This window comes from Acinetobacter lwoffii, assembly GCF_015602705.1.
In the GTDB taxonomy this organism is placed as follows: Bacteria; Pseudomonadota; Gammaproteobacteria; order Pseudomonadales; family Moraxellaceae; genus Acinetobacter; species Acinetobacter lwoffii_E.
The window spans coordinates 2,705,999-2,821,341 of the sequence record NZ_CP059081.1 but is presented as its reverse complement, the minus strand read 5'-3'; the positions used below and the strand labels follow the sequence as shown (position 1 = coordinate 2,821,341).

Here is a 115,343-nt window from a genome sequence, read left to right as displayed (position 1 = left end):
CCTTTGCCACCATTGGTACGGTATTTGGTGTCGCTACTACGCTTGGTTTCGGGGTGACCCAAATCAATTCAGGTTTGAACTATTTGTTTGGCATTGAACAGGCACCCAGTACTCAGGTCATTTTGATTATTGTGGTCAGTGCCATGGCGGCGACTTCCGTATTTTTTGGATTAGACAAAGGAATTAAACGTTTATCTGAACTAAATTTGGTACTTGCACTGCTGTTGCTGATTTTTGTCTTTGTGGCAGGTCCGAGTATTTATCTGTTACAGACGACTATTCAGAATGCCGGCCAGTATGTTTCAAATCTGTTCAGTATGACCTTTAATCTGTATGCCTATCAGCCAAGTGGCTGGATTGGGGGCTGGACCATCATGTACTGGGCCTGGTGGATTTCCTGGTCGCCATTTGTTGGGATGTTTATTGCCCGGGTCTCGGAAGGACGCAGTATTCGTGAATTTATCGTGGGTGTATTGCTGATCCCGACCGGATTTACCCTGATCTGGATGGGCTTTATGGGCAATGCCGCACTGTACAGCATTATGCATGAAGCCAATACCAGCTTGCTAGAAGCAGTTCAGCGTGATTCATCTGTGGCTCTGTTTGAATTTTTAGCGAACCTGCCCTTCAGTTCAGTGACCAGTATCATTGCAACTTTACTGGTCATGCTGTTCTTTGTCACCTCTGCTGACTCAGGGGCATTGGTGACTGATTATCTGACAGCGAAAAGTGATAATTCACCGACTTGGCAGCGTCTGTTCTGGACCGTACTCATGGCTTTATTAGCCATCATCCTTTTGCTGGCCGGTGGCTTAGAGGCCTTGCAATCGGCCACGATTATGAGCGCTTTGCCATTTACATTTATTATGCTGCTGATGTGCTGGGGATTAATCAAAGCCCTACATCTGGATGTCACCAAAATGCATGCACTGCAAGCCGCACGGATTACCCCGCGTGCGATCCAGAATCCACGCAGCTGGCAACAGCGCTTAGGCCTGATCATGCATTATCCGCATACTCAGGAAGAGGTGCAGCAGTATATTCACAATACGGTGAATAAGGCATTTCTCAGCTTTCAAAGTGAATTGAAACGGCGCCGATTACATGTAGCGATTAGCCCGCTAGAAGACGGTATACAGCTCCGTGTTGATCATCAGGATGAAATTAATTTTATCTATCAGGTCAATGCCACTCAGACTTTAAGTCCAAGCTTTATGGCTGAACTGGAGAATGCGGGAGTAGATTCCTATCAGGCAGAAGTCTTTTTAAGAGAAGGTGGGCAGGGTTATGATGTGATGGAGTGGACGCAAGAAGATCTATTGCAGGATATCATTGATCAATATGAACGTCATTTGCACTTCTTAAGTCTGGTACGTACGCCTGAGTAAACAGAGTCATAAAACAATAAAAAAGGACGCAATATGCGCATTGCTGTCCCACAATTTTTCACAAGAGGAAGCTCATTTGAGCTTCCTCTTGTTTTATGGGTATTTTATCGGGTGAAAATAAAGCTTTTAAAGTTCTTCTTTCAAACAAATTCACTTGAATTATTCTGAGTAAACGTTGAACTGTCCAACCTGTTTTCCCTAAATGTTGAGCGAAACTCACCAATAAATAGGCGATCATCGCAATCCAGATTTGTGTCTGAATTGCGTTCCTGCTGCGGCCTAGAAACGCTTTTAATTTGAGATTCTGCTTAATCGCCTTAAAGAACAGCTCAACTTTCCAACGATCTTTATAAATCGCCGCAATGGTGGAGGCGGCTAAATGAAAGTTATTGCTGAGAAAGCTAAAGTGCTTGCCACTTTGCTGATCTCTATATTCAATTCTTCTTAACACTGGGGCTTTTCTTTTTAGGGCATGTGCGCTATTCAGCTGAATGGTTTCATCTTTTAGAATACCTTTGGATTCAAGCACTGGATGTTGCCGGATCACCTGATACACAGATTTAGGCCTAAAACGTGTGACAAATCCAATGTTTTGAGCAGTCAGATTTGCATACCATTGGTAATCGACATAGCCTTTATCAAAAACTACAATGCTGCCAGCAGGAAACTGGAATTTGCGGCCTTGTACCATGTCATTTTCTTTGCCATTTTCAACTGCAACAAACTCAGGAATATCATTGCTGTGATTCAATCCTATGCTGAGTTTCATGCTGGCTTTTGAGTCGTGAACTTTGGCCCATTCACATAAGGAAAGCGACAGGTCAATATGACTGGCATCCAAGGAATACAAGGGATTCTTAAAGCGAAATTTATGAGCTACTTTCGAGTGTTCATAGTATTTAAGCAACTTGTAAAATAGCTGTTGATACAAGGCAGCAGGCTGCTGCTCATTGATTCGTGCCAGCGTGCTTCGGGGAATAGACTTTGCTCCGAGATGACTTAGCTTTTCCTGTTGGCACTCCAAATTGGATTGAATATCTCTCAGACTTTGCCTACAAGAGAATTGAGACATCAATATGGCAATAAACTGATCCCACCGGGAAGCCGCTCTAAATTTCTGTCCAACATGGTGTACTTTAGCAAGTTGTTCAAAATCCTGTCGCACAACAGGTTTAATTAGCTCATGAAATACGGTATTCTGATGTGACAAAACCTGAATCCTGGTCGTTAAAGTGTTTGTTTGCACTCATATTTTAACTGTTAGGACTCAGGTTTTTTTATTTAAAGCAAACTATGGGACAGCAGTGCGCAATATGCGTCCTTTTTTGATTCAGAATCTAATCAGAAATTAGAAACGGAATTTGGCATTTACGCCGATCGTTTGAGTATCACGAACTTGAGCAGTTTGCGCAAGACTTGCTTCGTAGTTAGCATTTACATAAGATGCGCCAACTGCAACAGCAGGAGTAATGAAGTAGTTTACGTTCGCGCCCCAAGCTTTGTCTGGAGAACCAGCAAAGCTAGATTCCATATAAGAAGCACCAACGCTTAACTGTGGGTTAAGGAAAAGAGTTGTACCTAAGTTGTAGGCAGTATCTTCACCATAAACTAAACCGCTTTCAAAACCAATTGACATGTTAGTACCGTCGATTGCACCAACGTATTTAGTACGTGCAGTGATCGCATCTGTCTTATCAGCAATTGTTGCAGATTCAAGAGCAGCTTTAGCAACACCGTTGTTAAACATGTTGAAAGCATCATAAGAAGTTTGGTCAGCAACGCTGGTATAACCCACAGCAACCAAGAAGTTAGGGATTAGTAATGCACCTAGTTCTAATGCATAACGGTCACCATTGCCGTCTACGTCGCCCGCTTTGTTATCCGCGATGGTATGGCTATAAGAAGCGCTTGCATAAGCAGGAACAACGTTAGTCGGGATATACGCTTCACCTTTTACACCGAAAGTATGGTGCACAGTGCGATCACCAAATTCTTGTCCGTCTTCGCCGTATGTATAAGCAGCAGAAACATTAGATGCTTGGTTTAAAAAAGCAGCTTCAGCTAAAGGACCTTTAGAAGCATCAACATTGTTGAAGTAGTAAGTACCTTGAACTGCACCAGTGAAGTCTTGTTCATTTGCAGTGTTGTCGATGAACTCTGATTGACCTTGAACTTCAAATTGATATGCTTGAGCACCGGTCATGGCTAATAATAAAGCAGTGGCTAAACCGAGTTTTTTCATGATATTTACCGTTTTGTTACAAGATGTGTACAACTTTTGAACATATTGTATTGTAACAATTTATTAAGTCAATCCAATTCGAAATCGCTATTTTTTTAAGCTAAATCATTGTATTAATTTTGTGTAAAATTCAAGTATTAGGCTCCGAAGCTATTTTATATAAAAACTCTTGTATAACAAAAATTTAGACTTTAAATATAGAATCGGGACTAAAGATTAAGGAGAAATTATGTTGTTATTTTAATCAATTAATACGATTAATTATAATATATTTATCTATTAAAACAATTAATAATAGGTGAGTTAATTCATAAATGTGTCAAGAAGTGCAAAATGTCTGGCGCATCAGGTCTTTGATTGGATTGCTTGATCTTAGAGCATCATCAGCTTGGGCTTTAGAGTGGATGTCTGTTTTTTGAGCTAAATGGGCATGATTTATAATCTTGACTGAAGCAATCGACTTTACATTTTTAGGGGAATTTTACATAATATGAAAATCAAGTTAGAGTTCACACTTTCATAGTGATTTAGCCTGGTTCTCCACAATTTTTTGTTTTATCGCCCAGCTTTCCCCAAGGTTGGGCTTTTTTTTGTTCCGCATTTTTTATTTCAGATCATCCTGTTTCTAAAAAAACCTTCAACTCAAAACAAGAGGAGGAGAAGAAATATTATAATAATTTTAAGCACCAAAATAGTGCATACTTAAAGGTGAAAATATCGACCTAAAATTTAATAGCTAAAAAAAACCCCGATTTTCATAGAAAATCGGGGTTTTTTCGCCAAAATTTGCGGGTAAACTAAAGTATCTGCTGAGGAATAATTTAACTCGCCCTAATGCGGTGCATTATGCACCTATTTGTTGCAGGTGTAAATAGTGCGGAAAGCAAGTTTTTATATTTTTTTAGCTGCTTAAATTCCCTTGTTTTTGTAAGACTTTATAGGGAATTGTGGTCATGAAACCCTGCATTAACATTTCAAATAAACCACCTTAAGTATCTGAAAAATAGGGTCTGTTGACATTTACTGTTCATAATTAACCCTATAAAGGTAGCCATAAAAATATACAGGCTAAAGCAACAGAACTTTGATAATTTCTTTTGAGCTTGTCATATCGAGTAGCTATTCCTCTAAATTGCTTTAATCTACAAAACATATTTTCAACTAAATGCCTGATTTTATATAAACACCAGTCCATATGGTCATTGTTTGATTGGCTATTTGTTTTCTTTGGTATATTCGCTTTAGTCCCTGTTTTTCTGATCTGCTCACGCAGTGGTTCTGAATCATAGCCTTTATCTGCGCATACCACTTCTGTCTCTTTTAAATCTAATGTTGCTATTAAATCAGGTGCAACTTTGATGTCATGTGTAGCGCCATCGGTAATCATGAAATCAATAGGATTGCCATGTGAATCAACAATCAAATGTATTTTTGAGGAGTTTCCTCCTACACTTTTAGAAATGGATTGATTCGCTATACCGGCAGAATGTTGATGAGCACATACGTGAGAGCCATCAATAAAAATCCACTCCATATCGGGGCATGATGCTAATAATTTGAATAATCTAAGCAACTTACCACTGCTTGACCAACGATTAAAACGTTTGAAAATAGAGTTTGATTGACCGAAATAGGAAGGAATATCTCGCCACGGACAGCCTGTTCTAATTCTATAGAGAATAGCTTCAATAAAATTGCGTAAATTTGAGTTGTGGTGAATGGATAAATTACGCAGAATAACTTTCAACTTTTGCCAGTGTTGATCTGTCAGCATGGTACGAGGCATAGCGAATAGTAAAATTGGGTTTGGCGATTTGATTTTACTACTTCGCTATTTTTTTAAGCTAAAAGTGTCAACACACCCTAATAGCTGATAAAAATTCATTAAAAACATAAGTGAAGTAAGACTAAAGGCTTTAAGACCATCCTGTTTTATTTGTATAATAATCAATCTATTTAGCTTTGCTTGTCATATTGGGGCGTAATACAACAGCATGAATACCTTACGCTCTGAGTGGATCAGTAAACGTTTGTACTGGTCGATGTCGATTATTATTTTATGTTTACTTTGCATCTGTATTCCCTTAATTGTGAGTAGCAGTCAAAGTTATTTAAAATCCAGACAAACCTATCAACAATTGAATGCATTACAGCAGGTCGCTGATCTGGCAAATAAAATTTCGCGTGAGCGTGCGCCTGCCAATAAGGCCATGTCGAGTTCGGTGCAGGAATTTGCCCAGCATCAGCAAGAGTTAATCAGCTACCGTCGACAGGTGGATCAGCAGCTCTACCAGACGGCTGATGTCTTGAGGGAGGTCGGTTTTAACAACCTGAGTCAGCAACTTTCACAGCTTGAAATCAGCCTGAAAAAAGGACGCGCACAGGTTGATGCCTATACCCGGATGCCGCGTCAGCAACGCAGTGCGCAAGAACTTGATCAGGCAATTCTGGCCATGTTTGCTGCCTGGGAAAGTTGCCGTGAACTTTTGCGTGACGTGGCAGTGGCTTCAGATAGCTCATCGACCCCTCTGAATAACTATATTAGCCAGATTCTATTTTTATCTGATTTACGTGATCAGGCCGGTCGTGTGGCCTCGTCTATCATGGCGCATGTGACTTTTGAAGCTCCGCTTCCCACTGAAAATATTACCCGCTCTTTACAGACCCAACATCAGGTGCGTTATTTGTGGGCCTTGATTGATACCATTCAACCTGTTAAAGATAAGACTGAGGAATTCATCCGTTTACATCGGCGGGTAGAAACCGAGTTTATTCAGCAAGGCTTACCGATTGTGAGTGAGCTGATCAGTGACAGTCTGGAGCAACGTGACTACCGTTTGAGCGGAACAGAGCTGACTGAAGCGATCGTAGATAAATTTGCGACTGTGGTAGACCTACAAACTTACCTGCTGCAATATAGCAGAGATGCCGCTATTCAAGAGATGAACAGCAATATGCAGCGTTTGATCTGGAGCGTGTTGGTATCGCTGATTTCATTGCTGACCGCGATTTCAACCATGATTTTTGCACGTAAACAGGTTTTTCTGCCGCTAATTCAGGCACGCCGCATGTTGTTGAGTTTGTCTAAAAACTCGGGTCGTCAGAAAATTGATATGCGGCTGCGTGAAGTGAATCATTCTGATTCTTTATTCGCTGCCATTCAGAAATTGCAACAGATGTTGCAAGAACGTGATGCGCTAGAGTTCCGTTTAAAGAATATTGCCCATTCCGATTCTTTGACCGGATTATCCAACCGTTTCGCGCTAGAAGAATATATCCGTTTTATGGAAAATCAGCCGGGTCAATTGAGTCAAACCTGTTTGATGATTATTGATATTGATCATTTTAAACAGGTGAATGATCAATATGGGCATATTATTGGCGATCAGGTGATTCGGCTGGTGGCCGAGCGTTTACAGGCTAATGTCCGTGCTACAGATTTGCTGGTGCGTTATGGGGGCGATGAATTTTTGGTACTGATTGAAAATATCCAGATGCAGCAGGCACTGATTGTGGCCGATAAAATCCGCGCTGAAGTGGCTGAGCGTCATATTGTGACTGCAGCAGGAGACGAGATTCAGATTTCGGTCAGTATCGGGGTTGCCATTGGTGCTCGCTCCTGGATAGCTTTATTGTCCAATGCAGATGATGCTTTGTTTGCAGCAAAGGCCAAAGGACGTAATGCGGTGGCAGAGGTTTAGTTCAAAAGACTGTTTTCTCTACTTTTGAACTGCACAAAAGTAGCAAAATGCATTTGTTCGACTGATGCTAAGTCCCTTTAGCACAGTCGAACGAGCGACATCCATGTCGCTAGTCATGTGATCTAATTTTGAAGATCTTTGGTTTTGTCTATAAGATAGTTAATAAAATTTGTGCAGGCAACAAGCATAAATTTGGCATCGATATAACTTAAATTAGATTCTTCTAGCATGGCGTGACGTATTCCGTCTCCATCCGATGTATACCCGTACAGTTGGCTTAAGCTTTTCTTTAAGGCTTCATGTAGTCCATATTTATCTTCAATGAGTTTTAAAGCTTGACCTAAACTAGCTTTTTCATTTTGAGTAACGATTTTACAAATAGATTCAACCGCACTAATCGATTCTTTAATTGAGTTTCGATAATCAGGGCTTTGACGATCTGAGAGCAATTTCAAAGCTTGATTGAGATGTTGTTGAGCACTTGAATATAGCTGTGAATTTTTTAAAGCTTCTTCAATGGATTGAATTTCTTGTTCTGAAGTGACTGGGGTGATTTGGTTGTTAATTACCCTGTAAGCAGAGTTCTCAATTTGTAAGCAATCATTCACGAGAATGATAAAATCGTGTTTTTCTTCCTTAAAAGGGAAATACTCTATACATGCCTCAATAAAATTATAAATTTCATACCATTTATATGTTTTAAAAAATAAGGTATCGATTTCAGCAATCGTAGATTCTATTGAATATGGGATTTGATCAATTCGTTTTTTGAAGTGACTATGGAAGAGTAATTTAAAAAATGATTCTAGGTTACTACCAGATATAATATTACCTCGAGCAAGATAAGGACGAGAATAAGCATTGAAAATGCATTCGCTAATTGCATTCCATAATCCATTTTTTAAATCCTGATCTATATTTTCTTTTTGAATAATTTCACGAACTGGTTTATATCCATATCTTTCCGAAAAGCGCATTTTGTTCCCCCAAAAAATTTAAGAATATACTTATTTTTTTAATCCACACTAACCCTCCTTTGCGAAAGGAGGGAATTCCTCATTGCTGTCCCACAATTTTTCACAAGAGGAAGCTCATTTGAGCTTCCTCTTGTTTTATGGGTATTTTATCGGGTGAAAATAAAGCTTTTAAAGTTCTTCTTTCAAACAAATTCACTTGAATTATTCTGAGTAAACGTTGAACTGTCCAACCTGTTTTCCCTAAATGTTGAGCGAAACTCACCAATAAATAGGCGATCATCGCAATCCAGATTTGTGTCTGAATTGCGTTCCTGCTGCGGCCTAGAAACGCTTTTAATTTGAGATTCTGCTTAATCGCCTTAAAGAACAGCTCAACTTTCCAACGATCTTTATAAATCGCCGCAATGGTGGAGGCGGCTAAATGAAAGTTATTGCTGAGAAAGCTAAAGTGCTTGCCACTTTGCTGATCTCTATATTCAATTCTTCTTAACACTGGGGCTTTTCTTTTTAGGGCATGTGCGCTATTCAGCTGAATGGTTTCATCTTTTAGAATACCTTTGGATTCAAGCACTGGATGTTGCCGGATCACCTGATACACAGATTTAGGCCTAAAACGTGTGACAAATCCAATGTTTTGAGCAGTCAGATTTGCATACCATTGGTAATCGACATAGCCTTTATCAAAAACTACAATGCTGCCAGCAGGAAACTGGAATTTGCGGCCTTGTACCATGTCATTTTCTTTGCCATTTTCAACTGCAACAAACTCAGGAATATCATTGCTGTGATTCAATCCTATGCTGAGTTTCATGCTGGCTTTTGAGTCATGAACTTTGGCCCATTCACATAAGGAAAGCGACAGGTCAATATGACTGGCATCCAAGGAATACAAGGGATTCTTAAAGCGAAATTTATGAGCTACTTTCGAGTGTTCATAGTATTTAAGCAACTTGTAAAATAGCTGTTGATACAAGGCAGCAGGCTGCTACTCATTGATTCGTGCCAGCGTGCTTCGGGGAATAGACTTTGCTCCGAGATGACTTAGCTTTTCCTGTTGGCACTCCAAATTGGATTGAATATCTCTCAGACTTTGCCTACAAGAGAATTGAGACATCAATATGGCAATAAACTGATCCCACCGGGAAGCCGCTCTAAATTTCTGTCCAACATGGTGTACTTTAGCAAGTTGTTCAAAATCCTGTCGCACAACAGGTTTAATTAGCTCATGAAATACGGTATTCTGATGTGACAAAACCTGAATCCTGGTCGTTAAAGTGTTTGTTTGCACTCATATTTTAACTGTTAGGACTCAGGTTTTTTTATTTAAAGCAAACTATGGGACAGCAGTGGGGAATTCCTCCTCTTTATCAAAGAGGAGGCTAGGAGGAGATTTTTATTTCAACAACGGCTTCAAGAATTTACCCGTATGTGACGCTTTGACTTTCACGACCTGTTCAGGCGTACCTTCCGCGACAATCATACCGCCACCCGAACCACCTTCAGGGCCTAAATCCACCACCCAGTCGGCAGTTTTAATTACGTCCAGATTATGCTCAATCACCACGATGGTATTACCCTTGTCACGGAGCTGATGCAGGATATCCAGCAGTTTGGCAATATCATGGAAATGCAGACCCGTGGTCGGTTCATCCAGAATATATAGGGTTTGACCAGTATCGCGTTTGGCCAGTTCACGTGCCAGTTTGACACGCTGTGCTTCACCACCAGAAAGAGTGGTCGCAGACTGACCCAGATGGATATAACCCAAACCGACCTGATGTAATGTTTCCAGACGACGGTGAATCACCGGAATCGCATCGAAGAAATGCATGGCATCTTCAACGGTCATCTGCAAGACATCGGAAATATTCTTGCCCTTATAGTTTACTTCCAGCGTTTCACGATTATAGCGTTTGCCATGACAGGCATCACATGGCACATACATATCCGGTAGGAAGTGCATCGCTACCTTGATCATGCCGTCACCTTCACAGGCTTCACAGCGGCCACCTTTCACGTTAAACGAGAAACGACCGGCAGCATAACCGCGTGCCTTGGCTTCTTGCGTCTGTGAAAACAGTTCACGAATCGGGGTAAATAGGCCGGTATAAGTCGCCGGATTGGAACGCGGGGTACGTCCAATCGGACTCTGGTCAATATCCACCACTTTGTCGAGAAACTGTAAACCATCAATCGATTCAAACTTTTCCGAAGTTAAAGTGGTGGCACCATTGAGCTGGGTCGCCGCCAAAGGTAACAAAGTCCGGTTAATCAAGGTCGATTTACCTGAACCGGACACCCCGGTAACACAGGTCATAATACCTAAAGGAATGGTCAGATCGACTTTTTTCAGGTTATGCCCGGATGCTCCCATTAGCTTGATCTGTTCTTTAGGCTTAGGCGGTTGAATCCGTTTTTTCGGCACTTCAATTTTTAATTTTCCGGATAAATATTTTCCGGTCAGCGAGTCCGGATTGGCCAGAATTTCATCATACGTTCCTTCGGCAATCACATGCCCACCATGCACACCGGCACCCGGACCGATATCAATAATATGATCGGCGGCACGAATCGCATCTTCATCATGCTCGACCACCAGCACGGTATTGCCCAGATCACGCAGACGGATCAGGGTGTGCAGCAGACGGTCGTTATCACGCTGATGCAGACCAATTGACGGCTCATCCAGCACATACATGACGCCCATCAAACCGGCACCGATCTGTGAGGCCAGACGGATTCGCTGCGCTTCACCACCAGATAAAGTTTCGGCAGAACGGGACAGGCTGAGATAATTCAGGCCGACCGAAACCAGAAAGTGCAGACGTTCACGGATTTCCTTGAAAATCTTGTCGGCAATTTCTCCACGGGCACCTTCCAGATGAATGTCTTGATAATAGCTTTCAGCATCGCCAATCGACATACGGGTAATATCGGCAATGGTCTTGTCCAGAATTTTCACATTACGCGAAATTTCATTTAGACGTGAACCATCACAGGCATCACAGGCAGCATTGGATAAATATTGCGCCAGATCATCACGGACATAATTACTTTCAGTTTCACGATAACGGCGTTCCAGATGCGGCAAAATTCCTTCAAAAGGAATGACCCGATTATGGCGACGACCACGCTCATCGATATAGCTCAGATCAATTTTTTCTTTGCCGGTGCCGTACAGAAATTTTTTCTTGGTATCGGCATCCAGTTCATTCCACGGCGTTTCTAGCGAAAAACCAAAATGCTCGGCGACTTTCTGGATCATGCTGTAATAGTAAGGACGCTGACGGTCCCAGCCACGAATCGCGCCTTGGCTAACGCTGACTTCAGGATTGGGAATCAGTTTGTCGGCACTGAAATGGCTGCGGGTCCCTAGACCATCACAGACCGGACAGGCACCAAAAGGATTGTTGAATGAAAACAGGCGTGGTTCCAGTTCAGCCACTGCACGGTCACATTCCGGGCAGGAGTGTTTGGCTGAAAACACACGATCGTTATGCTCGCCCTTCATCCAGGATAAAATCGCGATATCACCACCGAGACGTAGCGCGGTTTCAAAACTTTCTGCAATACGGTTACCCAGATCATCACGAACCTTAAAGCGGTCGACCACCACTTCAATGGTATGTTTTTTCTTTTTATCCAGCTCAGGTGGTGGATCAATTTCCATGATCTCGCCATCCACTCGGGCGCGGACAAAACCCTGACTTTGTAGCTGTTCAAACAGCGCTGTATATTCGCCCTTACGTTCGCGCACGACCGGTGCTAACAATAACAGCGCAGTGCCTTCTTCCAGTGCTTTGACTGCATCAACCATTTCAGTGACTGTTTGTGCCACCATCGGCAGGTCATGTTCAGGACAGAACGGTGTACCGACACGCGCATACAGTAGACGTAAATAGTCATAAATTTCGGTAATGGTTCCCACGGTAGAACGTGGGTTATGGCTGGTAGATTTCTGCTCGATGGCGATGGCTGGACTCAAGCCCTCAATCGAATCCACTTCCGGTTTTTCCATCTGGGAAAGGAACTGGCGGGCATAGGCAGACAGCGATTCCACATAACGGCGCTGACCTTCGGCATATAAGGTATCAAAGGCAAGCGAGGACTTACCTGAACCAGACAGTCCCGTAATCACCACAAACTTGTCGCGTGGTATATCAAGGTTCACATTTTTCAGGTTATGGGTACGTGCGCCTCGAATACGGATGTGGCTTTGGCTCATGCAAGGATCCTAGAATATTCATCAAAAACCCTTATATGATACCGGATGAAAAATGTTCAAGTGCAAATAAAAGTATTTTAAACGTCAAGTTATGTCGGTGATTGGTCAATTCATCACAACATTAACAAACGCAGTAGTCGATTGCCTAAATATTCACAATGATCATGTACAAGGCCAATACCTAATAAGCCATTGCATAATGGCGTTCAAAGATAGACTCGATCTCTTCAAAGCAGCGTTCACGTGACACATCATGATGCAGACGTGCATAAAAATTGACTTCATTTTCCAGAATGTGCAGAAAGTCCTCATAGTCTTTTTGGAAAAAATCCAGGTCGAGCAAATCGTTACGTCGCGCCTGATGACAGCGATACTTTTCAATAAATTTCAGCAGATGTTTCTGGATATGCGTGTTGGTATGGTAAATCAGATAAGTCGCTGCCGAGCTACAATCTGGACAGCCTTGTTCCAAATAGATTTCTTCATTATTGAGCCAGCAACATTGCAGGGTAAAAAATGCCCGAATCGCTTCGGTGCCTAAAGTGTGCATATCATCTGCCTCTTTCCGGGATTGATTTTATTAATTGATAATTATTCTCAATTATTGTTCGGCAATTTGGGGCTTATAGCTAGGTCTAGCGTACCGGCCAGTTCTATCCTTGTTTTTTTCAGACTAAGCCGTTTTTATGATCGGTTTATGACAGTAGAAATTTTTTGATCAGCTATAACCAAAAAGCCCTGTCTTAAACAGGGCTTTTTTTATTCGTCCGTCTTATCCATCCAGACCAGGCCACTGGCGTTGCTCAAAGGCACTGTCCCAGAACAACCATTCCAGACGGGCAGCATCGGTATAAGCGGCATGCATTTTTTCTAGTGTATCGGCATCAACACGCGCCGCAACACGGTCAACGGTCGCAATCACATTCCGCACCGCAGTGTGGAATTCTTCTCCTGAATAGGTATCCACCCAAGCCTGATACGGATTATTCGGCGCAGAGTTGTCGACAATATCTTTGCCAACTTCGGCATAAATCCAGAAACAAGGCAGCAACGAGGCCAGCACCACCGGGTAGCTTTCTGACCAGGCGGTCGAAGTCAGATAAGAGGTATAGTGATGACACGCCAGAGTCAGCGGGGTATTTTCAAACTGCTCTTTGCTAATGCCGAAATCCTGCATAAAGCCATCATGCAGGCTACGTTCCACCACAATCGCTATTTTGGCTGCCTCGGCAAACTGGATTACATCGTCCGCTTCAAAAGCTTTGGCAGCACATACGGCCAGGGCACGGCCATAGGCCAGTAAATAATGTGCATCCTGAATCACATAATGGCTAAAGGCGTCACGGCTTAAAGTACCTTGCGCCAGTTGCTGATTAAAGGGCAGGGCCAGGGTCTTCTGATAAAGTCCGAGATTGCGTTGCCATACCTCTTGTGAAAAACTCATGCTGAAAATCCTTCGCAGTTCAAGTTAAACTATGCGGCACTATAGCAAAGATCGGACTGTTTAAAAGATCGGCAAATTTTAAAAACAGAAAATAAGATAAAACAGCTCAGGAAGTGCTTTGGTTTATGCGCTAAAAGTTTCATAATTAGCTTAACTTTTCCTATTCGTATTGCTGCTCTTTCGCAGCCATACATTTATTTAATTTATCCAAGGTCGTTGTGTATGTTGAAACATTTTGGTTTCTCGATTGCATTTTCGATCGTGTGTCTTGGTTTGTCTGCGTATTGGGGTTATACCCATGGTCCTGAAGCAGGCCTGCAAACCATGCTCACAGCGCTAACCATCACCGCTATTCTGGCGATTATGGAAGTGTCGTTGTCCTTTGATAACGCGGTTGTCAATGCCTCAGTTCTACGGGGTTGGGATCATTTCTGGAAAATGCTGTTCCTGACAGTCGGTATTCTGATTGCAGTCTTCGGGATGCGTCTGATCTTCCCGGTGGTCATTGTTGCAGTGACTGCAGACCTGGGCTTTATGGAAGTGGTACGTCTGGCCCTGAATGATCCGAAAGAATATTCAGCGCGTTTAATGGCACATCATCCTGAAATTGCTGCTTTTGGTGGTGCTTTCCTGTTGATGGTATTCCTGAACTTCTTCCTAGATGAAGAGAAAGACACGCACTGGTTCAAACGGGTGGAACGCCGTCTCTCCAATCTGGCCAATGTACCGGCAATGTCGGTGTTTATTGCACTGGTGGCCTTGTTAATCATGGCAGCCAATGTCGATGAAGCCAAACGTCTGGCAGTGACTATGGCCGGGATCTGGGGCATCGTGATTTATATCGGTGTACAGGTTCTGAGTCATATGCTCGGTGGTGAACCGGAAGTCGATGAAGAAGGTAATGCCATTCGTCATGATGAAAATGGCGTACCGACGGGTGTAGTGAAAGCGGGTATTGGTGGTTTCCTCTATTTAGAAGTCCTAGATGCCTCATTCAGTTTTGATGGCGTGATCGGTGCCTTTGCGATTACCTCAGACGTGGTCATCATCATGCTGGGTCTGGCAATTGGTGCGATCTTTGTCCGTTCAATGACGATTTATCTGGTTGAGCAGGGCACATTGGATGCCTATATCTACCTGGAACATGGTGCGCATTATGCCATCGGTGCACTGGCTTTCATTATGATTGCCAGCGGAACCGGTCTGCATGTACCAGAAGTGGTGACCGGTCTGATCGGTGTGGCTTTTATTGTCTGGGCAGTATTCGCCTCGATTCAGTACAAGAAACGTCAGGCAGCTTTAGACAAATAAAGCACTGTTCCTGAATAAAAAGCGTAGCTCCGGCTGCGCTTTTTTTGTTTTTAGATTGGCATCATCTTTATTTCAAATAAAATTCATGTCTTATTAATGACCTGAATGTCCTATAATCTGGGCTCCAGATTAATTAACCCAATCGCCATAATTTATGATGAATGCTTTAGAACGTCGTTCAACCTTTGCCCTGAGCAGTATTTTTGCACTGCGCATGCTGGGGTTGTTTATGATTATCCCGGTGTTTTCTGTGGCAGGGCAGGCATATCAATATGCGACGCCTGCACTGATCGGTTTGGCGGTCGGGGTCTATGGTCTGACCCAGGCACTGTTACAGATTCCATTCAGCCTGATTGCGGATCGTTACAGCCGTAAGCCACTGGTGGTTTTAGGGCTGCTATTATTTGCGCTGGGCGGTGCGATTGCGGCCATGTCGGACACCATTTATGGCGTGATTATCGGCCGTGCAATCGCTGGCGGTGGTGCGGTATCGGCTGTGGTGATGGCACTGCTGGCAGATGTCACCCGTGAAGAAAACCGTATGAAAGCCATGGCAATGATGGGCATGAGTATCGGCCTGTCCTTTGTGGTGGCCTTTAGTCTGGGGCCTTGGCTAACGGGTCTGGTGGGCATCTCTGGGTTGTTCTGGGTCACCACGGTGATGGGCCTGGCGGCGATTGCCATGCTGTTGATGGTGCCGAAAGTCACGCGGCATCATAAAAACTTTCAGCAGGGCTATCTGGCACAGTTGAAACAGGTAATCAAAATCGGGGATCTGAATCGTCTGCATGTGTCGGTCTTTACCCTGCATTTATTGCTCACCGCCATGTTTATCTATGTGCCTTCACAGCTGATCGAATTTGCTGATCTGCCACTTTCCAGTCATGGCTGGGTATATTTGCCGCTGTTGGTACTGAGCCTGTTTTTTGCTTTTCCGAGTATTATCCTGGCAGAAAAATACCACAAAATGCGGGCGATTTTTCTGGTGGCCATTACCGGTATTATTCTGGGTTTAATGGTGATGGCATTTGGTTTTGAATCCAAATATGTCTTGCTGATTGGTTTAGGGTTGTTCTTCATTGCCTTTAATGTGATGGAAGCCCTGTTGCCGTCTTGGTTGTCGAAAGCGGCACCGATCCAGTCCAAAGCGACGGCAATGGGCGTAAATGCCAGCAGCCAGTTTTTAGGGGCTTTCTTTGGCGGTATGATTGGCGGACAATTGCTGCTGCTAAACAATACCTCGATGGGCTGGAGTATCCTGACAGGAATCGCGATCATCTGGCTGCTGATGAGTTTTGGCCTGGCTCAGCCACGCTATCTGTCATCGCTGGTACTGCGATTGCCGGAAAGCAGACAAACTGACGAATGGACTTCTCAGCTTTTGGCGATTCGTGGTATTGAAGAGGTCGTGGTGATGTCTGAACAGCAAGTTGCCTATGTAAAAGTCGATAAACAGCAGATTGATGATGCTTCGCGACAACAATTAACGCACTTGTTAGGTAAAGAGGTAGCCATTTAAGCATAACTCTTATAAAGTAAAATACAGAAATATATAGGAAGTAAACGGCAAATGCGTGGTGTAAATAAAGTTATTTTAGTGGGTACTTTGGGTAAAGATCCGGAAACCAAAACTTTTGCAAATGGTGGCTCTCTCACTCAATTCTCGATCGCAACCAGCGATTCGTGGACAGATAAAAGTACCGGTGAACGTAAAGAACAAACGGAATGGCACCGTATCGTGTTGCATAACCGTTTAGGTGAAATTGCACAGCAATATCTTCGTAAAGGCTCAAAAGTATATATTGAAGGTTCATTACGTACCCGTCAGTGGACTGACCAGAATGGTCAGGAGCGCTATACGACGGAAATTCGTGGTGAACAAATGCAGATGTTAGACTCTAGCCGTCCTCAAAATGATCAGGGCGAGAGCAGCTTTAACCAGCCACGCTTTAATAACAATAATCAGGCGAACAACAACCAGGGTGGTTATGGCAATAACCCTCAATCAGGTTATGGTTCAGCGCCACAGCAAGGCGGTTTTAGCAACAACCAGGGCGGCGGTTATGGCAATAATAATCCGAGTGGTTTTGCGCCAAAATCTGCACCTGCTCCAACAGCAGCACCTGCAGCAGATCTAGATGATGACCTTCCATTCTGATCTATTAGAACGGTAAATCATCATTAAAACCCACCTGAATGCGGTGGGTTTTTTATGTCTTGAAGATTGGTATTGAGTTTGCATAAAGCCCGACTTATTAGAAGAATCATAAGTGTTAAAGCATTATCTTGCTTTTGATCAGCAAAACTCTGCATCGAGAAAATAAATGAGATTAACAATACTAATAGAAATTAATGATCTAAAAAAGCGATCATTTTTATAAAAACTTGCGGTTTTACCTATTTTGAAATTTTTCGTATTCTAGCTTCACAAGATAAGCAATCCCAGAAATAAGCCAGAGGAAATATCTCATGAGTTTAATCAATACTGAAATCAAATCATTCAATGCAACTGCTTACCACAATGGTCAGTTCATCGAAGTTTCTGAGCAAGACCTGAAAGGAAAATGGTCAGTGGTGTTTTTCTATCCTGCAGATTTCACCTTTGTTTGTCCAACTGAATTAGGCGATCTTGCTGATCAGTATGCTGAATTCCAGAAAATGGGTGTAGAAATCTATGGCGTGTCTACCGATACTCATTTCACCCATAAAGCTTGGCATGATACCTCTGACGTGATTGGTAAAATCCAGTATCCATTGATTGGTGATCCAACCTGGACTTTGTCTAAAAACTTCGAAGTATTGATTGAAGCTGAAGGTCTGGCAGATCGTGGTACTTTCGTGATTGATCCAGAAGGTAAAATCCAGATCATTGAAATCAACGCGGGTGGTATTGGCCGTGATGCCCAAGAGCTTCTTCGTAAAGTGAAAGCTGCACAATATGTACATGCGCACCCAGGTGAAGTTTGTCCAGCAAAATGGAAAGAAGGCGAGGCTACACTAGCGCCGTCAATCGACCTGGTGGGTAAAATCTAATTCGAACCTAGTTCTTTGAAGCAAAAAATCCAGCATAAGTTGCTGGATTTTTTATTTTTTTAGTTTAGAGATTTATGAATTCTAGACAAAAAAAATCATGCCATTTGATTTCTATTTGAGAACAACATGAGGATTGAGGAATTGCACTCTATGCTTTTTAAGCGGCTTATGAGAGGCAATAAAGTAAGCTCAATACCATGCTGCATGATCAACCAGGCCTGAAAACAAAGAAGCCTCTGCTTTCGCAGAGGCTTTTATTTTATAAGGCGCTGTAGTTTCTTGTCGTTTTAAACAATTTTCGCATAAACGCATCTGAATGGAACCGGATGAATTTATGGTTTTCTTATGCTGCGAATCATAGGTATTTTAAAAGTTTTTGTCAACCAAGGATTATAAAAATGGTTAATTAAATTATTTGTTTTTAAAGTAATTTTTTTATATTTTAAATAAAAATATAAATAAAATCCTATATTTGATGGAATTTTAACTGCTGCAAAAAAATGAATAAAAAGCAGGTGAAATTGAACAAAAAGGCCTTTACGAAAAACATATATTCTGGAAGATTTTAATAACCTGTTTGATTGGCGCATGGTACATAATTTCTGTAGTTTTTCAATGACGGATGATCAGTTTGGATATCGCAGTAATTGGTAGTGGCATGGCCGGACTGGCTACAGCCAGAATTCTCCAGGACGCAGGGCATCACATCACGATTTTTGAAGCACTTCCAGGTCGCGGCATGGACAGTCATAGCCTTGAATTTGAAGGGGGCCTGATTGACGCACCTTTACGTGTGATGAATCCCTATCTGTGGAAAAACACCCTGAGTCTGGCCACGCATCTGGGCATTAAAACTTATCCGGTGCGGACCTATATGGCCTGCAGCTGGTTATTTGAAGATAAAACTGAAACCTGGCTGACCACATCGCGCAGCCGAATTGGCAATATCCCGATTATCAATAACCGTAAAGGCCTGCAGCAGTATGGCTGGCGTCTGGTCAAAGGCCTGTTGCAGTTAAAAGTTGCATTGACCAAATTCTTTAAATCGAAAAATCAGGACATCAGCCTGGCAGAATTTATCAACCGCAACGAGATTGAAGAAGTATTCTGGCATGGTGCGGTGATGCCGGTGCTATATACCATCTGTACCTGCAATCCGAAAACCATTGGTGAATGGCCAGCTAAACCGTTGTTAATTTTCCTGCGTCAATTGACCGATGGTGATGCTTTACTGCGTTTGCAAGGCGGTACACCGGCGCTTGTCGACAAGCTGATTGAAGGCATTCATATTGAAGACGGTTCAGCGATCATACTGGTACAAGAGCAGGGCGATCAGGTCAAAGTTGAAAATGCGGCCGGTTATTCAAAACTGTTTGACCGGGTGATTGTCGCGACCCCGACCACCAAAATTGAGCAATTTCTGGATCCGGTACAGTTTGCCAGTGAAATTGAATTATTGAAGAAATTCAAATTCGAACAGGGCGAACTGGTGATTCATACCGATGCCAGCGTGATGCCGCCAAAACGTAAAGACTGGGCCGTACTCAGCTATATGATGGACCGTAAATTTACTCGTCAGCAATTTACCGTGTGGCTTAACTCGATTGAACCTTCTTTGGTTGGCAAGTCGGCCGTGTTTCAGACCTGGCGTCCGGTAACCGACATTGATCCGAAGAAAGTGATCAAATCGGTAATGCTGACACGTGCAGTCGTCGATGCTAATACGGTGGCACTGAATAAGGAATTGCAGCAACGTCATCTGGATGCCAACCGTAAGGTCTTCTTCTGCGGTTCATGGTCATGTGACGGTTTGCCGATTCTGGAATCGGCAGTGACCTCAGCGATGAAGATTGCAGAAATCTTTGGTGCGCCTTTACCATTTCAGGGTTTAAAACCTGTGGTTGAGGTGGCTCCGCAACTGGGTTATTAATCCATGCAATGGCTTCAGGCACTGCGTCAGCATCTTCCCCAGCACAAGTATGCAATTGATGCCGCTGTGTTGGGCGATCACGCGCAATTGCCCTGGAGCAATTTAGGGTATTGGCAAGCAGGTCAGCAGGATTATGCGGCTGCCTGTCGTATGCTGGCCGATCACCTTGCGCAAACTGTAAATTTAAATTCAAAAGATAAACTGCTGGATTTGGGCTGCGGTCAGGGCGCCAGCTTGCTGCACTGGCAGCAACATTATCAGGTGCAATATCTGGCCGGGGTTGAGCTGCAGGCTGCCTGTGTGGCTAATATTCAGCAATATTTACCAGAACTGAATGCCATTTATCAGGCGTCATTTTTGCGTTTAAAAGAATTGCCATTTTCCCAGCGTTTTGATGTGGTGTTGTGCCTGGATGCGGCTTATCACAGTCCTGTGCCTTTATTCTTGGAGCAGGTCCGCAGTGTTTTAAATTCAAATGCACGGATTGGTTTTCATCATCTGGTTTTGTCCGAGCGTTGGGAAAATTTAAATGCATTACAACGGCGTAAATATCAGTTTTTATTGAAATCTGCCGATGTGAATTTAAAAGATTTAATGACAGTGGGTGCATTATATGCCTGTCTGGATCGTTTTGAATTTAAAAATATCCAGATTCAGGATCTGTCCGAGCCGGTATTTTCAGGCTTTGCGGATTATGTGCAAAAAACTTTGAATTCAAAAGCATCAGATGATCAGGCTCAAGGTTCAAAACTGGATCATTTTAAAATTCAGATGACAGCGAAACTATGCCGAAAATTATATCAGGAAGGGATTGTGAGATATGTGCAAGTGACGGCACAATCGAAGCACTAGAAAGTGCAAGAAGACTCAGCTGAAAATACCAAAACCCAGAAACATCAAAGCCTCACTAAAAAGCGAGGCTAAGATATGGTGCCGGCACACGGATTCGAACTGTGGACCTACTGATTACAAGTCAGTTGCTCTACCAACTGAGCTATGCCGGCATGGTGGAGTGCATTTTACAGATTTTTTTTGGTCACGCAAGCCAAAAAATAACCGTTTAAACTGTTTCGGCAGGATTTGTTTATTTTGACCCGATGGATGAAAAGTTCTGTTTTGGGCTATGCGCAAAGAAATCGCCCATATGTGAAGATATGGGCGAGGGTGAAAGCACAGGACTGGTTCTGGATATGAGTCGGTTATAAGGTTTATCTGTTTTTCAGGATGCGATCTAATTCTTGTGCACATTCCTCTAAAGTAAAGGCCATATCAAAATGCATTTGAGGTTTGAGTTCTTGAGCGAGGCTTCTCCACTGTTCGATGAGTCTCAAGGCTTTTTGAATTTTATGTTTATTGATGTCCTTGGCAATAGTTGGGGTATAACCGCCACGTTTTGCATTTTTAATCTGTTTGGCATAGTTTGCGCTGTTATTCATGTTCGCTCTCCGAATAGCAGTGTATCTATTTTTTAACTTCAAATTTGAATGGCTCGGTTCACTTGGTTATTTCTTTCTATCCTGTGGTTTTTATTCTCCTTTTAGTTGATTTATAAGCAACATAACATAGCTTTGATGACAATAAAATTAAGCTATTTCTGTGCCTGTTTTTTGTTTGAACACATAAATAAAAACCTGAAATGAATGGCGTACAGAAACTGCACAATTCATCAGTTTTTTGGCTGATGAAAAATGAAGATTTTTAAAAATAGAATCGAGCGTAAGTGTTGTGTTGCAAAAGATTTTTATGAACGAGGACTGGTATTAATTCAATGCCTTTGCCTAAGGCGATAGATAATAATATTTTAAGATCTAAGCAGATAATTTTTTTTACTGATGGGATGATGGATAAAATTAAATATAAAAAAACCCGAATCATGTGATTCGGGTTTTTAAATTCTGGCGGTGAGAGAGGGATTCGAACCCTCGAAACGCTATAAACGTTTACACACTTTCCAGGCGTGCTCCTTCAGCCACTCGGACACCTCACCATAGGCCGAGGATAATAGCGAAAAAAACCAGCTGTGCCAAGCTGAAACAATTGATTTGCAGAAAAACTTTTAATGCGGTGCTATGATTCGCAAAAATGCTTGTTAAAAACGAAGACAATATATGCAAAGCACTGCACAAAAGGCAGCTCTCCCGGTGATTACACTGGCTGCGCTTGGGGTCGTTTTCGGAGATATTGGTACCAGTCCGCTGTATGCACTGCGCCAATGCTTCCTTACCGCACATCTCGCCATTAGCGAAGCTTCTGTACTCGGCATCCTGTCCCTGATTTTCTGGTGCATGATGCTTACCATCAGCTTTAAATACGTCATGGTAATCATGCGTGCCGATAACAACGGCGAAGGCGGGATCATGTCACTGTTGGCATTAAACCTGCGTACCACACGAATCTCTGATCAAAAGAAAATATTCCTGATCGCTTTGGGTTTTGTCGGCGCATCGCTATTTTTCGGTGACGGGATTATTACCCCGGCAATCTCCGTGCTATCAGCCATTGAAGGCCTGAGTATTGCCACGCCCATTTTCAATCAGTGGCTGGTGCCTTTATCCATCGGGATTTTGGCCGGGCTGTTTATGGTTCAGCGACACGGCACAGCCACGATGGGCAAGTTTTTTGGACCTTTAACCATGCTCTGGTTTTTGTCGATTGGCGGTTTTGGTTTGTGGAGCATCATCCAGACCCCGTTTGTACTCTGGATGGTGAATCCCTACTGGGCCTATCATTTTGTGGTCGATCAGCCCTATGTGGCTTTTCTGACCATGGGGGCGGTGATTCTGACCATGACTGGGGGTGAAGCGATTTATGCCGATATGGGGCATTTTGGCCGTCTGCCGATTCGTCTGGCCTGGTTCATTATTGTCTTGCCATGTTTATTGCTGAATTATGCCGGGCAAGGCGCCTTGTTACTGCGTAGTCCTGAAGCACTGGCGAATCCTTTCTATATGCTGCTGCCCGACTGGGCCTTATTTCCGATGATTGGACTGGCGACTGCAGCGGCGGTGATTGCCTCACAGGCGGTCATTACTGGGGTATTTTCTATGGTCAATCAAGCCATTCAATTGCGTTATTTGCCGCGCCTGTCAGTCAAGCATACCTCTGCATTGGAGCGTGGCCAGATTTATCTGCCTTTCATTAACTGGATGTTGTTTATCTCGGTGCTGATCCTGATTTTACTGTTTGAAAATAGTGCCAATCTGGCCAGTGCTTATGGCGTTGCGGTGACCATGACCATGCTCTGCGGCACCATTTTGATCTCGATTCTGGCCTATGGCTTCTGGCGTTGGCCGGTCTGGAAAGTAGCGTTATTTGCTGTACCATTCCTGGCACTGGATTTAGTCTTTGTGGCCTCAACGTCCTTGAAAATCGCTTCGGGTGGCTGGGTGCCAATTCTGATTGGTGCGGTACTGTTTACGATTCTCATGACCTGGAAAGACGGGCGTGCGTTGGTACTGAACCGGCTGGAACAGGATGCCTTGCCGATTGATCTGTTTATTAAAAGTATTTCGATGGGGGAAGGCACCAAGTTTGTGCCAGGCGATGCCATTTTCCTGACCGGTACACCAAATATTGTTCCGCATGCCATGTTGCATAATATTAAGCACAATAAGGTCTTGCATGAACGCAATATCATGTTGACGGTGATTACCCGGGATATTCCTTTTGTTGACAGGCAGGACCGGATTGAACTGGGAAAACTGAGTGAGCATTTTTACCGGGTGTTTATCTATTATGGTTTTAAGGATCAGCCGAATATTCCGGAAGCTTTACAACAGGCCTATGAGCAATGGGATTTTGAATATGACCTGATGCAGATCAGTTTCTTTATTTCACGTGAACGGATTATGCATACTGTGGGTGAGGGCATGGCACCGTGGCGGGAAAAGCTGTTTATTTCTATGCAGCGCAATACCAGTCCGGTCAGTGATTTCTATCAAATTCCACCCAACCGTGTGGTCGAGCTGGGCACCCAGATTCAGATGTAAATAAAATAAAAAGCATAAAAAAAACCAGAGGCACACTCTGGTTTTTTTATGAGAGAAACAATAAATAAATGAGTTTCAGATTATTGTTCGAGTTCTACCGCAGCCGGCACTTCAGGTGCAGCATTCAAAGGTTCTTCCATCAGTACTGGCTCTGCATCAGATTGAGCTGCAATTTCAGTTTGTTCATTGCTCACATCTGCTTCAGTCACAGCCGCTTGTTGCTGTGCTTCAGGCATCGGTTGTTCTGAAGCAATAGCTGCTTGCTGTTGCTCTTCAGACATTGCTGGTACAGCTGCTTGTTGTTCTTCCAGTGCTGGTTGTTGAGGCATCGTCATAGACGTGCTTGCTTCTACTTCTGATTCCATGGCTGGTTCAACCAGATTGGCCGGCACCTCTGATTCATTCATGCCTGGTTCTGTGACAGGCGGTTGAGGGGAAACAGTGCCTGAGTTTGGTGCCTGAGTCATTGTTGGATCATTGGGCATCGGTGCTTGTGTGTTTGGCATGGTTGGTTGCGGTACTGCTGCACGCGGATCGACCAGACGGATTTGACCAGAGTTCACCAAGCTTTCTAAAGAGGCTTCCTGACCATTCACCTTGGTACTAATTTTAGCTTTAGACAAGCTTTCAAGTGTTTCACCTGGTTGAACCGGTGGCTCGGCAAATGCAGCTACGCTAATCACACTTGTGAATAATCCTAAACCTAATGCTTTAGAGAGTTTGGAATTCATGATTGACACCATTGCTAATAATTGTACGAATTGAGATAGGCCGTTAGCTTTACATACTCAATCCACTGGGCCAAACAAAGCTACGCAAACACCGAGAAACCTCATTTAAAAAGAAATAAAATTAGACAGTTTGTTACAACTGCCCGGGATTTTGGATACTTATTGCTTATTTAGTAAACGAATAGTAGAGCCAAGATATACTTCACTTATACAGCTTGTTAAGCTCGGTCAAAATCTGTATTGATCTAAAAAGTACGTGTAAGAATGGCCAAGAAGCAGCGTAAACCCAAGAACTCTTTTTTTCAGTTTTTAAATGATAATAGTATTAAAGTCATTCTGGGCGTGGTGGCTTCGAGCAGCTTCGCCATCGCTTTTGGTCAGGAAAAAATCAGTCAGTGGGTGTCACTATCCTCTTCCAGTGATTCTGCCTGTCTGAACCAGTTTTATCGTGATGTACCGCCATATTTGATGAAAGACAGCCTGAAAAAAGACAGCTATTCGCTGTGTTTTAATGGCTTTAATGTCGGTTATTCCGGGGTATCTAAAACGCCACTTTGGGTTGCAGAAGCCTTAACGCCAGCACGCTTAAGCCAGAAAATTCCCCGTGAAGATAATTTTCATGAAGAAGATCGGGTCAGTGCGAAGCATCGTGCCACATTGGCGGATTATCGTGGTTCAGGTTATGACCGCGGTCATATGGCGCCGAATGCGGATATGCCTAACAAGGCCGCGCAGTCTGACAGTTTTTCATTGGCCAATATGGTGCCGCAAGCGCCCAAGAATAATCAGCAAGTCTGGCGTGAGCTGGAAGAGGCCACCCGTGCCATTGTGACCAAGCAGAAACAGGATGTCTATGTGGTGACCGGGCCGATCTTTGCCGGGAAGAAGCTGAAAACCATTGGCAATGGCGTGATTGTGCCAACTGCGGTCTATAAGGCAGTTTATATGCCGAAAACCGGTGCCATTGGTGCTTACTATGCACCGAATGACAATTCGCTCAAAGTGCGTATTGTTAGTGTCTGCTATCTGGAAGAACAGCTTGGAATTAATCTGTTCCCGCAGCTCACCGAAGAACAGAAACGCAATACCTATAAGCTGCCACTGACTGGAAATGCAGTAAAAGCCAACCAGAAAATCGAATATTCTAATTGGGATGCAGAAAGCCAGTGTGCCGAAGATGTTTCTGAAGAAAACCTGCAGGCATTACAACGCGAGTTTAAGTCTTCCGGTTCAAGCAGTTCGGCCTCCTCTGCGACTGGCGGTGCGATAGACAATGCAACGCAAGATGCCATTGTGAAACAGCTGATTGATGCCTTGTTGCAATATATTTTGCAGCTGTTGAAATAAGCTTGCTGAAAAAACCGGGATTCGGGTAGCATCGACATCAGACGTTCATTGAAAATAACAAAGACAGGTGAAGAGGATATGTTTAAAGCATTTGAAAATGGCAGCGAATCCCATGCCATTCATGATCTGACTTTGGAAAATGATCTGGACTGCGTCAGCCTGTATGGCAACTTGCAAATCACCAAGGATCAGCAGGGACTGAAAGTGGCCAAAGCCTTGCAGGCTTTTCTGAATGATGTGGTACAACAACTGGAAAACACGCAGGACTTGCCAGAAAAAATTCAGCGTGATGATCTGGATGAAATTGAAAATCCATTTTTATAAGCATTTTTAAGCGCGATGATCTGCATGCTCCATGTGAAACATGCAGAAAAATGGTATTTGGAAATCCTGGCTTTTTAGAGGGTTTTTATTAAAAAGCCTAATTTTCTGCTCCCACAATATCTCCAAACACCAGCCAGAATGTGCCGAGCAATTCGGCAAGATATTTATCCATATTCTAAGTCCTTATTTTTATATTTATTATTAGGTCATAGGGACAAGGGATTTAAATTATCAACGCTGCTTGAAGCCCGTATATTAAACCAACATGTTAGTGGTTTAAGCGGCTGACATATTCTGTTGGCGCCACTGCTGCGGCGTCAGTTGAGTCCATTGCTTAAAGGCGCGCTGAAAAGCACTCTGTTCAGAATAACCGAGTAACATGGCGGTTTCCTGCAAGCTCAAGTGCGGATCTTTCAGATATTGCATGGCCATCATGCAGCGGATTTCCTGCATACATTGCTGATAAGTTTTGCCCTGTTTTTGTAAATGGCGTTGTAACTGACGCACGGAAAAATTCATCTGCTCTGCAATATGTTTGATCTGGAACAGGTTTTTTTGCAGGCCAATTAGAATCGCCTGTTGCAGCTGCTGATCTACCAGAGTGAAGTACGGGAATTTTTCTAATAATGCTTTGGCCTGTTGCATCAGCAGTTTTTGCAAGGTCTGGTCGCCCTGTTTCAGTGGTCTGGACAGTTCACTGACATGCATCAATACCTGATTTCTGGCTTGAGAAAAGCGGACTTTACATCCGAAATACTGCTCATAGAGTGCAATATTTTTAGGCATTACATGCTGGAAATGAACTTCATATAACTGAACCCCGTGCGGGTTCTGAACATTGGCTTTTACGAATTCCGTCATTAGCGCAATCGCGATTTCATCGGTCAGTTGGGTATTCAGATGAAAGGGAACTTCAACCCAGCCAATCGACAGATAATCGCCTTGCCATTGCAGCTGAAGTGGGCCGCCATCATAAATCAGACGATGATAATCATGATAGCGCATAAAGGCTTCACCCAAGGTCTCACTTGAGAGTGCCAGATAGCCAATAATACCGAGGTGTTTAGCTTCAACCAGTTGGGCGATTTCCAAGCCTAAAGCCGGTCGTTGCAGCTGTTGATCAAGTGTCGTTAATAGATCACGCCACAAGGCGAAATCAAAGCGTTCCAGATTTTGAATGGCCAATAATTTCTCAGGGACTTCAAGCTGTTTCAACTGATAATAGTCCAAAAGTAAATGTCCTAAACCACCGTATACTGAACCTACGTAGTTTTTTAGAACCAGCATTTTTAATTCTTTTATTTTGTCGTATTTTGTCAATCATATTGAATATTTTGGTCAATATCTAGTCTTTTATTTAGCCTATATTAAAAATAGACCAAGAGGTAAAAGATTATGTGGAAAGGTTTTCTGGCAGGACTTGTCGTCGCAAATGGATTTGAATGGTTTGCGCATAAATATGTGTTACATGGAATTCACCGCCAAGGACAGAGCCGCTATAGTCCGGTTCCAGAAAGCATGTGTTCGCATTGGGAACATCACCGGATTGTACGAAAAACGGAATTTTCTGATTTCGGCTATGTAGAAGGACTGGACAACTGGCGTACCCGCAATGAAATTGCTTCACTGGCAGTCGTCGCAACCGTATTTGGACTCAGTTTTTATCCCTTCTCCAAAGGCATGTCACTGGCCGCCCTATATAGTGCAGGCAACTATTATTATTTACATCGCCGGGCTCATCTGGAACCGGAATGGGCCAAAAAGAAATTGCCCTGGCATTATGATCATCATATGAATAGTAATCAGGATGCCAACTGGTGCGTCACCAAGCCCTGGTTTGATTATCTGCTCGGTACCCGGGTGATTTCCTCGGCAGATTTGCAAGAACAGAATCCTTTAGGTCTGAGCTTGCCTGCACCGATCTCGAAAAAACTCAACCGCTGGGCAGAACAATATTTTCCGGTTAAATCGGCCGACACTTCCTCTAAAATGACGGAAAATACTGCAAAAAATATGGTAATGAAGCAGTTAAATACGCAGGTTATGGAGTAAAACAGGGCTTTGTCGTGATTTGTCAATAAAATACGATTGTATTGTCAATATTGTCCTGTAGATTTCACTTATATTTGCTCCTGTCGGTGAGTAAAGCCTCATACTGATAATGTTTCTGGGTGTAATGAGTTATTTTGAATACCAAGTGCTGTAGTCTTATCTTGGTTTTATAAGGAGTCGAAAGACTCCTTTTTTTTGTCCCGTATTTGCTGTGTTGTTTTAATCCAGACATAAAAAAAGAGTGTTTATAAAAACACTCTTTAATCAAATCATCATCTAAAATGGCTTAAAGGCGCATTTCAATGCCTTGGGCTGCCATATAGGCTTTGGCTTCCTGAATGGTGTACTGGCCAAAATGGAAAATTGAAGCTGCCAGTACCGCATCGGCACCACCATGAATAATGCCGTCCGCCAAATGCTGTAAATTACCTACACCACCAGAGGCAATCGTCGGTACCGTGACGCGATCATTGATAGCACGCATCAGGGCAATGTCATAACCGGCTTTGGTGCCATCGGCATCCATCGAAGTAATCAGCAATTCACCTGCGCCGAAGTCAGCCATTTTCACCGCCCATTCAAGCGCATCAATCCCGGTTTCTTTACGGCCGCCGTGGGTGAAAATTTCCCATTTATCTTCGCCGGTTTTTTTGGCATCAATGGCGACCACGATACATTGTGCGCCAAAACGTTGTGATGCTTCCTGGACAAATTCCGGATTAAATACTGCTGCCGAGTTGATGCTGACTTTATCTGCACCAGCATTGAGCAGCAAACGGATATCTTCGACTTTACGCACACCGCCACCAACCGTCAGGGGTACAAAAACCGATTCAGCCATACGCTCTACAGTACGGTAAGTGGTATCGCGTCCATGATGTGTAGCGGTAATATCAAGGAAAGTAATTTCATCGGCACCTTGTTCATTATAACGGCGTGCCACTTCGACCGGGTCACCCGCATCACGAATATCAAGGAACTGGACACCCTTGACCACACGGCCGTTATCCACGTCCAGACAAGGAATAATACGTTTAGCTAGCATAAATTTTTCCAATTATTACAGCCGATTATGAAACTCACCCACGCAAGCGCTACACCTTGGCAGATGGAAACGGTATTCTAGCAAAATTATGTAAGTTTTTTCGCAGGTTTTCTATGTCGGTTTATACCACTTTGACTTTAAAGGAAGTTCAGGATTTTGCAGCGCCTTATGGTTTAAAGGCGATTGATCTGATTCCCATTCAAGGCGGTATTCAAAATACCAACTACTTTTTAGTCTGCGAAGACCAGCAATATGTGCTGACGGTTTTTGAAGATATGGATGAGCAGGCGGCAGGTGAACTGGTTCCTGTTTTAGAACATCTGGGCTGGGCCGGATTGGCCGTTCCTGTGCCTTTGTCGCATTCAGGCAAAGCGATTCACAGCATTAAAGATAAACCGGCACAGATCGCACCGCGCCTGATGGGTGAACATCCGATGCCCTCTACCATCGCGCAGGTTGAAGCGATTGCAGTGGCTCAGGCGAAAATGCATGTGGCACTCAAAGACTTTAAATTAGAACGTAATTTTGTGCGTGATCATGCCTATTGGCTGGCCGTTTCTCAAGAGATTAAACCAAGTTTAAGTCCGGCAGATAAAGTCTTGCTCGGTAAATTATTAGGTTTATATGAGGCGTTGACAGCGGTATATCCAGATCGTCCACGCGGTTTTATTCATTCCGATCTGTTCCGTGACAATACCTTGTTTGACGGCGATCAGCTGAATGGCATTCTGGATTTTTATGAGCTGAATAAAGATGAATGGTTGTTTGATATTGCTATTACTTTAAATGACTTCTGTACTGAATATCCTGATGTGGTCTTAAACGAAGAAAAAGCAATTGCCTTTTTAAATGCCTATGAAACGGTTCGTCCTTTAACTGGTGATGAACGCGCCTGTCTGGAATTGTATCTGGCGATGGCGGCAGGCCGTTTCTGGATGATGCGTTTACAGGTGGCGCAGCGTAATGCAGCACGTGGACGGACGGGCGATGATATTTTGCAAAAAAATCCGGATGAAATGCGCAATATGCTGATTGAACGTTTAAAGTTCGTCACTGCTTAAACAATCAAATCAAAAAGGGACAGGGGATATGCGCGATCAGGGGCGTTTGGTGGAATGGTTTGATGACAAAGGTTATGGTTTTATCCAGCCCAATGATCTGGCCAAAGATCGCGTATTTCTGCATATCAAGGATTTTGTCAAACCTGGCCCACGTCCAATCGTGGGCTGTGCGCTGGATTATCTGGTGATTCTGGATGAACGCGGACGTTATCGTGCCCAGCAGGTCATGTACCTGAAAGCCTCTCAGGCCAAAAGTCTGCAAGCAAAACTCAAACCGTCCAAGCCACAACAGGCACAGAAATTACAGCCGATGCAAATTGCCTGTGTGCTCTATATTCTTTTTCTGGTGGCTTTAACCTTGGGCGGTTTACTCAGTGGATTAGTGTTGTTGCTGGTCAGTCTGATGAATGCGCTCAGTTACTGGCTTTATGCCCAAGATAAGGAAGCGGCACAGCTGGGTAATCGCCGTATTCCGGAAAATACCCTGCATCTGGTGGCCTTCTTGGGCGGCTGGCCGGCAGCTTGGCTGGCACAGCAGAAATTACGGCATAAAACACAAAAACAACCTTTCCGGCAGATATATTTTTGTACCATAGCCTTTAACATCATTTTGATTATATGGCTGATTTCCCCGTTGAATAGTTTAAATATCTAGGGGAAGTACTAGGAGGGGACGTGAACTATTCCATTGATAAAGACTCAAACCGCACACTGACTTTTGCACTGTACATTTTATATATTGTGGCCATTTTTAGTGCTGGCCTGCTGGCTGTCGTGGCGTTGATCATTAACTATGTGAAACGGCGCGATGTGCGCGGTTCCATCTTTGAAAGCCATTTTACCTGGCAGATCCGCAGTTTCTGGTGGTATCTGTTCTGGAATATCGTCGCCTTTATTCCATTTTTCTTTTTGTTCTTTACCGGCGAAGATCCTGACCTGTTTGCAGGGGTCGCATTTGGTGCATCCGCTTTCTGTTTAGTGGTGGTGGTTTTGGCCTGGATCTGGATTGTGTATCGGGCGATTCGCGGCATCATGCGCTTAAATGACAATAGACCGATGTATAGCAAATAATTTTAGCCGTATTTCTTTAGAGAAAAAAATCCCTCTTTTTCAGGGGGATTTAGCGGAATTAAGAAAGATCTTGCTTTAACTCTTCTGTTGGTTGTTTTCTTAAAAACTTCGGTTTCCATTCACTGGCAATCACGCCCAGTACCACCAGCAATCCGCCTAATAAAGCCAGTGACGGTAAACGTTCTCCGGCCAGACGGCCAAACAGGGCTGCCCATACCGGTTCGCCGGCATAGATAATTGCTGCCTGTGATGGATCGACCATGCGCTGCGCCCAGTTCATCACCAGTTGAATCAAGGCACTGGCAATGCCCAAACCGACTAAAATCCCTGCCAGATGCCAGTGGAATTCAGGTAGCTGAGATTCACCTAAAACAGGTGCGATCATAAAGCAGAATAGGGACGCAAAAATCAGTTGCAGCACGGTGACCCGGCGTACATTCACCTGCTCGGCAAAATGGCTGATAAAAATAATCTCCAGTGCAATCGCAATCGAACCGAGCAAAGTCAGGGTTTGCCCGAAACTGAGCTGAATCGCAGCAAAGCCATTTCCTGTCAAAAACACCAGACCGATAAAGGCAAACAGTGCTCCGATCCAGGTCATGACATGCGGTTTTTTACGGAACATTAACCAGAGCAGGATTGGAACCAGTGGAACATACAAGGCGGTTAAAAAAGCCGATTCGCTGCTGCTGATGGTCTGCAAGCCCACAGTTTGAGTGCCGTAGCCAATGGCGATCATGATGCCAATCACCGCGCCAGCGAACACTTCTTTCAGGTTCATGCCTTTTAGCGACTTCAGTGAAATTAGGGTGACAGCAAGCGCTGCCGCAGCAAAGCGCAGGCCGACAAACATAATCGGACTGCTAAAATTTAGCCCGTATTGCACAGTAATAAAACTGCCGCCCCAGATAATGGTGATCAGGATCAGGGCGAGTTGCGGTGCTTTTACCATCCAGCCGGAGTGATTTTTGGAAATAAGTGTAGACATGCCAGGAGATCAGAAAATTAAAAAAATAAAAAAGAGGTCCGAAGACCTCTTTTACAGCAGACTTAATTATAGCGCCTGTTGCTCATCTAGCAATAACTGTGCTTCACGCAAGCTTAATGTACCTTCGTAAATCGCACGGCCGGTAATTGCACCTAAAATACCCGGTTGGTCTTTCAGGTTACGCACGTCATCCAGATTGGTCACACCACCAGATGCAATCACAGGCAAACCTGAGTATTGCGCCAGATTCACGGTTTGCTCAATATTCACACCCTGCATCATGCCATCACGCGCGATGTCCGTATAGACAATGCTCGACACACCAGCATCGGCAAAACGTTTCGCCAGGTCAGTAGCCTTGACATCAGTCACATTGGCCCAGCCATCTGTTGCCACCATACCATTCATGGCATCAATACCCACAATAATGTGGCCAGCAAATTTTTGACATGCTTCTTCAACAAATTCAGGATCCTGAACTGCTTTGGTGCCAATAATCACAAAAGAAACACCGGCTTGCAGATAATGCTCGATGGTTTCCAGAGAACGGATACCACCACCAATCTGGATCGGCAAATCAGGTTGAGATCGGACAATGGCTTCAACCACTGGCTTATGGATTGGTGTACCTGCGAAAGCACCGTTTAAATCTACTAAATGTAAGCGGCGAGCGCCTTCATTTACCCAATGCTGTGCTGTTGCGACCGGATCGTCTGAAAATACGGTATCGTCTTCCATACGACCTTGCTTTAAACGGACACATTTGCCATCTTTCAGGTCAATTGCAGGGATGATCAGCATGCTTTCGCTCCTTGCTTAATCTTTAGAATGAATTTGAGTGTATTCATCTTAGCAAATAAAGTCGAAATTTCTAACTCTTAAACGGTATGAATAAAGAAAACCTGTCCATAGATAGGTAGCAGTGAGGTCATTTATTTTAATGGTTTTAATGATCCGTCTCTTGAATGGAGATCAGATTTTCCACAACGGGTCGTGTACTGAGCTGGTCGATAATCGAAGCGGTAAGATCTGCTAAAGTCACAGCTCTCTCAACGAACGCGCTCAACACAGCTTTCATACGTACATCAAGTTACCAGAACCAACACGCCACTTAAGCGCTTAAGCCGTCGATGAAGGACGGATTCTTAATTTTAATGAAGTATTGGGAATCTCTCTGGGTAATAAATCCCGACGTAGTAATTCTTCAAATACCAGCACGGGCGCGTAGGCATCTGCGGCTGCATAATCAATTTGTGCCGGGCTTAGCTTCTTGCTGGCCCAGTTCGAGGTACTAATCCGTTTGGATTTAGGAAAATTCAACTGAAACAATAACGCCATGGCATTTTTTAATCCGACCGGATTGTTTAAACCAAAAGCTTTAAAACATTTAGACAGTTCAATCACACTATTCAGTTCAATGCCTTTTTTACGGAACAGATGCGCATCATTTTTCAGGCCAAAACCGACCTTGATCTGGTCTCGACTGGCAAAGATCGGTTTAAGAAAATCCCAGATCACATCATTCATTTGAAATAAATAGGCTTTGTCTAAAGTGGCCAGCTGAATCAGATGTGGCCCGGTAGAAACCTCACCAACTTTAAAGGTCGGTTTGGATTCAGAATCGAAACCCAGAACTGCACAGCTTTTTAGCTCCTGTTCAAGAGCATGACATTGTTCCAGACGATTAATCACCTGAATCTGTTGCATCGGAAGATTTTGAAATACAGGAAAGGCCTGAATTTGTTCCTTGCTTGGTAAAGTGTCCAGCAGCTGTTGCATAAGCTTCAATCATGAAATGAATGCGTTCAGCTTAATCACTTTTCCAGCTCTAGGCAAAAATAAAGCCCATGCAGAATGGGCTTTATGCAAAATTTAACAAGGATTAATCAGTGTGATAGCTACTCTATTCCATCTGCGCCTGTTGAGCACGTTCAACATAATTCTGATAAGCAGGGACAGCAAAGGCTGCCAAAATAACCGCGAGTACCAGATACAGCACCACCAAAAGCGTTTCCCAGCCACGTGTCGTGCGTGGTGGACCATATTCATTACTTTCGTTATGACCTGGCGCCAATAGCAGGTAAAGTGTAAAGACAAGGTTCACGACCGGCACAAAAATCAGTAAAGAAAGCCAGCCATTATGATTACGGTCATGTAAACGACGAATTAAAAAAATTACGCTAAAATAAATCGCAAGGCCGTAGATCAAAACCAACACCACCATTAAAGGCATGGACATTTTACCATCTAAAGTCTCTGGACTCATTCCAGGCAAAATGAAAGCAGCAATGATCCCGATGCTCATAAAGCAAAAACCAAGCAGCATATTCCATGCGATATAAGAACGTCGCCCAAAACGTCCTGATGCATTCCACCCCGAATCCTGAATTGTATTACTCATTATTTTTCCTTTGTTTTTATTATATTTTTTATAAGCAAGTCTATGATAAAGGGGTTTTTTATAAATGAAAAGTGTAAAAAATAACCAATAAAAAAGCCCGCAATCTGCGAGCTTTTAGAGAAAAGGAAAATCAGATTTTCCATTCCACAAAGTTTTTCAATAACTGCAAACCGGCAGTATGACTTTTTTCCGGATGGAACTGGGTCGCGAACAGGTTTTCTTTATGAATTGAAGTACAGAACTCAATGCCATAGGTACAAGTAGCTGCCACCAAGTCTGAATCTTGTGGCTCTACATAGTAGCTATGTACAAAGTAGAAACGTGCATCCTGTTCGATATTGTTCCACATCGGATGCTCTGGATCGGCCTGATGCACCTGGTTCCAGCCCATATGCGGCACTTTTAAACCCGCCATTTCCGGAAAATGCTTGACCGCACCTTCGAAAATACCCAGTGCATCGGTACCGCCATTTTCTTCCGAATGCTGCATCAAGGCTTGCATGCCGACACAAATGGCCAGTACCGGTTTGTTAAATACGGCATTACGTACCACTTCATCAATCCCGGCTTCGTGCATACCTTGCATGCAGTCACGCATCGCACCTACGCCCGGAAAGACAATCTTGTCTGCTTGCGCAATCAGTTTAGGATCATTGGTCACATCTACCGTGGCACCGACATGTTCTAATGCTTTTGCCGCAGAGTGCAAATTTCCCATGCCATAATCAAGAAGGGCAATACGGGTCATTACAGTGTACCTTTGGTTGAAGCTACCGTATTGGCAGCACGTGGATCCACTTCACAGGCCATACGCAGCGCACGCGCAAATGCTTTAAATACGCTTTCGATCTGGTGATGGCTGTTTTTGCCTTTCAGGTTGTCGATATGCACCGTCATCAAGGAATGGTTTACAAAGCCCTGGAAAAATTCAGAGAACAGGTCCACATCAAAACGGCCGATCATGGCACGGGTAAATGGAATATCCATAAACAGACCCGGACGGCCAGACAGATCTACCACGACACGGCTTAAAGACTCATCGAGTGGCGCATAGAAATGACCATAGCGTTTCAGGCCTTTTTTATCGCCTAATGCCTGTGCAAATGCCTGACCCAGCGTAATACCGCAGTCTTCCACAGTATGATGGTCGTCAATTTCCAGGTCGCCATCACAATGAATATCAATATCAAACAGGCCATGACGCTTGATTTGATCAATCATATGATCTAAAAAGGGAATACCCGTGTTTAAGGTGCCTTGACCAGTACCATCGAGATTCAAACGAACTCGAATTTTGGTTTCGTTGGTATTTCTTACCACTTCACTGATACGATCTGTCATAGACACGTTCCTCAAATACGTCAAAATGATTGATGTAGAAAATATTTTCGCCGTGACGAAGTCACCGCATATTAGATTGCTCAGGAGGGTTTATCAATGCCTATCACCGTACATGCTTATACTTCTTTAGAAAATGACGAAGTGCGCAGCCAGCTTGAGCGACTGTATGACACGAGCCCTGAATTTAGTGACGGGGCAGATGCCATGGAACAACTAGAGCAAAACCTTGCACAGTATACCTCAGTTTATAGCGCAGAATTTAATAGCAAAATTATTGGGGCAATCTGGTGCACCGGACAGGGTGAAAGCCGGATTCTGGAAAATATCGTCGTACATCCGGCCAACCGTGGTCGTGGCGTTGCAGAAAGGCTGGTGAGCGAAGTTTGCCGCATGGAAGAAGAAAAAGGCGTGAAAAACTTTGTGCCGGGCTGTGGGGCCATTCATCGTTGTCTGGCCAATCTGGAAAAAATCTGAAAATAGAGCAATATCAAGCAGCCGTTAGGCTGCTTTTTTATGTAAATAAGCGCTTAAATCTGTTTTATTGCTGAGGTCTTTGGTAAACATTGTTCGATTTATGACTCAAATAGACATGAGTTGATGGAAAAGTAAACATTTGATAAAAATTATTCTGTCTGCTCTTGACGATTTACAGCTGAAACTGTTTAATACGCGACATCGGCGTGATAGCTCAGTAGGTAGAGCAACGGATTGAAAATCCGTGTGTCCCCAGTTCGATCCTGGGTCTCGCCACCATATTTTAAAACGATTTCAAAGTTTTCAATCCCTGATCCCATCAGGGATTTTTTTTAGGCCAAAAATCAGCCACTCAAATATTTTTTTCATAATTTTGATTGACTAATGAGGCCAGATACGGCTTAATACACCGCATCGGCGTGATAGCTCAGTAGGTAGAGCAACGGATTGAAAATCCGTGTGTCCCCAGTTCGATCCTGGGTCTCGCCACCATATTCAAAAAATCCTCAAACTTGGTTTGGGGATTTTTTTTGCCTACACCAAAGCCAGATCAGCACTCTTTTCTATTTTTCAGTTGTTTCAACTTGTTCTTTTTCTAGGTTTCCTGCCTTTTTATGCATCATTGACCGTTTATCAAACTTAACAATAGGCACTGGCATTATTTGTAAGATTTAGCTTTGACACTTTCCCTTTTCCAAACGAGGGTGAAAATGATGAATCTCCTAACACCAATTAAACTCGGCTTTCTTACGGCCTGTACTGTTTTTAGCTTACCGATATTAAGCCATGCTGCGCCTGCTGCTGATTCCGTCGTCTTGCCGACTCTGACTGTCATGGCGGAACCGGAACTACGCGCCGTGACTGAAAAAATGTTGCCTTATCAGGAGCAGAACAGCCAGCGTAAGGCCCTGCAAATGCGCCTGATGAAAATTGAACGCGAACTGCAGGACTACACGGTCAATGCTGATTTCGCGGGTGATATTGAAATTCTACCTAGCAGCAATCCGGCACGACTGGATAGCCTGCCATCCGGTCTGCAACAGTATGTGCAGGCGATTGCAGATGGTTTGCGCTCTGCTGACCCACGTGATGGTATTTATCTGATGCTGGTGCCCTTTGGCATTAACCGTAATGCAACCTCAGTTCAGACTGCCCGAGAACAGTTCAACCTGAACAATATTGATCGGGCGCTGCTGAATGAATGGTGTTCGGCGAACGGTTGCTAGATAAAATCAAACGATTCAGCACGAGATTAAAACAGGAATTTTGATCAAATTTCCTGTTGGAACGGTCCGTGCCTTTGCAGAGGTTTTGTATAGAAGAATTGATTAGTGTTTAAAAAATAAGCATAGTGGATGTACATCAACAAGATCTGACTGACAGAGCTGGAGCGTATACATGCCGCGTGTTTTTATAATTATAGCCGCTGTGACGCTGGCAATTTTTATTGGGCTGTTTTATCAGAATTCGGTTCAGCAAAAACATCAGGCTGAGCTGCTCGAATATGAAACCGTGCTTGAAGAAAAAACCGAGAGTATTGCGCAGCAGGCACAGGACTGGTCTAAACCGATTCAGCTTGAGCTTGAAGATGACCGTCTGGAGGGCGACTATGCCATCATGGCTGAATTTATGTTGGGGCAATTGCGTGACAGTGCCGAGGAGCGTAATCAGTATCTACGCGATTTAAAAACTGCTAACTGGCAGAATTTTCTGAATATTGACCGCCTGGCCAAGGATCAGGCCCAAGGCTATAAAGAAACTGAAGTTATGCTCAAGCAAGTCCACCAAATTGTGAATAGCTATCAGCAGAAAATCCAGCAGCGCGATGCCGAACTGATCGAAAAGGCACAGCAACTGGATATTAAAAACCGTTATCGCCAGCAACTGAGCCTAACCCTGAAAGACAGTCAGCAAAATAGTAATGCACATGTCATTTTTGAAATTGAAAAACAGACTCTGGCCAAGGCTGATGCTTTATTTGCAGTATTGAAAAAGCATAAATGGCAAAAGAAAAATAACACCTTTATGTTCTATGACGATAAAGCCGTGCAAGAGTTTAATGCGCTGTATAAAGAAATGCTGCACCTGAATAAGCAGATGGAACGAGTTGCGAGCGCCAACCAGAAAGCGGTTGAAAACAAGTTGTAACCTGATTTAGATGACAGGATTGCCATCGGACTGTCATCTGCTGTTCAAACTCGCTTGCTAAATTGAAGGGGTCGCACAGATCACGACATAACATTCAAGCAGGTGAGTCATGCAAACAATTCAGGTTTTTGCTGATATTCAGCAGGTGTACGGTGAGTTTGTCGCAAATAAAACAGATCCAAAATTACAAAGAATGAATAACGGGGATAAGAACCGAATGTTCTTGAATCAATATTTCACGCTGATTGAGGACTGGCACTATACCGAACAGATTGTGATTCAGTTCAATCAGCAGTATTTCAGTCTGGATCTGGGGGGCGCACCAGATTTTATGGATCAGGATAAATACATGAGCTGGCTGAAGTCGGAACTGCTGCATTAATCGAATCGCCATATTCCTTAATTGATATACAACCGAGCTGTCTCAAGAGAGGCAGCTTTTTTATTTTGACAGAAAACTGGTATTGATCTTGCTGTTGCATCGGCACAGCGCGAACAGGCGCTGATTCCAATTCCGATTTGAACAGGCTATGCTGAATTAATTACCGCTGCCAAAAGAATGACAGGCGGAGCATGGATGATATGGAGGGCAAAAATTATGCAACAGTTGAGATGTTATAAGGAACTTCCAGTCTGGACCCAGCAGAGTATTCCTCAGGGCTTCAAGAATCAGCACAATACCAAAGCCGACACCTGGGCGAAACTGACAGTATTAAAAGGTGAGCTGCGTTTTGCCATGCTAGAAGAATCTGGTGCAGTGCAATCCGAGCATGTGTTTACACCAGAGCAGCAACCGCCATTTATTGAGCCTGAGGCCTGGCACAAAATTGTTTCTGCCAGTGAAGATGTCGAATGCCAGCTGCGTTTTTACTGCCGGCCTGAGGATTACTTTATCAAGAAATATCAGTTGAATCCTACCCATTCTGAAGTGCTGGCGGCCATGCCCTATTTAAAAGGTGGTCGTGCGCTGGACGTCGGCTGCGGTACAGGGCGTAATGCGCTTTATTTGAGCCAGAACGGCTTTAAGGTCGATGCCTGGGATGTCAACGAAAACAGTTTGCAAACCTTAAGACAGATTGTGCAGACCGAGCAGATTGATCATGTGCAGGTACAGCGCCGCGATCTCAACACGGATACCAGCATTGCAGGCCAATATGACTTTATCTACTGTACTGTAGTGATGATGTTCCTTGAGGCGAAAACCATTCCACCACTCATTGCACAGATGCAGCAGGCGACCGTGCCAGGTGGCTATAACCTGATTGTTTGTGCCATGGATACGCCAGATATTCCGGCACAAGCCGATTTTCCATTTGCTTTTCAGCCGGGGGAGTTGCGAGGGTATTATGAGGGCTGGAATATTGTGAAATACAATGAAGATATCGGTGAGCTGTATCGTGTCGATGAGCAGGGCCAGCGGATTAAACAGCACTTTGCCACCATGTTGGCACACAAGGTTTAAATAAGATTAAGTCTTTTAATTCCTAAAAATAAATTAAATCATCCGAAACAAAAAAAAGATGTCAGGCTGACATCTTTTTTTTATTCCTTTAAAAAGCTTAAGCCGCTTTTTTAAACCAAGAGAACCAGCCTTTTTTCTCGGCTTTTACTTCTGCTTTTTCAGCAGCCGCGTCCTTGGTTTCTACTGCTTCAGTTTTCGCAGCTTCAACGTGTTGTTCTGCTGTAGCTTGAGCCGTTTCTACTTGAGTCGTCGCTTCTGTTTTTACTGCTTCAGCTTTAGTTTCAGCCGCTTGTTGAGTTGCAGCAACAGTCGCTTGAGCAGCTTCAACTTTCGCTTGTACAGGTGCAGCAGTTTCTTTGGCAACAGTTTGGGTTGTTTTGGTTACAACAGTTGCTGGCGCAACTTGAGCTTCAGTTGCCATTGCAGATGCAGAAGTCGCTACGATTGCAGTCGCGATCATTGTTTTAAGCATGTTCATATAAACCCTTTTAAGGAAATAGAAAAAAAGAGGCTTGATCATACATTTATAAAATTTAAGTGCTTTATAAATAGGATTTTGTTGGTTGATTTTTCAACTGAAATTACAAAGGGATAACATTTCATCTAGTTAAGAATTATAATTATTTAAAACAAATAATTATTTTAGAGATTGTAGTGGGCGACCTTCAAACAAATGGATATATTACTTGCTCATCTTGTAATACAGTAAATAAACTTAATCAAATTGGTGATCAAGGTCTTTATCATTGTGGTACTTGCCAAAATCCATTAATTTTCATTAATAAAGAAAAACCTAAATCAGGTTTTATGAAAATTCTTGTTATTGCTGGATTGATTGGGGTTGCTGGTGGTGTAGGCATAGATCAAATAAAAGACGCTCTCAAACCCACTGAAATTAATTATTCGAAAATTCAAACTAATTGGACTGATAAGCAGGTTAGGCAGTTTGATCTTAATTGTAAGGCAAATTTGGCTATGCAAAAGAAAAGATGGGATGCTGAACGTATTGATAAGACATGTACATGTTTTACGACGTACATAGTTGAAAATACTAATTATCCACTATGGGGTAAGTTAGATCCTAAAGTGGTTGATGCAGGTACAAATGAATGCATTTAGAAAATAATGAAAAAGATCAATTAAATTTAAACCCTAATTTGGAAAAGTTTTTAAACTTAATTGAAGAAGTTTATACAGGTAATTTAAAGGCTTTTAGCGATGCATTTTCCGATGAAGATACTTCTTTTTATGAGCGCTTAAAAAAAGATATTCAGAGGGCAAAACAAGGGTCATTAACCATTAAGAAAGAAGATGCATTGAAGAAATATATATTTTTTCTTGAATATAAGCAGTGGGAAAAGAATACAGACAATAAATTTTCTAAGAAATTAGATTTACAAATAGATACAGCAATTGAAGCCTTATGTAAGGCAACTGGGCAGTGATACTGCCCAGTATAAAAAGCTATTTACATGCACCAGGTACACGACATGCACAGCTTGAAGGAGCGTGACAGGCGTGATCATCACCACAGCGTGCTTCAATTGTGAAATCAGGGTATGGGCCAAACCAAACTTCATAAAGTTCTTTAGTTCGCTGGAAAGTATCTTTCAAATTTTGTTGGTCGACTTCATCATGGATTCCAAAATATGGATAGTGGTGCAGATAAGCTCCAAAAATTTTCAAGCAATCCATGTGGTAATTTCGAGTATCTAAAATGTGAGCATGCCAAAACTCATCAACAAGTTTATTAGGTACTAGCGTTTCTTTTGGATAGAAATATTTTAACGCTAGAAAACGTTTATATTCTTGCTCTGCAAATTCGCAAACTTTTTTTGACATGGTTGCTTCTTTACCTGATGTTAATTTAAATTTTAATTTATTGAAATTTAAACTCTCAACCGAAGTCGGCATATTTGAGCTTGCTAGAGTAGCTTTATGGTTAAAGTCTATTGCTAAATTTCCCATTTCTTTTTCCTTAGTAGGTTTATAGCGTTGTTGCTATGTAGGAAATATTGCCATGTAGCTTTATTTGGATTGGGGAATTTTAAGGGACAAAAAAACCCCGCATTAAGCGGGGTTTCTTTTTATCTCGGTATTTAAGAATTAAACACGTTCGATAATGGTCGCAATACCTTGACCTAGGCCGATACACATCGTCGCAAGACCGATTTGCGTATCTTGCTGTTCCATTACGTTCAGCAATGTTGTTGTGATACGCGCACCAGAACAACCCAATGGGTGACCCAATGCAATCGCGCCACCGTTATGGTTCACGATGTCTTGCTTATCATAAATGCCTAAGCCTTTAAGAACAGATAGACCTTGTGCAGCAAAGGCTTCGTTCAATTCAAAAGTCTGAATATCAGCAATTGACAGGCCAGCACGTTTCAACGCTTTTTGCGTTGCTGGAACCGGACCATAACCCATGATCGCCGCATCACAGCCTGCAACCGCCATAGAGCGAATTACAGCACGTGGCTTAAGACCTAAAGCTTGAGCACGTTCAGCAGACATTAGCAACATTGCAGAAGCACCATCAGACAATGCTGAAGAAGTCGCTGCAGTTACTGTACCGCCTTTCGGATCGAAGACTGGACGCAAAGATTTGAACGATTCAAGGTTCGCATCCGGACGGATCACTTCATCGATATCACACAGGATTTTGTAGCCATCTGCATTATGACCTTCAATGCCGACGATCTCATTCTGGAACAGACCGTTTTCAGTCGCAGCCCAGGCGCGGCGATGTGATTCCACACCAAACGCATCCTGTTCTTCACGGCTAATGCCGTTCATACGACCCAACATTTCAGCAGTTAAGCCCATCATGTTCGACGCTTTGGCATAATGCTTAGACGCTTCAGGGTTCAGGTCGATGCCGTGCATCATGCCCACATGGCCCATGTGCTCAACACCACCGATGATGAAGATATCACCCTGGTTCGTCGCAATTTGCGCAGCCGCAGTGTGAATCGCCTGCATAGACGAACCACAAAGACGGTTCACCGTTTGACCTGCAACAGTCTTCGGCAAGTCTGCCAGTAATGCGATATTACGGGCAATGTTCATACCTTGTTCTAGGGTTTGGTTCACACAGCCCCAGATTACGTCTTCAACTTCATGCGGGTCGAATTCGTTACGTACCAATAGGGCACGGACAAGCTCAGCAGACATCGAGTCGGCACGTACATTGCGGAACATACCGTTTTTGGTTTTACCCATTGCTGAACGTACGCCATCAACGATGACAACGTCACGTGGATTTAAAGTAGCCATTCACGTTGCTCCTTAACCGTAGAATTTTTTGTTGTTAGCAGCCATTTCGCGCAACATTTCTGGCGCTTCATAAGCTTTACCAAGGTGCGCATACTTATTGCAAAGCGCAACATACTCAGCTACACCAGTTTGATCGATGTAACGGCATGGACCACCACGGAATGGAGGGAAACCAACACCCATGATCATAGCCATATCTGCTTCAGCAGCAGTGGCTACAATGTTGTCTTCCAGGCAACGAACAGTTTCGTTACAGAAAGCCAGCATCATGCGATCAATGATTTCCTGAGCGTCAAATTCACGTTTTTCCGCAGTTGCAACAGATGCCACAAGCTCATACGCAGTTGGATCAACCACTTTGGCTTTTTTGCCTTTACGGTCAAGTTCATACTTGTAGAAACCAACGTCGTTCTTTTGACCCAGACGGTTGTTTTCGTACATCACCTGAATCGAACCTTTGAAATCAGGTTTCATACGATCCGGGAAGCCTTCAGCCATCACTTCTGCACCGTGTACGCCAGTGTCGATACCGACAACGTCCATCAGGTAAGCAGGGCCCATTGGCCAGCCGAATTTTTCCATGACTTTATCGATTTGCTGGAAGTCAGCACCATCTTTAAGCAACAGGTCAAATGCACCGAAGTAAGGGAACAATACGCGGTTCACGAGGAAGCCCGGGCAGTCATTGACCACGATTGGTGTTTTACCCATTTTCTGAGCAAGTACTACAGTCGTTGCAATCGCTTCGTCAGAAGTCTTCGCCCCACGAATCACTTCAACCAGTGGCATCATATGTACCGGGTTAAAGAAGTGCATGCCCACGAAGTTTTCAGGACGTTCTAGGTTTTCAGCCAGGCGCGTGATTGAAATCGTAGAAGTATTAGATGCAATGATCGTGTTGTCACGAACTTTCGCTTCAGTTTCTTTCAGTACGATACCTTTGACTTTTGGATTTTCAGTCACGGCTTCGATCACGATGTCCACTTCTTTAAACTCGTCATAGCTTAAAGTCGGACGGATGCGCGCAAGAGTTTCACCCATTTGAGCAGGCTTCATCTTCTTACGTTCAACTTGTTTGGTCAGTAAACCGTTAGCTTCTTTCATACCCAAAGCAAGTTGCTGGTTACCGATGTCTTTCATGATGATCGGTGTGCCTTTGCTTGCCGCCTGGTAAGCAATACCACCACCCATGATACCTGCGCCTAGAACAGCCGCCTGGTTCACTGGATGCGCACCTTTTTCATAGCGCTTCGAGGTTTTTTTCACGATCTGGTCATTCAGGAACAAACCGATCAAGGCACCTGCTTGTGGTGTGACTGCTGCTTTAGCAAAACCTTCAGCTTCCGCTTTCAGCGCGTCATCACGATGCAGGCTCGCACCCGCTTGAAGAGAATCAAGCAGTAATTTTGGTGCAGGGTATTGAGCTGGATTAGCTTTTGCCAGAACCATGCCTTTCGATGAGTTAAACGCCATCATCTGTTCGATCGGGCTGAGTTTAACTGGATCGAGTTTTTCCTGACGCTTGGTTTTCCAGTCTAAACGGCCATGAATCGCCTGTTTTACCAGATCAAGTGCAGCATCTTGTAGCTTGTCAGCAGGAACGACAGCATCGACTGCGCCGTCTTTCAGTGCAGCAGCTGGCTTCTTAGGATTGGCCATTGCCATCCATTCTACCGCGTTGTCGATACCGATTAGACGGCTTAAACGCACTGTACCACCGAAGCCCGGGAAGATACCCAGCTTGATTTCAGGTAGGCCCACTTGTGCCTGTTCTGACATGACACGGTAGTCACACACCAGGCACATTTCGAAACCGCCACCCAGTGCCATGCCATTAATGGCAGCCACTTTAGGAATGTCGAGGTCTTCGAAGCTGTTAAAAATTTCATGTACTGGCATTGCCCAGTCAACAATCGCTTGTTCACCCTGAGCAAAGTTGTCGCCGAATTCAGTGATATCAGCACCTACAATAAATGTAGATTTGCCTGAAGTCACAATCAGACCTTGAATATCGGCATGGGAGACGGCTTCGATAGCAGCCTTGAAATCTTCAATCGTTGCACGGTTGAATTTGTTAACGGACTCACCTTGTAAGTCAAAGCGGAATTCTGCAATCCCGTCCTCAAGCATTTGGACGGTAATGGCATTGCCAGCGTGGATCATGCCCTGATCTCCTTTATTTTGGAGGACTTCTAAGTTGATGTTGTGAAGCAAGTGCGCATGTCCCGCGCACTTTTTGACTTCGCTAATCTTACGATAACTATATCCAAAAAGAACATAACAAGTTGTATCAAGCCGTGACGCAATGGTCATCAATTTCTGCCAGACTGATCCGCCCCGCTATAACTTTTCCTTTCAGTTTTCTAAAAGAAGATGAACCAAAGATTTTGTTTCAATTCATTATTTTTTATCAATCAGCCTGATAGATATGGAGCAGGGTGACTGATTTTCAAGGTGCATTTCTAGCGGAATTTTGTCAATTCAGTCAATTTCTATCCTTGAACTTGCCATTTTTAGCCTCGAAGTATGCTGAGCGCAGGGCTTTCAGGTCTTTGCTGATAGTATTTAATCAGCACAAATAACAGTGTATTAGATCATTTGAGTTACTGAACTTTTCTGATGAGATCGAAAATGGGAACGATCCTGTCGATGTGTGATTTAAAATAATTTCCATCCTGCCGGGTTGAATCCCTGTCATCTGCTATGGAATTGTTTATGATGATCTTGCACTTAGATATGGGGGATATCGATGCACGTATTTCGTTCTAAAAAAGACTGGTGGCTGCTGGCTTTTGTGATTTGTATGAGTGGCCTGTTGCTGCAACTACTGCTGACCATGCAGGCCAAAGGCACTATGCAGCAATATCCGCTGCACACTGCGGTTTATGTCCTGACTATTATCATTTTATGGTGGCCGCTGTGGAGTACGCGCTATGTGATGGACAATGGGGTGTTGACCATAAAAAGCCTGTGGTTAAGCTGGAAGATTCCCTTAAGTGAAATCCAATCCATTCAGCCCACAGACCACTCTATCATTGCGCCAGCCTTATCTTTAAAGCGTCTGCGGATTGACTATACTGATGCGGGCGTGCAGAAATTTATATTGGTTTCACCCAAAGATCAAACTGCTTTTATACAGGTGCTTCAGCCGAATAAAAACTGATATCGAGTCTGCCTTAGTTAAGCTTTTGCTTGCTCAGGCAGAACCACCAGCTGTCCATCGACACAGTCCAGATGCAGACTGAACTGCTCAGGCTGGTTTAAAAAATACAGCGCCAGAATCGGCTCCAGTTCGGTACGCATCTTGCGGCCCAAATGTCGGGCGCCGTAACGAATATCATGGTCCTGATAGAAATAGGCTTTGGCTGAAGCGCTTAAATGCACGCTGCGTTGCTGATGTTGCAAGCGCTTGTTCAGTTTATCCAGTTCAATTTCGACCAGACGTGGCAGGGCATCATGCTGTACCGCCTGATAATGCAGGCTGCGGTCAATCCGGTTCAGAAATTCAGGGTCGAATTTACGCTGCATGACTTTTTCAATGATGCGCTGGGTGGGAACGCGCTTCAGACACAGTGCCTGCATTTTCTCAGGCAGATAGCTGAGTTTGTCCAGATATTGCTGCGCCGCCTGTGCCCCGACATTGCTGGTCATAAAGATCATGCAATTGCGAAAATCGATAGTTTTGGTACCCGCTGTTAAGGTCAGCCGGCCAGTATCCAGCACGTTCATCAAGCCGCGAATCACCTCGTTACTGGCTTTTTCCAGCTCATCAAATAGCATGATGCCGGGCCGGGTATGGCTGCCGGCAATCGCAGTTTCATCAAACAGGCTGTGACCTTCCTTTGATCCCACATAACCAGGCGGTGCGCCGGTCAAAGCCGCTGCATAATGTTCCTGTGCCAGAGTATTCATATCAATCCGGCAAAAGGCATCCGGGCGGCCATAGATCGCTTCGGCAATCAGACGCACAGTTTCTGTTTTACCGACGCCAGTAGGACCCAGCATCAAGGTAACCGACAAAGGGCGATCCGGACTGGAAAAATCTGCCTTGACCACATGCAGCATTTTTTCAATTTCATTCAGGGCTGCATCCTGCCCAATAATCCGTTCACGTAGCAGCTGCATTACATTATTTGGCTCGAAATGAAAACGCGGTTTACCAATCAGGCGATCACGTTCAGACAGACTATGGGTGGAGGTGGAGGGTTGAACAATATGAATGTCCGATTGCTGCATGGTCATGCGAATCATCTCAAAACTAGACTTTTTGAGCATAACAAAGTTAAAGGTTGAAATTTATAGCTTTTAACAATTAGGTTATGTCGTGAGGATTATAGATTGGGGGGATAACCCGACAGTAACTTTAAGATTGGATGGCAACTTCAGGGGAATTTTGTGTTTTTGCTTGAAAATGACGCAACAATCATCACATATATCTGCAGATTGTAGGTGAAAAATAGGCTTTAGGTGAACGAAAACGCACGCCCCCATATTGAAAAAATCCTGGCGAATATGACCAGTCTGCCCGGGGTCTACCGGATGTATGGCAAAGACGGCGAATTATTGTATGTGGGTAAAGCCAAAAACCTGAAAAACCGGGTCTCCAGCTATTTTGTCAAAACGCTGGATCATCCCAAAACCCAGGCCTTGGTGGCACGGATTTATGATATCCAGACCCTGGTGGTACGTTCTGAAACTGAAGCCTTGTTGCTGGAACAGAACCTGATCAAGCTGCATCATCCGCCCTATAACATCATGCTGCGTGATGACAAATCTTATGTCTATATTTTTGTTTCGGCAGATAAACCCTATCCGCGTTTAGCCAGTGGGCGCGGCAAGGGCAAGCACCAGGTGGGCAAGTTTTTTGGACCTTATCCGAGTGCGTATACCGCCCGGGATACTCTGGTGGTGCTACAAAAACTGTTCAATGTGCGTTCCTGTGAAAACAGTTTTTTTGCCAACCGGACCCGGCCATGTCTGCAATACCAGATCAAACGCTGCTCTGCGCCCTGTGTCGGATTTATTTCTCCGGAAGACTATAAGGCAGATGTCGATAACTCGATCCGCTTTTTGCAGGGCGATACCAAGGAGCTGAATCAGGAACTGATCGCAAAAATGGAAGCGGCCGCTGAAGCGCTGGAATTTGAAAAAGCGGTGTTCTATCGGGACCGGATGGCGCTGTTAAGGGATGTGCAGTCGCAGCAGGCGATCTATAAGCTCAAAGGCGAAGCGGATATCCTGTCGATTGCCTATCAGGCCGGTGTGACCTGTGTGCAGATCATGCATGTGCGCAACGGTAAAATGCTGGGTGGAAAAAGTTATTTCCCGGATATGCTTAGTGATGACCTGGGGCAAATGCTGGCCGATTTTATTGCCAATTTTTATTTTCAGGTAGCAGATGAAATCCCGGCTGAACTGATTGTCAATCTGGAAGTGGCTGATCGTAAGGAACTGGAAGCAGCACTGTCGCAGCATTTTGGCAAGAAAATCCAGATCAAGTCCAAAGTCCGCGAAACCCGGGCCGAATGGCTGGAACTGGCGCAGATGAATGTACAGCACGCGATTCAGGGCAAGCTGGCCAATCATATAGAATTAAATGAGCGTTTTCATCAGCTGGAGCAGGTGGTCGGCCATCCTGTAGACCGGATCGAGTGCTTCGATATTTCACATACCATGGGCGAAGATACCGTGGCATCCTGTGTAGTCTTTGATAGTGGTGGTGCGCGCAAGCGCGATTATCGCCAGTTTTCCATTCACGATATTCAGGCGGGCGATGACTATGCCGCCATGCGTCAGGCGCTGACCCGTCGTTATAAGAAAGCCCTGTTGCCAGACTTGCTGCTGATTGATGGTGGCAAGGGGCAATTGCACATGGCAATGGAAGTCATGCAGGAACTGGGACTGGATGCCTTTATGGTCGGTGTGTCCAAAGGTGAGGGACGTAAGCCTGGTCTGGAAACCCTGCACTTTACCGATGGCAGTAAAATTCAATTACCGGAGGATCATAAGGCACTGCATCTAATTCAGCAGGTACGTGATGAAGCACACCGCTTTGCGATTACCAAGCATCGTGCCAAACGCGATAAAAAGCGTGGTTCATCAGTGCTGGAAGTTATTCCGGGGCTCGGACCAAAACGCCGTCGGGATTTGCTGACCCATTTTGGCGGGATTCAGGGCGTACTGAAAGCCTCAGAAAGAGATCTGCAACTGGTACCGGGACTGGGTTCAGTCATGGCCCGGATGATTTATAAAGTGCTGCATGAATGACGCGTGGCTTAAATGCAAGGGCCAAAGTGCGCATTGACGCTTGGGTCACGTGACATTCACAACCTGAAGAATTTTGCCGAATATACTGAGCATCAAGACTTACTGAGGGATCAACATGTCTTTACATGCACTTTATGCACAAATTGCCGAACAGGAATGGGTAGAGTTTCCACAGGGATGGTTACAGGGTCGTACTCTGTATGGTGGTCTGGCTGCCGCGATGATGATGCAAAAAGCCGTCACTCACATCAATGATCCGGCCAAGCATTTGCTGAGTTGCAGTGTGACCTTTGTCGGCCCGATTCAGCAAGCCAAAGTACGACTGAGTGCCGAAATCCTGCGGCAGGGCAAGTCGGTGACCACGATTGAAGTGCGCTTATGGCAGGACGACGCGGTGCAAAGTATTCTGATTGCCAGTTTCGGTATTTCCCGTGATTCAGAGATTCAGGTACAGCAACAAGCTCAAGCACCTGACTATGCTGTGCCAGAGCAGCTGTTTCAGATTCCTGCGGGTTATGGCATGCCAGACTGTTATGACCATTTCGAAGTGGCTTGGGCGGATATCAATCTGCCTTGTAGTGCCAGTCCTCGTCCGGACTTTGGTGGCTGGTGCCGATTTCATCCTGAAAAGCATCACAATCGTGAATTTTTGGTCGCCGACCTGATGGCCATCTTTGATATCTGGCCACCCGGGGTGTTACCGATGTTTAAAAACATGGCACCTGCGAGTAGTCTGACCTGGACAGTGACCTATGTGCATCCGGTTCAACATCAATTGCATGATTGGTTTAAATATAAAGTATTTACCGACTATGCTGCGGATGGTTATGCGACGGAGCATACCTATCTCTGGGATGCCGAAAATCGCCTGATTGCGATGGCAAGACAAACAGTGACGGTGTTTGCCTAGTGACACTGCAAGTCAATTCGTATAAAGTGAAGCCTATTAATGATGGATCAAACCTCTAAAAAAGTGTGCATTTTCATCGTACATGAGGGGAACAATTGGCGGTGTCTATGACTACAGGTCGTATCCTGAATATTCCAAATATCTTGACCTTGGCGCGTATCGCTCTTATTCCGGTATTTTTATTGGTGGCTTACTGGCCGCCTGCCATGGGCTTTGATGCCCATAACCCCGATATGACGCGGCATATCATTTTAACCACGATCTTTGTGGTGGCTGCGGTAACGGACTGGTTTGATGGCTATCTGGCACGTACATTAAACCAGACTTCTGCTTTTGGACGTTTTCTCGACCCAGTTGCAGATAAATTGATGGTCGCAGCTGCACTGATTGTACTGGTGCAATGGCAGCCTTCCATGTCGATGGCTTTTGCTGCGATTGTGATTATTTCGCGTGAAATTACCGTTTCAGCCCTGCGTGAATGGATGGCAGAACTCGGTGCGCGGACCAATGTTGCGGTTTCAACGGTGGGTAAATACAAAACTGCTTTCCAGATGATCGCCATCACCGTATTTCTGTTAAATTGGCCACCGCTGGAAATGCTGGCGTATGCCTTGCTATACACCGCAGTGGTACTCACCTTATGGTCGATGTTCATTTATCTGAAAGCGGCTTGGCCATATCTGAAACAGCCTTAATCGAAATGAAAAGAGAAGCTCCTTGAAAGGGGGCTTTTTTTATGCGCTTAAATTATCAAGCCAATCGGCAAATTGCAGGCAAAAAAATACCCAGCCTTTGGGGGAAGAACTGGGATAAAATCGGGGTATTTGTTGCTTATTATTATAGTTATTCAAAGATATCTCATCTTCTTAGGGCTTATTATAGAGAGACAGTTTTTTTTAATCATGTGGCTTCTTGTAGCAGAATGTTGTGTTTTGTGAATACTCTGTATATTGCTTTTACAATCCATTATTTTGATACAAATCTAAATGTTTTTCAGCAGGATAGTGACTGACTCGATAGACGAAATAGGATAAGTGAAAATCTGTTTTTTGTGCCCTAAATATTGGTTAGTAAGATTTGCTAGATTTAGTCAAAAAATCCCCTGAGATAGGGGATAGATTTATGCCTACGCGGACTTCATCTTTGTCTCGTGTAACAAAAGAAAAGCAGGGCTTTAATGTGAAAAGCTTCTGTATGGGGAGCTCTTTACATTCAAAACTACGTGCTTAGCTGGTCTTGAGTAATGTTTAGAACAACACATAAAAAAGAATCTCCAAAGTTGGAGATTCTTTTGGATTAAAATCTACGCGGACTTCGTCCTTGTCTTACGTAAAAAAGAAAAGCAGTGCTTTCTTTTTTACTCAGGCTTCAGCCCTTCGGCTTTTTCTAGGGATGCATCATTGTTAAAGAACTTTTCACGCTGTTCTTCAAGAAACTTTTTCGCATCTGCTTCAAACACGTTCAAACGCTTTTCATTAATTAGCGTAGTCTGGTGTTTTAGCCATTCTTGCCAAGCCTGTTTAGACACGGTGTCAAACAATTCCTGACCCTTTGGCCCCGGGAATGGAGCAAAGTCTAAACCTTCCATGTCCGCCTGATACTTACGGCAAAAAACTTGTCGAGACATATCCATACTCCAAAATTATGCGTAAAGTTGTTCCAAACGTGCATGTGCACGCTCAATGGCTGCTTTCACTTGAGCAGGCGCAGTGCCACCAATGTGGTTACGTGCATTTACCGAGGCTTCAAGAGTTAAGGCTTTTTCAAATACGTCTGCTTCAATCAGGTCAGAGAACTGTTGCAGTTGTTCGAGTGTTAATTCAGACAGGTCTTTAGATTCTTGTACACCGAGTGCAACTGCTTTACCTACAATCTCGTGCGCATCACGGAATGCCACGCCGTTTTTCACCAGGTAATCAGCCAAGTCAGTCGCAGTTGAGAAACCACGCAGTGCTGCTTCGCGCATTTCAGCAATGTTTGGAACCAGTGCAGGAATCATGTCGGCAAATGCCATGAGTGAGCCGCGAACTGTGTCGATGGCATCAAATAATGGCTCTTTGTCTTCCTGATTGTCTTTGTTATAGGCGAGTGGCTGGCCTTTCATTAAAGTTAGCAGGCTCATCAAATCGCCATAGACACGACCGGTTTTACCACGTACCAGTTCAGGCACATCCGGGTTTTTCTTCTGCGGCATGATCGAAGAACCAGTACAGAAACGATCCGGAATGTTCACGAATTTGAACTGTGCAGACGTCCATAGAATCAGTTCTTCAGACATACGTGACAAGTGCATCATGATTAAAGATGCAGCCGCATTAAATTCAATCGCAAAGTCACGATCCGATACTGCATCCAGCGAGTTTTCAGCAACAGCTTCAAAACCTAGCAGTTCAGCAGTATAAGCACGGTCGATTGGATAAGTAGTACCTGCAAGTGCAGCAGAACCAAGCGGCATACGGTTGACACGCTTACGGCAATCAATCAGACGTTCTGAATCGCGTACCAGCATTTCAAACCAAGCCATGAGATGATGACCAAAAGTCACTGGCTGAGCGGTTTGCAAGTGGGTGAAGCCTGGCATGATGGTGTCGGTGTTTTTAGCCGCTAAGCTTAAAATACCTTTTTGTAATTTTTTCAGTAATTCCAGGATGCTATCGATTTCATCGCGTACATAAAGACGGATATCTGTAGCCACCTGGTCATTACGGCTACGACCGGTATGCAGTTTCTTGCCAGTAATGCCGATACGTTGAGTCAGGCGTGACTCAATGTTCATGTGGACATCTTCTAAATCAATGCGCCATTCAAAGTTGCCTGCTTCAATATCGGCTTGAATCGCTGTCAGACCTTCAATAATGTCATCGCGTTCTTGCGTGGTCAGTACGCCCACTTTGGCCAGCATGGTTGCATGGGCAATCGAGCCTGCAATATCTTGTTTATAAAAACGTTGGTCAAATTGAACAGATGCTGTAAATTCAGCAACAAAAGCATCAGTCGCTTCAGAGAAACGACCGCCCCACATACCCGAAGTCTGGGCGTGTGATGGATTAGAGGAATTAGAAGATGTGGTCATGTCGGCTCAATCAGATTAAAAGCAGTAGAACGAAAAAGAGTATAACAAATTCAAAGCCCATTGCCGAAGTCACATCTGCTCAATCTTTTACATCGATAAACGAACAGACGCAAAATTCCTATTTTTTTAGCCAGATCGGCAATCTACGCTATTTGCTGGAACTGTTTGCTGGCGGCAATATTCTGGCCATGATTCTGGCGCTTGCAGAAGCGCAATCCTGGCAGGCTTTGAATGGAATGCACCTGCTGCAATATATCCTGTATATCAACTGGGTACTGTTATGTTTTGCAGCACTGGTCGAGCTGTTCCATCAAGCCTTTCAACGTATGGGAATCAAACTGGCTTTGATTTCTGGATTTCTGCTGTTACAGGCAATTGTACTGCTCACTACGGTGAACCTGAATATCTTGATATATTTTGGACAGAATTTTAATTTTCAGGATTTAAACCTGGCGATTGCGCTGGATCAGGTTGGACTCCATTTAAGTCTGGGAATTTTACTGGGAACCTTCTGTTTTCGTTATCTTTACTTGCGTGAACAATGGGAGCAGCAGCAGCATAGCGAGCTGAATGCTAGAATTCAGGCCATGCAGGCACGGATTCAGCCGCATTTCCTGTTTAACAGCATGAATAGTGTGATCAGCCTGATCAGTATCGATCCGGATAAAGCCGAGCACATGCTGTTGAATTTGTCACGGTTATTTCGTGCCAGTTTTCAGGAATTAAAACTGGTCAACCTGCAGGAGGAAATTGATCTGTGCCAGCGCTATCTGGAGATTGAGCAGATCCGTCTAGGTGAGCGTTTGCAGGTGGAATGGAAGTTAGAAAACAAAGACTTATACTCACAAGTTCAAATTCCATTATTAACTTTACAACCCTTGTTAGAAAATAGTATTTTCCATGGAGTTGAAAAAATTCTCACAAAGAGTACCATAAGCATATTGGTTGAAATATTGCAAAATCAAATTAATATCATCATAACCAACCCTTATGCACAGGATAATAAAATTTTAAAAAAGGGACATGGTATTGCAATAGAAAATGTTAGACAGCGTCTGCAAGCTTATTATGGACCTAGTGTGACTTTTCAAACCTTTGCCGGCGAAGGGATGTTTACGACGGTAGTGCGATATCAATATAAATAAAAATAAATCAAAGAAATCGCAGTTGGCTTTATCATTCATCTGATGAGGTTAACTGGGTAAGGAGGAGAAATGGACATCCTGATTTGTGATGATGAGCCTTTGGCCGTCGAGCGTTTATCACGTTTGGTCTCTCAACTGGGGCATGATGTGGTGGCGACAGCAAGCCATGGCCGTCAAGCGATTGATCTGGCTCACCAATACGAACCCGATGTCATCCTATTAGATATTCAAATGCCTGAAATGAATGGACTAGCTTGTGCGCAACATTTGCGTCAACTGGATCCAATGCCGGCCATTGTCTTTTGTACGGCCTATGACCAACATGCGCTGGATGCATTTAAATCAAATGCCGAAGGCTACTTGCTTAAACCGGTGATGCAACAGGAATTGGCACAGGTTTTAGAGCACTTAACTAAACTTACCCAAGCTCAAATGAGCCAACTAAAACAAAAAGAAAATATGGACGAAATCAATATCAGCCGCCAGCAGATTGCGGCAAAGACCTATCGTGGTGTCGAATTGGTGCCAGTTGAAAATATCTATTATTTTCTGGCGGATCAGAAATATGTCACTGTGCGTCATAAAAACGGCAGTGTATTGATTGATGAAACCTTAAAGGAGTTAGAGCAGGAGTTTGGGAACCAGTTTATCCGGATTCATCGTAATGCCTTGATCTCGGTGCATTATCTGGATGGTCTGGAAGTGGTGAGTTCTGGTCAGTATCAGGTACGTTGTCGTGAGCTGGACGATCGTTTGGCGGTTAGTCGGCGACATTTACCGTTTTTACGAGATCGGATTCAAAAGCTTTAGCAGGGGATGAATGAGAGCATTGAGTTGAAACTTATATAAATTCACTTGCATTTTCAAGTGAGCAGGTTAAGTTTAGACTATTGTTCTCATTTACTGTTATTGAAATTTATGAAGACCCTAAAAATTGCAACTCGACAAAGTCCACTTGCGCTTTGGCAAGCGGAACACATCCGTGCGCGCCTACAAGATTTGCAAGCTGGTTTGCAGGTTGAGTTAGTCACTTTTGTTACACAGGGCGATAAAATTCTAGATACACCACTGGCTAAAATTGGTGGAAAAGGACTGTTTGTAAAAGAATTAGAAGCCGCTTTACTGGATGGTCGTGCAGATCTGGCTGTGCATTCCATGAAAGATGTCCCGATGGCCTTGCCCGAAGGTCTGAGTCTGGCAGTGATCTGTGAACGTGAAGATCCCTTAGATGCCTTTGTGTCGAATACCTACACTAGTTTTGAAGAATTGCCACAAGGCGCCAAAGTCGGAACCTCAAGCTTGCGCCGTAAAACCCAGATTTTAAAACAGCGTCCAGATCTGGATATTATCGATTTACGCGGTAATGTCGGCACACGCTTGTCCAAACTGGATGCTGGTCAGTATGATGCGATTATTCTGGCCAGTGCCGGTTTAAAACGCTTGGGTCTGGCAGAACGCATTCGTCATACTCTGACGCCTGAAGTCAGTCTGCCGGCCGTGGGTCAAGGTGCGCTAGGTTTGGAATGCCGTACTCATGATCAGACGGTGCTGGACTTGATTCAGCCACTCCTGCATGCGGATACAGATGCGTGTGTACGTGCCGAACGTGCCTTTAATGCCTATCTAGAAGGCGGCTGTCAGGTGCCGATTGCCGGTTATGCCACGCTCAAAGAGGGTGTGATTTCAATCGAAGGTCGTGTAGGCAGTATCGATGGAGCAGTTTTGCTCCGGGCACAGCAGACTGGAAAAACGGCAGATGCAGAGCAATTGGGTGTGAAGCTGGCAAAAGACTTGCTTGATCAAGGTGCTGGCGAGTTGCTGAAAGCACTCTATTCACACTGATGTTATTGATTAATACCCGCCCCAGTGATCGTGCTGCAGGTTTGACCCAGCAGTTACAGGCAGCGCAAGTGTCTGTTTTAGAATTGCCTTTGCTCGAACTGCATGCCATGCCTTATTCCGATGAGCTGTCGAGTTTGTATCAGCAGCTGGAGCAGGCACAGATTATTGTGGTGGTTAGCCCGACGGCCGCTCAGATTGGCATGCAATATTTACAACAGGCGGGTATTAAGCTCTCGGCCTTGGCGCAGGTGCATTGGGTGGCAGTGGGCAAAGCCACTGAACAGGCATTGGCGAGCTACGGCATTCATAGTCATGTGCCTGAGGTCGAAACCTCGGAAGGCATGCTGCAATTGCCTGTGTTGAAGCAACTGGCTTCTGGCTCAGGTGTAGCCTTCTGGCGCGGAGAAGGCGGTCGTCAATTTATGATGGATCATTTACGTGCCAGCAATATTAAAGTTTTAAACTTTATTTTGTACCGGCGGCAATGTCCTGAAACGACGGCAACGATTTTGGCAGAGAATTTGGCGCTGCTTAAGACACAGCAGCGTTTTGCAGTGCTGATCACCAGTGAGGCAAGCTGGTTAAACTGGCTGGCACTTATGCAGGATGATGCAGAGTTCATGCAGCACGTCTGTTATTTGGTTTTGGGGCCACGTTTGGCCACTATTCTTGGGGAATATCAACAGCAGCATCAGGCAAGTTTTCAATTCGTAAAAATCGATGATTTAGACGCAAATACGATCTTGCAGAAAATGGGGCTGATATTAGGGAACGCATGAAGAAACTATTCATTGTATTGTTCATCTTAAGTTTGTCATGGCTGGTCAAGCTCAGCTACGACCTTCATGTTCTGAATACAGCACAGACTGAATTTAATCAAAGCATTAATCAGTTACAGCAGCAAAATGCCAATCTCAATGATCAGTTTGTGGCTTTAAAACGCCAGATTTCTGCTCAGCAGGAAAGTGCTGGAGCTACTTCAGCGAAAGCGTCAGTAAATGAAGCGGCAACTGATGCACCGCAAAATGATATTGTCTTGGTGCAGCAACATCTGGATCTGATCGAATTTGCACTGCAACAGCAACAATACGCCACTGCGATTGAGAAATTAACTCAGTTATCTAATGAGCTGGATGATTATATTTTAGCGCCTGCCTTGGTCAGCAGTTTGCAGCAAGTGATTGCGAAAGATCAGGATATGCTGAAAAAATTCGTGAATAGTCGATTAGTGCAGCAAAATAAAGTAAAAGAACTCTTGGTGCAGATGGATGCTGAAATTGAAAAAGAAATTCAGACACCACATCGTCAGCGTCCAGAAACTCAACGCTCTTTCTGGCAGCGCTGGATTCAGATTGAATCCGCAGATCAGCCAAGCACAGTCTTGATGCAACGGCATCTGGTACTGAAAGAGGCCCAGTTGCGCTTGCTCATCGCACAAAATACCTTGCAAAAAGACCAATCCGTCGCTTTTCAGCAAGCACTGAATGCCGTGATTGAAGTCTTGGAGCAATTGCCGGATGCACAGAGCCAAAAATGGATTCAGCAATTGAATCAAATCAGGGCCACCCCGATTACTCCGATTCCATTATTAAACACACGCACCCTAGTGGGCTAATTGCTTATGAAACAGATTCTGCTGGCCTATTTATTTGTCTGCTTACTTGGCATTGCGGGACTGAGTATCCTGAGTTATGGACATGGGGCTGGCTATGTCTATCTGTATTGGCGCGAGTGGCAGTTACAAACTACCCTCTGGTTTTTGGCCGCATCCTTGGTCAGTGTAAGTTTTCTGATGCATTGCATCTGGTATGCCATCAAGCAGTATCGCAGCCGTGAACAGCGTAAAACTGAAACGGTCTTTAGTTTTTCCCTCTTGCACCCTTATGAACAATTGGCTGTGATCTGGTTATTAAACGCTGCGCAGGATCAGCGGGATTTTATTCAGCAGTCTTTTACCAAGTCGGGTTTACTTAAACATATTATTGATGCACGTTTATCTTGGGGGCAACAGCAATATACCCATGCATTAACTGCTTTAAATCAGTCTAGTCCGATGGCATTTGAATTGGCAGAATTGCAACGAATTGAAATTTATTTATCACAACAGCAAGGTGAACAAGCACTTACCCATTTGGAGTTTTTAAATCAGCATGAATTATCACCTTGGTTAATACAGGTTAAAACCGCCTATGAGCAGCGCCTTGTATCCTTATGGGGGGTATTTGCCATGCAATTTCCTTGGTTATATTTACGTTCGACCCAATATGGGCATTTAGACCAAGAAGTAAAAAAAACATGGCTGGAACAATTATTATTGGCCTATGATCAAGCCACACATGACGATTTATTTTATTTACAGCAACGATATTTAGATTTAAAGCCTCAGATATTTGATCGTGAATATTCGGTCAAATTATTATGGTTGAAATTGTTATTTAGAATGCCAGAAATGAGTGCCGAGCATGAAGTGCTTGCAATTCATTTAATGGAACAGCAATTTAATCAGGATGTCTTTTATTTGTGGTTCCAGCAACAGTTATTGCGTCAAAACCCGGATTATAATGCGATTGCACAACAGATTTCGCACTGGGAAGCCAAATATCCGGCATTACCGATTTTAAGCTTTGCGAAATGGCATGTGTTGCAAGCTACAGGCTATACAGATCAAGCTCAGCAATTGCTCGACTTATATCCGGATGATATCCGGATGAGTTATTTAAGAATTAAAGCTGCCTTACAAGATCGGGAGGACTTGCTACAGCAGTTAAATGCAGTATTTGAATCGAATGTAAACTTTATAGAAATTAAGACTTGAGAATAATGATGTCAGAATTAAAACAATATCCAGTTATTTATGAACAAACAGTTGCATGGGGTGATATGGATGCCTTTGGACATGTCAATAATGCCATGTATTACCGTTATGTCGAAAGTGCACGTCTAGCTTATTTAACCCAATTAGAAATTCTCACTGAATCGGTATCTACCGTAGTGGCATCCAATCAGTGCCGTTATTTAAAACCCGTGGTTTTTCCTGATCATTTAAAAGTGGCAGCACGTATTGAAGAAATCCGTAATAGTGCAGTTAGAATGCAATATGTATTATGGAGTGAAAAACAGCAAAGTATTGTTGCTACTTCAGAAGCATTTATTGTCTGTGTCGATAAAAAGACCATGCAGAAAACAGAAATTCCGGAACATATTCGCGAAAAAATCAAAACACTTGAATTAAGCGTTCAACATGAAATTTAAAAATGAATGAATCATTTTGATTTGTAATTTTTTTTAAACTTTATTGTTATTGGTCTAAGGTTTTATATTGAATGTTTTATTTAATATAAATATGATGGGGCTATTATTTAACAAAACGAATAATATTATTTTTCGGAGAGCATTATGCCAGATATTACGCATTTATCAGTAGAAGAGTTAAAACGTTTACAAGCAGAAGCAGAATCACTGATTGCTTCAAAAAAAGATCAAGAGATTGAAGACGCTTATCAGCAAATCTTGGCAGTTGCCGAGAAAGTGGGTATGACAGTTGAACAGTTACTTGAATTTGGTGCGTCTAAACGTAAAAAATCATCACGTAAGTCGGTTGAGCCGCGTTACCGTAGCAAAAGCAATCCGGACGATACCTGGACTGGCCGTGGTAAACAGCCGCGCTGGTTGGTGGCTGAATTGGAAAAAGGCGCAAAGCTGGACGATTTCCTGATCTAAGCCTTCATTTGATCTGGTCATTAGGCTGTCATACAGACAGTCTATGATCATTAAACCAAGCATACCTGCTTGGTTTTTTTATATCTATGAATTGGCGTTGGCAGAAAAGTGTGCATAATGTGTGGGTATAAGGGGAAAATTATAAATGGGGATTTGGACTTGAGCGATTGGTCGTGGTGGGGATGAGCAGTAAACCGAAAACTTTAAGATGGTTGATCCTTGCTCTTGTTGCATTTTTTATTTTTGTCGTATTACAAGTGCCAGCAGCCTGGTTAATTTCAAAATTTTATAAAAATAACCAGACTTTGCATAATGTAAACGGAAATATCTGGCAGGGAAGTGCGGACTGGAAAAAAGGCAATCTTCGGGGCAGTCTGAACTGGAAGGTACGGCCGCTGGATTTGCTGTTGCTGCGGGTTGGAGCACATGTTGATTTGCATAGTGGCAATACACAGCTTTCCGGGATCATGGCTTATAGTCTGAATAAGTCTTTGATTGTCAAAAATCTTGAAGGGCAGGTCGCGCCTGAAACTCTAAAAAAACTTGCAGACTGGCAATGGCCGAGTACTGCGATTCAGTTTAAAGATCTGGATTTTAAATATAAAAAAGAACAGGGCTTCAGTCAGGTGGCCGGACAAATGCAATGGGCGGGTGGTGAGCTGATTTATACCTTTGCTCAGCGTCAGGAACGCATGAATGTACCCGCCATGACTGGAAAACTCGCAGATGAAAGTGGACAGCTGTTAGTTGATGTTCGGGATAGTCGCGATCAACGCATGCTGAATATCAAGCTTGATCCGAGTCTGATGCTGGATATCCAGCTCACCCAGCGCTTTTTAATGAATGCACCTTCTTATGAAGGTAAAGCCGGATTAGATACCTATGTGATCAGTACCCGCCAACCCTTAATGGGAGGCTTGAATTGATGACAGTTTCTCTGAATGATTTAAAAAATATTGAACTGAAACAGCTCAATCGTGCTGCACCTGTGGTTTTGTTACTGCTCATCCTGTATCTATGCTGGAAGCTGGCGGCTTTGTTCTGGTTGCTGATAGCTCCACCCCAGGCCATGCAGCTGGAGCGGGTTGAACTGGGTTCGCAACAGCCGCAAATTCCGAATATCGGTGCATTTTCGCTGTTTCAGGAAGTTGGGCAGTCTGCGGGTGTGGTTGAAACGGCCAATATCATTTTACAAGGGGTGATGGTCGCCAGTCCAAGTTATAACTCTTCTGCGGTACTGAAAATCAATGATCAGGTCGATCGTTACCGTGTCGGGGAAATGTTGGCCAATAGCGGTTTTGAGTTGGCTGAAGTGCATTGGGATCGGGTTATTTTGCGTCGATCCACAGGTGCTACTCAGGAAATCTTATTCAAAGGTCTGGAAAATGGCTTGAATCAGCCGATTGTGCCGGAAACATCAGCATCTTCAAGTTCAATACCTGCTATGCCTTCTAACAGTGGTATGCCTGAGCAGCCTTCGCCACAGAATGAAATTGGTCGGGCCATCCAGCAGATGCAGGAAAACAAAAACCAGTATTTACAGAATATGGGGGTTAGTGCAGCAGATGGTAGTTATGAAGTGACTTCACGGACGCCGGCTGCATTGCGTAATCGCCTGGGTTTAAGACCGGGCGACCGGATTTTGTCTTTAAATGGTCAGACGCTGAGCCAGGGACAGACCGAAGCACAATTACTGGAACAGGCCCGACGTGAAGGTCAGGTCAAACTCGAAATAAAACGTGGTGATCAGGTGATGACCATACAACAAGATTTGAAGTGATGTGTCATCACACATAGGGTTAGGAAACACGAAAGTTTATGGCTTTATTTAATAATAATCGATCAGCATGGGCATTCTGTGTGGCCGCACCGTTAATGGCTATAGTCAGTACGGCGAGTTATGCACAAACCTGGAAAATCAACCTTCGAGATGCTGACTTAACTGCATTCATTAATGAAGTGGCCGATATTACCGGCAAAAACTTCGCAGTCGATCCGCGGGTACGTGGCAACGTGACGGTCATCTCCAATAAAGCCCTGAATAAAAATGAAGTCTATGACCTGTTTTTAGGCGTGCTGAATGTCAATGGTGTGGTGGCAATTCCTTCGGGTAATACCATCAAGCTGGTGCCTGACAGCAATGTCAAAAGCTCAGGCATTCCCTATGATGCCAGAAGCCGTGCTAGTGGTGACCAGATTGTGACCCGGGTGTTGTGGCTGGAAAATACCAATCCGAATGACCTGATTCCTGCATTGCGTCCCTTGATGCCGCAGTTTGCACATCTGGCGGCGGTGCCGGGGACAAATGCTTTAATTGTGTCGGATCGTGCCAGTAATATTTACCAGTTGGAAACCATTATTCGCAATCTGGATGGTACCGGTCAAAATGACATTGAGGCGGTAAGCTTACAATCCAGTCAGGCTGAGGAAATGATTGGACTGATCGAGTCCATGACTGCCACCGGTGGAGCTAAAGATGTCCGCGGTTCACGGGTGCGGGTGATTGCAGATACTCGTACCAACCGGATCATCATCAAAGGTGATCCCACGACGCGCAAACGGGTGCGTCAAGTGATCGAAACTCTGGATGTGCCGGCTGCGGATCGTTTGGGCGGTTTAAAAGTTTTTCGTCTGAAATATGCCAGTGCCAAAAATCTTGCGGAAATCTTGCAGGGGCTGGTGAGCGGGCAGGCGGTGAACAGTAGTAATTCAAATTCAGGTAGCACAACCTCGACCTCGACCTCGACCTCGACCTCGTCTTCGCTCAGTTCTGGCAGTAATTTAAATAACAACAATACGACTACCGGTTCGAGTAGCAACACCTCTTCAGGCATTCAGCTGAATACCGGCATGAATAATGAGCAGGGCGGAATTACCAGTTTTAATGGTAATGGCGTCAGTATTATTGCCGATACCACGCAAAATTCTCTGGTGGTGAAAGCGGATCCACAACTGATGCGAGAAATTGAATCAGCAATTGACCAGCTGGATATCCGTCGTCAACAGGTGCTGATCGAAGCCGCGATTATTGAAGTGGAAGGAACCGATGCGGATCAACTCGGTGTGCAATGGGCCTTGGGTGATATCAGCAGTGGGATTGGGCTGGTGAACTTCGATAATTTTGGGACTAGTCTGAAAAATATTGCGGCCGGTTATCTCACCGGTGGTGGTGCAGGTGCTGCAAGTGCCGTGGGCGCGGGCAGTTCACTGGTACTCGGTGATTATCGTGAAGGCAGTGATGGTTCCCGTCGTCTGTATGGTGCGATGATTCAGGCACTCAAAGAAACCACTAAATCCAACCTGTTGTCTACGCCGTCGATTGTGACCATGGACAATGAAGAAGCCTATATCGTAGTGGGTGAAAACGTACCCTTTGTCACAGGCTCAGTGTCTACAGGTGCTGCTGGAGTGGCCAACCCCTATACCACCATTGAACGTAAGGATGTCGGGGTCACTTTAAAGGTGGTCCCGCATATTGGCGAAGATGGTACGGTACGCTTGGAAGTGGAACAGGAAGTTTCTGATGTCAAAGCCAGTAAAGGGCAGGCGCAGGATCTGGTCACCAGCAAGCGAGCGATCAAAACCTCAATTCTGGCCGAACATGGGCAAACTATTGTCCTTGGCGGTTTGATTTCAGATAACACCAGTTATGGACGCCAAGCGGTGCCGGGTCTGGGTGCAATTCCAGGCTTGGGACGTTTATTTCGTTCTGAAGGCAAATCCAATCAGAAGCGTAATTTACTGATCTTTATCCATCCAACTATCGTGGGCGATAAAAATGCAGTACGTAAACTGACCCAGCAACGCTATAGTCAGCTATATAGTCTGCAACTCGCACTCGATTCAGATGGGAACTTTGCCAAGCTACCAGAAAGTGTTGAAGATGTGTATCAGCAGCGCATTCCGGTATCCAGAACGCCATTGCAAAACTCGACTTATCAAACTGTGCCGACCGCACCCGTTCAGGCGCAGCCAGCCAATGTAGTTGTTACGCCGGTAGCGATAGAACCAGTGATTCAGCGACAAGTGGTAGAACCCGTCCAACAGGTAGAAAAAAGTAAAAATACCGTTACAACAACCACACTTAGACCCAAAAGCTAAGTCATTCGCATTTGCAGACAGCATGTTATGATAATGTCAAAGAGAACAGAGAAGTAACTTTCATGACTTGGAAAATACACGCGATTACAGGCGACTTAACAGGACAGGAAATTAGCATTGACCGTGATATGCTGGTGGGGCGTCATCAGGCGGCAGATATCGTGTTACAGGCTGCGGAAATCTCCCGTAAACATGCGGCATTTTTACTAAAGGATGATGCGCTCTGGGTGCAGGATTTGGGTTCATCGAATGGCACTTTCGTCAATGATGTGCAGATTGCGCAAGAAACCTTATTAAAGCAGGATGACATTGTTCAGTTTGCCAGCTTGAAATTTTCAGTAATGGCGCCTGCGGCTGCAGTAGAGGTTCCAGCAGAAATTGAAGCAACGGCAGAAAAAGTCGTGGAACAGGTCGAAGTCGCTGAGCCTACACCTGCACAGCAAATGAATGATCAGGGAATGCCGGAACTGAAACATCGTGATGCTACGGTACAATTAACCCGTGATGGCATGCCAACCAATGTCGGTATTCCAAAACCGGCACCTATTCCGGAAGGCGTGGACATTAATGCGGTAAAACCAGAGCCTACCCCAATTCCGGTTGAGCAGCCTGTATCACGTGTAGAACAGGAAAAAGAAACCCAGAAAAATGTATCTGTAGGTTTGATTTCAGTGATTGTGCTGATTATTTTGGCAATTATGGCTTGGTTGTTGTTCAAATAAGCTGATGATTGGTTACAATCAAGGCATGCATAGCGCATGCCTTTTTTGTGGCTGCGAACATTATAAAAGAGGGTCGGGATGTCTATTGCACAATTAGAAAAGCGTGAACTGATCTTGTTTGATCTGGATGGTACCTTGGTGGATTCAGCACATGATCTGTATCGCGCCATGAATATGAGCCTGAATGTGCTGCAATTGCCTCTGGTGACCGAAGAACAGGTACGGACCTGGGTAGGCAAGGGCACGGCGATATTTTGTGAGAGTGTATTGCAGCATCTGGTTGGCGAAGTTACGCCGGCACAGCATCAGGAACTCTTAACGACTTTTCTGGATATCTATAATGTCGATCCCTGTGTCGATACCGTTCCTTTTCCGGGAATCCTGAAATTTCTGGACTGGGCCAAAGCCCAAGGTAAAACCCTGATTTGTGTGACCAATAAGCCTGAACTTCCTGCCCGCAGTATATTAGATACCTTGGATATGGCTCATTATTTTGCCGATACCATTGGTGGTGACCGTTTTACTGAACGTAAACCGCACCCACGCCAGTTGCTGCACTGTGTTGAACATTATGGCGTAAGTAAAGAACAGGTTTTGCTTATTGGAGATTCTTCCAATGATGTCGAAGCTGCGCGCCGCGCCGGGATTGATTGTGTTGTAGTCAGCTATGGCTATAATCATGGTGAAAATATTGCAGATTGTCAGCCACAGCAGATTGTGGATGATCTTAGAGAATTACTTGCCTAATACGCGTACTAAGGAAAGAAAATGAATAGTTGTAAGGTTTTTCGATGGCGTCGCTCAGTTCAATTCTATTTACATACTGAGTAACCCTAATTTAAAGAGAAAAACCGCATGACCACTCAAGCACAATTCCAGCAACTTGCTGCGCAAGGCTATAACCTCATTCCTGTTTATCGTCAGCGTCTGGCGGATACCGATACACCACTTTCTATTTTTGCTCGGCTCAAACAGCATCAGCAGGCTTATTTATTCGAGTCTGTAGAAGGGGGAGAGAACTGGGCACGTTATTCGATTATCGGATTAGGTGAATCTACCGTATTTTCCTGCAACGCCGGCGAGCTAACGATACAGCACGCAGATGCTTCGATTGAAAAGCAGCATTGTGCTGACCCATTTCAATATATTCGAGACTTTCAGGCTCAATTTAAGGTGCCTACCCAGGCAGAATTGCCGGACTTACCGAGTTTTACTGGTGGACTAGTCGGTTACTTTGGTTATGACGCGGTGCGCTATATCGAGCCGAAATTAAAAAATGTACCGGAAGCAGATCCGGTCGGTTTACCCGACATCTGGATGATGCTCTCTAAAACAGTGATTGTCTTTGATAACCTGAAAGATACCTTGTTCTTAATTGTACATGCGGATGCCACTACCCCCGGTTCTTATGAAAAAGCACATGAACAATTAAATGAATTGGAAAATATTCTGGCCACGCCCATCAGCCTTAAAGCTGAAAAACATACGCCGCCACATTTTGAGTCCCTCACCGGACATGACAACTTCATTGCTTCGGTCGAAAAGGTCAAAGAGTATATTCGTGCCGGTGATGTAATGCAGGTGGTGCCGGGGCACCGGATGGTCTCTGATTTCGATGGTGATCCGCTACAAGTGTATCGTGCGCTGCGTCATCTCAATCCATCACCGTATTTGTTCCTGGTGCAAGGGCAGACCTTGGAAAACAACACGCCATTCCATATTGTCGGTTCTTCACCGGAAATTCTGTCCCGTCTGGAAAATGGAATTGCCACAGTTCGTCCATTAGCGGGGACCCGTCCACGCGGCAAAACCAAAGAAGAAGATCTGGCGCTTGAGCAAGACTTATTGTCTGATGAAAAAGAAATTGCTGAACATGTCATGCTGATTGACTTGGGACGTAATGATGTGGGACGCATCGCAAAAATTGGCAAAGTGCAGGTGACTGATCAAATGGTGATCGAACGTTATTCGCATGTGATGCATATTGTCTCCAATGTGCAGGGTGAAGTACGTGATGATGTCGATGCCCTGGATGTTTTTAAGGCAACTTTCCCAGCAGGTACACTTTCAGGTGCACCAAAAATCCGTGCGATGGAAATTATTGACGAGGTTGAGCCGGTAAAACGTGGAATTTTCGGTGGCGCTGTTGGTTATTTAGGCTGGCACGGCGAAATGGACATGTCGATTGCGATTCGTACCTGTGTCATTCGCGAAAATAAGGTCTATGTTCAGGCTGGAGCAGGGTTAGTTGCCGACTCAAATCCTGAATCTGAGTGGAATGAAACCCAAATAAAAGCTCGCGCAGTGATCAAAGCGGTTGAATTATCATCAAATGGTTTGATTTTATGAGTTTTTGACGTTTTTTTTGAAAAAAACACTTGCAAGGATTCTGAGTTTTGCTAAACTGCACACCGTTCCGATACGAAACGTACGAAACACTAAGAAACGCCGGCATAGCTCAGTTGGTAGAGCAACTGACTTGTAATCAGTAGGTCCACAGTTCGAATCCGTGTGCCGGCACCATATTAGAAGTTTGGTAGTGTGAAGTAAAGAACAGCACTGATGTAAGTGTAAAAAATGGTGAGGTTCCCGAGCGGTCAAAGGGGGCGGACTGTAACTCCGCTACGAAAGTTTCGAAGGTTCGAATCCTTCCCTCACCACCAATTTTAAGACTTCAATAAGTGGTTTGTACCAACATCGTGCGGGAGTAGCTCAGTTGGTAGAGCGGTAGCCTTCCAAGCTACATGTCGCGAGTTCGACCCTCGTCTCCCGCTCCATTGAAGTACTAATATTTGCTCTTATAGCTCAGTGGTAGAGCACTCCCTTGGTAAGGGAGAGGTCTCGAGTTCAAATCTCGATAAGAGCTCCAGATTACAGTTTAGCAACTTTGTTGCAAAGAAATTCCAAAAGCAGGCTATTTAGTCTGCTTTTCAAGTATTTGGTGTTCGGTTTTTTTAAACGATATGTCGGAGCTGGGTTTTACTCAGAATTGTGTTCGACGTAAACGAGGAAGATTAACATGGCTAAGGCTAAGTTTGAACGTAATAAGCCACACGTTAACGTGGGCACAATTGGTCACGTTGACCATGGTAAAACAACTTTAACAGCTGCAATTGCAACTGTATGTGCGAAGAAATTCGGTGGCGAAGCGAAAGACTACGCTGCAATCGACTCTGCACCAGAAGAAAAAGCACGTGGTATTACAATTAATACTTCACACGTAGAATACGATTCTCCAACTCGTCACTACGCTCACGTAGACTGCCCGGGCCACGCCGATTATGTTAAAAACATGATTACTGGTGCTGCTCAGATGGACGGCGCGATCCTTGTATGTGCTGCGACTGATGGTCCTATGCCACAGACTCGTGAACACATCCTGCTTTCTCGTCAGGTAGGTGTACCTTACATCGTTGTATTCTTGAACAAATGCGACCTTGTAGACGATGAAGAGCTTCTTGAGCTAGTTGAAATGGAAGTTCGTGAACTTCTTTCTACTTACGACTTCCCGGGTGATGACACTCCAGTAATTCGTGGTTCTGCTCTTCTTGCGCTTAACGGTGATGACAGCCAATACGGCGAGCCAGCGGTAGTTGCGCTTGTTGAAGCACTTGACTCTTACATTCCAGAGCCAGAGCGTGCAATTGACCTTCCATTCCTTATGCCAATTGAAGACGTATTCTCAATCTCTGGTCGTGGTACAGTAGTAACTGGCCGTGTAGAGACTGGTATCGTTAAAGTAGGTGAGTCTGTAGAAATCGTTGGTATCCGTGATACTCAAACTACTACAGTAACTGGCGTAGAGATGTTCCGTAAACTTCTTGACGAAGGTCGTGCGGGCGAGAACTGTGGTGTTCTTCTTCGTGGTACTAAGCGTGAAGACGTACAACGTGGTCAAGTATTGACTAAACCAGGTGCGATCAAGCCACACACTAAATTCGATGCAGAAGTATACGTACTTTCTAAAGAAGAAGGTGGTCGTCACACTCCATTCCTTAACGGTTACCGTCCACAGTTCTACTTCCGTACTACGGACGTAACTGGTGCGATCGCGCTTAAAGAAGGCGTGGAAATGGTTATGCCTGGTGACAACGTTGAGATGTCAGTAGAGCTAATCCACCCGATCGCAATGGACCCAGGTCTACGTTTTGCGATCCGTGAAGGCGGTCGTACGGTTGGTGCTGGTGTGGTTGCTAAAGTAACTGCATAATCATAGAATAAGACAAACAGGTTGGAGTTTAGGCTCCAACTTGTTGTTTTGCAGGTCAGTAGTTCAATTGGTAGAGCGTCGGTCTCCAAAACCGAATGTTGGGGGTTCGAGTCCCTCCTGACCTGCCAAGTTTTTAAAAAGACGCTTGATGTCGGCAAAATTGGTCATATAATAAGTCGCGAAACCTACGACGAGTACAAAAATGTCGAATGAAAAATCACGCGACGCATTAGGCGAAGCGGCAATTCCTCAAAGAAATAATCCTGCAGTAGATGTAAGTTCTGGTTCTCCATTAGACATGGTTCTATGGGTTATCGCCTTGATTTTATTGGTTGGTGCAATGATGGTAAACCAATATTTACCAGCGTATTGGGCACCTGCGAATGATGTTTGGGTGCGCGTTGGGGTGATTTTGGCTTGTATCGTTGCAGCATTCGGTTTATTATACGCCACCCATCAAGGCAAAGGCTTTATTCGTCTGCTGAAAGATGCACGAATTGAGTTGCGTCGAGTGACCTGGCCTACCAAACAAGAGACTATGTCCACATCTTGGCAAGTTCTTGTTGTAGTCGTAATTGCATCCATCTTATTGTGGTGTTTTGACTATATTTTAGGCTGGTTAATGAAGTTTATTATCGGGTAAGAGAGCTATGAAACGTTGGTACATTATTCATGCCTATTCAGGTTATGAAAAACAAGTGATGCGTTCGCTTAATGATCGAATCCAGCGTAGCGCTGTTGCCGATAGCTTTGGTGAAGTCCTTGTTCCTACCGAAGAAGTGGTAGAAATGAAGGATGGCAAGAAGCGTAAATCAGAGCGTAAGTTCTTTCCTGGCTATGTCTTAGTCGAAATGGAAATGAACGATGATACTTGGCACATTGTTAAAGAATGTCCAAAAGTTTTAGGTTTTATTGGTGGTACGGCTGAAAAACCGGCACCGATTACGCAAAAAGAAGCAGATGCGATTCTTGCGCGTGTACGCAATACTGGTGAAGCGCCTCGTCCTAAGACGATGTTTGAGCCAGGCGAAGAATTACTCGTGGTTGACGGTCCATTCACCGACTTTAAAGGTGTGGTGGAAGAAGTTCAGTACGAAAAGTCGCGTTTAACGCTGACTATTAATGTATTTAACCGACCAACTCAAGTTGAATTGGAATTTCGTCAAGTCGAAAAATCAGTTTAATTTGTATGGGTTGAAAACGCCTGACTTATTTATAAGTCAGGCATTGTTGTTGTAACGGTATCGTTACTTGAAATCATTGGGGAGCCTTAATCGGCGTTTGCACCCAGAGGTAATTTGAAATGGCTAAGAAGATTGACGGCTATATCAAGCTGCAAGTTCCAGCTGGTAAAGCGAATCCATCTCCACCGATTGGTCCTGCACTAGGTCAACGTGGTGTGAACATCATGGCATTCTGTAAAGAATTCAATGCTGCGACACAAAAAGTTGAAGCTGGTCTGCCAATTCCAGTCGTGATCACTGTGTACAACGACAAGTCGTTCACATTCATCATGAAAACTCCACCTGCTGCTGTTCTTCTTAAGAAAGCTGCTGGTATCCAGAAGGGTTCAGCTGTACCTAACAAAACTAAAGTTGGTAAGTTGACTCGTGCTCAAATCGAAGAAATCGCGACTACTAAAGAGCCAGATTTGACTGGTGCTGATTTAGAGGCACGTGTACGTACCATTGCTGGTTCTGCGCGTTCTATGGGCTTGGAAGTGGAGCTTTAAGACATGGCTAAATTAACTAAACGTCAAAAAGCGATTGTAGCTGCTGTAGAAGCACACAAAGTTTACACGCTAGAAGAAGCTGTTGCAGTTTTAGAGAGCCTTCCAGCTCCTAAATTCAAAGAATCTCTAGATATCGCGGTAAACCTAGGTGTTGATCCTCGTAAATCTGACCAGGTTGTTCGTGGCGCGACTACACTTCCTGCAGGTACTGGTAAAACTGTACGTGTAGCTGTATTCGCTCAAGGTGCTGCTGCTGAAGCTGCTAAAGCTGAAGGCGCAGACGTTGTTGGTTTCGACGATCTTGCTGAAAGCATCCAAGCGGGTAACCTTGACTTTGACGTAGTAATTGCTGCTCCAGATGCAATGCGCGTTGTAGGTAAACTTGGTACGATCCTTGGTCCACGTGGCTTAATGCCAAACCCTAAAGTGGGTACTGTAACTCCTGACGTTGCTACTGCAGTTAAAAATGCAAAAGCTGGTCAAGCACGTTACCGCGTAGACAAAGCTGGTATTATCCACGCTGCGATCGGTCAAGTAGGTTTTGAAGCTGCTGCTGTTCGTCAAAACGTTGAAGCACTTGTTGCTGACTTGAAGCGTTTGAAACCTGCTACGTCTAAAGGCGTATACATTCAAAAGATCACTTTGAGCTCAACTATGGGTCCTGGTTTGATCGTTGATGTAGCAAACGTTTCTAAATAAGTCTCGACTTATTACAGAATTTTAAAGCCCTGAAGATGTCTCCTTCTCCCTCTGGGAGAAGGTCGGGAAGAGGGTTAAACCTCTCCCTAGCCCTCTCCTAAAAGGAGAGGGGATAATTTAGGCAAACTTTGAATTGATAAATGAAAATTTATCAGCGTCAAAGACCGCGGGCGAGGGGAGTTTTATGCTTCGCTCTTAATCGTCCAGCCTGCGTAGACGCGGTGGTGTGATTTGTTCATCCTCCGCGTGTTAGTCCAGTGATGGATTAACGAATTGGGAGTGTACTTCGCGTAAGTACATAAATCACCGTTAGGAGGTTTTACAATGGCTCTTCTTATCGAAGGCAAAAAACAGATCGTAGCTGAAGTAACTGAAGTTGCTTCTACTGCATTTGCTGCTGTTGTTGCTGACTATCAAGGTTTAACTGTTGAGCAATTAACTGCTCTTCGCGTTGAAGCTCGTAAACTAGGTGTTCACACACGTATCGTGCGTAACACTTTGGCTAAACGCGCTCTTCAAGATACTCAATTCAATATCTTGAACGACAACCTTGTTGGCCCAACAATCTTAGCTTTCTCGACTTCTGAAGACGACATGGGTGCTGCTGCACGTTTGTTCGAAGAATTCGCTAAAACTAATAAAGCATTTGAACTTAAAGCTGCTGCATTTGATGGCAAACTTTATCAAGGCGAAGAAGTTAGCGTTATCGCGAATCTTCCGAACCAAGAGAAAGCGCTTACTATGCTTGCAAACGTTCTTCAAGCTCCTATTTCGAAATTGGGCCGCTTACTTACAGCGCTTCAAGAGAAAAACGAGTCAGAAGCTGCTTAAGCTCAAACTTAAACACACATCATTCAATACCCATTTGGAGTTAATCTCATGGCTTTAACAAACGAAGAAATCCTAAACGCAGTTGCTGAAAAAACTGTTCTTGAACTTGTTGAACTTATCTCTGCTTTCGAAGAGAAATTCAATGTATCTGCTGCTGCTGTAGCTGTTGCTGCTGGTCCAGCTGCTGCTGCTGCTGAAGAACAAACTGAATTCAATGTTGAATTGACTTCTTTCGGCGCGAACAAAGTTGCTGTAATTAAAGCAGTTCGTGAAGCGACTGGCCTTGGCTTGAAAGAAGCTAAAGACATGGTTGAAGGCGCTCCTGCAGTTCTTAAAGAAGGCGTTTCTAAAGAAGAAGGCGAAGAGCTTAAGAAGAAACTTGAAGAAGCTGGTGCTACAGTTACTCTTAAGTAATTTCTTAAGGGAGCCGGTTTTTTTATAATCGGCTCCAAAAATTGGCTGATGGCTCTTGGGTCATCAGCCTTTTTGCGTTACAATAATCGGCTCGATTTTTGTTTGCATGATATAAAAATCATACAAATTGAAAATAAACATAATGAACAAACGTTTACCAATATTTTTCATTAAAAAATATTGATAAGCGTTTTAATACCACTAAAAATTGCAGCATTTGTAAAGAGTGGTGGCCATATCGGCCAGCGTAATTCCTTCTGAGCCCGTTCTGCAGGCGGGCTTGGTTTACACTTTCCGAGGACTCCAGATGGCATACTCATATACCGAAAAGAAACGGATCCGTAAGAATTTTGGTAAATTGCCTAGCGTCATGGATGCTCCGTACTTGCTCGCGATTCAAGTCGACTCGTACAGAACATTCTTACAAGATGGCAAATCACCAAAAAACCGCGAAGATATCGGTCTCCAAGCCGCATTTCGTTCAGTTTTTCCTATTGAAAGTTATTCTGGCAATGCTGCTTTAGAATTTGTTGAGTATAGTCTTGGTAAGCCTGAGTTTGATGTACGCGAATGTATTCTTCGTGGCTCAACTTATGCAGCACCAATGCGTGTAAAAATTCGTTTGATCCTGAAAGATCGTGAAACGAAGTCAATTAAAGATGTACGTGAACAAGAAGTCTATATGGGCGAAATGCCATTGATGACGGATAACGGTACCTTTGTAATTAACGGTACCGAGCGTGTGATCGTGTCACAATTACACCGTTCACCAGGCGTATTCTTTGACCACGATAAAGGCAAGACTCACTCAAGTGGTAAAGTCCTTTATTCAGCGCGTATTATTCCTTACCGTGGTTCATGGTTAGACTTTGAATTCGATGCCAAAGACCTGGTCTATGTACGTATTGACCGTCGTCGTAAATTGCTTGCGACTGTGGTGCTTCGTGCCTTGGGTTATAGCAACGAAAACATTCTCGACATGTTCTACGAGAAAGTACCTGTGTATCTTGACATGGGTAGCTACCAGATTGACCTGGTGCCTGAACGTCTGCGTGGCGAAATGGCACAATTTGACATCCTGGACAAGGATGGTAAGGCAATTGTTGAGCAAGGTAAACGTATCAATGCGCGTCATGTACGTCAAATGGAAGCTTCAGGTCTTGAAAAACTTGCAGTGCCTGATGAGTACCTGTATGAGCGTATCACTGCTGAAGACATCCCATTAAAAGATGGTGATGTGATTGCGGCCAATACTGTATTAAGCCATGAAATCATGGTGAAAATTGCAGAAGGCGGCGTGAAGCAGTTCAATATTCTGTTCACTAATGATATCGACCGCGGTTCATTCGTTGCAGATTCTCTACGTGCAGATACAACGAGCAATCGTGAAGAAGCATTGGTAGAAATCTACAAAGTCATGCGCCCGGGCGAGCCACCAACAAAAGAAGCTGCTGAAAACCTATTCAACAACTTGTTCTTCTCTTCTGAACGCTATGACTTGTCTCCAGTTGGTCGTATGAAGTTCAACCGTCGTTTGGGTCGTCCTTACGAAGTGGGTACAGACCAGAAATCACGTGAAGTTGAAGGCATTCTCTCGAACGAAGATATCACTGATGTATTAAAAACATTAGTTGAAATCCGTAACGGTAAAGGTGAAGTCGACGATATCGATCACTTGGGTAACCGTCGTGTTCGTTCTGTTGGTGAAATGACAGAAAACCAATTCCGTGTAGGTCTGGTTCGTGTAGAACGTGCTGTTAAAGAGCGTTTATCACAAGCTGAAACTGACAACCTGTCTCCACAAGATTTGATCAATGCGAAGCCTGTTGCTGCTGCAATCAAGGAATTCTTTGGTTCAAGCCAGTTGTCTCAATTCATGGACCAAAACAATCCGTTATCTGAGATTACGCATAAACGTCGTGTTTCTGCGCTTGGTCCCGGCGGTTTGACGCGTGAACGTGCAGGCTTTGAAGTACGTGACGTACATCAAACTCACTACGGTCGTGTATGTCCAATTGAAACACCGGAAGGTCCAAACATTGGTTTGATCAACTCGCTTTCTGTTTATGCGAAATGTAACAACTTCGGTTTCCTGGAAACCCCATACCGTAAGGTTGTTGATGGTCGTGTAACAGATGAAGTTGAATACCTGTCTGCGATTGAAGAAGTAGGTACTGTCATTGCACAGGCCGATTCTGCAATGGATAAAGACGGTAACTTAACAGAAGAGTTTGTATCTGTTCGTCATCAAGGTGACTTCGTACGTATTCCTCCTGAAAAAGTAACCCATATGGATGTATCTGCTCAGCAGGTTGTATCTGTGGCTGCGTCACTGATTCCGTTCCTTGAACACGATGATGCCAACCGTGCATTGATGGGTTCAAACATGCAACGTCAGGCTGTTCCTACGTTAATCGCTGACAAACCACTCGTAGGTACCGGTATGGAAGCGAACGTAGCACATGACTCAGGTGTATGTGTGATCGCTCAGCGTGGTGGTCGTATCGAGTTTGTTGATGCGTCTCGTGTGGTTATTCGTGTGAATGAAGACGAAATGATCGCAGGTGAAGCAGGTGTAGATATCTACAACCTGATCAAGTACACCCGTTCGAACCAGAACACTTGTATCAACCAGAAAGTTCTTGTGAACCTAGGTGATAAAGTAGGTCGTGGTGATGTACTGGCTGATGGTCCATCGACTGATGGCGGTGAGCTAGCACTGGGTCAAAACATGCGCGTTGCGTTCATGACCTGGAACGGTTACAACTACGAAGACTCGATCTTACTTTCTGAGCGTGTACTTCAAGAAGACCGTTTAACCTCGATTCATATCCAGGAATTGTCATGTGTCGCACGTGATACCAAACTGGGTGCGGAAGAAATCACTGCCGATATCCCGAACGTGGGTGAAGCTGCTCTGTCTAAACTGGACGAGTCAGGTATCGTTTACATCGGTGCAGAAGTAACTGCTGGCGATATCCTTGTTGGTAAAGTAACCCCTAAAGGTGAAACACAGCTTACTCCAGAAGAAAAATTGCTACGTGCAATCTTCGGTGAAAAAGCGGCTGACGTAAAAGATTCATCTTTACGCGTTCCATCGGGTACGAAAGGTACTGTGATTGACGTTCAAGTGTTTACACGTGATGGTCTTGAAAAAGATGAACGTGCTCAAGCAATTGAAAAAGCACAGCTTGATGCATACCGTAAAGACTTGAAAGAAGAATTCAAAATCTTCGAAGAAGCTGCACGTGAACGTGTAATCCGTCTACTTAACGGCCAAGAGTCGAATGGTGGCGGTACAACTAAACGTGGCGACAAACTGTCTGAAGACGTGTTGTCTGGTTTAGAGCTTGTTGATCTTCTTGAAATTCAACCAGTTGATGAAGCAATTGCTGAACGTTTAACTCAAATTCAAGTGTTCTTGAAAGAGAAGAGCTTCGAAATTGACGAGAAATTTGCTGAGAAAAAACGCAAACTTTCTACAGGCGATGAACTGACGACTGGTGTATTGAAAGTTGTTAAAGTTTATCTTGCTGTAAAACGTCGCATCCAGCCGGGTGATAAGATGGCGGGTCGTCACGGTAACAAAGGTGTTGTATCAAACATCTTGCCGGTAGAAGACATGCCACATGATGCCAACGGTGTACCTGTTGATATCGTATTGAACCCGCTGGGCGTACCATCGCGTATGAACGTGGGTCAGATTCTTGAAACTCACTTGGGTATGGCGGCGAAAGGTCTTGGCGATCAAATCGACAAGATGATGAAAGAGCAACGTACTGTACTTGAGCTTCGTGATTTCCTAGACAAGATTTACAACAAAGTTGGTGGCGAGCAAGAAGATCTTGATAGCTTGACTGATGAAGAAATCTTGAAACTTTCTGGCAACTTGCGTGCTGGCGTGCCTTTGGCTACTCCGGTATTCGATGGTGCTGAAGAAGGTCAGATCAAAGAGTTGTTACAACTTGCAGGCCTGTCTAGTACTGGTCAGACCGTATTATATGATGGTCGTACTGGTGAGCGTTTCGATCGTCCGGTAACTGTAGGTTACATGTACATGCTGAAACTGAACCACTTGGTTGATGACAAGATGCATGCGCGTTCAACTGGTTCTTACTCTCTAGTAACGCAACAGCCGCTTGGTGGTAAAGCACAATTCGGTGGTCAGCGTTTCGGTGAGATGGAAGTCTGGGCACTAGAAGCTTACGGTGCAGCATATACGCTACAAGAAATGCTGACTGTGAAATCGGATGACGTTGAAGGCCGTACCCGTATCTACAAGAACATTGTAGATGGCAACCATTATATGGACCCGGGCATGCCTGAATCGTTCAACGTATTGACCAAAGAGATCCGTTCTTTAGGTATCAACATTGAACTGAAAAATGGTGACTAATTAGTTCCATTGAATCTCCCCAAACCCCTCTTTGATAAAGAGGGGCTTCCCCCTTAACAAAGGGGGGACTGAGGGGGATTAAAATTCAGTTAAAAAACAATATTTGTGACCCAGTTGTTGAGTGAAAATCTCCACAACACACGGAGAAAAAAATTGAAAGACTTGCTCGATATCATGCGCAAAAAGACGGATTCAGACGGTCATGCTCCTGTAGAGTTTGACCGCATCCGTATTGGTCTTGCGTCACCAGAAATGATTAAGTCATGGTCTCACGGTGAAGTTAAAAAGCCAGAAACCATTAACTATCGTACGTTCAAGCCTGAACGTGATGGTTTGTTCTGTGCCAAAATCTTTGGTCCAGTGAAAGATTACGAATGCTTGTGTGGTAAATACAAGCGTATGAAATACAAAGGCGTCATTTGTGAAAAATGTGGCGTTGAAGTAACAACTGCGAAAGTTCGTCGTGAACGTATGGGTCACATCGAGCTGGCGTCTCCAGTTGCCCACATCTGGTTCTTAAAATCATTACCGAGCCGTATCGGTCTATTATTAGACATGACGCTACGTGATATTGAACGTGTATTGTATTTCGAATCTTATGTAGTGACCGATCCGGGTATGACTCCATTTGAGAAATACCAACTTCTAAATGATGAAGAATACTTCAATGCATTAGAAGAACACGGTGATGAATTCACAGCGAAAATGGGTGCTGAAGCAGTTCAAGACTTGTTGAAAGACATCGATCTTGAAGCTGAAATTGCGCGTCTTCGTGAAGAAATTCCTGTGACAACTTCAGAAACCAAGCTGAAAAAAGCGTCTAAGCGTTTGAAGTTGATGGAAGCATTCAACGATTCGAACAACAAGCCAGAATGGATGGTGTTAACTGTACTTCCAGTTCTTCCACCAGATCTTCGTCCGCTTGTACCACTTGAAGGTGGTCGTTTCGCGACTTCTGACCTGAATGATCTTTACCGTCGTGTGATCAACCGTAACAACCGTTTGAAGCGTCTTCTTGACCTTGCAGCGCCAGACATCATCGTACGTAACGAAAAACGTATGTTACAAGAGTCTGTAGATGCATTGCTGGATAACGGTCGTCGTGGTCGTGCAATTACCGGTTCGAACAAGCGTCCGCTTAAATCTTTGGCAGACATGATCAAAGGTAAGCAAGGTCGTTTCCGTCAAAACTTATTGGGTAAACGTGTCGATTACTCAGGGCGTTCGGTCATTACTGTTGGTCCAAACCTGCGTTTGCACCAATGTGGTCTTCCTAAGAAAATGGCCCTTGAACTGTTCAAGCCATTCATCTTTGCGAAACTACAAGCTTCTGGTCAAGCAACCACCATTAAAGCTGCGAAGAAAATGGTTGAGCGCGAGACGCCAGAAGTTTGGGACGTTCTTGCTCACGTGATTCGTCAACATCCAGTGATGTTGAACCGTGCGCCAACTCTTCACCGTTTGGGTCTTCAAGCATTTGAACCGATCCTGATCGAAGGTAAAGCGATCCGTCTACACCCACTCGTATGTGCTGCGTTTAACGCCGACTTCGATGGTGACCAAATGGCGGTACACGTACCATTAACACTTGAAGCTCAGCTTGAAGCGCGTGCGTTAATGATGTCGACGAACAACATTCTGTCTCCAGCGAACGGTGAGCCAATCATCGTACCGTCTCAGGACGTGGTCTTGGGCTTGTATTACATCACGCGTGATGCAATCAATGCCAAAGGTGAAGGCATGGTGTTTGCGGATACTCACGAAGTAAACCGTGCACTGGCAACAGGTCAGGTTGATCTACACGCTCGCGTTAAAGCACGTGTACACCAGACTGTGATCGACGAAGATGGTAACCGTGAACAGCAAACCATTATTGTAGATACGACGCCTGGTCGCTGCCTACTTTGGGAAGTTGTGCCTGAAGGTATGGATTTCCAGCAAATTAACGTTGAGATGACTAAGAAAAACATCTCTAAGTTAATTAACTCTTGCTACCGTAAATTGGGTCTGAAAGATACTGTTATCTTCGCTGACCAATTGATGTACTTGGGCTTCCGTCAAGCGACGCGTTCAGGTGTATCTGTCGGTATGGAAGACATGGTTATTCCACCGCAAAAACAAGCGATTATTGGTAAAGCGGAAGCTGAAGTTCGTGAAATCGAACAACAGTTCGAACAAGGTTTCGTAACTGCTGGCGAGCGTTATAACAAAGTGGTCGATATTTGGGCGCGTACCAATGACCAGGTTGCTAAAGCGATGATGGACAACTTGTCATTCACGACTGTTAAAAACAAACAGGGTGAAGACGAGAAGCAAAAATCATTCAACTCGATCTATATGATGTCTGACTCAGGTGCCCGTGGTTCGGCAGCTCAGATTCGTCAGTTGGCGGGTATGCGTGGTTTGATGGCGAAGCCGGATGGCTCGATCATTGAAACGCCTATTAAAGCGAACTTCCGTGAAGGTTTGACCGTACTTCAGTACTTCATCTCGACACACGGTGCGCGTAAAGGTTTGGCCGATACAGCATTGAAGACTGCGAACTCTGGTTACTTGACTCGTCGTCTGGTAGACGTTGCGCAAGACTTGGTCATTACCGAGCCGGATTGTGGTACGTATGACGGTCTGGTCATGACTCCGTTCATTCAAGGTGGCGATGTCATCGAAAACCTGGGTGCACGAGTATTGGGTCGTGTGGTTGCTGAAGATGTGAAACGTGTAGGTACAGACGAAGTTCTGCTTCCACGTAATACGTTAATTGACGAGAAATTGGCGACGTTTATCGAAAGCCAGGGTGTCGACGAAATTAAAGTACGTTCAGTCGTGAACTGTGCGTCTACCTTCGGTGTATGTGCGAAATGTTACGGTCGTGACCTAGCACGTGGTCATCAGGTGAACCCGGGTGAGTCTGTTGGTGTAATGGCAGCTCAATCGATTGGTGAGCCAGGTACACAGTTAACGATGCGTACCTTCCACGTCGGTGGTGCTGCGAGCCGAACTTCTGCTGCAAACAGTGTACAAGTTCGTAACCAAGGTACAGTACGTTTCCACAACGTGAAAACAGTACAACATGCCAAAGGTCATTTGGTGTCGACTTCACGTTCAGGTGAAATCGGTATTGCGGATGATTTAGGTCGTGAGCGCGAGCGCTATAAACTGCCTTACGGTGCGTCTATCTTGCTGAAAGATGGCGAAGCTGTAGAAGCAGGCGGTATTGTGGCGACTTGGGATCCGCATACACATCCATTGGTAACAGAAGTTGCTGGTAAAGTACGTTTCAGCCAGATTGCTGATGGCGTGACGGTTACTTCTAAAACTGATGATGCAACAGGTATGTCAACCATCGAAATCTTGCCAGTGACTTCACGTCCTGCGTCAGGTAAAGATTTGCGTCCTGCTGTTGTGTTGGATACCGTTGATGGTGGTGAACAGTTCTACTTCCTGCCACAGAACACGATTCTTTCTGTTCGCGATGGCGAAACGATTGGTGTCGGTGATGTCATCGGTCGTGTACCACAAGAAACTTCACGTACCCGTGATATTACCGGTGGTCTGCCGCGTGTAGCTGACTTGTTCGAAGCACGTAAGCCGAAAGAGCATGCAATCCTTGCAGAAGTGTCGGGTGTTGTAAGCTTTGGTAAAGAGACCAAAGGTAAGAACCGTCTGGTGATTACGCCGGATGATGGCTCTGAGATTTATGAAGAGCTGATTCCGAAATGGCGTACCATTAACGTGTTCGAAGGCGAACATGTGAACCGTGGTGAAACTATTTCTGATGGTCCACAGAACCCGCACGATATCTTACGTTTGAAAGGCGAAGTTGCGCTTACAAACTACATCGTGAACGAAGTTCAGGACGTATACCGTCTGCAAGGTGTAAAAATCAACGACAAGCATATTGAAGTCATCGTACGTCAAATGCTGCGTAAAGTTGATATCACTGATGGCGGCGATACCAGCTTCATCAAAGGCGAACAAGTGGATTACATCCGCGTTGTTCAAGAAAACCAAGCAGTTCTTGCACAAAACAAGTTCCCTGCGAAGTTTGAACGTCAATTGATGGGTATTACCAAAGCATCGCTTTCTACTGACTCGTTCATCTCTGCTGCATCGTTCCAGGAAACCACGCGTGTGTTAACTGAAGCGGCTGTAACAGGTAAAGAAGATGATTTACGCGGTTTGAAAGAGAATGTGGTTGTAGGTCGTCTGATCCCAGCGGGTACAGGTTTGGCTTACCACCTGGAGCGTCGTCGTCAAGAAGCAGAAGCTGCAGAATTTGAACTGCACAATGACTTCTCTGATGTAGACCAAGCTCTAAGTCAGGCATTTAACGAAGAATTCTAATTCGAGTTAAAGCTGAGAAAAGAGACGCCTTCGGGCGTCTTTTTTTGTCTGAAATTTATAAATAAGACATCTTGAACAGAAGAATAATCCATTGATATTTACAAAACTCAGCAGGAATACCGAGAGAAGTAACACGCTACAAATTTTAGTTTCATAAAATGAAGATAAGCTTAATTAAAGCAAGACAGGAAGGCCAAGGTCATGAAAAAATTAATGGGTGTTATGGCAGTTGCCACTCTTTCCACCTTTATGTTGGCGGGTTGTGAAAGTATGTCTGCCAATGAGCAACGGATCGGTGCTGCGGCCCTTGGTGGTGCAGTCGGTGGTGGTGTCGGTAATAAAGTCGGCGGTGGCGTTGGTGCAGCTGTTGGTGGTGGTGCCGGTGCGGCAGTGGGTAGTAAATCCCAAGGCGGTTCAAACCGTAATGCGACCTATAGTGGTGTAGGTGGTGCTGTTGGTTCAGCAGTCGGTAAAAGCATCTTCGGTGGTAATGCGGGTGCTGCAATTGGTGGTGCAATCGGTGGTGGTGCCGGTGCTGCGATTGAACAGGATAACCGTCGTCGTTAAGTCGAAAGTTACTTCAGATTCATCTAGATTTAAAAGCGCCAATGTGGCGCTTTTATCTTATTTAGGAGCGTTAATTTTCCCTTTGCTCTGTTTCCGCCGGATATAGACCGTTTTCTCTACCTCAGCAATTCTGACCCCGGCTTCATCATAAATATTCAGCTGATAATGTCGATACACTGGCGCATTATCGGCCGCCAGATTGATAATCGTGGTAATTTCTTCAGCAGAAATCCGAATATCCGCCACCACTGTGCCGTGACCCGGTGCCAAAAACTGAATGCTGGCGCCTTTATCCCAGACCAGATACTTCGGCCCCAAATGATGCATTAGCAATAACATATAAAAGGGATCAACCATCGAATACAGGCTGCCACCAAAATGCACACCGACAATATTTTGGTTCTTACGGGTCAGCGGCATTTTGACCCGAACATGATAATTATTAAAATCAATCTTATCAATTTCGATGCCTGCACCACGATAAGGGGCATAACGGTTCAGAATAAATTTTGAAACCAGAGGCAGTTTTTGAATTTTCTGGAATAGGCTCATACTGACATTCTTTTTGCGGCTGTGATTATGCATACTAGAGCAACAAAAATGCGCTGGCATTGATCAATCATGCCGATTTATAAACTAAGTGGTCAATAATAAAAACAGGATCAAAAGATGGAAACACAAGTGCAATGGGTCGATACCACGGATCAGCAGTGTCTCTGTGTCAAAACTTATGGACAACCCGAACAAACAGCCTTGGTACTGGTTCATGGCTATCCTGATCATCAAGCAGTTTGGGAGCCAGTCATTGCTCATTTGAGTCAGGATTATTTTGTGGTGACTTATGATGTCCGTGGCGCAGGGGAGTCCAGTATTCCCAAAAAAATCTCCGATTACCGCTTGGCCCGTTTAAGTCAGGATCTGGAAGAGGTGGTGAATAAGGTATTGCCGAATCGAGCTTTTCATCTGGCTGCGCATGACTGGGGCTCAATTCAGTCCTGGGAATCTGTCACCGATCCACGCTTTAAAGGGCGAATTCTGTCTTATAGCACCTTGTCTGGGCCATGTCTGGATCATGCCGCTTTCTGGATGCGTGAACAGTTCCAGCAAAACAAAGCAAAATTTTTAAAGCAAATGAGCAAATCTTGGTATATCGCGATGTTTCAGTTGCCTTTAGTGGCGCCGTTGGCCTGGAATTTTTTTAATCCGCAGCGTTGGGGCAAGATCGTGCAGCAACTAGAAAGACACGATGATCTGCCACTCAACCCGCATATTGTCAAAGATGGCAAATATGGTGTGAACCTGTATCGGGCCAATTTTTTGCCACGCTTAGCTCAACCACGGCAGCGTTTTGCCATCTGTCCGGTACAGGCAATTGTGCTGAAATATGACCAGTTTGTCGGGCCAGATCTGGTCGATGAGATGTCCAAATGGGCGGATGACTTCTCCAAAGTAGAACTGGCTGCCAATCACTGGGCGATTCTAAGTCAGCCGGAGCAAGTGGCTCAATTGATTGATGAGTTTATTCAGCGTAAATCTGCTGACATTCATTGACAGGCCACTCCGCGAAACATGACCCGACCAGAAAAAAGTGGCGGAATTTTTATCCGCATTTTCTGATAAAATAGCCGCTTTCTCTCTATTCCGATTCATTATGTTCGCAATTCTTGCTGCTATTGGAGTCATGTTCGGACTCTCGTTGGCACGTGTACCTGTGGTTTTTGCCCTGGTCATTGGTGCTGTTACAGGTGGTTTATTGGCAGGTCTGGGCCTGCAGGGAACCTTGGACGCGTTTAACAATGGCTTGGGTGGTGGTGCCAAAATTGCCTTGGCTTACGGTATTTTAGGTGCATTTGCTTTGGCTCTAGCGCGTTCGGGTTTACCGGATTTGCTGGCTTATAAAATGATCAGTACCTTAAAAGGTGAGGCCGATTTTAAAGCGCAAAACCGGGTGAAATATCTGATCTTTTTCACAGTCGCCATTGCTGCCGTGTTCTCGCAGAACGTCATTCCCGTGCATATTGCCTTTATTCCGGTACTGATTCCGCCACTATTGGCTGTATTTAACCACTTAAAGCTCGACCGTCGTTTGATTGCCTGTTTGCTGACCTTTGGTCTGGTAGGCACCTATATGCTGATTCCGGTCGGTTTTGGTGCCATCTTCCTGAATGACATTCTGGGTCATAACATCAATACTTTTGGTAAGCCATATGGATTTGAAATTAGCTATGACCAGATTCCATCTGCGATGGCAATTCCAGTATTCGGTATGTTTGTGGGCTTATTGGTGGCGATCTTTATTAGCTATCGCAAACCACGTCAATATCAAGATATTCATGTCCAGGAACAGCAAAGTATTTCCGCTGAATTAGGTGTGGCTGAGCAGGTTAAACCGCAGATTGCCAAATTTACCATTTGGATGGCCGGCCTTGCAGTCATAGCAACATTGGCGGTACAGCTTTATTCAGACTCGATGATTCTGGCCGGTCTGGTCGGTGTAGCAATCCTGAGTTGTGCCGGGATCTTTAAATGGAAAGAAGCGGATGATGTGATCATTACCGGTATGCGCATGATGGCGCTAGTTGGCTTTATCATGATTGCAGCACAAGGCTTTGCCGCGGTGATTGAAGCGACTAATCAGGTACCAACCTTGGTTGAAGCATCAGTAAACTGGATTGGTAATAGTCAGGCATTGGCTGCCTTCCTGATGCTGTTGATTGGTTTGCTGATCACATTGGGCATTGGTTCGTCTTTCTCAACCATTCCCATTCTGGCCATCATCTATGTACCGCTGTGTATCCAGTTCGGTTTTAGCCCTGCGGCGACCATTGCGATTATCGGAACTGCAGCAGCTTTGGGTGATGCCGGTTCTCCAGCTTCGGATTCAACTTTAGGCCCAACTTCTGGTCTGAATATGGATGGTCAGCATGATCATATGAAGGATAGTGTGATTCCAACCTTCATTCACTTTAATATTCCGTTAATGATTTTTGGCTGGATTGCAGCCATGGTTCTGTAAGTCAATTTCAATCTGCTCTGATATCTATTGGAGCAGATTCATCTGGATTTAAAATAAATAATAAGATGTATTTAAAATATATGTTTAAATAAAAATTAATATAAACCTGATTATTTTACTCTGAATAAAGCCATATTTATCTGATTAATATACTTGGTATTTAAAACCAACCAATCTAGTAAATTTAAAATAAATTATTTTTTAAATCAATATTTTAAATAATAATTTAAAATTAGTTTTATAATCCTTATTGCATATTATTTTCCCTCGTGTTTATTATTAATTAAGATTTATTTTCTTAATAATTATTCTTCCTGTGGGGTATTTTAAAATGTTAAAGCAAGCTGCTCTAATTGCATTAATCGGTCTTTCTGCATCTGCGATGGCAGGTCAATGGCAGGTGAAAGTTGGTGCCAGTTCTTTAGCACCATCAAGTGACACTGAAATTGCACCAGGTTTAGTCGTAGAAGCGGATCAAGAATATGGTTTTACGCCATCGGTTGAATACTTTTTTAATGACAATATCTCTGCAGAACTTTTATTAGCTACGCCATTTAATCACGACATTTCTGCTCAGGGTCTAGGGAAAATTGCCAAGATTAAGCATCTTCCACCCACAATTACCGCTAAATATAACTTTAAAAATGCAACACGTTTTACGCCATATATTGGTGTAGGTGGCACAGCTTTTATTGCTTGGGATGAAGAAGGTCTGGCTAAAGATGTGAAAGAGGAATTTGGTTTGGCAGGTCAGGTTGGCTTTAATTATCAGCCAGCCGATGCCAAAAACTGGGGAGTATTTGCTGACGTGCGCTATGCAGATTTGAGTCCTGAAGTGACTTTAGATGATGCTGATAATACTAAATTCGACTTGAATATTGATCCTTGGGTTTACACGATCGGTTATAGCTACAAGTTCTAAATTCTAACCTTAATCAACAAAAAAGCCTCATCTTAAATGAGGCTTTTTTTTCAAAATAACAACGATTTATAACTTATTGAAATTGAGCAGATCGGCAATGTTCAACTATATTAAAACGAATAAAGTAAATATTAATTGAATACGACTTAATAATTGAATAATAAGGAAGATCAGCATGAAGTTTTTAAGCCAAGGTATTGTGATCTTCTTCACCCTGCTGGCAGGGTCTGCCTATGCGGCAAGTTTTGATTGTCAGAAAGCTGAAACCGTGACAGAGAAAGCGATTTGTGAACATCGTCTGCTCAATGATGCCGATGTCAAGATGAGTACCAGCTATCATATTTTACGCCGTATGGTGCCTATGGGAACCCGTTCGGTGATCCAGCGCGATCAGGTGAAATGGCTACAGTTCCGTGACCGCTGTCAGGAATCTGTGTCTTGTTTGAGTCAGGTCTATAATATGCGCCAGCAGCAAATAGACCTGCAATTTCAACGTATTTATAAGCTTGGGCCTTATTAAGGCTTAAACTTAAGCCTTTACAAATGCAAGCCATTTTAGATCAAGCGATCCTTTATAAAATATCTTGAGAAAAAATATCCAACTGGCTATTGAAAATTTAGTAACTCACTCCATTCATATAGGCAACAGTATTGACCTGTATTTAAAATAAAAGGAGTGATTAATGAGCGAGTCTAGCGCACAAAAACATAGTTTCCAGGCTGAAGTGGCTCAGTTACTACATCTCGTGACCCATTCGCTTTATTCAAACCCTGAAATTTTCCTACGCGAATTGATCTCGAATGCCTCAGATGCATGTGACAAATTACGTTTTGAAGGGATTAACCATCCCGAATTTTATGAAAATGATCCTGATCTGCGCGTTCGTGTCAGTCTGGATGCAGACAATAAAACCATTACCATTTCAGACAACGGGATCGGCTTAAGCGAACAAGAAGCTATTGATAATTTAGGGACTATTGCCAAATCAGGCACCAAAGACTTTATGTCTAAACTGACGGGTGATCAAAAAGCCGATGCTCAATTGATTGGTCAGTTTGGTGTCGGTTTCTATTCCGGCTTTATTGTGGCTGACAAGATTACGGTAGAATCGCGTCGTGCCGGCACAGATGTCTCTGAAGGCGTACGCTGGATTAGTGGCGGAACCGGTGAGTTCGAAGTTGAACAGATCAGCAAACAAGGCCGTGGTACTGATATTATCCTGCATCTGCGTGAAGACGCACTGGACTATCTGCAAAGCTATAAAGTGAAGCAGATTATCAATAAATATTCAGATCATATTAGCTTGCCAATCCAGATGCAGAAAGAAGTCTGGCAGGAAGAAGAAGCGGCTGAAGGTGAAACTCCAAAAGGTGGTCAGTATGTCAAGACCGATGAATGGGAAGCGATTAACTCGGCCAGCGCTTTATGGACTCGTAACAAGTCTGAGATTTCTGAAGAGCAGTATGTCGAGTTCTACAAAAACTTAAGCCATGACTTTGCAGCACCATTGGCCTGGGCGCATAACCGCGTCGAAGGCAGCACTGAATATACCCAGTTATTGTATATTCCAAGCAAAGCACCTCAGGATATTTTCACCCGTGAATCTAAAGCGGGCATCAAGCTGTATGTAAAACGCGTATTCATTATGGATGATGCGGATAACCTGATTCCAAACTACCTGCGCTTTGTGCAAGGGGTAGTGGACAGTGCCGATTTGCCATTGAATGTCAGTCGTGAATTACTGCAAGAAAGCCGTGATGTCAAAACCATTCGTGAAGGTAACACTCGCCGTATCCTGACCATTCTGGATAATCTGGCCAAATCTGAAGATGAAAAAGACCAGCAGAACTTCAAGACTTTCTATCAGGAATTTGCTTCAGTATTGAAAGAAGGTTTGGGTGAAGATTTTAGTAACCGTGAACGTATCCTGAAGCTGTTGCGTTATGCAACATCGAATAATGATGAGGTCAACACTTCATTGGCAGCCTATAAAGCACGTATGCAAGAGGGCCAGAAAGCCATCTATTATGTGACTGCAGATAGCCTGAATGCTGCGAAAAATTCACCACAGCTGGAACTGTTCAAGAAAAAAGGCATTGAAGTTCTATTGATGACTGAACGCGTGGATGAATGGGCGATGAACTTTGTGAATGAGTTCGATGGTACGCCGTTGCAAAATGTGTCTAAGGGTGCAGTGGACTTAGGTGACCTTCAGGATGCCGAGGAGAAAAAAGCACTTGAAGCCGCTGCATTAGAGTTTAAACCTGTGGTGGATAAACTGACGGATTCACTGAAAGACAAGACTAAGGAAGTGCGTGTGACGACGCGTCTGGTCGATTCTCCGGCTTGTCTGGTGACGGGGGAAGGCGAGTTGTCTCCGCAGTTGATTCGTATGCTGAAAGATGCAGGTCAACCTGTGCCGGATATCAAGCCGATTCTGGAAATTAACCCGGAACATCCGTTGGTGAAAAAACTGGATGGGGCAGCGCAGTTTGATGATCTGGCCAATGTGATTTTTGACCAGGCAGTGATTGCAGAAGGTGGATTACCGGAAAATCCTGCTGAATATGTGAAGCGTATTAATAGCTTGCTGCTGGCTTAATGGTACAGCTATAAAAAATCCCTTTTCGGAGTAATGCCAGTCAGTTAAGAAATTGACTGGCATTTTCTTTTTAAATTCATGACTGTAGTTGATATGTGGGAAAGTCATCCACAACTGTTTGAGGCCGGACTACATTAAAAAATGATTGTTTCTACGATAAATTTGCTAGTTGATAGTGGCTGACGAGTTTTGCGGATGAGGAGTATTACTCCGCAAGATGCCTTCCTTGCGAAGCTTCGCTTCTCATTTGGGCGAAACCAAAGTAAAAAATGAGCTGCAGAATTTTGATTTAAAACAATAAGACTCTACTAAAAATTAAGGAGTTTATTTCTAAACTCCTTAACTGATCAGCATTACCTCTCCGGAGGGATTTTTTATATCTTTATTGCGTTTGGGTTTAAAACAAGGCTTCTAGACGTACCAAAGCCCCGACATAGTGGTCACGATCCTCGCGATGATCATTCAGATAGTTCAGATCGGTCTGGACAAAAAACCATTCACGTAAAAAAGGTTGTCTCCAGGACACATAGGGACCCCAGCGGTTGAGACGCAGATCCTTGTCATTCAGATAACCTCCGGTATAAATCCCGTAGCTGAAACGGTTATTGTGAAAAAATTGGTGCTGTCTAAAAGTATAGTTGTCCCAGGTCAGATCGTCATCTTGATCATCTGCATAAGTCAGGCTGAGCTGATTGGAGAGAAAGGCCTGATTGGGGCGGGCGTGGGTCAATTCCAGGTTGGTACGCAAATAGTTTTCACTTTGGGTGCCATAGCGATAAATCTGTTCGGCATGAAAGGAGTAGTCATTTTCAAGGGTCCAGTCCTTGCTGGCCTTAACCCGCAGATAAATATCATCCCCAGAGCGTAAACCCAGATCAAGATCGCTCTCGAAGGGCAGCCTGTCAGACCATTCTGACCAGCGTAAAGCAAAAGAGCTGTTATCTTCTCGTGCGCGTTTACTATCCAGATGTTTATCTCCGGCAGTGGCGGGATTTTCATTGGTAATCGCGACATTGTTGTCTAATTCGTTATCCAGGCTGTCATCACCAAAAACCAGACTCAGTTTTTTCTCCAGAGTTGGAAGTTTGATCTTGCCACGAATTCGGGGCTTGATCTCATAGTCCTCATGTTCATCCCAGCGATTATCTAAAATAATCCGTAGTGTGGCTGCAGCTGGTTGATCCGGATTGGTTTCCCCAAACCAGTTATCAATTTTATGTGCAGTACGATCTGCCCATTCCCGAACCTGTTTTTGCTGCCGATCCGTCCAGGACAAGTGCTCGGTTTCTTGCGTGCTGGGTACGATTGCGACATTCGATTGTTCTGGTAACACGGTGGGTGTCGCATCAATCAAACGCGGAATCTGATCCAGTAATCCTGATGGGCTTGACTCTGTATTTGTTGGGCTGTCAGGCACATCTGTTATTGAGTCTGCCCAAGACATGCTAGCGCTCATTCCTAAGCCTAAAGAAAGCAGTAAGATTTGAGTAATCCTGTTTATTTGCATGAGGTATTTGTTGCTCTTGTATTCTTATAGGTTAGTTGTAGTGTTCTAAAAAATGGCCTTAGAAAGCAAGTTAAAGCTACAAAATAACAGCAATTATTCAATCATTTGAGACTGAATTTCCCGATAAAGATCCAGTACCTGGATGGGTTGTGGCATTGTTAAAATAATATTGTGAATATTCTGCCAATTGAGCCCTTTGTCACGTTGCAGCAAGAGGTGTGGATAGGCCAGTTCATCCTGTGCAAGCGAGAGGCGTTTTTCACCATGAATCACTCGATTTTTTTGATGTTCCTGTAGCAAGAGCATAGGGGTAGAAAAATCAGCAGTGGCTTCTTCAAATGAGATAAATTTCTGCTTCTGGATGAAATGCGCTGGTATAAACGGGTAGTAATCTGGCTGGGTCCAGACTGTTTCAGCTTGTTGCACGTAAGCCTTTGCAAAGGATTCCAGTTGCATGAAATTGTCGCTTAAAGCAGACCAGGCCAGTGATTTAATTGCAGCCGCTTGGCGTTGATGCTGGCCGAGCCAATGGTTAATACAATAGTGGGCCTGCAACTGACTCGGTACCCCTAAGAGCATCAGATATTTAACAAACTGACCTTGCAGATTCAGCTGTTCAACCAGATAGACCTGGCGTGCCTGCCAGTTATCTTCTGCTGCATAATACAGTGCGATATCCAGATAAACTGGATGTTCGAGATCGGTCCCCAGTTCTAAAGCACAGAGCCGCTGGATATTGGCATCTTCTAAACCTAAAGAACGAACATGAGCGCTCAGTTCGCCTAACTGGATCTCTACAGGAAATTCAACCGGTTTAGAGGGCATGATCTGTTCCGGTGGAACTGTTATTTCATCTTTGAGCTGAGGATCTGTTGCCTCAAGTTCAGCCTGTGTCTGCATAGGACGCTCATCTGAGCGACTGAGTTCCAGCGCACGAATTGTTGCTCTCGGCTGTCCCCGATGATATTTGGTGGTTGCTGCAGCATTTAAGCTGGTCTCAGCTTCGTTCAGGGATAAAGCAGGTACGACCAGCAAGGGCGGATCCTGTTTCAGGCAAGCAGACCGCTGCTGTTGTTGCAACAGCCAGCGATAACAATGTTGCAGTTCATCCCATTGACTGTGCAGGGTGAGGCCTTGCGGAGCCGGAAGCAGCCAGATTTGCCAGCCATGCTCGGGATGATGTAACACAGCCCAGCCTGATTCCGGATGGGCATGTAGCGCTTTTTCAAGTAGTACAATTTCATTGAAATAGCCACGGAAGCTTAGATGATAAGACGTGTTAGCAGAAAATTGGTAGGCGACAAGTTCAGGCTGAGTGCGGGCTTTAAATGCTGAAATCTGGGTTTTGAAAATAGGCTCATCACACAGATTAAAAATATCGCGTATCCTTTTTTTAGAACGGGCAATTTCATAGAAAGGCAGGACTTTATGCTCCAGTTGCTGCGCCAGTCCATGTAGTTCTTTAATTAAGTGTGCTTTTTCTAAAGCATTCATTTTTTGATCTCTAGAGATGTTTCAGTGCTTTATCCAGGGTTTGTGCCAGTACAATGTTAACCGCCAGCTCGACCAGTCTGTATTCAGCAGAATTCGAGTCGGTATAGCTTTCTGCCATTTCAATTAAATAATCAATAGAAACTGACTGAGGCGGAATTTTGCCCTGTACCAATGCCTGAAGTTCATGCATAAAAAATTTTCTTATCATTAATCTATTTATATTGCTGCAATTATAAGCAGAGATCACATAAAATAGTGATCTATTTTGAGTGTTTTATAAACAAATTTTTTAATTAAAAGTGATAAAAATCAATAGAAAAAATGAGAGTAGGAAATAGTCGATATTTTTGAGAGTTGTGCATCTTTTACACAGAATGTGTTCAATATGATAAAAAAAGCAGGCTGAATCGATCAGCCTGTTTCAATAAAAAATAGCTTTGTCTTAAGCTGTTTTTTCAGTTGGCGCAGTTTCAGAATCTGAATTTACTGTTTCAGCAGGTGCTTTAGTTGCCGGAAAGTCTGGCAGATGAACCACTTGAGCCATTTGTGCTGATGCTTGAACAGAAAAAGCCATAACAGTTGCTGCGAAAGCAAATTTAAGAGCATTCATAGGATGACCTTTGATATTTGGGAGTTCAATCACTTGAACAGGGGAGAGTATTGATACTTAATTCAGGGGAAATGATAGCAAATACGACCTAATTAAAAATGATAGATTCGGCAAATTTAGGTGCTAAATTTTAGGTAAATTGCTCTATAAAACAATAAATTAGTATATTTGCTCTAGTCTGGTTTCTGGAGGGTTCTACAGGATTTTATACTTTGTTTTAGCGATGAAAATCTGACTGTAATCGATGCTCAAAACAGGAGGTTAGCTGTTTTTTCATATGCCAATTCAGGCCTAACTTTCGAGCTTTGTTCAATCCATGTAAGTTTTTGCTATTGCTTGTTTACGGGTTGCTGCAATCTTCTAAGAATCGACTAAGATGGAATTTCATTCATTTTCACCCTGAGAGTTTGATTATGGCAATTGCAAAAGTGGTAGAAGTTAATTCAAGCAGTAATAAAAGCTTTGAAGATGCGATTCAAACCGGCATTCAAAAAGTCACAGAAACGGTTAAAAATGTACAAGGTGCTTGGATCAATGAACAGAAAGTTGTCATTAAAGAAAATAAAATCACGGAATATCGTGTCAATCTAAAAATCAGTTTTCTGGTTGATTAAACCTATGCAATTCGAGAACTAATAAAAAACCCCATTTGAAATGGGGTTTTTTTGATTTAACACTGATTTATTCAGGCTGATCTGGCGTGTTACAAGTCTCTGTGGTGCACTGTGCTGCCTGAGTATTGGTTGAAGTATCGAGGGCTTTTTCAAATACTTGCAGGAAAACTTCTTTAGGCTGCGCACCTGCCAAGGCAATACGCTGGTCAAAAACAAAGAAAGGTACTCCGGTCACTTTCAGCTGTTCATGTGCCACTTCCTGATCGAATTTGACAAAATCAGCATATTCTTCCGAATCCAGCAGGTCGTCGACTTCGACTGGGTTCAGGCCGATACGCGCTGCGACATCTTCCAGCGTTTCACGCTCACCAATCGCCAAGCCCTGAGTCATATAGCTATAGAAGAAGGCTTCCTGTGCTTCACTGCCCAAGCCTTTACTTTGCGCCAGATGAATCAGACGATGCGCATTGAAGGTGTTGCCGGAGTTGGCACCTTCCCAGTTAAATTCAATACCTTCGGCTTTGGCCATTTCAGCAATATTGCGCTGCATCTCTTCGACTTCTGCCACGCTGCGGCCATATTTTTGCGCCAGACGTTCAGAGTTGGATACTTCCTGACGAACCGGTGCTTCAGGATCAAGCTGGAAACTGTGCCAATGCACTTCAAGTTCAATCCCTGCTTCCTGTGCAGCAGCTTCTAAACGTTTTTTACCAATATAGCAGAAGGGGCAAACCACATCTGACCAGATATCTACGCGCATGTCATGTCTCTAATTTTGCTCTTGTGTTCAAGTATGAGGGTGAAGAACCAGAATTTAAAGTCCTGGCGGATTAGAAGTGTATTTCTACAGCAGATCTGCGCAGGACGAAGCAAGGAAAAAGCATAGGTCAAAACCCTATAACTACGCTAAAAAAAATCGCTAATTACTATTCAAAAAGCTATAAAAATGTCATAAAAAAACGCCCCGTAGGGCGTTTTTCTGAATACGGTCGATTATGCAGTTTTTACTGCAGCTTCTACAGCAAGCATGTGGCCATTTTCTTCGAAGTTTGTGTGCCAAGACAGCGCTTCACGAAGAATGTGAGGCGTGTGGCCGCCTTTTGCACATGCACGGTCAAAGTAATCGTTCAGGGCATCGCGGTACATTGGGTGTGCACAGTTATCAATCACGGCACGAGCACGCTCACGCGGCGCCAAACCACGAAGATCCGCCAGACCTTGTTCAGTTACCAGGATATCTACATCGTGTTCTGCATGGTCGATATGTGAAGCAAACGGTACCACAGAAGAGATGTCGCCACCTTTCGCGATTGATTTGGTGACGAAGATCGCCAGGTGCGCATTACGTGCGAAGTCACCTGAACCACCAATCCCGTTCATCATTTTGGTACCGCAGACGTGAGTCGAGTTCACGTTACCGTAGATATCAAACTCAAGTGCAGTGTTGATACCGATAATGCCTAGACGACGTACCAGTTCAGGATGGTTTGAAATTTCCTGTGGACGCAGTACCAGTTTGTCTTTGTATTGTTCTAGGTTGTTAAATACTTTCTCGCCGTACTTAGCAGAAAGCGTAATAGAAGAACCTGAAGCAAACTTCATTTTACCGGCATCGATCAATTCAAACGTACAGTCTTGTAGTACTTCTGAGTACATGATCAAGTCTTCGAAGTTTGAATCTTTCAGACCCGTCAATACGGCGTTTGCAATTGAACCGATTCCTGCTTGAAGAGGTCCCAAGTTTTTCGGTAGACGGTCTTCAGCCACTTCTTTTTCAAAGAAAGCGATCAAATGGTTGGCAATGCTTTGAGTCTCATCATCTGGTGCGGTTACAGTAGATGGAGAGTCGTGCAATTCGCTGTTAAATACGATACCAACAATTTTAGATGGATCGATATTGATCGCATGCGTACCAATACGCTCATCAACTTGAGTCAATGGAATCGCTTGACGCGTTGGACGATAGGTCGGGATGTAGATATCGTGCAAGCCTTCAAATGCCGAGCTTAAATTCGTATTGATTTCTACAATCACTTTTTCAGCAAAAATCGCAAAGCTTGCAGAGTTACCAACAGATGTTGTTGGAATGATGCCGCCATCTTCAGTAATTGCTACGGCTTCGATGATCGCAACGTCTGGTTTTTTCAACTGCAGGTTACGCATTTGCTCAACAGTTTCAGACAAGTGCTGGTCAATGAACATCACTTCGCCGTTGTTGATCGCTTTACGTAAAGTATTGTCTACCTGGAACGGTAAACGACGTGCCAATACACCAGCTTCAGTCAGTTGTTTGTCTAGATCGTTCCCTAGTGATGCACCAGTAATTAACGTGATCTTTAATGGATTTGCTTTTGCCTGTTGAACCAAAGCTAAAGGAACCGCCTTCGCTTCACCAGCGCGAGTAAAGCCACTCATACCCACAGTCATGCCATCTTGGATGAATTCAGCCGCTTGTTCAGGGCTGATGACTTTGTTGTGTAGGGAGGCTAAACGGATACGATCTAAAGACATTTTAACTCTCATTAATTCTTAAACTATGATACGGATTGTACCGCTCAAAAAATGTATTGTGCATAGGTGTTAGGCTAAGGTCTAATTTTTTAGCTAAATGTAGGTATAATAAAAAATGATGATTTTTAAATGATTGAATTCGTGAACTATAAAATGAATTGTATAGAAAAACTAAAAAGTCATTTGTTGAATTACTGATCACTTCTTAAAAGTGATCAGTCAAAGTTTGGCGAATTTTATCGAGTGTGGTGGCTGAGGAAAGTGTCTCTGGGTTCACCTGATTCACGGGTAGTGAAATGATAGCTTCCAGCCCACCTTCAGGACGATTATGAATACGCAATTGACCATGGTGAATGTCGACAATCCGTTTCACAATGGCCAACCCCAAGCCACTGCCTTGTACCGTTCGTGCCGAATTGCCCCGAACAAAAGGCTGCATCAAGGCTTCAATCTGATCTTCCGGAATGCCTTCGCCATGGTCTGCGACACAAATCAACAGTTGATCTTCTTCAACATGCGCAGAAAGCTCAATTGGTTCTGAACCATAGCGTTTTGAGTTGTTGATCAGATTGCCAATCAGTCTTTTTAGCGACATGCTACGTGCCTGAATGGTCGGTATATCTTGTGGGGTGAAACGGATATCTAGCGGTTTAAACTGCTTGACCAGTTCCTGTAGCAGTACATTGACATTGGTGTCCTGCGGTTCTTCATCGGAACCGTCGCGCATATAGGAAATGAACTGATCCAGAATCGCGTCCATATCTTCGACATCATAAATCAGGCCTTCTTTGAGAAAGTCTTCATCTGGCATCATTTCGGCACTGAGGCGGATCCGGGTTAAGGGCGTGCGCAAGTCATGTGAAATGCCGGCCAGCATAATTCGACGTTCCCGCTCGGTCTGATCTAGCGTATAAATCATCTGATTAAAGGCATGATTGACCTGACGGATTTCCAGTGGACCATGATTGGTATCTAGATAGGGTGCTGAACCGATTCGGCTATAACTGTTGGCGGCATTTTGTAACCGGCGTAAAGGACGGTTGAGCTGACGCACCAAGGTCAAAATAATGATGCCGACAATAATCGGGGTGCCGAGCAACCAGCCCAAAATCAGTTCATTGCTATAATTGGCATACGTCTTTAAAGGCTCTTGTACCCAATGACCATTCATTTCAGGAGTCTGGATCCAGATACGCGGACTCGGCTTAAACTGGAAATAGACTGTGGCTTGTTCGATGCGTAACTCTTTGGCCAGTTTGGTTTCGATCTGTCGGGTAAAAAATTCTGCAATCAGCTTTTCACGGACAGTGGGATATTCTGCTGGATTGGTCACGTATTCAATGCCGACCCGATTTCTTAACCAATCGTCAATGTCGACTTCCTGCTGTTTGTGATACAGGCGCAGATCGGGATTGTTGAGAATTTCCAGTTCCATGGCCAGATAACGCGCATGTTGCTGGATTTCAGGTAAAAACAGGGTACGCCAAAAGAACCATAAGGACATGAACAGGCTGAAACAGACCACGAAAACCACCAGTACCGTGGTACGCATGGCAGCAGAACGCGGTTTGATCTTGTCGAGAAAGCGTTCCCCGCGGGTACGCTTTTTTTCCGAGTAGCTGACAAAATCGGTAAATTTTTGTGGATCGATGGGGTCGAGTTTCACACCAGCTCCCTGTAGGCATTTTCCAAATTGAGCAGTAATAATATTTGTAATGGAATCTTACTGCTTGAACCTTCGATGGAAGGAGCTTGTTGTGTTACTTTTTTTGAAAAAATGAGTAACACTGTTACGCAAGTAAAAACTTTGCCATTCGCTGAACTCGCGCATTTGTATACGAGCCTTTAAAGAAGGGAGGCTCAAACAACAGCGAATGGCTTTTAGGGACAATAGACTGGGGTAATCTTTATCCTATAATTTTTCCTTTATTCAGCACCATCTGGAACAAAGACATAACCCACACCCCATACGGTCTGGATATAACGTGCACGCGCAGGATTTTCTTCAACCAGACGGCGTAAACGTGACACCTGAACATCAATTGAACGTTCCATGGCACCCCATTCACGGCCACGCGCCAGATTCATCAGCTTGTCGCGGGTTAATGGTTCGCGTGGATGTTGAACCAGTGCTTTCAGTACCGCAAACTCACCAGTAGTGAGCGTTACCACTTGGCCTTCACGGGTCAGAGTGCGGGTAGAGAGATCTAGCGACCATGGGCCAAAAGAAACCACTTCCATCTGTTGGCTTGGTGCACCGGGCACTTCACGTACCTGACGGCGCAATACCGCACGAATACGTGCCAGCAGCTCATTCGGGTTAAACGGTTTAGGCAAGTAATCATCGGCACCTGCTTCTAAACCGGCAATACGATCCGAGTCGCTACCACGAGCGGTGAGCATAATGATAGGCGTATCGATATTGGATTGGCGTAAACGACGACAGATACTCAAGCCATCTTCGACCGGAAGCATAAAGTCGAGCACGATCAGAGAAAACAGTTCCCGCTGTAAAAGTCGATCCATCTGCGTGGCATCATGTGCAGTTTTAACCACAAAGCCTTTATCTTCGAGAAAACGCTGTAATAAGGTACGCAGACGAACATCATCATCAACCACCAGGATCCGTTCGACCCGGTCCGTTTCGGTATGTACGGCATCGGCTTTTTCAGCAGGTACAACTAAACTCATGAGATGCTCCTTTATTCTTTATTGTCGTCATAAACAAAAATCAAATAGGCTTTGAGTATACGATTCATTGATATTAATTGAATATGCTCTAAAGCACCAAATATTGCAGTTAAAATCAAGACATAGATACTAAATATATACATCTAAATGAGCAAAAAATACGATTTTAAGCTGGATAAAAAGCAAAGTTCATACAAACTTTATCGGGAAAAGCTGAAAACTGTGGCACTTCATAATATAAAGATGAGGTAAATTAATAAAAACAATGGTGGATTTTATAGACCCGGTCTTTATAATCATGCCATTTAGTACTTATCCTTGTGGGATCAAACACGATGACTGACTTAGTTCAGCAGTTGGCAAAAGAACTTGCCGTACGTCCAAATCAAGTTGAGGCTGCCATCAAGCTTATTGATGAAGGTGCCAGTGTTCCTTTTATTGCACGTTACCGTAAAGAAGTAACGCAAGGCTTAGACGATACGCAACTACGTCAACTCGATACGCGTTTATCATACTTGCGTGATTTGTATGAGCGCCGTGAAAAGGTGATTGAATCACTCAAAGAACAAGATAAATTATCTGATGATTTATTGGCGCGTGTGAATGCGGCCGAAACCAAAAATGCATTAGAAGAAATTTACGCGCCGTACCGCCCAAAACGTACCAGTAAATCATTCAAGGCCAAAGAAGCCGGTTTAGGCCCGATTGCCGAAAAAATCTTTAATGAAGCCGTTGATCCAGCTGAAGCTTTGGTGGGTTTTAGCCATGAAGATTACCCAGATACTGATAGCCAGCTTGATGCGATCCAGCACATCCTGATTGATGACTGGGCGCAAAATATCGCGCTGACCACTGAACTTAAAGCGACATTTGCAAAAACTGCCGTGCTGAAAAGTTTAGTTGCCAGTGATGAGAAAAAAGAAGTCGGTAAAAAATTCCGTGATTATTTCGATTTCTCTGAAAACTTGAACAAAGTCCCTTCACATCGTTTATTGGCGATGCTACGTGGCCGTCAGGAAAACGTTTTAGGCCTGAAAGTGGATGGCGAAGACGATGCACCATTGGCGCGTATTGAAACTGAATACAATTTAGAAACTGTTCAGCCACAAGCGCGTCAGGATTTCCTGAAGCAAACTGCAAAACTATTCTGGCTCGGTAAAGTTCGTCCAACGATCGAACATTCATTGCTGACTGAAAAACGTCTGGCTGCTGAAACAGAAGCGATGAACGTCTTTGCTGAAAACCTGCGTCATTTACTGCTTTCTGCACCTGCAGGCGCACGTACCACTTTGGGCGTGGACCCGGGTATCCGTACCGGTGTGAAACTGGCGGTGGTGAACGAGTCTGGTGATGTACTGGCACATAGTACGATTTATCCATTTGCGCCAAAAGATGATAAAGATGGTTCATTAACTGAACTTGCACGTTTATGCCGCGAGTTCAATGTTGACCTGATCGCGATTGGTAATGGTACTGCAAGCCGTGAAACTGAAGCTTTAGTTGCTGAAATGATGGCTGCGAACAGTGATCTGAAAATGACACGTGTGTCTGTGTCTGAAGCAGGTGCATCTGTATATTCAGCATCTGAACTGGCTTCACAGGAACTTCCAGAGCTGGACGTGTCGATCCGTGGTGCAGTATCGATTGCACGCCGTTTGCAGGATCCATTGGCGGAACTGGTGAAAATCGATCCGAAATCGATTGGTGTGGGTCAGTATCAACATGACGTGAACCAGACCGGTCTGGCGAAAACCTTAGAAGCAGTAGTCGAAGACTGTGTGAACTCGGTGGGTGTGGATGTAAATACTGCATCAGCAGCGATTTTGGGTTATATCGCAGGTCTGAACAAATCGATCGCACAGCAAATTGTGGAATTCCGTAAGGAAAATGGTCGTTTTGACAATCGTCAGTCTTTGAAAAAAGTACCACGTTTAGGTGAGCGTACTTTTGAGCAGTCTGCGGGCTTCTTGCGTATTCAAGATGGTACAGAGCCACTAGATGCTTCTGCAGTTCACCCTGAGTCATATGCTTTGGTGAGCAAAATTGTTGAAGCAAAAGCAACGACTGTAAAAGATATCATTGGCAATACTGAAATCATTCGCCAAGTGAATGCTGAAGAATTTGCAGACGAGAAATTCGGTCTGCCGACAATTCAAGACGTATTGGCTGAACTGGAAAAACCGGGCCGTGACCCGCGTCCAGAGTTCCGCACTGCTAAATTCCGTGATGACATTACTGAAGTTGCGCAATTGTCTGAAGGCATGCAGCTGGAAGGTGTAGTGACAAATGTCACTAACTTCGGTGCATTTGTCGATGTGGGTGTGCATCAAGATGGTTTGGTACATATTTCTGAACTTGCCAATGAATTCGTCGCTGATCCGCATAAAGTGGTGAAACCGGGTCAAATCGTAAAAGTCCGTGTTTTGAATGTGGATGCTGAACGTAACCGTGTCAATCTGTCGATGCGTCCTGAAGGTTCTGAAGCTCCGGCGAAAGCACCACGTCAACCACGTCGTGACAATGAGCAACGCGGTGAACGTAAGCCTCAAGGCAAACGTCCACAGCAAGCACGTCCGCAAGGCGACCGTCCTCAGGGCAAGAAACCGCAAGCGGCTAAACCACAAGAGCAAAAAATTGGTGGTTTGGGTGCATTGCTATTGCAAGCAGGGATTAAAGGTTCTAAATAATTTTCAGATATCTTTAATTTAAAAAAACCTCCCAATTGGGAGGTTTTTTATTGGATCATTATGAGTTAATCATCGGCACAATCCAGCTGGTGATAATCAGCAAAATACCGAGATGCCCCAATTTTCGTGTCACATAGACCAGTTTAGATGGTGGCTGTTCCAGTCTTTTTGCATATTCTTCCATGCTAATGCCGGGCTTGCCTTTACTGGTAAATAAAAACACCGCCAGGTCGATACAGATCAGAATCGTACCGATATCAGCGACCAGTTCCATCAGGACAAAATCCTGGCGATACAGCGACATGCTGACGCTATAAATCAGATAAATGGCAAAGGCCAGACACAGGTATTGCAGGACAACTAAAAACTTCTGCATAAATTTCAACAGTTCACAAAATTAAAGCAATTATACAAATAATCGGGCAGCTGCTGCCAATTACAAGGCTTGCATCACCTCAGCAAAATTCTGCTTCTCGACCAGTTCCAGAAATTCATCGCCCAGACGCTGACTTTCCGCAATACATTGCTTCCACAGCTGAATCCGTTGGGTTTGATCCAAATCTTTTAAGTTAAAGTCTTTACGATCAGGCAAACGACCCAAAGGCAAACTTTGCAGATATTGCTGCGATGGAGAAAGCAGCAAAGTTCGTGCCTGATTTTCTGGATTTGAGGTACGTTTAAATAACTTGTCGAACCAGCCGGGGGTAATGCTATCGGTAAAATGTGGATACAGCACAATGCCTTTGCTCTGAAAGGGCAGGTCAATGTGATAATCAATCAGGCCACCATCGCGATAATAACCCTGCGGCGCATCCGGAATATCGCGCATTGCCGCCATGACCCCCGGAATAGATGCCGATGCCATTAGCCAGGACAACACACTCTGTTCGGTTAGTGCATGATAATGCGTGGTAAATCCATCTTCAGCGATTTTAAACTGTTCACCGATATTGGGCTGGCTGATTACACGTTGCATGAAATGACGGCTGTGCCGGCGCGCGACTGCGGTCGTTCCAAGAATTCCAGCCACAGAAGCCAGCAACGGCAATGCCTTGTCACTCTGGAAAATATGCTGGGCTTTAATTGAAATGACTGCGAGATGATAATCTGGATGATTGACCAGATCGTTTTCTTTGCCTTGTACCAGATCCAGCAGCATGCCACGGCAGATGTCGCTGACATCTTGACGGGTCATTTTTTTATGAAAATAGAGATTGGTATAGAGTTCAGCTAAGCGTTCGGTTCCCTGTTGAGCACCATGTGCAGCCATACTGGCAAAGCGCCAGCTGCCAATCGAAGAACCCACCAAAGTTCTACGCTGAGGCGCACGTGGAAAAAACTCACCAAAAATCGCCTGATCCAGTCCCTGAATACCGATGCCTTTGGGGCCACCTGCAGCACCGGGCACGATATCGACCTGTTCGGGTTGCAAACCTTGTTCCAGAATCAGCTCACGTGCCAGATGGCCGGCACGAATCGTCAGCGCAGGCGCACGTTTCTGTAAAATCTGTACCATGGTTGAACCTATACTAGCCAAATATGTGCTTATTTTAAGCGATAGGTCTAAAGACCCAATGGCAAGATATGTCCTAAGGTGACTTTGGAGTCATGCGATGTCCAGAAAATAAAAAACCTGAACAGTGTCAGGTTTTTTAAAAGCTCATTTAGTTATTTCGCAATCCGCCAGACGGCAAGCACACTTGCTAGCACAATCAGAATCACCGACACAAACCACGGTGAAATAATTGCAATCGCCAGCAGAATGGCCATGACACTGCCGAACATCCAGCTACGCTTCTGTTGATGTTCCATTTGCAGGCGCATGCTTTGTAATTCATTGAGCTGTTTGGCATGCCAGGCCGACTGGTTTTTTAAACCGTTTAAGCTGTCGATCATCAGGGTCGGTAAATCCTGTGCCCCTAAAAGCAGATCCGGAATTTTCTGTCCCAGTTCTTTCAGGTTCTTTTGCGGATTCATCTGGGCCTTGATCCAGTCGGTCAGGATCGGTTTGGCCAGACTCCAGATATCCAGTTCAGGATACAGGTCGGTTCCCAAACCTTCGACATGCACCAAAGTTTTTAGCAGCAACATCAATTGAGGTGGAATTTCGAGATGGAAACGACGCGCGATATCCATCACTTCAATCAGAATGCCGGCAAAGTCCAATTCATGCATCGGTTTGGACACCATCGGCCCCACACTGCGGCGCATTTCACGTGCCAAAGCATCCTGATCAGTCCCCGGTGGAATCCAGCCAGCCTGATGCACCACCTGAATCAGCTGCATAAAGTCACTGTTCATGACCGCCAGTAGCATGCGTGCTACGGTCATCTGGTCGTGTTTGGACAGCTCGCCCATAATCGCGCAGTCCAGCGCAATAAAACGCGGATTGGCTGGATTGATGGTTTCTACAAAGACATTTCCCGGATGCATGTCAGCATGGAAGAAGTTATCGCGGAAGACCTGAGTAAAGAAGATGGTTAGACCTTTACGCGCCAGATCGGCACGATCCATGCCCAACCGGTCAAAGGTCGCGATATCTGAAATTGGTACCCCGGTAATGCGCTCGGCCACCAGCACGTCTTTGCTGTCCATGTAAATTTCCGGCACATACATCATGCTCGAGCCGGTAAAGTGATGGCGCATACGGCGGGTATTGTCTGCTTCCAGCGTCAGATCCAGCTCATTCAGAATAATCTGGCGGTAATCCTGAATGATTTCCGATAAATGTAGGGCACGTGCTGCTTCCAGACGTTTTTCCAAAAATTGACCGAGCCATTCCAGAATTTCAAAATCCTGCAAAATCTGCTGACGAATATTCGGGCGGGTGACTTTAACCACCACTTCACGGCCATCATGCAAGGCAGCCGTATGCACCTGAGCAATCGAAGCTGCAGCCAGTGGCTGGGTATCGAAACGCGCGAATAGGGTATTTACATCAGCTTTCAGGGATTCCTGAATGCGCATCTTGGCTACGTCATTATCAAACGGCTTGACCCGGTCTTGTAGCAAGACCAGTTGCTGTAAAACTTCAGGTGGAATCAGGTCACGACGGGTCGAGAGCAGTTGACCGAGCTTGATCGCCAACGGCCCCATTTCTTCTAAAGTCAGTTTCAGCTTGAGTGGATTTTTACGTTCACGACTGGACCAGGCGGCCGGATGCATCCGGATGAGGGATAGCACATGCCGGGATTTTTCTGGTAATTCTTCCGCAGGAAACAACGTGTCGAGTCGATAGTGCGCGGCGATGCGCCAAAGTTCGAGTAAACGTGAAACATGCGGAATCATAAAGCTGTGTACCTAGTCTTGAGTAGAATTGTTTGAGGCATCAATTTGAGCCTGAAGCTGATGGATTTTTGCTTCAACCCGATCTAAATTTTGATTCAGGATACGGGTGTCCTGATTCAGGTCATCCATTTGCCAGCGGGGGGCAAACAGACCGCTGTCTTCTTTTAAGGCATCTTCGGCAAAAAATAATTGACTTTGCAGGGTGCGTTTTAGCTGCTTGGGCAGCAGTTGCAATTTACCAATTTCATGCGCCAGTGTCGGGCCAATCCAGGGGCTTAAGTGCGCCGCCAGATCTAATTCTGCCTGTTGCATGATGCGCTGGATTTCCTGCAATAACTTGTAGTCGCCTTGCAATGGAATATTGCCGACTTCATCGGAAAGCAGCAGCTTGAGTAATTCCACCACATTGCTGACCTGCAAGGTTGCAGTTGCTTCGGTGACTGTCGCGGAACTTGCGTCAAATGGACGTTGTTCAAAGACCGAAGGTGTTTCGGTATGACCGGTTGCCGTTGGTTCCAGACGAACTTTGCTTTCATCAAAAAAAACATCGACCGAAAGCTGCGGCGAGGCGATCACCACCCGCAGCATCTTACCGGACAGAGCATTCAGCTGGATGCGGGTAATGGCATCCAGATCAATGATATGATGAATCACGCGTTCAACAGCACCGAGTGCCAGAATTGACCACATAGGCAAGGAACCTTAAAGTTTGAAACCGCGGTGAACCGCAACAATCCCGCCAGTCAGGTTGTGATAGTCACAATTCTGGAAGCCGGCATTTTCCATCATGCCTTTCAGGGTGCGCTGGTCCGGATGCATACGGATTGATTCAGCTAGGTATTTATAGCTTTCTGCATCATTGGCAATGATTTTACCCATGATTGGCAATGCTGTGAACGAATACAGGTCATATAGTTTAGAGAATGGCTCAAACACCGGTTTAGAAAATTCTAGAACCAGTAAACGGCCACCTGGCTTGAGTACACGGTACATCGCAGCAAGTGCCGCATCTTTATCGGTCACGTTACGCAGACCGAAAGAAATCGTTAAAAGATCGAAACTGTTGTCTGCAAATGGTTCTAAGGTTTCGGCATTGGCCAGAACGAAATCGACATTGGTACAGCCCGCATCAATCAGACGGTCACGACCGACATTCAGCATCGATTCGTTAATATCAGACAGTACCACATGACCCGTCGGGCCCACTTCGCGGCTAAAGACTTTCGCCAAGTCGCCGGTGCCGCCCGCGATATCCAGCACATGCTGGCCACGGCGTACACCTGACATATTGATCGCGAAACGCTTCCACAGGCGATGAATACCAAAAGACATCAGATCATTCATGATGTCGTATTTGCTCGCCACCGAGTGGAACACTTCTGCGACTTTCTGGGCTTTTTCTTCGCTGTTGACAGTTTGATAGCCAAAGTGCGTGGTTGAGCCGACGTTACCTGTATTGGCACCGCGTGGCAGATTGTATTTAGGCACAGTACCCGTCACAGGCGTGTCAGTCAGACGTTGTTCTAAAGATTGTTGCTGACCTTGCGGGGTGCCTTGTGGAAGGGGTTCAGTTAAGAATGGGCTCACTTTGTCTGTCTGTTGTGCCGACTCGGGGGTAGGGGTAGGCGTTGTATTTTCATTCGACATTGGAGTCACTCCTAACATATCAATCGGGTTAATCTTGCATTGTCTGCATCATGACAGATTCTAAAGGCTTATTCAGCAATCATGATGCAATTGTTATGAATAATATACAGAAAAATTCATGCTTGGCAGAAATACTCATCGGGTATTTACTGAAATGGTAGCGGATCGCCAGAATGTACTTTATCGATAATCTGGCGTTCGGTAGCAGTGAACGTGCGTACAAATTTTTCTGCCGATTTGAGTGGCTTCATGGCCAGAAAACCATCCTGCATAAATTCATACATTACCTGAAAGTTATATTTATTCGCCGCGCCTTTACACATCTTGAAGGCCGCATAGACCACAAAGGAGCGCATGTATTTATCCAGACTCATGCCGAGCTGATCCAGTAGAGCCAGCTGTTTCAAGCGTGCTTCACCCTGATCCAGTTTGAGATAGGTCAGGCGCATCATCTCGTCAGTCAACGGTTCATGCGGATGATAATCCTGTAATAACTGAATCGCGACCTGTTCATCCAGCTGTACCGCCAGAATAGCCAGCTCTACACCTGAAGTGCCGGTTTTAATGGCATTTTCCGGAATAACTTTTTCTGCTTTATGCGCATATTTCATCAGCCGGGCAATCTGTTCTGCCAGCGCATCAAAGTCAGCGCCGCCGTAGAGACGGTTCAGGAAATACTCGGACATCAACAGGTTTTGTTTTTCAGCAAAATGGGCGCGATGGGTGCGCTGCATGCGGACTTTCTGCCAGGCCTGTACATCCTCTAAACGGCTTAGAATGTCAGACCGGGTGTGATAAGCCAGTTGATAATAATGCGCTAACAGATCATCGAGTACGGCAAGTTTGGACATGAGGCTTCAATTATGATTGGAGGATGCAAGAATCTTAGAGGCTGCCGGACAATCCTGCTATGACAAATTGAACAGAGATCGGGCATTTGTATGTCAATCTGTTGTTTAAATAGCCAATTTAATCGTGTGAAAAACGTTGCCAGAGCTATTTTTGCGCTGAAACTCCTCGCTATACTGCAGACAGAATAAAAGATCAGGGTTGAAGATGCGTATGGAACAACCACAATTTCAGTTAATGGATGAAGATCAGCTGTCTGTCGAGCTGATTGATGCCCAATATAATTTAAAAAAGACCCGGGGCCAGAAAAATGCCAAAAGTCTGGTGATTCTGGTGAATGGCATTGAGCTGGCCGGCAAGGGTGAAGCGGTTAAACAGTTACGTGAATGGGTCGATCCGCGCTATTTGCGTGTGAAAGCCGATAAGCCTCAGCTAGCCGGCCCGAAGCAGACCTTGTGGCAACCTTATGCACGTTTTATTCCTGCCGAAGGCCAGATCATGGTGCTGTTTGGTAACTGGTACAGTGATCTGCTTGGCAGTGCCATGCAAGCTGAAAGCCCGCTGAGTGATGCACAGTTTGATGAATATCTGCAAGAGATGCAGGCCTTTGAACAGGACCTGAAAAATAACCATGTCGATGTGATCAAGGTCTGGTTTGACCTGTCCTGGAAAGTCTTGCAAAAACGTCTGGATGCCATGGATCCGATTGAAACTCACTGGCATCAACTGCATGGTCTGGACTGGCGCAATCGCAAAGAATATGACACCTTGCAGCGCCTGCGTCAGCGCTTTACCGAGGACTGGTTCATTATTGATGGCGAAGATGAGCAGCAGCGCGACCAGCAATTTGCCCAGTATATCCTGAGTGCCTTGAAACATTGTCCGGATCATCCCGCCAGAGCCAAGGGAAGATGGAAACAGGCCAAGATTCCCGAGCAGTTAAAACATCCTTCCAAGACTCAAGCCCAGCCAGAAGATTACAAACCGGAACTAAAAAAATTAACCGCGAAGGTCGCCAAAGCCATGCGTTCCGATTCGCGTAATGTGGTAATTCTGTTTGAGGGCATGGATGCTGCTGGCAAGGGCGGCGCGATCAAGCGGATTGTCAAAAAACTGGATCCACGTGAATATGAAATTCATACCATTGCCGCACCAGAAAAATATGAGCTGAGCCGTCCTTATTTATGGCGCTTCTGGACCAAGCTGCAAACCGATGATGATATCTGCATTTTTGACCGTTCCTGGTATGGTCGGGTATTGGTAGAACGGGTAGAAGGGTTTTCCAGTCCGGTAGAATGGCAGCGAGCTTATGCGGAAATTAACCGTTTTGAACAGAGCCTGGTCAAGCATCAAACGGTGATTGTGAAAATCTGGCTGGCCATTTCTAAAGAGGAACAGGCAGCACGGTTCAAGGCGCGTGAAGATACACCACATAAGCGTTTTAAAATTACTGAAGAAGACTGGCGTAACCGGGAACGCTGGGATGATTATCTGAAAGCGGCAGCCGATATGTTTGAACATACTTCGACTGAGGAAGCGCCTTGGCACATTATCGCGTCTGATGATAAACATACCGCACGGGTCGAAGTACTAAAGGCTATTTTAAAACAACTTCAGGCAGAATAATCTGCCTGAAGTAGAGAATTTTAAACAGTTTAAAAATATTTAGCTTAAACAGGATTAACCTTGGGCGACCTGTTTTTGCTGAATACTTTTAGCGGTGCGATAGCAGTCTTGCACATGAGCATCGGCAATTTTTTTCATGACAAAATAACCCAGACTTGCGGCCACCAGCTGACCACCCAGCGGAATGAATTTTGTGACTTGCTTTATGATCACTTTCGCTGCAACATTGTTCAAAGATTTTTTAACTGCCGTACGTGCGACCACCAGACCGGAAAATTCTACGCCACGTTTACGCAGCTCTTGCCAGTGAATCTGACGGGTTTTCGGATCGTAGACACTGATCTGCTCAGGGGACAGGCCGAAGCGGGCATTGATCTCGGGAATCAATTGCGACAAGATGCCGACATCAATGACCACGTCCATAAAAGGTACCGGAATCACGGCAGCACCAGCAGAATAGTAGGCGCGTTTTTTGGTGAGTTCCAGGCATTCGTCGCGGATTTGTTCTAAATCTAGGCTCGGATCGAGACGTTCAGGAATTTTATCTAATTTCATGGGCACTACCTAAGCTCTATGTTGTTTTTTTCTATTCAAGCATCTTTAAGATGCTTTTTTCAAAGAAATTTTTCGACTGAAGTGTGGTTTTAAAGTGTCATAGAGCGCTCGGGATGTATAGTAAATAATCTTTATCGTTTTGTAGTAAAAACCACATTCAGCAGTTCAGGGGAACCAATGGCCATTCATGTTATTCAGAGTCAACGTATTGATGTGCTTTTGGATAGTATGCTGCGTATTGTCAACCAGACTGCCCGGAATCCATTTGAGGTGTTACAAACCCGGCACTTTATTGTGCCATCTCCGGCAGTAGAAACTTGGCTGACCCAGAAAATTGCCGAGAAAAAAGGTATTAGCGCCAATACCCAGTTTCATCACCGGATTCGCGCCTTTCAATGGACTTCCTATCAATGGGTATTGAATGCGCCTAAAGAAGTGGAGCAGGTCCGTGAAGCCAATATTCCGCGCATTATCATCAAATGGCGCGTGTTTCAGGCATTGCGTAAATGTATTCTGCCTGAACAGATTCCTTTAGACGTCGATCATCCGCTGTATTCTATTGTGAAGCGGATTTATGACAGTGCTGACCGGCTGGAGCAGGGTACAGAGAAGCAGCTGAAAAAACAGAGCATGCTGTACTGGGTAGCCGAGCAGGTGTCGCGTTTGTTCAGTCATTATATGGATTATCGCGGTTATTGCGCGCGTAACTGTCCTCCAAACAACTGCAGTTGTCCGAGTAACTGGCTCGAGGCCTGGGGACAGGATATTGCGCTTGATATCGAACAGATGATCTATAGCCCCAAAGATGAAAATGGCCATGAGATGCAGGTGGCGGATTTTGTCAAGATTCAGGCGCGTGAACTGGAAGCCTGGCAACGCTGGTTGTGGCAGCATGTATTTCAGGATGACTATGCCAAAATCCTGGAGATTGAACGCCTGTATTGGGATCGGCTGGAAAATGCAGAGACCCGGGCCCAAGCTCTGAAACGACTGCCGGCACAGATTGTGGTGTTTAGCCTGTTAGAATTGCCACCGAGCCAGCTGGATTTTTTACGCCGTCTGGGCCAGTACATTGATATCTATATTTTTCACTTCAACCCCTCGCAGGAATACTGGGCCGACAGTGTCGATCCGGACTGGAAAGCCAGATTTGATTTGCAGCGGGAAGAGCGCTTTATTCAGCGTTTTGAAAAAACCCGTCAACGTAAACCGAATGATGCGGAAATAAAAGATTTCAGGATCAAGCAGCTGAACTTTAATGCCGAAGACCGGGAATCGCGGCATCCGCTCCTGACCCGATTCGGCAAGCAGGCACGGGATCATTTTTCTCTACTCTCTAAACTGTCTTCGGGGGAAGAGGGTCTCTGGGCCGATGTCTTTGTGGATGAATATCAAAATAAACTGCTGGCCAAAATCCAGTCGGATATCCTGTATTTGCTCGAGCCCGAGCAGCATCAATATGCTTTAAGCCCTGATGATGATTCGGTACAGATTCATGTCTGTCATTCTTCATTACGTCAGCTGGAAGTTCTCAAAGAACAACTGATTCACTGGCTGGCTCAAGGCAATGAAGAAGCGCCGCGTCAGCCCAGTGATATTCTGGTGTTGACGCCAAGTCTGAAAGAACTGGAACCGGCAATTCGCAGTGTCTTTGCGCCACCACCGCGTGAGCGCGAAACCGGCAGCAAACGCCTGCAAAAAGATAACCTGTATTTACCGATCCAGATTGCCGGGGTGTCGCGTCTGGATGTCAGCAATGCCTGGCGCGCGGTACTGGGCCGGATTCAGTGGGTACGGCGCCGTTTCAGTATTGAGGACTTTGCCGACTGGCTCAGCCTGAATGCGACCCAGCAGTATTATGGTCTGGACTATAGTCAGGTAGAGCGGATGTTACAATTGCTGACAGATGCTGGCTTCAAGCGTGGATTGGACCAGCAGCATTTACAGCAAAGTCTGAGCGCAGGCGATGAGGATTACCGGTTTAGCTTTAAATTCGCCCTGGACCGTCTGGCGTTGGGTCTGGCGATTCCTGAACATACCCTGTTTCAGGACACCTTGAGTTATGCCAAGGTTCTGACCAGTGATTTTCCCTTGATATCCACCCTGATCCGGATTTATCAAGATCTGGTACAGCGCCGTGACTGGCTGACTTTACATGAAACTGGACAACGCACGCCAGTCAAAACCTGGCTGGAATATCTGCGCGCCGATCTGAATGAATTTCGTGACGCTGGAGTAGAATCGCTCAAAACCGTTGCCGAAATTATCGACAAGCAAATGCGGATGCTGACCCTGGCCGATTATCATGATCAGGATGATCCACATGCCAGTCAGGAACTGGTGGCACTGAGTTTGCCTCTGCCTTATGTGCTGGAAGAAATTCAGAATACCTTGGAGATGCAGCTGGATCAGGCCGAACCGACCGGGCAGATTACCTTTAGCCAGATTGGCCAGATCCGGCCATTGCCTTATAAACTGGTGGTGATGCTGAATCTGGATAGCGGTAAATTTCCGAGCCGTAATCAACAGGTTCCGTTTGACCTGATGCGCAGCCTGAAGCCGCAACTCGGTGACCGTTCCCGTCTGGATGACGAGCAGGGCGCTTTTCTGGATGCCTTGCTGCTGGCACAGGAAAATCTATGGCTGTTCTATAATGGCTTTGATCTGGAGGATGGTGAGGCTCGTGATCCATCCACTGCCTTGCAGGAACTGGTTCAGCATATCGCGCTGATCTGCCAGTCTGAACAGCCGGATGCCGAAGTCGATCCGATGGTGGATATTCATGGTCTGTCAGTCGCTCAACATATCCAGCAGCTTTATCATGTACATCCCTTGCAGCCTTTTGATCCGGCCGGATTCGCAGATATGCAGACACCACGTTATCAGGATCAGTGGTTTGCAGTGGCAGAGTATATCCGTAGTGCCGAAGGCAAACGCAGCAGCTGGATTAATGCACATTATCCGGCACTAGAACAAAAAGAAATCCGGGTACTCAAAGGCGATGAATGGATCCGCGATATGATTTTCCCGGCACGTCTATTCCTGAAAAGTGTCGGAGTTTCCACGATTCGCTATGCCGATTTGCCGAGTTCCCGGGAACCTTTATTACTGAACAAGCTGGAACAGTATCAGGTACGGGATTTTCTGTTGCAACAAGAGCAGGAGATTGAGCCAAGCCTGATGCTGGACCGTTTGCCGGTGGGTAAAACCCAGCAGGCCACCTGGTTGAGCAGCCAGCAGGAACAGCAGCTGTTACAAGAACGTTTGCTACAGTTGGGCAAAGAACTGACGCCAGTTACCCAGCAATCCTTGCAGTTCAGTCCTGAACTGATCATTCATATTAATTTGCCTCAGGTTCCGCACAGCAGCTACTGGTTGAGTATGCAATCCTCTTCAGCCTCGGAAAAACGACGTGCCCAGATCTGGCTGGAATATCTGTTGTGGCTGGCTTACTTGAATGACGATGCACGCTCACCAGAACTGGAGCGCATTGTCATTTTCAGTAATAAAACCCTGAAGTTTTCCGGATTAAGTTCGAGCAAGGCACATGAGTATTTGCAGCTCTGGTTAAAGGCCTGGGAAATTGGTCAACAGCAGCCGCTGGTCTTGCCGGCAGAATTACTGATGAAAAAAGAGTGGCAATGGGTCGAAAATGAACAGGGCAAAATGACCATTGTGGAAATGCCGGAATTGCTAAAGGCCTGGAACAACAGCTATGAGAGTGCCAAACCTTTGGCTTCGGATGAATCCAGTCTGCTGCATCAGGACTGGCAATTTATTTTGCAGGATCAGGATCCGGATCTCGCCTTGCAAAATTGCTGCCATGATTTTGCCCATGGCCTGTATTCGCCGATTCATCAACATCTGGAGTGGGTGAAATAGCCGTATGACTTTCTTAAAGCAGCAGACGCAAACAGCCATTTCTACCAATCCGATTCAGGACATGAAGTTTCGGGGCCTACACTGGATTGAAGCCTCGGCAGGCACCGGCAAGACCTATACGCTCTCCAGCCTGATGGTGCGGATTTTTCTGGACCAGTATTATCCGCATCAGGTGATTGCGACGACATTTACCCGTAAAGCCACAGCTGAACTGAAAAACCGGGTACGGCTTCGCGTCGAGGAAACGCTGGCTTATATCCAGCGTCATCAGCAGCTCAATTCAGTTGAAATCGCAGCAAAAATCCAGAATGAAACCGATCCTTTATTTCAGCAGGTACTGAAAGATTATGGTTCACGGCTGGATTATGCCCGTCGCCGTTTACGTCTGGTGCTAAACCAGCTGGATGAACTGTTTGTCGGCACCCTGGACAGCTTTAGCCAGAAACTGTTACGTGAATTTGCCTTTGAAAGTGGCAAGATTGAACGTGCAGAACTGACCGAAGATCAGGATCTGTATATTCAGCAGCTGATTCATGATGTGCTGCGTGACTGGATTCAGCAACAGCCACAATATATGGTCAATCATCTGTATGTCCAGAATCTACTGAAACCGGTGGAGCATTATACCAGGCTGGTGCGTGATGCCTTGAATTTCAGCAAGCAGTATTTCCGCAAGATCGAACCGGCTGAATGTGACCTGAACAAATTGGAAGCCTGCATCAGTCAATTAGTGAATATTCAGGAGCATGATCTTGCCGTCATGCGGCGTTATTGTCAGGAAAGTCCGAAGTATTTTCACAAGAGTTTTTTGACCAAGTTAACCGAAATTTGTGAAAACTTTATGACCTGGAGCGCAGCCCTGAAAACTCAAGGAACAATGAGTTTCTTTGATGCTGAATTGCAGCCGATTATACTGAATCTGTGCCATTTGCGCCGCAAGAAAACCGATTTCCAGCCGACCACTCAGGTCTTTAACAAAAGCTGTCCGGATGCAGAGCAACAGCTGATTTTGCAACATAGTCTGATCGTGGCAATTGATGCGCTGTGCGAGGTCAAACAGTATCTGGATGAGCAGCTGCAACAGCTTACGACCTATCTGGAATTTCATATTATTCAAAGTGTGCAGACCCGTTTGCCGCAAACCTTACAGCAGCAGGGTGAAACCACTTTTTCCCAGCAAATCCGTACATTGGCGGAAGCATTACAAGGCCAGCAGGGACAGCGTTTTGCCCAGTTTGTGCAGGCACGTTATCCGCTGATTCTGGTCGATGAATTTCAGGACACCAATCAGGATCAGGATGATCTGCTGGCCAAGATCTGGCGTGATGCCAACCGGGTGCAGTCCGGTTGCATGATTATGGTCGGTGATCCGAAACAGGCAATTTACGGTTTCCGCGGCGGCGACATGCTGACTTATAACAAGGCACACGCTGACGTACGCCACAAGCAGGGTCATGAATATACCCTGATGCAGAACCATCGTTCAGTCAAACCGCTCGTAGAAGTGGTTGATGCACTGTTCCAGCGGCAAATGGATTTTGGCGAACAGGTGCAGTACACCCTGATTCAGGCCGGCAGCCGGCCACATCCGGATTTAATCGACAGTGGTGCCTGCAATCCACAGCCGCTACGCTGGATTCAGCTGGGTGAAGCCGATGTAGAAGCCGATCAGGTGGCCTGGAAAATCCGTGCGTTGCTGAATCAGTCCGCCCAGCAACAATTGTACTTTCAGCAGCAGGAGCATCAGCAAAACCTGAATGCAGATGATATTGCGGTGTTGGGATTTGGACATTATGCGCTGGAACAGGTGAAGCAACGCCTGCAGCGTATGAGCATTCCCTGCTATAAAGAATCCAAACAGAGCGTGTTCGCCAGTCCAATCGCTCAGGATGTCGCAGCCGTAT

Annotated in this window: 99 protein-coding genes, 9 tRNA genes and 2 pseudogenes (2 of these 110 running past the window's edge); 67 read left to right on the top strand and 43 right to left on the bottom strand. The window is 44.6% G+C overall.

All coding sequences use genetic code 11. From position 1 onward, the window contains the following. A protein-coding gene (locus H0S56_RS13440) for a BCCT family transporter (protein ID WP_195725285.1) crosses the window boundary here: on the top strand, window positions 1-1,388 show its 3' portion. 583 nt of this gene lie to the left of the window's left edge; only the last 1,388 of its 1,971 coding nucleotides appear in the window; the start codon falls outside the window, past its left edge; it ends in the stop codon at window positions 1,386-1,388. Window positions 1,389-1,446: 58 nt separating this feature from the next. Here H0S56_RS13440 and H0S56_RS13435 read toward each other — a convergent pair whose 3' ends face one another. The 3 genes and pseudogenes from H0S56_RS13435 to H0S56_RS13425 form a co-directional block, all read right to left on the bottom strand. Then, entirely contained in the window at window positions 1,447-2,598 is a 1,152-nt protein-coding gene (locus H0S56_RS13435) for an IS4-like element ISAbe18 family transposase (RefSeq protein ID WP_195726034.1), read from the bottom strand. Between the two features lie 138 nt (window positions 2,599-2,736). Then, window positions 2,737-3,630, bottom strand: coding sequence for a porin Omp33-36 (gene omp33-36, locus H0S56_RS13430; RefSeq protein ID WP_195725284.1), 894 nt, complete (start codon window positions 3,628-3,630; stop codon window positions 2,737-2,739). Between the two features lie 1,020 nt (window positions 3,631-4,650). Next, window positions 4,651-5,416, bottom strand: a pseudogene (locus H0S56_RS13425) (IS5 family transposase). Window positions 5,417-5,624: 208 nt separating this feature from the next. On the opposite strand from H0S56_RS13425, the gene H0S56_RS13420 reads away from it, so the two are divergent. Continuing rightward, window positions 5,625-7,331: a GGDEF domain-containing protein gene (locus H0S56_RS13420; protein ID WP_195725282.1), complete on the top strand. Its 1,707-nt coding sequence runs from the start codon at window positions 5,625-5,627 to the stop codon at window positions 7,329-7,331. A 122-nt stretch (window positions 7,332-7,453) separates the two neighbouring features. Here the strand turns inward: H0S56_RS13420 and H0S56_RS13415 are convergent, their stop codons facing one another. The 5 genes and pseudogenes from H0S56_RS13415 to tenA all read right to left on the bottom strand — a co-directional run bounded on the left by H0S56_RS13415 (window position 7,454) and on the right by tenA (window position 13,977). Continuing rightward, window positions 7,454-8,308 carry an AbiJ-NTD4 domain-containing protein gene (locus tag H0S56_RS13415; protein WP_195725281.1) on the bottom strand — a complete coding sequence of 285 codons (855 nt, stop codon included), beginning with the start codon at window positions 8,306-8,308 and terminating at the stop codon, window positions 7,454-7,456. A 100-nt stretch (window positions 8,309-8,408) separates the two neighbouring features. Next, window positions 8,409-9,560: pseudogene (locus tag H0S56_RS13410) on the bottom strand (IS4-like element ISAbe18 family transposase). Window positions 9,561-9,701: 141 nt separating this feature from the next. Further along, the gene (gene uvrA / locus H0S56_RS13405) at window positions 9,702-12,533 is read right to left on the bottom strand and encodes an excinuclease ABC subunit UvrA (RefSeq protein WP_195725280.1); all 2,832 of its coding nucleotides are present in this window, start codon (window positions 12,531-12,533) and stop codon (window positions 9,702-9,704) included. Between the two features lie 181 nt (window positions 12,534-12,714). Next, complete coding sequence (locus tag H0S56_RS13400) at window positions 12,715-13,083, bottom strand: hypothetical protein (protein ID WP_004729209.1); 369 nt, start codon at window positions 13,081-13,083, stop codon at window positions 12,715-12,717. A 222-nt stretch (window positions 13,084-13,305) separates the two neighbouring features. Continuing rightward, window positions 13,306-13,977 carry a thiaminase II gene (tenA, locus tag H0S56_RS13395; protein ID WP_195725279.1) on the bottom strand — a complete coding sequence of 224 codons (672 nt, stop codon included), beginning with the start codon at window positions 13,975-13,977 and terminating at the stop codon, window positions 13,306-13,308. Between the two features lie 222 nt (window positions 13,978-14,199). Here tenA and H0S56_RS13390 point away from each other — a divergent pair, with 222 nt between their 5' ends. From H0S56_RS13390 to H0S56_RS13365, 6 genes are all read left to right on the top strand, one after another. Continuing rightward, window positions 14,200-15,288, top strand: a complete 1,089-nt coding sequence (locus tag H0S56_RS13390) for a DUF475 domain-containing protein (protein WP_195725278.1) — start codon at window positions 14,200-14,202, stop codon at window positions 15,286-15,288. A gap of 154 nt (window positions 15,289-15,442) precedes the next feature. Beyond that, entirely contained in the window at window positions 15,443-16,807 is a 1,365-nt protein-coding gene (locus H0S56_RS13385) for an MFS transporter (RefSeq protein WP_035340698.1), read from the top strand. Between the two features lie 51 nt (window positions 16,808-16,858). Further along, window positions 16,859-17,446, top strand: a complete 588-nt coding sequence (gene ssb / locus H0S56_RS13380; protein WP_005245776.1) for a single-stranded DNA-binding protein — start codon at window positions 16,859-16,861, stop codon at window positions 17,444-17,446. Window positions 17,447-17,757: 311 nt separating this feature from the next. Continuing rightward, on the top strand, window positions 17,758-18,321 hold the full coding sequence (gene ahpC, locus H0S56_RS13375; RefSeq protein ID WP_005105379.1) for an alkyl hydroperoxide reductase subunit C: 564 nt from the start codon (window positions 17,758-17,760) through the stop codon (window positions 18,319-18,321). A gap of 622 nt (window positions 18,322-18,943) precedes the next feature. Next, complete coding sequence (locus H0S56_RS13370; protein ID WP_195725277.1) at window positions 18,944-20,251, top strand: FAD-dependent oxidoreductase; 1,308 nt, start codon at window positions 18,944-18,946, stop codon at window positions 20,249-20,251. Between the two features lie 3 nt (window positions 20,252-20,254). Further along, the gene (locus H0S56_RS13365) at window positions 20,255-21,103 is read left to right on the top strand and encodes an SAM-dependent methyltransferase (protein ID WP_195725276.1); all 849 of its coding nucleotides are present in this window, start codon (window positions 20,255-20,257) and stop codon (window positions 21,101-21,103) included. 76 nt (window positions 21,104-21,179) lie between these two features. Here H0S56_RS13365 and H0S56_RS13360 read toward each other — a convergent pair. The 3 genes from H0S56_RS13360 to H0S56_RS13350 form a co-directional block, all read right to left on the bottom strand. Then, window positions 21,180-21,255 (bottom strand) — tRNA-Thr (locus tag H0S56_RS13360). A gap of 204 nt (window positions 21,256-21,459) precedes the next feature. Next, entirely contained in the window at window positions 21,460-21,687 is a 228-nt protein-coding gene (locus H0S56_RS13355) for a hypothetical protein (RefSeq protein ID WP_195725275.1), read from the bottom strand. A gap of 460 nt (window positions 21,688-22,147) precedes the next feature. Continuing rightward, window positions 22,148-22,238 (bottom strand) — tRNA-Ser (locus H0S56_RS13350). A gap of 121 nt (window positions 22,239-22,359) precedes the next feature. Between H0S56_RS13350 and H0S56_RS13345 the strand changes: the two genes are divergently transcribed. Then, on the top strand, window positions 22,360-24,240 hold the full coding sequence (locus H0S56_RS13345) for a potassium transporter Kup (RefSeq protein ID WP_195725274.1): 1,881 nt from the start codon (window positions 22,360-22,362) through the stop codon (window positions 24,238-24,240). A gap of 80 nt (window positions 24,241-24,320) precedes the next feature. Here the strand turns inward: H0S56_RS13345 and H0S56_RS13340 are convergent, their stop codons facing one another. Continuing rightward, complete coding sequence (locus tag H0S56_RS13340; protein WP_195725273.1) at window positions 24,321-24,971, bottom strand: hypothetical protein; 651 nt, start codon at window positions 24,969-24,971, stop codon at window positions 24,321-24,323. A 264-nt stretch (window positions 24,972-25,235) separates the two neighbouring features. Here H0S56_RS13340 and H0S56_RS13335 point away from each other — a divergent pair, with 264 nt between their 5' ends. Next, window positions 25,236-26,318 carry a DNA/RNA non-specific endonuclease gene (locus H0S56_RS13335; protein WP_180039138.1) on the top strand — a complete coding sequence of 361 codons (1,083 nt, stop codon included), beginning with the start codon at window positions 25,236-25,238 and terminating at the stop codon, window positions 26,316-26,318. 78 nt (window positions 26,319-26,396) lie between these two features. After that, window positions 26,397-26,642, top strand: coding sequence for a hypothetical protein (locus tag H0S56_RS13330; RefSeq protein WP_005105385.1), 246 nt, complete (start codon window positions 26,397-26,399; stop codon window positions 26,640-26,642). A 276-nt stretch (window positions 26,643-26,918) separates the two neighbouring features. Here the strand turns inward: H0S56_RS13330 and H0S56_RS13325 are convergent, their stop codons facing one another. Continuing rightward, complete coding sequence (locus H0S56_RS13325; protein WP_195725272.1) at window positions 26,919-27,929, bottom strand: AraC family transcriptional regulator; 1,011 nt, start codon at window positions 27,927-27,929, stop codon at window positions 26,919-26,921. A 108-nt stretch (window positions 27,930-28,037) separates the two neighbouring features. Here H0S56_RS13325 and H0S56_RS13320 point away from each other — a divergent pair, with 108 nt between their 5' ends. Further along, the gene (locus H0S56_RS13320; RefSeq protein WP_195725271.1) at window positions 28,038-28,694 is read left to right on the top strand and encodes a sterol desaturase family protein; all 657 of its coding nucleotides are present in this window, start codon (window positions 28,038-28,040) and stop codon (window positions 28,692-28,694) included. Between the two features lie 286 nt (window positions 28,695-28,980). Here the strand turns inward: H0S56_RS13320 and hisF are convergent, their stop codons facing one another. Continuing rightward, window positions 28,981-29,739 carry an imidazole glycerol phosphate synthase subunit HisF gene (gene hisF, locus H0S56_RS13315; protein WP_195725270.1) on the bottom strand — a complete coding sequence of 253 codons (759 nt, stop codon included), beginning with the start codon at window positions 29,737-29,739 and terminating at the stop codon, window positions 28,981-28,983. A 113-nt stretch (window positions 29,740-29,852) separates the two neighbouring features. Between hisF and H0S56_RS13310 the strand changes: the two genes are divergently transcribed. From H0S56_RS13310 to H0S56_RS13300, 3 genes are read left to right on the top strand one after another with little or no spacing between them, the layout of a single operon-like run. Then, window positions 29,853-30,800: a homoserine kinase gene (locus tag H0S56_RS13310; RefSeq protein WP_195725269.1), complete on the top strand. Its 948-nt coding sequence runs from the start codon at window positions 29,853-29,855 to the stop codon at window positions 30,798-30,800. Between the two features lie 28 nt (window positions 30,801-30,828). Then, entirely contained in the window at window positions 30,829-31,455 is a 627-nt protein-coding gene (locus H0S56_RS13305) for a DUF1294 domain-containing protein (protein WP_195725268.1), read from the top strand. A gap of 20 nt (window positions 31,456-31,475) precedes the next feature. Next, window positions 31,476-31,871, top strand: coding sequence for a DUF4870 family protein (locus H0S56_RS13300; RefSeq protein ID WP_005105397.1), 396 nt, complete (start codon window positions 31,476-31,478; stop codon window positions 31,869-31,871). Window positions 31,872-31,929: 58 nt separating this feature from the next. Here the strand turns inward: H0S56_RS13300 and H0S56_RS13295 are convergent, their stop codons facing one another. From H0S56_RS13295 to hisB, 6 genes are all read right to left on the bottom strand, one after another. Next, window positions 31,930-32,859, bottom strand: coding sequence for a DMT family transporter (locus H0S56_RS13295; RefSeq protein ID WP_195725267.1), 930 nt, complete (start codon window positions 32,857-32,859; stop codon window positions 31,930-31,932). 66 nt (window positions 32,860-32,925) lie between these two features. After that, window positions 32,926-33,660, bottom strand: coding sequence for a 1-(5-phosphoribosyl)-5-[(5-phosphoribosylamino)methylideneamino]imidazole-4-carboxamide isomerase (hisA, locus tag H0S56_RS13290; RefSeq protein ID WP_005095189.1), 735 nt, complete (start codon window positions 33,658-33,660; stop codon window positions 32,926-32,928). A 318-nt stretch (window positions 33,661-33,978) separates the two neighbouring features. Continuing rightward, window positions 33,979-34,638: a 3'-5' exonuclease gene (locus H0S56_RS13285; RefSeq protein WP_168730634.1), complete on the bottom strand. Its 660-nt coding sequence runs from the start codon at window positions 34,636-34,638 to the stop codon at window positions 33,979-33,981. Window positions 34,639-34,762: 124 nt separating this feature from the next. Further along, window positions 34,763-35,260: a DUF805 domain-containing protein gene (locus H0S56_RS13280; RefSeq protein WP_168730635.1), complete on the bottom strand. Its 498-nt coding sequence runs from the start codon at window positions 35,258-35,260 to the stop codon at window positions 34,763-34,765. Between the two features lie 130 nt (window positions 35,261-35,390). Then, window positions 35,391-36,008 carry an imidazole glycerol phosphate synthase subunit HisH gene (gene hisH / locus H0S56_RS13275; RefSeq protein ID WP_195725266.1) on the bottom strand — a complete coding sequence of 206 codons (618 nt, stop codon included), beginning with the start codon at window positions 36,006-36,008 and terminating at the stop codon, window positions 35,391-35,393. Then, window positions 36,008-36,601 carry an imidazoleglycerol-phosphate dehydratase HisB gene (hisB, locus tag H0S56_RS13270; protein WP_004729244.1) on the bottom strand — a complete coding sequence of 198 codons (594 nt, stop codon included), beginning with the start codon at window positions 36,599-36,601 and terminating at the stop codon, window positions 36,008-36,010. Before hisB ends, hisH begins: the two co-directional genes overlap by 1 nt. Window positions 36,602-36,697: 96 nt before the next feature. On the opposite strand from hisB, the gene H0S56_RS13265 reads away from it, so the two are divergent. The 7 genes from H0S56_RS13265 (at window position 36,698) to tehB (ending at window position 40,685) form a co-directional block, all read left to right on the top strand. Next, window positions 36,698-37,075 (top strand): GNAT family N-acetyltransferase, encoded by a 378-nt coding sequence (locus H0S56_RS13265; RefSeq protein WP_004278652.1) that lies wholly within the window; start codon window positions 36,698-36,700, stop codon window positions 37,073-37,075. 203 nt (window positions 37,076-37,278) lie between these two features. Then, window positions 37,279-37,354 (top strand) — tRNA-Phe (locus H0S56_RS13260). Between the two features lie 137 nt (window positions 37,355-37,491). Beyond that, window positions 37,492-37,567 (top strand) — tRNA-Phe (locus H0S56_RS13255). 221 nt (window positions 37,568-37,788) lie between these two features. After that, window positions 37,789-38,301, top strand: a complete 513-nt coding sequence (locus H0S56_RS13245; protein WP_265088334.1) for a hypothetical protein — start codon at window positions 37,789-37,791, stop codon at window positions 38,299-38,301. A gap of 172 nt (window positions 38,302-38,473) precedes the next feature. Further along, window positions 38,474-39,223 carry a hypothetical protein gene (locus tag H0S56_RS13240; RefSeq protein ID WP_195725263.1) on the top strand — a complete coding sequence of 250 codons (750 nt, stop codon included), beginning with the start codon at window positions 38,474-38,476 and terminating at the stop codon, window positions 39,221-39,223. Window positions 39,224-39,332: 109 nt separating this feature from the next. After that, a complete protein-coding gene (locus H0S56_RS13235; RefSeq protein WP_195725262.1) occupies window positions 39,333-39,605 on the top strand; it encodes a hypothetical protein in 273 nt (90 codons plus the stop codon). A 216-nt stretch (window positions 39,606-39,821) separates the two neighbouring features. Beyond that, the gene (tehB, locus tag H0S56_RS13230; RefSeq protein WP_195725261.1) at window positions 39,822-40,685 is read left to right on the top strand and encodes an SAM-dependent methyltransferase TehB; all 864 of its coding nucleotides are present in this window, start codon (window positions 39,822-39,824) and stop codon (window positions 40,683-40,685) included. 97 nt (window positions 40,686-40,782) lie between these two features. On the opposite strand, the gene H0S56_RS13225 is transcribed toward tehB, so the two are convergent. Then, window positions 40,783-41,163, bottom strand: coding sequence for a hypothetical protein (locus tag H0S56_RS13225; protein WP_195725260.1), 381 nt, complete (start codon window positions 41,161-41,163; stop codon window positions 40,783-40,785). A 176-nt stretch (window positions 41,164-41,339) separates the two neighbouring features. On the opposite strand from H0S56_RS13225, the gene H0S56_RS13220 reads away from it, so the two are divergent. Continuing rightward, window positions 41,340-41,804, top strand: coding sequence for a hypothetical protein (locus H0S56_RS13220; RefSeq protein ID WP_195725259.1), 465 nt, complete (start codon window positions 41,340-41,342; stop codon window positions 41,802-41,804). Continuing rightward, window positions 41,795-42,130, top strand: coding sequence for a hypothetical protein (locus H0S56_RS13215; RefSeq protein WP_004278645.1), 336 nt, complete (start codon window positions 41,795-41,797; stop codon window positions 42,128-42,130). The genes H0S56_RS13220 and H0S56_RS13215 overlap by 10 nt, the downstream gene beginning before the upstream one ends. Before the next feature lie 19 nt (window positions 42,131-42,149). On the opposite strand, the gene H0S56_RS13210 is transcribed toward H0S56_RS13215, so the two are convergent. The 3 genes from H0S56_RS13210 to fadB all read right to left on the bottom strand — a co-directional run bounded on the left by H0S56_RS13210 (window position 42,150) and on the right by fadB (window position 46,127). After that, the gene (locus H0S56_RS13210) at window positions 42,150-42,653 is read right to left on the bottom strand and encodes a glycine-rich domain-containing protein (protein ID WP_004278644.1); all 504 of its coding nucleotides are present in this window, start codon (window positions 42,651-42,653) and stop codon (window positions 42,150-42,152) included. A gap of 138 nt (window positions 42,654-42,791) precedes the next feature. Then, window positions 42,792-43,964: an acetyl-CoA C-acyltransferase FadA gene (gene fadA, locus H0S56_RS13205; RefSeq protein ID WP_005108092.1), complete on the bottom strand. Its 1,173-nt coding sequence runs from the start codon at window positions 43,962-43,964 to the stop codon at window positions 42,792-42,794. A gap of 12 nt (window positions 43,965-43,976) precedes the next feature. Continuing rightward, entirely contained in the window at window positions 43,977-46,127 is a 2,151-nt protein-coding gene (gene fadB, locus H0S56_RS13200; RefSeq protein WP_195725258.1) for a fatty acid oxidation complex subunit alpha FadB, read from the bottom strand. A 586-nt stretch (window positions 46,128-46,713) separates the two neighbouring features. Here fadB and H0S56_RS13195 point away from each other — a divergent pair. Next, complete coding sequence (locus H0S56_RS13195) at window positions 46,714-47,127, top strand: PH domain-containing protein (RefSeq protein WP_005105414.1); 414 nt, start codon at window positions 46,714-46,716, stop codon at window positions 47,125-47,127. Between the two features lie 17 nt (window positions 47,128-47,144). Here the strand turns inward: H0S56_RS13195 and H0S56_RS13190 are convergent, their stop codons facing one another. Next, window positions 47,145-48,206, bottom strand: coding sequence for an AAA family ATPase (locus H0S56_RS13190; protein WP_195726095.1), 1,062 nt, complete (start codon window positions 48,204-48,206; stop codon window positions 47,145-47,147). 225 nt (window positions 48,207-48,431) lie between these two features. Here H0S56_RS13190 and uvrC point away from each other — a divergent pair, with 225 nt between their 5' ends. The 3 genes from uvrC to pgsA all read left to right on the top strand — a co-directional run bounded on the left by uvrC (window position 48,432) and on the right by pgsA (window position 51,836). Then, window positions 48,432-50,231, top strand: a complete 1,800-nt coding sequence (gene uvrC / locus H0S56_RS13185; RefSeq protein WP_005108089.1) for an excinuclease ABC subunit UvrC — start codon at window positions 48,432-48,434, stop codon at window positions 50,229-50,231. 115 nt (window positions 50,232-50,346) lie between these two features. After that, window positions 50,347-51,141: a thioesterase family protein gene (locus H0S56_RS13180; protein ID WP_195725257.1), complete on the top strand. Its 795-nt coding sequence runs from the start codon at window positions 50,347-50,349 to the stop codon at window positions 51,139-51,141. Between the two features lie 107 nt (window positions 51,142-51,248). Next, window positions 51,249-51,836: a CDP-diacylglycerol--glycerol-3-phosphate 3-phosphatidyltransferase gene (gene pgsA, locus H0S56_RS13175; RefSeq protein WP_016806864.1), complete on the top strand. Its 588-nt coding sequence runs from the start codon at window positions 51,249-51,251 to the stop codon at window positions 51,834-51,836. A gap of 662 nt (window positions 51,837-52,498) precedes the next feature. Here pgsA and H0S56_RS13165 read toward each other — a convergent pair. Beyond that, window positions 52,499-52,768, bottom strand: a complete 270-nt coding sequence (locus H0S56_RS13165) for an oxidative damage protection protein (protein ID WP_004278636.1) — start codon at window positions 52,766-52,768, stop codon at window positions 52,499-52,501. Window positions 52,769-52,783: 15 nt separating this feature from the next. Beyond that, window positions 52,784-54,214, bottom strand: a complete 1,431-nt coding sequence (gene argH, locus H0S56_RS13160) for an argininosuccinate lyase (protein WP_195725255.1) — start codon at window positions 54,212-54,214, stop codon at window positions 52,784-52,786. Between argH and H0S56_RS13155 the strand changes: the two genes are divergently transcribed. The 29 genes from H0S56_RS13155 (at window position 54,205) to H0S56_RS13015 (ending at window position 82,937) form a co-directional block, all read left to right on the top strand. Beyond that, entirely contained in the window at window positions 54,205-55,359 is a 1,155-nt protein-coding gene (locus H0S56_RS13155) for a sensor histidine kinase (protein WP_004278635.1), read from the top strand. The two genes, argH and H0S56_RS13155, sit on opposite strands and share 10 nt — an antisense overlap. Window positions 55,360-55,428: 69 nt before the next feature. After that, on the top strand, window positions 55,429-56,169 hold the full coding sequence (locus H0S56_RS13150; protein WP_004278633.1) for a LytR/AlgR family response regulator transcription factor: 741 nt from the start codon (window positions 55,429-55,431) through the stop codon (window positions 56,167-56,169). Between the two features lie 108 nt (window positions 56,170-56,277). Next, on the top strand, window positions 56,278-57,201 hold the full coding sequence (gene hemC, locus H0S56_RS13145; protein WP_005105424.1) for a hydroxymethylbilane synthase: 924 nt from the start codon (window positions 56,278-56,280) through the stop codon (window positions 57,199-57,201). Continuing rightward, window positions 57,201-57,980: a uroporphyrinogen-III synthase gene (locus tag H0S56_RS13140; RefSeq protein WP_195725254.1), complete on the top strand. Its 780-nt coding sequence runs from the start codon at window positions 57,201-57,203 to the stop codon at window positions 57,978-57,980. The genes hemC and H0S56_RS13140 overlap by 1 nt, the downstream gene beginning before the upstream one ends. Continuing rightward, complete coding sequence (locus H0S56_RS13135; RefSeq protein WP_195725253.1) at window positions 57,977-58,816, top strand: hypothetical protein; 840 nt, start codon at window positions 57,977-57,979, stop codon at window positions 58,814-58,816. The genes H0S56_RS13140 and H0S56_RS13135 overlap by 4 nt, the downstream gene beginning before the upstream one ends. A gap of 6 nt (window positions 58,817-58,822) precedes the next feature. Next, window positions 58,823-60,016, top strand: a complete 1,194-nt coding sequence (locus H0S56_RS13130) for a heme biosynthesis protein HemY (RefSeq protein ID WP_195725252.1) — start codon at window positions 58,823-58,825, stop codon at window positions 60,014-60,016. An 8-nt stretch (window positions 60,017-60,024) separates the two neighbouring features. Next, window positions 60,025-60,453, top strand: coding sequence for an acyl-CoA thioesterase (locus tag H0S56_RS13125; RefSeq protein ID WP_195726094.1), 429 nt, complete (start codon window positions 60,025-60,027; stop codon window positions 60,451-60,453). 141 nt (window positions 60,454-60,594) lie between these two features. Next, complete coding sequence (locus H0S56_RS13120) at window positions 60,595-60,921, top strand: H-NS histone family protein (RefSeq protein WP_026055760.1); 327 nt, start codon at window positions 60,595-60,597, stop codon at window positions 60,919-60,921. A 182-nt stretch (window positions 60,922-61,103) separates the two neighbouring features. Next, the gene (gene gspN / locus H0S56_RS13115) at window positions 61,104-61,847 is read left to right on the top strand and encodes a type II secretion system protein N (RefSeq protein WP_195725251.1); all 744 of its coding nucleotides are present in this window, start codon (window positions 61,104-61,106) and stop codon (window positions 61,845-61,847) included. Beyond that, the gene (locus H0S56_RS13110) at window positions 61,847-62,701 is read left to right on the top strand and encodes a type II secretion system protein N (protein ID WP_195725250.1); all 855 of its coding nucleotides are present in this window, start codon (window positions 61,847-61,849) and stop codon (window positions 62,699-62,701) included. The genes gspN and H0S56_RS13110 overlap by 1 nt, the downstream gene beginning before the upstream one ends. A 38-nt stretch (window positions 62,702-62,739) precedes the next feature. Next, window positions 62,740-65,022, top strand: a complete 2,283-nt coding sequence (gspD, locus tag H0S56_RS13105; RefSeq protein WP_195725249.1) for a type II secretion system secretin GspD — start codon at window positions 62,740-62,742, stop codon at window positions 65,020-65,022. 62 nt (window positions 65,023-65,084) lie between these two features. Continuing rightward, a complete protein-coding gene (locus H0S56_RS13100) occupies window positions 65,085-65,744 on the top strand; it encodes an FHA domain-containing protein (RefSeq protein WP_004729299.1) in 660 nt (219 codons plus the stop codon). 78 nt (window positions 65,745-65,822) lie between these two features. Next, on the top strand, window positions 65,823-66,491 hold the full coding sequence (locus tag H0S56_RS13095) for a phosphoglycolate phosphatase (RefSeq protein ID WP_195725248.1): 669 nt from the start codon (window positions 65,823-65,825) through the stop codon (window positions 66,489-66,491). Window positions 66,492-66,599: 108 nt separating this feature from the next. Further along, window positions 66,600-68,093: an anthranilate synthase component I gene (gene trpE, locus H0S56_RS13090; protein ID WP_195725247.1), complete on the top strand. Its 1,494-nt coding sequence runs from the start codon at window positions 66,600-66,602 to the stop codon at window positions 68,091-68,093. A 98-nt stretch (window positions 68,094-68,191) separates the two neighbouring features. Then, window positions 68,192-68,267: transfer RNA gene (locus H0S56_RS13085), tRNA-Thr, on the top strand. A 56-nt stretch (window positions 68,268-68,323) separates the two neighbouring features. Then, window positions 68,324-68,407 (top strand) — tRNA-Tyr (locus H0S56_RS13080). Between the two features lie 38 nt (window positions 68,408-68,445). After that, window positions 68,446-68,521 (top strand) — tRNA-Gly (locus H0S56_RS13075). Window positions 68,522-68,538: 17 nt separating this feature from the next. Continuing rightward, window positions 68,539-68,613 (top strand) — tRNA-Thr (locus H0S56_RS13070). Between the two features lie 150 nt (window positions 68,614-68,763). Next, the gene (gene tuf, locus H0S56_RS13065; protein WP_004646112.1) at window positions 68,764-69,954 is read left to right on the top strand and encodes an elongation factor Tu; all 1,191 of its coding nucleotides are present in this window, start codon (window positions 68,764-68,766) and stop codon (window positions 69,952-69,954) included. A 52-nt stretch (window positions 69,955-70,006) separates the two neighbouring features. Beyond that, window positions 70,007-70,082 (top strand) — tRNA-Trp (locus H0S56_RS13060). 74 nt (window positions 70,083-70,156) lie between these two features. Further along, on the top strand, window positions 70,157-70,597 hold the full coding sequence (gene secE, locus H0S56_RS13055; RefSeq protein WP_005245824.1) for a preprotein translocase subunit SecE: 441 nt from the start codon (window positions 70,157-70,159) through the stop codon (window positions 70,595-70,597). Window positions 70,598-70,604: 7 nt separating this feature from the next. Next, a complete protein-coding gene (nusG, locus tag H0S56_RS13050) occupies window positions 70,605-71,138 on the top strand; it encodes a transcription termination/antitermination protein NusG (RefSeq protein WP_004278615.1) in 534 nt (177 codons plus the stop codon). 119 nt (window positions 71,139-71,257) lie between these two features. Continuing rightward, window positions 71,258-71,686, top strand: a complete 429-nt coding sequence (rplK, locus tag H0S56_RS13045) for a 50S ribosomal protein L11 (protein ID WP_195725246.1) — start codon at window positions 71,258-71,260, stop codon at window positions 71,684-71,686. Window positions 71,687-71,689: 3 nt separating this feature from the next. Next, the gene (gene rplA, locus H0S56_RS13040) at window positions 71,690-72,385 is read left to right on the top strand and encodes a 50S ribosomal protein L1 (protein WP_004278613.1); all 696 of its coding nucleotides are present in this window, start codon (window positions 71,690-71,692) and stop codon (window positions 72,383-72,385) included. A gap of 324 nt (window positions 72,386-72,709) precedes the next feature. Beyond that, window positions 72,710-73,216: a 50S ribosomal protein L10 gene (gene rplJ / locus H0S56_RS13035; protein ID WP_005095272.1), complete on the top strand. Its 507-nt coding sequence runs from the start codon at window positions 72,710-72,712 to the stop codon at window positions 73,214-73,216. Window positions 73,217-73,264: 48 nt separating this feature from the next. Then, the gene (gene rplL / locus H0S56_RS13030; protein ID WP_004278611.1) at window positions 73,265-73,630 is read left to right on the top strand and encodes a 50S ribosomal protein L7/L12; all 366 of its coding nucleotides are present in this window, start codon (window positions 73,265-73,267) and stop codon (window positions 73,628-73,630) included. Window positions 73,631-73,937: 307 nt separating this feature from the next. Next, window positions 73,938-78,026 (top strand): DNA-directed RNA polymerase subunit beta, encoded by a 4,089-nt coding sequence (gene rpoB, locus H0S56_RS13025; protein WP_005102827.1) that lies wholly within the window; start codon window positions 73,938-73,940, stop codon window positions 78,024-78,026. Between the two features lie 153 nt (window positions 78,027-78,179). Beyond that, a complete protein-coding gene (gene rpoC / locus H0S56_RS13020) occupies window positions 78,180-82,370 on the top strand; it encodes a DNA-directed RNA polymerase subunit beta' (protein ID WP_004278609.1) in 4,191 nt (1,396 codons plus the stop codon). A gap of 201 nt (window positions 82,371-82,571) precedes the next feature. After that, a complete protein-coding gene (locus H0S56_RS13015; protein ID WP_005108070.1) occupies window positions 82,572-82,937 on the top strand; it encodes a hypothetical protein in 366 nt (121 codons plus the stop codon). 57 nt (window positions 82,938-82,994) lie between these two features. Here the strand turns inward: H0S56_RS13015 and H0S56_RS13010 are convergent, their stop codons facing one another. After that, on the bottom strand, window positions 82,995-83,489 hold the full coding sequence (locus tag H0S56_RS13010; RefSeq protein WP_195726093.1) for a DUF4442 domain-containing protein: 495 nt from the start codon (window positions 83,487-83,489) through the stop codon (window positions 82,995-82,997). Between the two features lie 117 nt (window positions 83,490-83,606). Between H0S56_RS13010 and H0S56_RS13005 the strand changes: the two genes are divergently transcribed. The 5 genes from H0S56_RS13005 (at window position 83,607) to htpG (ending at window position 89,478) form a co-directional block, all read left to right on the top strand. Next, window positions 83,607-84,488, top strand: a complete 882-nt coding sequence (locus H0S56_RS13005; protein WP_195725245.1) for an alpha/beta fold hydrolase — start codon at window positions 83,607-83,609, stop codon at window positions 84,486-84,488. A 100-nt stretch (window positions 84,489-84,588) separates the two neighbouring features. After that, complete coding sequence (locus H0S56_RS13000; protein ID WP_195725244.1) at window positions 84,589-85,953, top strand: Na+/H+ antiporter family protein; 1,365 nt, start codon at window positions 84,589-84,591, stop codon at window positions 85,951-85,953. A 331-nt stretch (window positions 85,954-86,284) separates the two neighbouring features. After that, on the top strand, window positions 86,285-86,875 hold the full coding sequence (locus H0S56_RS12995; protein WP_195725243.1) for an OmpW/AlkL family protein: 591 nt from the start codon (window positions 86,285-86,287) through the stop codon (window positions 86,873-86,875). Between the two features lie 175 nt (window positions 86,876-87,050). Further along, window positions 87,051-87,395: a lysozyme inhibitor LprI family protein gene (locus H0S56_RS12990; RefSeq protein ID WP_195725242.1), complete on the top strand. Its 345-nt coding sequence runs from the start codon at window positions 87,051-87,053 to the stop codon at window positions 87,393-87,395. 163 nt (window positions 87,396-87,558) lie between these two features. After that, a complete protein-coding gene (htpG, locus tag H0S56_RS12985; RefSeq protein WP_195725241.1) occupies window positions 87,559-89,478 on the top strand; it encodes a molecular chaperone HtpG in 1,920 nt (639 codons plus the stop codon). 397 nt (window positions 89,479-89,875) lie between these two features. Here htpG and H0S56_RS12980 read toward each other — a convergent pair whose 3' ends face one another. From H0S56_RS12980 to H0S56_RS12965, 4 genes are all read right to left on the bottom strand, one after another. Next, a complete protein-coding gene (locus tag H0S56_RS12980) occupies window positions 89,876-90,985 on the bottom strand; it encodes a hypothetical protein (protein ID WP_195725240.1) in 1,110 nt (369 codons plus the stop codon). Between the two features lie 93 nt (window positions 90,986-91,078). After that, a complete protein-coding gene (locus H0S56_RS12975) occupies window positions 91,079-92,479 on the bottom strand; it encodes a hypothetical protein (RefSeq protein ID WP_195725239.1) in 1,401 nt (466 codons plus the stop codon). Window positions 92,480-92,489: 10 nt separating this feature from the next. Next, entirely contained in the window at window positions 92,490-92,669 is a 180-nt protein-coding gene (locus tag H0S56_RS12970) for a hypothetical protein (protein WP_004647321.1), read from the bottom strand. Window positions 92,670-92,921: 252 nt separating this feature from the next. Beyond that, window positions 92,922-93,089 carry a hypothetical protein gene (locus tag H0S56_RS12965; RefSeq protein WP_227554900.1) on the bottom strand — a complete coding sequence of 56 codons (168 nt, stop codon included), beginning with the start codon at window positions 93,087-93,089 and terminating at the stop codon, window positions 92,922-92,924. 413 nt (window positions 93,090-93,502) lie between these two features. Here H0S56_RS12965 and H0S56_RS12960 point away from each other — a divergent pair, with 413 nt between their 5' ends. Then, complete coding sequence (locus tag H0S56_RS12960; protein WP_004278594.1) at window positions 93,503-93,703, top strand: dodecin family protein; 201 nt, start codon at window positions 93,503-93,505, stop codon at window positions 93,701-93,703. A gap of 67 nt (window positions 93,704-93,770) precedes the next feature. Here H0S56_RS12960 and H0S56_RS12955 read toward each other — a convergent pair whose 3' ends face one another. The 4 genes from H0S56_RS12955 to ompR form a co-directional block, all read right to left on the bottom strand. Beyond that, entirely contained in the window at window positions 93,771-94,463 is a 693-nt protein-coding gene (locus H0S56_RS12955) for a DsbA family oxidoreductase (RefSeq protein ID WP_195725238.1), read from the bottom strand. A gap of 233 nt (window positions 94,464-94,696) precedes the next feature. Continuing rightward, a complete protein-coding gene (locus H0S56_RS12950) occupies window positions 94,697-96,214 on the bottom strand; it encodes an acetyl-CoA hydrolase/transferase family protein (protein WP_195725237.1) in 1,518 nt (505 codons plus the stop codon). Window positions 96,215-96,419: 205 nt separating this feature from the next. Beyond that, window positions 96,420-97,880 (bottom strand): ATP-binding protein, encoded by a 1,461-nt coding sequence (locus H0S56_RS12945; RefSeq protein ID WP_195725236.1) that lies wholly within the window; start codon window positions 97,878-97,880, stop codon window positions 96,420-96,422. 260 nt (window positions 97,881-98,140) lie between these two features. Then, a complete protein-coding gene (ompR, locus tag H0S56_RS12940; protein ID WP_004278590.1) occupies window positions 98,141-98,905 on the bottom strand; it encodes an osmolarity response regulator transcription factor OmpR in 765 nt (254 codons plus the stop codon). A 335-nt stretch (window positions 98,906-99,240) separates the two neighbouring features. Here ompR and H0S56_RS12935 point away from each other — a divergent pair, with 335 nt between their 5' ends. After that, a complete protein-coding gene (locus H0S56_RS12935) occupies window positions 99,241-101,592 on the top strand; it encodes a Tex family protein (protein ID WP_195725235.1) in 2,352 nt (783 codons plus the stop codon). A 58-nt stretch (window positions 101,593-101,650) separates the two neighbouring features. Here the strand turns inward: H0S56_RS12935 and H0S56_RS12930 are convergent, their stop codons facing one another. The 6 genes from H0S56_RS12930 to H0S56_RS12905 all read right to left on the bottom strand — a co-directional run bounded on the left by H0S56_RS12930 (window position 101,651) and on the right by H0S56_RS12905 (window position 107,378). Further along, window positions 101,651-101,968: a hypothetical protein gene (locus H0S56_RS12930; protein ID WP_004729331.1), complete on the bottom strand. Its 318-nt coding sequence runs from the start codon at window positions 101,966-101,968 to the stop codon at window positions 101,651-101,653. 60 nt (window positions 101,969-102,028) lie between these two features. Then, window positions 102,029-103,108 (bottom strand): patatin-like phospholipase family protein, encoded by a 1,080-nt coding sequence (locus tag H0S56_RS12925; protein WP_195725234.1) that lies wholly within the window; start codon window positions 103,106-103,108, stop codon window positions 102,029-102,031. Between the two features lie 152 nt (window positions 103,109-103,260). After that, window positions 103,261-104,880: an ABC1 kinase family protein gene (locus H0S56_RS12920; protein WP_195725233.1), complete on the bottom strand. Its 1,620-nt coding sequence runs from the start codon at window positions 104,878-104,880 to the stop codon at window positions 103,261-103,263. 12 nt (window positions 104,881-104,892) lie between these two features. Continuing rightward, window positions 104,893-105,570, bottom strand: coding sequence for a ubiquinone biosynthesis accessory factor UbiJ (locus tag H0S56_RS12915; protein ID WP_005108055.1), 678 nt, complete (start codon window positions 105,568-105,570; stop codon window positions 104,893-104,895). 12 nt (window positions 105,571-105,582) lie between these two features. Beyond that, window positions 105,583-106,527 (bottom strand): bifunctional demethylmenaquinone methyltransferase/2-methoxy-6-polyprenyl-1,4-benzoquinol methylase UbiE, encoded by a 945-nt coding sequence (gene ubiE, locus H0S56_RS12910; protein ID WP_004647333.1) that lies wholly within the window; start codon window positions 106,525-106,527, stop codon window positions 105,583-105,585. A 146-nt stretch (window positions 106,528-106,673) separates the two neighbouring features. After that, window positions 106,674-107,378 carry an FFLEELY motif protein gene (locus H0S56_RS12905; protein WP_195725232.1) on the bottom strand — a complete coding sequence of 235 codons (705 nt, stop codon included), beginning with the start codon at window positions 107,376-107,378 and terminating at the stop codon, window positions 106,674-106,676. 205 nt (window positions 107,379-107,583) lie between these two features. Here H0S56_RS12905 and pap point away from each other — a divergent pair, with 205 nt between their 5' ends. Beyond that, complete coding sequence (gene pap / locus H0S56_RS12900; RefSeq protein ID WP_195725231.1) at window positions 107,584-109,002, top strand: polyphosphate:AMP phosphotransferase; 1,419 nt, start codon at window positions 107,584-107,586, stop codon at window positions 109,000-109,002. 54 nt (window positions 109,003-109,056) lie between these two features. On the opposite strand, the gene H0S56_RS12895 is transcribed toward pap, so the two are convergent. After that, on the bottom strand, window positions 109,057-109,557 hold the full coding sequence (locus H0S56_RS12895) for a hypothetical protein (RefSeq protein WP_195725230.1): 501 nt from the start codon (window positions 109,555-109,557) through the stop codon (window positions 109,057-109,059). A 177-nt stretch (window positions 109,558-109,734) separates the two neighbouring features. Here H0S56_RS12895 and H0S56_RS12890 point away from each other — a divergent pair, with 177 nt between their 5' ends. Both H0S56_RS12890 and H0S56_RS12885 read left to right on the top strand, forming a co-directional pair. Further along, entirely contained in the window at window positions 109,735-113,439 is a 3,705-nt protein-coding gene (locus tag H0S56_RS12890; RefSeq protein ID WP_195725229.1) for an exodeoxyribonuclease V subunit gamma, read from the top strand. 4 nt (window positions 113,440-113,443) lie between these two features. Continuing rightward, window positions 113,444-115,343, top strand: partial view of a UvrD-helicase domain-containing protein gene (locus H0S56_RS12885; protein WP_195725228.1) — the start only. The gene runs 2,225 nt beyond the window's last position; 1,900 of the gene's 4,125 nt are visible here — the first part of the coding sequence; it begins with the start codon at window positions 113,444-113,446; its stop codon lies off the right edge, out of view.

Coding starts and splice junctions, on each gene's coding strand:
- H0S56_RS12990 (WP_195725242.1), top strand. CDS start 87,051: ATGAAGTTTTTAAGCCAAGGTATTGTGATCTTCTTCACCCTGCTGGCA.
- omp33-36 (WP_195725284.1), bottom strand. CDS start 3,630: ATGAAAAAACTCGGTTTAGCCACTGCTTTATTATTAGCCATGACCGGT.
- htpG (WP_195725241.1), top strand. CDS start 87,559: ATGAGCGAGTCTAGCGCACAAAAACATAGTTTCCAGGCTGAAGTGGCT.
- gspD (WP_195725249.1), top strand. CDS start 62,740: ATGGCTTTATTTAATAATAATCGATCAGCATGGGCATTCTGTGTGGCC.
- hisA (WP_005095189.1), bottom strand. CDS start 33,660: ATGCTGATCATCCCTGCAATTGACCTGAAAGATGGCAAATGTGTCCGT.
- H0S56_RS13210 (WP_004278644.1), bottom strand. CDS start 42,653: ATGGGAAATTTAGCAATAGACTTTAACCATAAAGCTACTCTAGCAAGC.
- H0S56_RS12890 (WP_195725229.1), top strand. CDS start 109,735: ATGGCCATTCATGTTATTCAGAGTCAACGTATTGATGTGCTTTTGGAT.
- H0S56_RS13235 (WP_195725262.1), top strand. CDS start 39,333: ATGCAAACAATTCAGGTTTTTGCTGATATTCAGCAGGTGTACGGTGAG.
- H0S56_RS13245 (WP_265088334.1), top strand. CDS start 37,789: ATGAATCTCCTAACACCAATTAAACTCGGCTTTCTTACGGCCTGTACT.
- argH (WP_195725255.1), bottom strand. CDS start 54,214: ATGACCACATCTTCTAATTCCTCTAATCCATCACACGCCCAGACTTCG.
- H0S56_RS12920 (WP_195725233.1), bottom strand. CDS start 104,880: ATGATTCCGCATGTTTCACGTTTACTCGAACTTTGGCGCATCGCCGCG.
- H0S56_RS13325 (WP_195725272.1), bottom strand. CDS start 27,929: ATGCTGGTTCTAAAAAACTACGTAGGTTCAGTATACGGTGGTTTAGGA.
- H0S56_RS13385 (WP_035340698.1), top strand. CDS start 15,443: ATGATGAATGCTTTAGAACGTCGTTCAACCTTTGCCCTGAGCAGTATT.
- H0S56_RS13340 (WP_195725273.1), bottom strand. CDS start 24,971: ATGAATTCCAAACTCTCTAAAGCATTAGGTTTAGGATTATTCACAAGT.
- hisH (WP_195725266.1), bottom strand. CDS start 36,008: ATGACCCGTATTGCCCTTCTTGATTATGGCATGGGAAATTTGCACTCT.
- H0S56_RS13005 (WP_195725245.1), top strand. CDS start 83,607: ATGGAAACACAAGTGCAATGGGTCGATACCACGGATCAGCAGTGTCTC.
- H0S56_RS13285 (WP_168730634.1), bottom strand. CDS start 34,638: ATGCAACAGCTGCTGGACACTTTACCAAGCAAGGAACAAATTCAGGCC.
- H0S56_RS13095 (WP_195725248.1), top strand. CDS start 65,823: ATGTCTATTGCACAATTAGAAAAGCGTGAACTGATCTTGTTTGATCTG.
- H0S56_RS13240 (WP_195725263.1), top strand. CDS start 38,474: ATGCCGCGTGTTTTTATAATTATAGCCGCTGTGACGCTGGCAATTTTT.
- pgsA (WP_016806864.1), top strand. CDS start 51,249: ATGACTACAGGTCGTATCCTGAATATTCCAAATATCTTGACCTTGGCG.
- H0S56_RS13335 (WP_180039138.1), top strand. CDS start 25,236: ATGGCCAAGAAGCAGCGTAAACCCAAGAACTCTTTTTTTCAGTTTTTA.
- tehB (WP_195725261.1), top strand. CDS start 39,822: ATGCAACAGTTGAGATGTTATAAGGAACTTCCAGTCTGGACCCAGCAG.
- H0S56_RS13215 (WP_004278645.1), top strand. CDS start 41,795: ATGCATTTAGAAAATAATGAAAAAGATCAATTAAATTTAAACCCTAAT.
- H0S56_RS13125 (WP_195726094.1), top strand. CDS start 60,025: ATGTCAGAATTAAAACAATATCCAGTTATTTATGAACAAACAGTTGCA.
- rplK (WP_195725246.1), top strand. CDS start 71,258: ATGGCTAAGAAGATTGACGGCTATATCAAGCTGCAAGTTCCAGCTGGT.
- rplA (WP_004278613.1), top strand. CDS start 71,690: ATGGCTAAATTAACTAAACGTCAAAAAGCGATTGTAGCTGCTGTAGAA.
- H0S56_RS13345 (WP_195725274.1), top strand. CDS start 22,360: ATGCAAAGCACTGCACAAAAGGCAGCTCTCCCGGTGATTACACTGGCT.
- tuf (WP_004646112.1), top strand. CDS start 68,764: ATGGCTAAGGCTAAGTTTGAACGTAATAAGCCACACGTTAACGTGGGC.
- H0S56_RS12970 (WP_004647321.1), bottom strand. CDS start 92,669: ATGCATGAACTTCAGGCATTGGTACAGGGCAAAATTCCGCCTCAGTCA.
- hemC (WP_005105424.1), top strand. CDS start 56,278: ATGAAGACCCTAAAAATTGCAACTCGACAAAGTCCACTTGCGCTTTGG.
- H0S56_RS13100 (WP_004729299.1), top strand. CDS start 65,085: ATGACTTGGAAAATACACGCGATTACAGGCGACTTAACAGGACAGGAA.
- H0S56_RS12895 (WP_195725230.1), bottom strand. CDS start 109,557: ATGAAATTAGATAAAATTCCTGAACGTCTCGATCCGAGCCTAGATTTA.
- H0S56_RS13330 (WP_005105385.1), top strand. CDS start 26,397: ATGTTTAAAGCATTTGAAAATGGCAGCGAATCCCATGCCATTCATGAT.
- H0S56_RS13180 (WP_195725257.1), top strand. CDS start 50,347: ATGTCTTTACATGCACTTTATGCACAAATTGCCGAACAGGAATGGGTA.
- H0S56_RS13010 (WP_195726093.1), bottom strand. CDS start 83,489: ATGAGCCTATTCCAGAAAATTCAAAAACTGCCTCTGGTTTCAAAATTT.
- H0S56_RS12955 (WP_195725238.1), bottom strand. CDS start 94,463: ATGCGCGTAGATATCTGGTCAGATGTGGTTTGCCCCTTCTGCTATATT.
- ssb (WP_005245776.1), top strand. CDS start 16,859: ATGCGTGGTGTAAATAAAGTTATTTTAGTGGGTACTTTGGGTAAAGAT.
- ubiE (WP_004647333.1), bottom strand. CDS start 106,527: ATGTCGAATGAAAATACAACGCCTACCCCTACCCCCGAGTCGGCACAA.
- H0S56_RS13390 (WP_195725278.1), top strand. CDS start 14,200: ATGTTGAAACATTTTGGTTTCTCGATTGCATTTTCGATCGTGTGTCTT.
- trpE (WP_195725247.1), top strand. CDS start 66,600: ATGACCACTCAAGCACAATTCCAGCAACTTGCTGCGCAAGGCTATAAC.
- pap (WP_195725231.1), top strand. CDS start 107,584: ATGCGTATGGAACAACCACAATTTCAGTTAATGGATGAAGATCAGCTG.
- H0S56_RS13320 (WP_195725271.1), top strand. CDS start 28,038: ATGTGGAAAGGTTTTCTGGCAGGACTTGTCGTCGCAAATGGATTTGAA.
- H0S56_RS13140 (WP_195725254.1), top strand. CDS start 57,201: ATGTTATTGATTAATACCCGCCCCAGTGATCGTGCTGCAGGTTTGACC.
- ompR (WP_004278590.1), bottom strand. CDS start 98,905: ATGAGTTTAGTTGTACCTGCTGAAAAAGCCGATGCCGTACATACCGAA.
- gspN (WP_195725251.1), top strand. CDS start 61,104: ATGAGCAGTAAACCGAAAACTTTAAGATGGTTGATCCTTGCTCTTGTT.
- nusG (WP_004278615.1), top strand. CDS start 70,605: ATGAAACGTTGGTACATTATTCATGCCTATTCAGGTTATGAAAAACAA.
- H0S56_RS13305 (WP_195725268.1), top strand. CDS start 30,829: ATGCGCGATCAGGGGCGTTTGGTGGAATGGTTTGATGACAAAGGTTAT.
- H0S56_RS12995 (WP_195725243.1), top strand. CDS start 86,285: ATGTTAAAGCAAGCTGCTCTAATTGCATTAATCGGTCTTTCTGCATCT.
- H0S56_RS13000 (WP_195725244.1), top strand. CDS start 84,589: ATGTTCGCAATTCTTGCTGCTATTGGAGTCATGTTCGGACTCTCGTTG.
- H0S56_RS12965 (WP_227554900.1), bottom strand. CDS start 93,089: ATGAATGCTCTTAAATTTGCTTTCGCAGCAACTGTTATGGCTTTTTCT.
- hisF (WP_195725270.1), bottom strand. CDS start 29,739: ATGCTAGCTAAACGTATTATTCCTTGTCTGGACGTGGATAACGGCCGT.
- fadA (WP_005108092.1), bottom strand. CDS start 43,964: ATGGCTACTTTAAATCCACGTGACGTTGTCATCGTTGATGGCGTACGT.
- tenA (WP_195725279.1), bottom strand. CDS start 13,977: ATGAGTTTTTCACAAGAGGTATGGCAACGCAATCTCGGACTTTATCAG.
- H0S56_RS12925 (WP_195725234.1), bottom strand. CDS start 103,108: ATGGTACAGATTTTACAGAAACGTGCGCCTGCGCTGACGATTCGTGCC.
- H0S56_RS13265 (WP_004278652.1), top strand. CDS start 36,698: ATGCCTATCACCGTACATGCTTATACTTCTTTAGAAAATGACGAAGTG.
- rpoB (WP_005102827.1), top strand. CDS start 73,938: ATGGCATACTCATATACCGAAAAGAAACGGATCCGTAAGAATTTTGGT.
- ahpC (WP_005105379.1), top strand. CDS start 17,758: ATGAGTTTAATCAATACTGAAATCAAATCATTCAATGCAACTGCTTAC.
- rplJ (WP_005095272.1), top strand. CDS start 72,710: ATGGCTCTTCTTATCGAAGGCAAAAAACAGATCGTAGCTGAAGTAACT.
- H0S56_RS12975 (WP_195725239.1), bottom strand. CDS start 92,479: ATGAATGCTTTAGAAAAAGCACACTTAATTAAAGAACTACATGGACTG.
- H0S56_RS13150 (WP_004278633.1), top strand. CDS start 55,429: ATGGACATCCTGATTTGTGATGATGAGCCTTTGGCCGTCGAGCGTTTA.
- hisB (WP_004729244.1), bottom strand. CDS start 36,601: ATGACAGATCGTATCAGTGAAGTGGTAAGAAATACCAACGAAACCAAA.
- H0S56_RS13400 (WP_004729209.1), bottom strand. CDS start 13,083: ATGCACACTTTAGGCACCGAAGCGATTCGGGCATTTTTTACCCTGCAA.
- H0S56_RS13310 (WP_195725269.1), top strand. CDS start 29,853: ATGTCGGTTTATACCACTTTGACTTTAAAGGAAGTTCAGGATTTTGCA.
- H0S56_RS12930 (WP_004729331.1), bottom strand. CDS start 101,968: ATGCAGAAGTTTTTAGTTGTCCTGCAATACCTGTGTCTGGCCTTTGCC.
- H0S56_RS13365 (WP_195725276.1), top strand. CDS start 20,255: ATGCAATGGCTTCAGGCACTGCGTCAGCATCTTCCCCAGCACAAGTAT.
- H0S56_RS13225 (WP_195725260.1), bottom strand. CDS start 41,163: ATGAACATGCTTAAAACAATGATCGCGACTGCAATCGTAGCGACTTCT.
- H0S56_RS13420 (WP_195725282.1), top strand. CDS start 5,625: ATGAATACCTTACGCTCTGAGTGGATCAGTAAACGTTTGTACTGGTCG.
- H0S56_RS13195 (WP_005105414.1), top strand. CDS start 46,714: ATGCACGTATTTCGTTCTAAAAAAGACTGGTGGCTGCTGGCTTTTGTG.
- H0S56_RS13015 (WP_005108070.1), top strand. CDS start 82,572: ATGAAAAAATTAATGGGTGTTATGGCAGTTGCCACTCTTTCCACCTTT.
- H0S56_RS13190 (WP_195726095.1), bottom strand. CDS start 48,206: ATGACCATGCAGCAATCGGACATTCATATTGTTCAACCCTCCACCTCC.
- H0S56_RS13110 (WP_195725250.1), top strand. CDS start 61,847: ATGACAGTTTCTCTGAATGATTTAAAAAATATTGAACTGAAACAGCTC.
- H0S56_RS13295 (WP_195725267.1), bottom strand. CDS start 32,859: ATGTCTACACTTATTTCCAAAAATCACTCCGGCTGGATGGTAAAAGCA.
- H0S56_RS12950 (WP_195725237.1), bottom strand. CDS start 96,214: ATGTCTTTAGATCGTATCCGTTTAGCCTCCCTACACAACAAAGTCATC.
- secE (WP_005245824.1), top strand. CDS start 70,157: ATGTCGAATGAAAAATCACGCGACGCATTAGGCGAAGCGGCAATTCCT.
- rplL (WP_004278611.1), top strand. CDS start 73,265: ATGGCTTTAACAAACGAAGAAATCCTAAACGCAGTTGCTGAAAAAACT.
- fadB (WP_195725258.1), bottom strand. CDS start 46,127: ATGATCCACGCTGGCAATGCCATTACCGTCCAAATGCTTGAGGACGGG.
- H0S56_RS13165 (WP_004278636.1), bottom strand. CDS start 52,768: ATGTCTCGACAAGTTTTTTGCCGTAAGTATCAGGCGGACATGGAAGGT.
- H0S56_RS13355 (WP_195725275.1), bottom strand. CDS start 21,687: ATGAATAACAGCGCAAACTATGCCAAACAGATTAAAAATGCAAAACGT.
- H0S56_RS13415 (WP_195725281.1), bottom strand. CDS start 8,308: ATGCGCTTTTCGGAAAGATATGGATATAAACCAGTTCGTGAAATTATT.
- H0S56_RS13370 (WP_195725277.1), top strand. CDS start 18,944: ATGATCAGTTTGGATATCGCAGTAATTGGTAGTGGCATGGCCGGACTG.
- H0S56_RS12935 (WP_195725235.1), top strand. CDS start 99,241: ATGACTGACTTAGTTCAGCAGTTGGCAAAAGAACTTGCCGTACGTCCA.
- H0S56_RS13130 (WP_195725252.1), top strand. CDS start 58,823: ATGAAACAGATTCTGCTGGCCTATTTATTTGTCTGCTTACTTGGCATT.
- uvrA (WP_195725280.1), bottom strand. CDS start 12,533: ATGAGCCAAAGCCACATCCGTATTCGAGGCGCACGTACCCATAACCTG.
- H0S56_RS12980 (WP_195725240.1), bottom strand. CDS start 90,985: ATGCAAATAAACAGGATTACTCAAATCTTACTGCTTTCTTTAGGCTTA.
- H0S56_RS13155 (WP_004278635.1), top strand. CDS start 54,205: ATGTGGTCATGTCGGCTCAATCAGATTAAAAGCAGTAGAACGAAAAAG.
- H0S56_RS13135 (WP_195725253.1), top strand. CDS start 57,977: ATGAAGAAACTATTCATTGTATTGTTCATCTTAAGTTTGTCATGGCTG.
- H0S56_RS12960 (WP_004278594.1), top strand. CDS start 93,503: ATGGCAATTGCAAAAGTGGTAGAAGTTAATTCAAGCAGTAATAAAAGC.
- H0S56_RS12915 (WP_005108055.1), bottom strand. CDS start 105,570: ATGTGGTCAATTCTGGCACTCGGTGCTGTTGAACGCGTGATTCATCAT.
- H0S56_RS12905 (WP_195725232.1), bottom strand. CDS start 107,378: ATGTCCAAACTTGCCGTACTCGATGATCTGTTAGCGCATTATTATCAA.
- H0S56_RS13280 (WP_168730635.1), bottom strand. CDS start 35,260: ATGAGTAATACAATTCAGGATTCGGGGTGGAATGCATCAGGACGTTTT.